This window comes from Cohnella hongkongensis, assembly GCF_042654645.1.
Classification (GTDB): Bacteria; Bacillota; Bacilli; order Paenibacillales; family Paenibacillaceae; genus Cohnella; species Cohnella hongkongensis.
The window spans coordinates 1-115,343 of the sequence record NZ_JBHSEP010000009.1; the positions used below are offsets into that span (position 1 = coordinate 1).

Annotated in this window: 107 protein-coding genes, 1 other RNA gene and 1 other annotated feature (1 of these 109 running past the window's edge); of the genes, 91 read left to right on the forward strand and 17 right to left on the reverse strand. The window is 60.2% G+C overall.

What is annotated here, in order from left to right:
* Positions 1-244 precede the first annotated feature (244 nt).
* Positions 245-1,930, reverse strand: a complete 1,686-nt coding sequence (gene ilvD, locus ACFO3S_RS13545) for a dihydroxy-acid dehydratase (protein WP_378096755.1) — start codon at positions 1,928-1,930, stop codon at positions 245-247.
* Between the two features lie 335 nt (positions 1,931-2,265).
* On the opposite strand from ilvD, the gene ACFO3S_RS13550 reads away from it, so the two are divergent.
* The 6 genes from ACFO3S_RS13550 to ACFO3S_RS13575 are packed head-to-tail and all read left to right on the forward strand — an operon-like array spanning position 2,266 to position 7,080.
* The gene (locus ACFO3S_RS13550; RefSeq protein WP_378096758.1) at positions 2,266-2,568 is read left to right on the forward strand and encodes an urease subunit gamma; all 303 of its coding nucleotides are present in this window, start codon (positions 2,266-2,268) and stop codon (positions 2,566-2,568) included.
* Between the two features lie 34 nt (positions 2,569-2,602).
* Positions 2,603-2,983 (forward strand): urease subunit beta, encoded by a 381-nt coding sequence (gene ureB, locus ACFO3S_RS13555; RefSeq protein ID WP_378096761.1) that lies wholly within the window; start codon positions 2,603-2,605, stop codon positions 2,981-2,983.
* A 30-nt stretch (positions 2,984-3,013) separates the two neighbouring features.
* A complete protein-coding gene (ureC, locus tag ACFO3S_RS13560; protein ID WP_378097266.1) occupies positions 3,014-4,717 on the forward strand; it encodes an urease subunit alpha in 1,704 nt (567 codons plus the stop codon).
* Between the two features lie 41 nt (positions 4,718-4,758).
* Positions 4,759-5,493, forward strand: a complete 735-nt coding sequence (locus tag ACFO3S_RS13565) for an urease accessory protein UreF (RefSeq protein ID WP_378096764.1) — start codon at positions 4,759-4,761, stop codon at positions 5,491-5,493.
* Positions 5,494-5,534: 41 nt separating this feature from the next.
* The gene (gene ureG / locus ACFO3S_RS13570) at positions 5,535-6,215 is read left to right on the forward strand and encodes an urease accessory protein UreG (RefSeq protein ID WP_378096767.1); all 681 of its coding nucleotides are present in this window, start codon (positions 5,535-5,537) and stop codon (positions 6,213-6,215) included.
* Positions 6,199-7,080, forward strand: a complete 882-nt coding sequence (locus tag ACFO3S_RS13575; protein WP_378096769.1) for an urease accessory protein UreD — start codon at positions 6,199-6,201, stop codon at positions 7,078-7,080. Before ureG ends, ACFO3S_RS13575 begins: the two co-directional genes overlap by 17 nt.
* A gap of 60 nt (positions 7,081-7,140) precedes the next feature.
* On the opposite strand, the gene ACFO3S_RS13580 is transcribed toward ACFO3S_RS13575, so the two are convergent.
* Entirely contained in the window at positions 7,141-7,797 is a 657-nt protein-coding gene (locus ACFO3S_RS13580) for a 3'-5' exonuclease (protein ID WP_378096772.1), read from the reverse strand.
* 190 nt (positions 7,798-7,987) lie between these two features.
* Between ACFO3S_RS13580 and ACFO3S_RS13585 the strand changes: the two genes are divergently transcribed.
* The gene (locus tag ACFO3S_RS13585) at positions 7,988-8,434 is read left to right on the forward strand and encodes a tellurite resistance TerB family protein (RefSeq protein ID WP_378096774.1); all 447 of its coding nucleotides are present in this window, start codon (positions 7,988-7,990) and stop codon (positions 8,432-8,434) included.
* A gap of 734 nt (positions 8,435-9,168) precedes the next feature.
* Positions 9,169-9,294 (forward strand): hypothetical protein, encoded by a 126-nt coding sequence (locus ACFO3S_RS13590; protein ID WP_378096777.1) that lies wholly within the window; start codon positions 9,169-9,171, stop codon positions 9,292-9,294.
* A 93-nt stretch (positions 9,295-9,387) separates the two neighbouring features.
* On the opposite strand, the gene ACFO3S_RS13595 is transcribed toward ACFO3S_RS13590, so the two are convergent.
* From ACFO3S_RS13595 to sigK, 7 genes are all read right to left on the reverse strand, one after another.
* On the reverse strand, positions 9,388-10,698 hold the full coding sequence (locus tag ACFO3S_RS13595; protein ID WP_378096780.1) for an extracellular solute-binding protein: 1,311 nt from the start codon (positions 10,696-10,698) through the stop codon (positions 9,388-9,390).
* Between the two features lie 67 nt (positions 10,699-10,765).
* Complete coding sequence (locus ACFO3S_RS13600; RefSeq protein ID WP_378096783.1) at positions 10,766-11,620, reverse strand: carbohydrate ABC transporter permease; 855 nt, start codon at positions 11,618-11,620, stop codon at positions 10,766-10,768.
* 4 nt (positions 11,621-11,624) lie between these two features.
* Complete coding sequence (locus tag ACFO3S_RS13605) at positions 11,625-12,593, reverse strand: carbohydrate ABC transporter permease (protein WP_378096786.1); 969 nt, start codon at positions 12,591-12,593, stop codon at positions 11,625-11,627.
* Between the two features lie 108 nt (positions 12,594-12,701).
* On the reverse strand, positions 12,702-14,105 hold the full coding sequence (locus ACFO3S_RS13610) for an ABC transporter substrate-binding protein (protein ID WP_378096789.1): 1,404 nt from the start codon (positions 14,103-14,105) through the stop codon (positions 12,702-12,704).
* A gap of 112 nt (positions 14,106-14,217) precedes the next feature.
* Complete coding sequence (locus ACFO3S_RS13615; protein WP_378096792.1) at positions 14,218-15,006, reverse strand: response regulator transcription factor; 789 nt, start codon at positions 15,004-15,006, stop codon at positions 14,218-14,220.
* The gene (locus ACFO3S_RS13620) at positions 15,003-16,802 is read right to left on the reverse strand and encodes a cache domain-containing sensor histidine kinase (RefSeq protein WP_378096795.1); all 1,800 of its coding nucleotides are present in this window, start codon (positions 16,800-16,802) and stop codon (positions 15,003-15,005) included. Before ACFO3S_RS13620 ends, ACFO3S_RS13615 begins: the two co-directional genes overlap by 4 nt.
* 240 nt (positions 16,803-17,042) lie before the next feature.
* Positions 17,043-17,744 (reverse strand): RNA polymerase sporulation sigma factor SigK, encoded by a 702-nt coding sequence (gene sigK / locus ACFO3S_RS13625; protein WP_378096798.1) that lies wholly within the window; start codon positions 17,742-17,744, stop codon positions 17,043-17,045.
* 183 nt (positions 17,745-17,927) lie between these two features.
* Between sigK and spoVAC the strand changes: the two genes are divergently transcribed.
* The 15 genes from spoVAC to ACFO3S_RS13700 all read left to right on the forward strand — a co-directional run bounded on the left by spoVAC (position 17,928) and on the right by ACFO3S_RS13700 (position 30,784).
* Complete coding sequence (gene spoVAC / locus ACFO3S_RS13630; protein WP_378096801.1) at positions 17,928-18,440, forward strand: stage V sporulation protein AC; 513 nt, start codon at positions 17,928-17,930, stop codon at positions 18,438-18,440.
* Entirely contained in the window at positions 18,427-19,461 is a 1,035-nt protein-coding gene (gene spoVAD / locus ACFO3S_RS13635) for a stage V sporulation protein AD (RefSeq protein ID WP_378096804.1), read from the forward strand. The genes spoVAC and spoVAD overlap by 14 nt, the downstream gene beginning before the upstream one ends.
* The gene (gene spoVAE / locus ACFO3S_RS13640) at positions 19,461-19,811 is read left to right on the forward strand and encodes a stage V sporulation protein AE (RefSeq protein ID WP_378097269.1); all 351 of its coding nucleotides are present in this window, start codon (positions 19,461-19,463) and stop codon (positions 19,809-19,811) included. Before spoVAD ends, spoVAE begins: the two co-directional genes overlap by 1 nt.
* 173 nt (positions 19,812-19,984) lie before the next feature.
* Positions 19,985-20,938, forward strand: coding sequence for an AAA family ATPase (locus ACFO3S_RS13645; RefSeq protein WP_378096807.1), 954 nt, complete (start codon positions 19,985-19,987; stop codon positions 20,936-20,938).
* Between the two features lie 2 nt (positions 20,939-20,940).
* Positions 20,941-22,182, forward strand: coding sequence for a DUF58 domain-containing protein (locus tag ACFO3S_RS13650; RefSeq protein ID WP_378096810.1), 1,242 nt, complete (start codon positions 20,941-20,943; stop codon positions 22,180-22,182).
* A complete protein-coding gene (locus tag ACFO3S_RS13655; protein ID WP_378096813.1) occupies positions 22,179-24,404 on the forward strand; it encodes a DUF4129 domain-containing transglutaminase family protein in 2,226 nt (741 codons plus the stop codon). The genes ACFO3S_RS13650 and ACFO3S_RS13655 overlap by 4 nt, the downstream gene beginning before the upstream one ends.
* 140 nt (positions 24,405-24,544) lie before the next feature.
* Positions 24,545-25,084, forward strand: coding sequence for a YqeG family HAD IIIA-type phosphatase (locus ACFO3S_RS13660; RefSeq protein ID WP_378096816.1), 540 nt, complete (start codon positions 24,545-24,547; stop codon positions 25,082-25,084).
* Entirely contained in the window at positions 25,071-26,198 is a 1,128-nt protein-coding gene (yqeH, locus tag ACFO3S_RS13665; protein ID WP_378096819.1) for a ribosome biogenesis GTPase YqeH, read from the forward strand. The genes ACFO3S_RS13660 and yqeH overlap by 14 nt, the downstream gene beginning before the upstream one ends.
* A gap of 85 nt (positions 26,199-26,283) precedes the next feature.
* Positions 26,284-27,129: a shikimate dehydrogenase gene (aroE, locus tag ACFO3S_RS13670; RefSeq protein ID WP_378096822.1), complete on the forward strand. Its 846-nt coding sequence runs from the start codon at positions 26,284-26,286 to the stop codon at positions 27,127-27,129.
* Between the two features lie 45 nt (positions 27,130-27,174).
* Positions 27,175-27,468: a ribosome assembly RNA-binding protein YhbY gene (gene yhbY / locus ACFO3S_RS13675; protein ID WP_378096826.1), complete on the forward strand. Its 294-nt coding sequence runs from the start codon at positions 27,175-27,177 to the stop codon at positions 27,466-27,468.
* Between the two features lie 25 nt (positions 27,469-27,493).
* A complete protein-coding gene (locus tag ACFO3S_RS13680) occupies positions 27,494-28,081 on the forward strand; it encodes a nicotinate-nucleotide adenylyltransferase (RefSeq protein ID WP_378096829.1) in 588 nt (195 codons plus the stop codon).
* A complete protein-coding gene (yqeK, locus tag ACFO3S_RS13685; protein WP_378096832.1) occupies positions 28,071-28,661 on the forward strand; it encodes a bis(5'-nucleosyl)-tetraphosphatase (symmetrical) YqeK in 591 nt (196 codons plus the stop codon). The genes ACFO3S_RS13680 and yqeK overlap by 11 nt, the downstream gene beginning before the upstream one ends.
* A gap of 3 nt (positions 28,662-28,664) precedes the next feature.
* Positions 28,665-29,009 (forward strand): ribosome silencing factor, encoded by a 345-nt coding sequence (gene rsfS, locus ACFO3S_RS13690; RefSeq protein WP_378096835.1) that lies wholly within the window; start codon positions 28,665-28,667, stop codon positions 29,007-29,009.
* Positions 29,006-29,923: a CvfB family protein gene (locus tag ACFO3S_RS13695; protein WP_378096839.1), complete on the forward strand. Its 918-nt coding sequence runs from the start codon at positions 29,006-29,008 to the stop codon at positions 29,921-29,923. Before rsfS ends, ACFO3S_RS13695 begins: the two co-directional genes overlap by 4 nt.
* 69 nt (positions 29,924-29,992) lie before the next feature.
* On the forward strand, positions 29,993-30,784 hold the full coding sequence (locus ACFO3S_RS13700; RefSeq protein ID WP_378096842.1) for a class I SAM-dependent DNA methyltransferase: 792 nt from the start codon (positions 29,993-29,995) through the stop codon (positions 30,782-30,784).
* A gap of 141 nt (positions 30,785-30,925) precedes the next feature.
* Here the strand turns inward: ACFO3S_RS13700 and ACFO3S_RS13705 are convergent, their stop codons facing one another.
* Positions 30,926-33,142 carry an MMPL family transporter gene (locus ACFO3S_RS13705; protein WP_378096845.1) on the reverse strand — a complete coding sequence of 739 codons (2,217 nt, stop codon included), beginning with the start codon at positions 33,140-33,142 and terminating at the stop codon, positions 30,926-30,928.
* Between the two features lie 157 nt (positions 33,143-33,299).
* Between ACFO3S_RS13705 and ACFO3S_RS13710 the strand changes: the two genes are divergently transcribed.
* Positions 33,300-33,935 (forward strand): TetR/AcrR family transcriptional regulator, encoded by a 636-nt coding sequence (locus tag ACFO3S_RS13710; protein ID WP_378096848.1) that lies wholly within the window; start codon positions 33,300-33,302, stop codon positions 33,933-33,935.
* Positions 33,936-33,977: 42 nt separating this feature from the next.
* Positions 33,978-34,224, forward strand: a binding site (T-box leader).
* Positions 34,225-34,278: 54 nt separating this feature from the next.
* Complete coding sequence (leuS, locus tag ACFO3S_RS13715) at positions 34,279-36,714, forward strand: leucine--tRNA ligase (RefSeq protein WP_378096851.1); 2,436 nt, start codon at positions 34,279-34,281, stop codon at positions 36,712-36,714.
* Between the two features lie 228 nt (positions 36,715-36,942).
* Here leuS and comER read toward each other — a convergent pair whose 3' ends face one another.
* Entirely contained in the window at positions 36,943-37,776 is an 834-nt protein-coding gene (gene comER, locus ACFO3S_RS13720) for a late competence protein ComER (protein ID WP_378096854.1), read from the reverse strand.
* A gap of 180 nt (positions 37,777-37,956) precedes the next feature.
* On the opposite strand from comER, the gene ACFO3S_RS13725 reads away from it, so the two are divergent.
* The 4 genes from ACFO3S_RS13725 (at position 37,957) to ACFO3S_RS13740 (ending at position 43,246) form a co-directional block, all read left to right on the forward strand.
* Positions 37,957-38,562 carry a ComEA family DNA-binding protein gene (locus tag ACFO3S_RS13725; protein ID WP_378096857.1) on the forward strand — a complete coding sequence of 202 codons (606 nt, stop codon included), beginning with the start codon at positions 37,957-37,959 and terminating at the stop codon, positions 38,560-38,562.
* A gap of 97 nt (positions 38,563-38,659) precedes the next feature.
* Positions 38,660-39,949 carry a homocysteine synthase gene (locus tag ACFO3S_RS13730; RefSeq protein ID WP_378096861.1) on the forward strand — a complete coding sequence of 430 codons (1,290 nt, stop codon included), beginning with the start codon at positions 38,660-38,662 and terminating at the stop codon, positions 39,947-39,949.
* Between the two features lie 37 nt (positions 39,950-39,986).
* Complete coding sequence (locus tag ACFO3S_RS13735) at positions 39,987-40,499, forward strand: deoxycytidylate deaminase (RefSeq protein WP_378096864.1); 513 nt, start codon at positions 39,987-39,989, stop codon at positions 40,497-40,499.
* 128 nt (positions 40,500-40,627) lie between these two features.
* Positions 40,628-43,246: a DNA internalization-related competence protein ComEC/Rec2 gene (locus tag ACFO3S_RS13740; RefSeq protein WP_378096867.1), complete on the forward strand. Its 2,619-nt coding sequence runs from the start codon at positions 40,628-40,630 to the stop codon at positions 43,244-43,246.
* On the opposite strand, the gene ACFO3S_RS13745 is transcribed toward ACFO3S_RS13740, so the two are convergent.
* Entirely contained in the window at positions 43,243-43,575 is a 333-nt protein-coding gene (locus tag ACFO3S_RS13745) for a sigma-70 family RNA polymerase sigma factor (RefSeq protein WP_378096870.1), read from the reverse strand. The two genes, ACFO3S_RS13740 and ACFO3S_RS13745, sit on opposite strands and share 4 nt — an antisense overlap.
* 195 nt (positions 43,576-43,770) lie before the next feature.
* Between ACFO3S_RS13745 and ACFO3S_RS13750 the strand changes: the two genes are divergently transcribed.
* The 3 genes from ACFO3S_RS13750 to holA all read left to right on the forward strand — a co-directional run bounded on the left by ACFO3S_RS13750 (position 43,771) and on the right by holA (position 46,547).
* Positions 43,771-44,319 (forward strand): RNA polymerase sigma factor, encoded by a 549-nt coding sequence (locus ACFO3S_RS13750; RefSeq protein WP_378096872.1) that lies wholly within the window; start codon positions 43,771-43,773, stop codon positions 44,317-44,319.
* A 14-nt stretch (positions 44,320-44,333) separates the two neighbouring features.
* Positions 44,334-45,218 carry an anti-sigma factor family protein gene (locus tag ACFO3S_RS13755; protein WP_378097272.1) on the forward strand — a complete coding sequence of 295 codons (885 nt, stop codon included), beginning with the start codon at positions 44,334-44,336 and terminating at the stop codon, positions 45,216-45,218.
* A 297-nt stretch (positions 45,219-45,515) separates the two neighbouring features.
* Complete coding sequence (holA, locus tag ACFO3S_RS13760; protein WP_378096874.1) at positions 45,516-46,547, forward strand: DNA polymerase III subunit delta; 1,032 nt, start codon at positions 45,516-45,518, stop codon at positions 46,545-46,547.
* A 136-nt stretch (positions 46,548-46,683) separates the two neighbouring features.
* On the opposite strand, the gene rpsT is transcribed toward holA, so the two are convergent.
* Complete coding sequence (gene rpsT / locus ACFO3S_RS13765) at positions 46,684-46,956, reverse strand: 30S ribosomal protein S20 (protein ID WP_378096877.1); 273 nt, start codon at positions 46,954-46,956, stop codon at positions 46,684-46,686.
* 129 nt (positions 46,957-47,085) lie between these two features.
* Between rpsT and gpr the strand changes: the two genes are divergently transcribed.
* The 3 genes from gpr (at position 47,086) to ACFO3S_RS13780 (ending at position 50,001) form a co-directional block, all read left to right on the forward strand.
* On the forward strand, positions 47,086-48,090 hold the full coding sequence (gpr, locus tag ACFO3S_RS13770) for a GPR endopeptidase (protein ID WP_378096880.1): 1,005 nt from the start codon (positions 47,086-47,088) through the stop codon (positions 48,088-48,090).
* Between the two features lie 282 nt (positions 48,091-48,372).
* Positions 48,373-49,605 carry a stage II sporulation protein P gene (gene spoIIP, locus ACFO3S_RS13775; protein ID WP_378096883.1) on the forward strand — a complete coding sequence of 411 codons (1,233 nt, stop codon included), beginning with the start codon at positions 48,373-48,375 and terminating at the stop codon, positions 49,603-49,605.
* Positions 49,606-49,620: 15 nt separating this feature from the next.
* The gene (locus ACFO3S_RS13780; protein WP_378096886.1) at positions 49,621-50,001 is read left to right on the forward strand and encodes a hypothetical protein; all 381 of its coding nucleotides are present in this window, start codon (positions 49,621-49,623) and stop codon (positions 49,999-50,001) included.
* Between the two features lie 34 nt (positions 50,002-50,035).
* On the opposite strand, the gene ACFO3S_RS13785 is transcribed toward ACFO3S_RS13780, so the two are convergent.
* Positions 50,036-51,142 (reverse strand): CdaR family transcriptional regulator, encoded by a 1,107-nt coding sequence (locus tag ACFO3S_RS13785; RefSeq protein ID WP_378096889.1) that lies wholly within the window; start codon positions 51,140-51,142, stop codon positions 50,036-50,038.
* Positions 51,143-51,324: 182 nt separating this feature from the next.
* On the opposite strand from ACFO3S_RS13785, the gene ACFO3S_RS13790 reads away from it, so the two are divergent.
* From ACFO3S_RS13790 to mtaB, 15 genes are all read left to right on the forward strand, one after another.
* Entirely contained in the window at positions 51,325-52,500 is a 1,176-nt protein-coding gene (locus tag ACFO3S_RS13790) for a glycerate kinase family protein (RefSeq protein WP_378096892.1), read from the forward strand.
* Between the two features lie 445 nt (positions 52,501-52,945).
* Positions 52,946-54,931, forward strand: a complete 1,986-nt coding sequence (locus ACFO3S_RS13795; protein ID WP_378096895.1) for an endonuclease MutS2 — start codon at positions 52,946-52,948, stop codon at positions 54,929-54,931.
* Between the two features lie 117 nt (positions 54,932-55,048).
* Entirely contained in the window at positions 55,049-56,866 is a 1,818-nt protein-coding gene (gene lepA, locus ACFO3S_RS13800; RefSeq protein WP_378096898.1) for a translation elongation factor 4, read from the forward strand.
* A gap of 50 nt (positions 56,867-56,916) precedes the next feature.
* On the forward strand, positions 56,917-58,104 hold the full coding sequence (gene hemW, locus ACFO3S_RS13805) for a radical SAM family heme chaperone HemW (RefSeq protein WP_378097275.1): 1,188 nt from the start codon (positions 56,917-56,919) through the stop codon (positions 58,102-58,104).
* 87 nt (positions 58,105-58,191) lie between these two features.
* A complete protein-coding gene (locus ACFO3S_RS13810) occupies positions 58,192-58,692 on the forward strand; it encodes an N-acetyltransferase (RefSeq protein WP_378096902.1) in 501 nt (166 codons plus the stop codon).
* Positions 58,693-58,825: 133 nt separating this feature from the next.
* Positions 58,826-59,851: a heat-inducible transcriptional repressor HrcA gene (hrcA, locus tag ACFO3S_RS13815; protein ID WP_378096905.1), complete on the forward strand. Its 1,026-nt coding sequence runs from the start codon at positions 58,826-58,828 to the stop codon at positions 59,849-59,851.
* Between the two features lie 88 nt (positions 59,852-59,939).
* Complete coding sequence (grpE, locus tag ACFO3S_RS13820; protein WP_378096908.1) at positions 59,940-60,497, forward strand: nucleotide exchange factor GrpE; 558 nt, start codon at positions 59,940-59,942, stop codon at positions 60,495-60,497.
* A gap of 73 nt (positions 60,498-60,570) precedes the next feature.
* Positions 60,571-62,424 (forward strand): molecular chaperone DnaK, encoded by a 1,854-nt coding sequence (gene dnaK / locus ACFO3S_RS13825; protein WP_378096911.1) that lies wholly within the window; start codon positions 60,571-60,573, stop codon positions 62,422-62,424.
* Positions 62,425-62,513: 89 nt separating this feature from the next.
* Positions 62,514-63,641: a molecular chaperone DnaJ gene (gene dnaJ / locus ACFO3S_RS13830; RefSeq protein WP_378096914.1), complete on the forward strand. Its 1,128-nt coding sequence runs from the start codon at positions 62,514-62,516 to the stop codon at positions 63,639-63,641.
* A gap of 138 nt (positions 63,642-63,779) precedes the next feature.
* Entirely contained in the window at positions 63,780-63,926 is a 147-nt protein-coding gene (locus tag ACFO3S_RS13835) for a YfhD family protein (protein ID WP_378096917.1), read from the forward strand.
* 5 nt (positions 63,927-63,931) lie between these two features.
* Positions 63,932-64,210 (forward strand): hypothetical protein, encoded by a 279-nt coding sequence (locus ACFO3S_RS13840; RefSeq protein WP_378096920.1) that lies wholly within the window; start codon positions 63,932-63,934, stop codon positions 64,208-64,210.
* Between the two features lie 925 nt (positions 64,211-65,135).
* Positions 65,136-66,125, forward strand: a complete 990-nt coding sequence (gene prmA / locus ACFO3S_RS13845; protein WP_378096922.1) for a 50S ribosomal protein L11 methyltransferase — start codon at positions 65,136-65,138, stop codon at positions 66,123-66,125.
* The gene (locus tag ACFO3S_RS13850; protein ID WP_378096925.1) at positions 66,122-66,784 is read left to right on the forward strand and encodes a site-2 protease family protein; all 663 of its coding nucleotides are present in this window, start codon (positions 66,122-66,124) and stop codon (positions 66,782-66,784) included. The genes prmA and ACFO3S_RS13850 overlap by 4 nt, the downstream gene beginning before the upstream one ends.
* Positions 66,785-66,864: 80 nt before the next feature.
* The gene (locus tag ACFO3S_RS13855; protein WP_378096928.1) at positions 66,865-67,626 is read left to right on the forward strand and encodes a 16S rRNA (uracil(1498)-N(3))-methyltransferase; all 762 of its coding nucleotides are present in this window, start codon (positions 66,865-66,867) and stop codon (positions 67,624-67,626) included.
* A 2-nt stretch (positions 67,627-67,628) separates the two neighbouring features.
* A complete protein-coding gene (gene mtaB, locus ACFO3S_RS13860) occupies positions 67,629-68,975 on the forward strand; it encodes a tRNA (N(6)-L-threonylcarbamoyladenosine(37)-C(2))-methylthiotransferase MtaB (RefSeq protein ID WP_378096931.1) in 1,347 nt (448 codons plus the stop codon).
* An 89-nt stretch (positions 68,976-69,064) separates the two neighbouring features.
* Here the strand turns inward: mtaB and ACFO3S_RS13865 are convergent, their stop codons facing one another.
* The gene (locus ACFO3S_RS13865; protein ID WP_378096934.1) at positions 69,065-70,042 is read right to left on the reverse strand and encodes a Na/Pi cotransporter family protein; all 978 of its coding nucleotides are present in this window, start codon (positions 70,040-70,042) and stop codon (positions 69,065-69,067) included.
* Positions 70,043-70,112: 70 nt separating this feature from the next.
* Here ACFO3S_RS13865 and ACFO3S_RS13870 point away from each other — a divergent pair, with 70 nt between their 5' ends.
* Both ACFO3S_RS13870 and ACFO3S_RS13875 read left to right on the forward strand, forming a co-directional pair.
* Entirely contained in the window at positions 70,113-71,504 is a 1,392-nt protein-coding gene (locus ACFO3S_RS13870) for a class I SAM-dependent rRNA methyltransferase (protein WP_378096937.1), read from the forward strand.
* A gap of 143 nt (positions 71,505-71,647) precedes the next feature.
* Complete coding sequence (locus tag ACFO3S_RS13875) at positions 71,648-71,869, forward strand: hypothetical protein (RefSeq protein WP_378096940.1); 222 nt, start codon at positions 71,648-71,650, stop codon at positions 71,867-71,869.
* 78 nt (positions 71,870-71,947) lie between these two features.
* Here ACFO3S_RS13875 and ACFO3S_RS13880 read toward each other — a convergent pair whose 3' ends face one another.
* Positions 71,948-72,607 (reverse strand): universal stress protein, encoded by a 660-nt coding sequence (locus tag ACFO3S_RS13880; protein WP_378097278.1) that lies wholly within the window; start codon positions 72,605-72,607, stop codon positions 71,948-71,950.
* A 309-nt stretch (positions 72,608-72,916) separates the two neighbouring features.
* Here ACFO3S_RS13880 and ACFO3S_RS13885 point away from each other — a divergent pair, with 309 nt between their 5' ends.
* From ACFO3S_RS13885 to rnpB, 38 genes are all read left to right on the forward strand, one after another.
* Positions 72,917-75,310, forward strand: coding sequence for a Na+/H+ antiporter subunit A (locus ACFO3S_RS13885; RefSeq protein ID WP_378096943.1), 2,394 nt, complete (start codon positions 72,917-72,919; stop codon positions 75,308-75,310).
* Entirely contained in the window at positions 75,307-75,729 is a 423-nt protein-coding gene (locus ACFO3S_RS13890) for a Na(+)/H(+) antiporter subunit B (RefSeq protein ID WP_378096946.1), read from the forward strand. The genes ACFO3S_RS13885 and ACFO3S_RS13890 overlap by 4 nt, the downstream gene beginning before the upstream one ends.
* Positions 75,730-75,731: 2 nt before the next feature.
* Positions 75,732-76,070 (forward strand): Na(+)/H(+) antiporter subunit C, encoded by a 339-nt coding sequence (locus tag ACFO3S_RS13895; protein WP_378096949.1) that lies wholly within the window; start codon positions 75,732-75,734, stop codon positions 76,068-76,070.
* On the forward strand, positions 76,063-77,538 hold the full coding sequence (locus ACFO3S_RS13900) for a Na+/H+ antiporter subunit D (RefSeq protein WP_378096952.1): 1,476 nt from the start codon (positions 76,063-76,065) through the stop codon (positions 77,536-77,538). The genes ACFO3S_RS13895 and ACFO3S_RS13900 overlap by 8 nt, the downstream gene beginning before the upstream one ends.
* Positions 77,539-77,579: 41 nt before the next feature.
* Positions 77,580-78,056, forward strand: a complete 477-nt coding sequence (locus ACFO3S_RS13905; protein WP_378096955.1) for a Na+/H+ antiporter subunit E — start codon at positions 77,580-77,582, stop codon at positions 78,054-78,056.
* On the forward strand, positions 78,056-78,340 hold the full coding sequence (locus ACFO3S_RS13910) for a Na(+)/H(+) antiporter subunit F1 (protein ID WP_378096958.1): 285 nt from the start codon (positions 78,056-78,058) through the stop codon (positions 78,338-78,340). The genes ACFO3S_RS13905 and ACFO3S_RS13910 overlap by 1 nt, the downstream gene beginning before the upstream one ends.
* Positions 78,318-78,821 (forward strand): monovalent cation/H(+) antiporter subunit G, encoded by a 504-nt coding sequence (mnhG, locus tag ACFO3S_RS13915; protein ID WP_378096961.1) that lies wholly within the window; start codon positions 78,318-78,320, stop codon positions 78,819-78,821. The genes ACFO3S_RS13910 and mnhG overlap by 23 nt, the downstream gene beginning before the upstream one ends.
* 224 nt (positions 78,822-79,045) lie before the next feature.
* On the forward strand, positions 79,046-79,714 hold the full coding sequence (locus ACFO3S_RS13920) for a hypothetical protein (RefSeq protein WP_378096964.1): 669 nt from the start codon (positions 79,046-79,048) through the stop codon (positions 79,712-79,714).
* 117 nt (positions 79,715-79,831) lie between these two features.
* On the forward strand, positions 79,832-83,368 hold the full coding sequence (gene addB / locus ACFO3S_RS13925; RefSeq protein WP_378096967.1) for a helicase-exonuclease AddAB subunit AddB: 3,537 nt from the start codon (positions 79,832-79,834) through the stop codon (positions 83,366-83,368).
* Positions 83,365-87,273 carry a helicase-exonuclease AddAB subunit AddA gene (addA, locus tag ACFO3S_RS13930; protein ID WP_378096970.1) on the forward strand — a complete coding sequence of 1,303 codons (3,909 nt, stop codon included), beginning with the start codon at positions 83,365-83,367 and terminating at the stop codon, positions 87,271-87,273. Before addB ends, addA begins: the two co-directional genes overlap by 4 nt.
* A gap of 35 nt (positions 87,274-87,308) precedes the next feature.
* Positions 87,309-87,938, forward strand: coding sequence for a hypothetical protein (locus ACFO3S_RS13935; RefSeq protein WP_378096973.1), 630 nt, complete (start codon positions 87,309-87,311; stop codon positions 87,936-87,938).
* A gap of 191 nt (positions 87,939-88,129) precedes the next feature.
* The gene (locus tag ACFO3S_RS13940; RefSeq protein WP_378097281.1) at positions 88,130-88,429 is read left to right on the forward strand and encodes a hypothetical protein; all 300 of its coding nucleotides are present in this window, start codon (positions 88,130-88,132) and stop codon (positions 88,427-88,429) included.
* Positions 88,430-88,551: 122 nt separating this feature from the next.
* Positions 88,552-88,908 (forward strand): histidine triad nucleotide-binding protein, encoded by a 357-nt coding sequence (locus ACFO3S_RS13945; protein WP_378096976.1) that lies wholly within the window; start codon positions 88,552-88,554, stop codon positions 88,906-88,908.
* A gap of 152 nt (positions 88,909-89,060) precedes the next feature.
* Entirely contained in the window at positions 89,061-89,234 is a 174-nt protein-coding gene (gene rpsU, locus ACFO3S_RS13950) for a 30S ribosomal protein S21 (protein ID WP_094041673.1), read from the forward strand.
* A 15-nt stretch (positions 89,235-89,249) separates the two neighbouring features.
* Positions 89,250-89,693: a GatB/YqeY domain-containing protein gene (locus tag ACFO3S_RS13955; RefSeq protein WP_378096979.1), complete on the forward strand. Its 444-nt coding sequence runs from the start codon at positions 89,250-89,252 to the stop codon at positions 89,691-89,693.
* A 217-nt stretch (positions 89,694-89,910) separates the two neighbouring features.
* On the forward strand, positions 89,911-91,320 hold the full coding sequence (locus ACFO3S_RS13960; RefSeq protein WP_378096981.1) for an NfeD family protein: 1,410 nt from the start codon (positions 89,911-89,913) through the stop codon (positions 91,318-91,320).
* A gap of 41 nt (positions 91,321-91,361) precedes the next feature.
* On the forward strand, positions 91,362-92,360 hold the full coding sequence (gene floA / locus ACFO3S_RS13965; protein WP_378096984.1) for a flotillin-like protein FloA: 999 nt from the start codon (positions 91,362-91,364) through the stop codon (positions 92,358-92,360).
* A gap of 33 nt (positions 92,361-92,393) precedes the next feature.
* Positions 92,394-92,846: a hypothetical protein gene (locus tag ACFO3S_RS13970; protein WP_378096987.1), complete on the forward strand. Its 453-nt coding sequence runs from the start codon at positions 92,394-92,396 to the stop codon at positions 92,844-92,846.
* A gap of 250 nt (positions 92,847-93,096) precedes the next feature.
* Positions 93,097-93,393 carry a sporulation protein YqfC gene (gene yqfC / locus ACFO3S_RS13975; protein ID WP_378096990.1) on the forward strand — a complete coding sequence of 99 codons (297 nt, stop codon included), beginning with the start codon at positions 93,097-93,099 and terminating at the stop codon, positions 93,391-93,393.
* Positions 93,394-93,520: 127 nt separating this feature from the next.
* Complete coding sequence (gene yqfD, locus ACFO3S_RS13980) at positions 93,521-94,699, forward strand: sporulation protein YqfD (RefSeq protein ID WP_378096993.1); 1,179 nt, start codon at positions 93,521-93,523, stop codon at positions 94,697-94,699.
* Positions 94,700-94,728: 29 nt separating this feature from the next.
* Positions 94,729-95,694: a PhoH family protein gene (locus ACFO3S_RS13985; protein ID WP_378096996.1), complete on the forward strand. Its 966-nt coding sequence runs from the start codon at positions 94,729-94,731 to the stop codon at positions 95,692-95,694.
* A gap of 22 nt (positions 95,695-95,716) precedes the next feature.
* Positions 95,717-97,996, forward strand: coding sequence for an HD family phosphohydrolase (locus tag ACFO3S_RS13990; RefSeq protein WP_378096999.1), 2,280 nt, complete (start codon positions 95,717-95,719; stop codon positions 97,994-97,996).
* A 1-nt stretch (position 97,997) separates the two neighbouring features.
* Positions 97,998-98,534 (forward strand): rRNA maturation RNase YbeY, encoded by a 537-nt coding sequence (ybeY, locus tag ACFO3S_RS13995; RefSeq protein WP_378097002.1) that lies wholly within the window; start codon positions 97,998-98,000, stop codon positions 98,532-98,534.
* On the forward strand, positions 98,531-98,905 hold the full coding sequence (locus ACFO3S_RS14000; RefSeq protein ID WP_378097006.1) for a diacylglycerol kinase family protein: 375 nt from the start codon (positions 98,531-98,533) through the stop codon (positions 98,903-98,905). Before ybeY ends, ACFO3S_RS14000 begins: the two co-directional genes overlap by 4 nt.
* Before the next feature lie 86 nt (positions 98,906-98,991).
* Positions 98,992-99,438, forward strand: a complete 447-nt coding sequence (locus ACFO3S_RS14005) for a cytidine deaminase (RefSeq protein ID WP_378097009.1) — start codon at positions 98,992-98,994, stop codon at positions 99,436-99,438.
* 3 nt (positions 99,439-99,441) lie between these two features.
* Positions 99,442-100,344 carry a GTPase Era gene (gene era / locus ACFO3S_RS14010; RefSeq protein ID WP_378097012.1) on the forward strand — a complete coding sequence of 301 codons (903 nt, stop codon included), beginning with the start codon at positions 99,442-99,444 and terminating at the stop codon, positions 100,342-100,344.
* 119 nt (positions 100,345-100,463) lie between these two features.
* The gene (locus ACFO3S_RS14015; protein WP_378097015.1) at positions 100,464-100,613 is read left to right on the forward strand and encodes a YqzL family protein; all 150 of its coding nucleotides are present in this window, start codon (positions 100,464-100,466) and stop codon (positions 100,611-100,613) included.
* Positions 100,614-100,619: 6 nt separating this feature from the next.
* Positions 100,620-101,456, forward strand: a complete 837-nt coding sequence (gene recO, locus ACFO3S_RS14020; RefSeq protein WP_378097018.1) for a DNA repair protein RecO — start codon at positions 100,620-100,622, stop codon at positions 101,454-101,456.
* Positions 101,457-101,823: 367 nt separating this feature from the next.
* Complete coding sequence (glyQ, locus tag ACFO3S_RS14025; protein WP_378097021.1) at positions 101,824-102,711, forward strand: glycine--tRNA ligase subunit alpha; 888 nt, start codon at positions 101,824-101,826, stop codon at positions 102,709-102,711.
* Complete coding sequence (gene glyS / locus ACFO3S_RS14030; protein ID WP_378097024.1) at positions 102,704-104,785, forward strand: glycine--tRNA ligase subunit beta; 2,082 nt, start codon at positions 102,704-102,706, stop codon at positions 104,783-104,785. The genes glyQ and glyS overlap by 8 nt, the downstream gene beginning before the upstream one ends.
* Positions 104,786-104,812: 27 nt before the next feature.
* Complete coding sequence (locus ACFO3S_RS14035) at positions 104,813-105,619, forward strand: pyruvate, water dikinase regulatory protein (protein WP_378097027.1); 807 nt, start codon at positions 104,813-104,815, stop codon at positions 105,617-105,619.
* Between the two features lie 289 nt (positions 105,620-105,908).
* On the forward strand, positions 105,909-106,379 hold the full coding sequence (locus tag ACFO3S_RS14040; RefSeq protein ID WP_378097030.1) for a YaiI/YqxD family protein: 471 nt from the start codon (positions 105,909-105,911) through the stop codon (positions 106,377-106,379).
* A gap of 35 nt (positions 106,380-106,414) precedes the next feature.
* Entirely contained in the window at positions 106,415-108,241 is a 1,827-nt protein-coding gene (dnaG, locus tag ACFO3S_RS14045) for a DNA primase (RefSeq protein ID WP_378097033.1), read from the forward strand.
* Positions 108,242-108,273: 32 nt separating this feature from the next.
* Positions 108,274-109,401, forward strand: coding sequence for an RNA polymerase sigma factor RpoD (gene rpoD / locus ACFO3S_RS14050; protein WP_378097036.1), 1,128 nt, complete (start codon positions 108,274-108,276; stop codon positions 109,399-109,401).
* A gap of 77 nt (positions 109,402-109,478) precedes the next feature.
* Positions 109,479-110,312, forward strand: a complete 834-nt coding sequence (locus ACFO3S_RS14055; RefSeq protein WP_378097039.1) for a hypothetical protein — start codon at positions 109,479-109,481, stop codon at positions 110,310-110,312.
* Between the two features lie 3 nt (positions 110,313-110,315).
* Positions 110,316-111,125, forward strand: coding sequence for a tRNA (adenine(22)-N(1))-methyltransferase (locus tag ACFO3S_RS14060; protein ID WP_378097042.1), 810 nt, complete (start codon positions 110,316-110,318; stop codon positions 111,123-111,125).
* Positions 111,092-112,207 carry a Nif3-like dinuclear metal center hexameric protein gene (locus ACFO3S_RS14065; protein ID WP_378097045.1) on the forward strand — a complete coding sequence of 372 codons (1,116 nt, stop codon included), beginning with the start codon at positions 111,092-111,094 and terminating at the stop codon, positions 112,205-112,207. Before ACFO3S_RS14060 ends, ACFO3S_RS14065 begins: the two co-directional genes overlap by 34 nt.
* A gap of 170 nt (positions 112,208-112,377) precedes the next feature.
* An RNA gene (gene rnpB / locus ACFO3S_RS14070) (RNase P RNA component class A) lies at positions 112,378-112,790 on the forward strand.
* 174 nt (positions 112,791-112,964) lie between these two features.
* Here rnpB and ACFO3S_RS14075 read toward each other — a convergent pair.
* Positions 112,965-114,854 carry a S8 family peptidase gene (locus ACFO3S_RS14075; protein ID WP_378097048.1) on the reverse strand — a complete coding sequence of 630 codons (1,890 nt, stop codon included), beginning with the start codon at positions 114,852-114,854 and terminating at the stop codon, positions 112,965-112,967.
* A 230-nt stretch (positions 114,855-115,084) separates the two neighbouring features.
* Between ACFO3S_RS14075 and ACFO3S_RS14080 the strand changes: the two genes are divergently transcribed.
* Positions 115,085-115,343, forward strand: the 5' portion of a protein-coding gene (locus tag ACFO3S_RS14080) for a YpuI family protein (RefSeq protein ID WP_378097051.1). Its footprint extends 242 nt past the window's final position; the window shows 259 of its 501 coding nt (coding positions 1-259); it begins with the start codon at positions 115,085-115,087; its stop codon lies off the right edge, out of view.

Genomic DNA, 115,343 nt, shown 5'->3' on the forward strand with positions numbered 1-115,343 from the left:
TCCCCATGCGACTTCAACCTCCTAGGGTAGGGTAGGTAAGATTGAAGCTCTCTCTGTCGGGTGCTTCTTTCTTCGATAGTCGCTGGGGATTTCCTGTTCTAATCGGATTATATTACACGCCAGAAAGGATGAGATTCGCTATCCTTACCTGAATCACCTCCGGCAAAAACGCGATTCAGCGTCTGGAGGACGCCGAAGGCGTTTTTGTTGGTTGAGCGGCCGGGCCGCTGCTTGCGATTGGCGGTTAGATCTTCATGACGCCGCCTTGGCTTGCGTTCGTGACCATGGCGGAGTAGCGGGCCAGGTAGCCGCGTTTGATTTTCGGCTCGAAGCCTTTCCATTCGGAGCGGCGGCGTTCCAGCTCTTCGTCGCTCACTTCCAGCGTAATCTTCCGGTTGTTCATGTCCAGCTCGATCATATCGCCGTCCTTAACGAACGCGATCGGACCGCCTTCCGCCGCCTCGGGGGAAATATGGCCGATGGCGATGCCTCGCGACGCGCCGGAGAATCGTCCGTCGGTAATAAGGCCAACCTTCGTTCCGAGTCCCATGCCGACGATCTGGGAGGTCGGGGCGAGCATCTCCGGCATTCCCGGGCCGCCCTTGGGGCCTTCGTAGCGAATGACGACGACGTGTCCTTCCTTGACCTTGCCTTCGGCAAGCCCCTTCAGCACCTCGTCCTGGGAATCGAAGCAGATGGCCGGTCCGCGATGGTAGCCGCCAACGGATTTGTCGACCGCTCCGACTTTGATGATCGAGCCGCCCGGCGCCAGATTTCCGAACAGAACGGACAGACCGCCTTCCTTGGAATGCGGATCGTCGATCGGACGGATAACCGAATGGTCGGTAATTTCCGCTCCCTCGACGTTCTCGCGCAGCGTTTTGGCGGACACCGTCAGAACGTCGCCTTTCAGGGCGCCTTCTTTTTTGAACAGCTCGTTGATAATCGCGCTTACCCCGCCCGCGTTGTGCAAGTCTTCGATGTGATGGTCGGAAGCGGGCGCGAGCTTAGACAAGTAAGGAACGCGCTTGGCGACTTCGTTGATCCGCTCGATCGGGTATTCGATGCCGGCCTCGTGCGCCAGCGCCAGCGTGTGAAGGACCGTGTTCGTCGAGCCGCCCATCGCCATGTCCAGGGCGAACGCGTTGTCGATCGAATCCAGAGTCACAATATCGCGCGGCTTGATGTCCTGCTTGATCAGCTCCATCAATTGCTTCGCGGATTTCTTGACGAACTCGCGGCGCTCCGGAGCGACGGCGAGAATGGTGCCGTTGCCGGGGAGGGCAAGGCCGAGCACCTCCGCCAGACAGTTCATCGAGTTGGCGGTGAACATGCCGGAGCAGGAGCCGCAGGTCGGGCATCCGTACTGTTCGAGCTCGGTCAGGCTTTTCTCGTCGATCTTCCCCGTCATGTAGGCGCCGACGCCCTCGAATACCGAGGTCAGCGAGATGGCGCGGCCGTCGCTCGTGCGTCCGGCCTTCATCGGTCCGCCGCTGACGAAGATCGTCGGAATGTTGACGCGCAGCGCCGCCATCATCATGCCGGGCGTAATTTTGTCGCAGTTGGGGATGCAGACCATGCCGTCGAACCAGTGGGCGTTAACGACCGTCTCGACGGAGTCGGCGATGATCTCGCGGCTTGCGAGGGAATAGCGCATGCCGATGTGGCCCATGGCGATGCCGTCGTCGACGCCGATTGTATTAAATTCGAACGGAACGCCGCCCGCCTCGCGAATCGCTTCCTTGACGATCTTGCCGAACTCTTGCAGATGAACGTGACCGGGCACGATATCGATATAAGAATTGCAGACGGCAATGAACGGTTTGCCGAAATCCTCCTCTTTAACGCCGGCTGCCCGCAGCAAGCTGCGGTGCGGTGCGCGGTCGAAGCCTTTGGTGATCATGTCGGAGCGCAATCTTTTGTTAGCCAACTGGTAGTCCCCCTCTATCGGATAAACCGGAATGTCATATCCTTGATTCTATCACATATGCCGACAGGTTGACCAGAACGGCTTGCGCCCAAGGCTTGCCAGGCGCCGGGCTTGCGGCTGTCCGCGCTCGCGAGCGGCCGAGGGCTGATCTTCCCAACGGATTTTTCAATTTTATAAATGTTACAAAACATAACGCATTAAACAATGCAACCCTCATTACCCGGTTTCTTTTTTCGAGAAAACCGCTTGATTATGTTAGGTAATATTACATAAAAGATTTACAAGAAATTGACCATTACTTATAATGGAAAGAAAGCTTAGGGAGGGGTGCCGAGTTGAATCTGACGGAACGCGAAAAGGAAAAACTGCTGATTACGCTGGCGTCGGACCTGGCGCACCGTAGATTGGCGAGAGGAATCAAGCTGAACTACCCCGAATGCATCGCGATTATTACGTCGGCCATTATGGAAGGGGCGAGAGAAGGCAAAAGCGTGGCCGAGATGATGGCTTACGGGTCGACGCTGCTGACGCGGGACCAGGTGATGGAAGGGGTGCCCGAGATGATCGCCGAGGTGCAGGTGGAGGCGACGTTCCCCGACGGAACGAAGCTGGTGACGGTTCACCATCCGATCGCTTAATCGGATGCAGCGGTTCGCGAAGGAGGCGATGACGATGATCCCTGGAGAAATCCGGGCGGCAGCCGGAGAAATCATCTTGAACAAGGGGAGGCGAACGGCGGAAATTCTCGTCTGCAATACGGGAGATCGTCCGATCCAGGTCGGATCCCACTATCATTTCTTCGAGACGAATCGGGCCTTGCGGTTCGACCGGCAGCAGGCGTTCGGGATGAGGCTCGAGATCCCGGCGGGAACGGCGGTCCGGTTCGAGCCCGGAGAAGAGAAGCCGGTCCGGTTGACGGAGCTGGGAGGGCGCAAGCGGTCGTTCGGTCTGAACGCGATCACCAGAGGCGACGCCAGCGGAGAGATGTCCAGCGAGGTGGCCGAACGCCTTCGGGCTTGGACCGCTCTCGAAGAGAAGCAAGACCGGATCTAGACAAGAGAAGGAGAGCGGTAAAGCATGCGGATGGATCGGGAAAGCTATGCGGGCATGTTCGGTCCGACGACCGGCGATCGCGTGCGGCTCGCCGATACGGAGCTATGGGCGGAGATCGAACGGGATTACACCGTATACGGAGACGAATGCAAGTTCGGAGGCGGGAAGGTCATCCGGGACGGCATGGGCCAGTCCAGCGGCGCTGTCCGCTCCGAAGGCGTGCTGGACACGCTGATTACGAACGCGGTCGTGATCGATCATTGGGGGATCGTAAAGGGGGACGTCGGCATCAAGGACGGCGTCATCGTCGGCATCGGCAAGGCGGGCAATCCCGACATCATGGACGGGGTGGACGCGAATCTGGTCGTCGGAGCCAGCACGGAGGTCATTGCCGGGGAGGGCAAGATCGTCACTGCCGGAGGCATCGACACGCATATTCACTTCATCTGCCCGCAGCAGATCGAGACGGCGCTCGCCTCGGGCATCACGACGATGATCGGCGGCGGCACCGGCCCGGCGACGGGAACGAACGCCACCACCTGCACGCCGGGCGCCTGGCATCTCAGACGCATGCTGGAGGCGGCGGAGGCATTTCCGATGAATCTCGGCTTTCTGGGCAAAGGGAACGCCTCGTCTCCGGAGCCGCTCATCGAGCAGATCGAGGCCGGGGCGATCGGACTTAAGCTTCACGAGGACTGGGGGACGACGCGGGCGGCGATCGACGCCTGCCTCGGCGTAGCCGACCTGTTCGACGTCCAGGTGGCGATTCATACGGATACGCTGAACGAAGGGGGCTTTGTCGAGGATACGCTTCGGGCGATCGGAGGGCGGACGATTCATACGTACCATACGGAGGGGGCCGGAGGAGGCCACGCTCCCGACATTATCAAGGCGGCCGGCCACCCGAATGTCATCCCTTCGTCGACGAATCCGACGCGCCCCTTTACGGTCAACACGATCGAAGAGCATCTCGATATGCTGATGGTGTGCCACCATCTGGACAGCTCGATTCCCGAAGATGTGGCGTTCGCCGATTCCCGCATCCGGCCGGAGACGATCGCGGCGGAAGACATTTTGCACGATCTGGGGGCGTTCAGCATTATTAGCTCGGACTCGCAGGCGATGGGACGGGTCGGCGAAGTTATTACGCGCACGTGGCAGACGGCGGACAAAATGAAGGCGCAGCGGGGGGCGCTTCCCGGCGACGGGAACGGAGACAACGAACGGATTAAACGCTACGTCGCCAAGTATACGATCAATCCGGCCGTCGCTCACGGGATCTCCCATATCGTCGGCTCGCTCGAGCCCGGGAAGTGGGCGGACCTTGTCGTATGGAGCCCGGCTTTCTTCGGAGTCAAGCCCGATCTGGTGCTGAAGGGAGGCAGCATTGCCTACGCGCAGATGGGCGATCCGAACGCCTCGATCCCGACGCCGCAGCCGGTATTCGGCAGGCCGATGTTCGCCGCGTACGGGAGGTCTCTGTACAAGAGCTCGCTGACCTTCGTATCCCAGGCCGCGTACGAACGGGGAGTCGCCAGCGAGCTCCGGCTGCAGAAGCGCGTCGAGCCGGTCCGCAACTGCCGCGGCATCGGCAAGAAAAACATGATTCGCAACGACGCGACGCCGGTCATCGAAGTCGATCCTGATACGTACAAGGTGACGATCGACGGAGAGCCGGCCGTATGCGAACCGGCGGCAAAGCTGCCGATGGCTCAGCGATACTTCCTGTTTTAGCGGGAGCGGCCGATTAGACCGGGAAGGAGGCGGATCCTAACATGACGGTGAGCGGGGAGGAAGCCCGCGCCGAAAGCTGGCTGTCGCTGCAGCTGCTGCTCGATTCGGCGCTGCCGATCGGAAGCTTCGCCCATTCCTTCGGGTTGGAGACTCTTGTGCAGGACGGCGCTCTGACGACAGCGGATGAGTTGAAGGCCTATATGGAAGGGATGCTTCGCCACAGCTGGGCGACCGGAGACTTGATGGTGGTCAAAGCCGTGTACGCGGCCGATAGCGTCGACGGCGAGCATACGGGCGTCCGGGGAGAAGAGCGCTACGATTACCGGATTGAGAAGCGGGTGCACCTCCAACGGATTGCGCCGGAGTCTCGCGAGGGCATGGAGAAGATCGGCAGGAGGCTGCTGAAGCTGGCGCCGGAGCTGTTTCCCTGGGCGGATTGGAGCCGTTTGGGCGATGACGTTCGAGTCGGCCGCTGCCGCGGGAGCTACCCGCTCGTCTACGGAACGATCTGCAGAGCGCTGCGCATTCCGATCGATCAGGCGGCGGAAGGGTATTTGTATACGTCGGTCGTCACCTGCGTGAACGCCGCCCTGCGCCTGTTCTCGATGGGGCAGACGGAGGCTCAGCGGTTGACGGCCGCGCTGTTCCCGGCGGTGGCTGCCGCATGGTCGGCCGTGCGGGAGATGGATCCCGACGACGCGTACAGCGCGATGCCGCTTGCCGAGCTGGCGATGATTCGTCACGAGACGCTGTATTCCCGGTTGTTCATGTCTTAGCAAGACCCATCAAACACATCTATCATTTGGAGGGATGGCCCATGTGCCAAGGAAAAGGACCCGGACATCATCATCATCGCGACGGCTGGGTGACGCCGCAAGCGGTAAGCGGCAGGCCGATGCGCATCGGCATCGGCGGGCCGGTCGGCTCGGGCAAGACGAAGCTGGTCGAGCGGATCGCCTTCGAGCTCAAGGACAAAATCAACCTGGCGGTCATCACGAACGATATTTACACGAAGGAAGACGCCCGCATCTTGTCGGACACCGGCTGTCTGCCGGAAGAGCGAATTATCGGCGTGGAGACCGGCGGATGCCCGCATACGGCCATTCGCGAGGACGCCTCGATGAACTTCGAAGCGGTGGAGGAGCTGGAGAACCGGTTTCCGGATCTGGACCTGATTTTAATCGAGAGCGGGGGAGACAATCTGGCCGCCGCCTTCAGCCCCGAGCTGGTCGACCGTTTTATTTACATTATCGACGTTGCCCAAGGCGAGAAAATTCCGCGCAAAGGCGGACCCGGCATTATGAGATCCGATCTTCTCATCATCAACAAGATTGATCTGGCGCCGCACGTGGGCGCAAGCCTTGAAGTGATGGAGCGCGATTCGCGCCACATGCGCGGCGACCGTCCTTTCGTATTTACCAATCTGTTCGGAGGGCATGGGCTGGACGAGGTCGCCGAGTGGGTGTTCCGTCAGACGAACGATGCGGCCGTGGTCTAGCGAGATCGCGAGAACTTCCGAGCTGCGTGCGGTAGCGGGGCTGTCCGGCGGCAGGCCCGCGCTGCTCTCCCGGTACCACTCGTCGCCGCTCAAGATCGCGAAGGCTTTTCCGGTCCGCTGCGGCGACGGCCGCCAGCTGGCCGTCGTGCAGATGGACGGATCGCCCGGCATGCTGGAGGGCGACCGCTATCTGTTCGATTGGACGCTGCGGGACGGCGTGCGGCTGTACGCGACGAACCAGTCGTACACTCGCGTCCATCCATGCGAGAAGGGGAACGCTAAGCTCGCTCAGAAATTTGATTTGCAGGCCGGGGCTGTGCTCGAATGGATGCCCGAGCCCGTCATGCTGTTTCGCGACGCCCGGTTTCGATCCGAGACGGAGATCGACCTGGCGGAAGACGCGGTCTGCATGATGACCGACATTTTCTGTCCGGGCAGACTGTCCAGAGGCGAAGCGTTCGCCTTCGGAAGCTACGACGCCAGGCTGACGGTGCGCTTCAAGGGAGAGCTGATCCACTACCAGCGGCAGCTGTGGGAGCCCGCATCGCTTCCCGTCGAGAATTCCGGCTGCTTCGGGGCGCATACGCATGTCGGCTCGTTTATGGCGTTCTCGGATCGGCTGACGAGGGCTCATGCGGACAGAATTCGCGAAGCGATCGGCGGAGCGGGCGAGGCGCTGCCGGGCGGCGTCGTGTGGGGCGTCGCACGGCTGGACGGTCCCGGTCTTGCGGTCCAGGCGGCGGGGAACGCCGCCTGGAAGCTGCAGAAGCTGCTTCTGATTGCCTGGGACATCGTTCGCAGGGAGCTGCTGGGGCTGCCGCCGCTCCGGCTGATCCGGGAAGCGTGGATGCACGATGTCGAATAAACACCGAATAAGCCTCGGCAGACGCCGAGGCTTGTTCGCGTTCCGTTCGGCAGCGCCGCCTCATCGGTCGGAGAACAGATGGGCAAGCCCTGCGAACGGCAGGTTCTCGTAATGCTCGGTTTTGTAGACGACCTCGCTCTCGAGCGCCGTCTCGTCGCTCAGCTTGTTGCGCCGGAACTGGAACTTGTCGTACAGCTTGACGAGAATGCGGGCCGTATTGATCGCATCGTCCATCGCTCTATGGTGGGAGCCGCTGAACGGGATTTCCAGCATTTCGAGCGCAGGCTTCAGCCCCATCTGCTGGTGCTTCTCGAGCTTGTATACTTTGGAGAGCATTTTCTGCAGGTTGTTATGGTTGACGATCCAGTCCGTCGAGATCCGATGCTGGCGGCACTCCTGAACCAGCTGCCGCTGGTCGTCGGGGCCCCATGCGCACAAGAAGTACTCTTCCTGTCCCATCCAGTCGATGAACTCGCGGACGACTTGCGCCAGCGGCTCGGCCGCGTCGACATCCTCCTGCGAGATGCCCGTGAATTCGGTCGTGTCGGCAGACAGCTGCGGAACGACGACAGGCTTGACGAACGCCTGGAACGTATCGACGATTTGCGGCTGCCCGTCGACCGAACCGACCTTGGCCGCTCCGATCTCTATAATTTCCGCGATCTGTCCTTTTTTGCGACGCACGGTCATTTCCAGGTCGTAGACGATAATAATCACTGCATGCACCTCTAGAAATATTCCGATAATGAAAGGCGTACCTCTGTTATTATAGACTGCCGCCGATCATTTGTCAGTGTGGAAAAAAATTGTTCGCACCCGAAAAAAGGTCGAATTTGATCGAACCGTGGCGGTAGGCTACAATATAAGCTATCAACTATTTTTCGTTTTAGGCGGGAGGAGTATGACCATGAGCACGTTTGCCCAGAGATTGGCCTCGATGAAGCAAGGATTGAAGGACCAGGTCACCAAATTCAAGAACAAGGATTTCATGGACGCGGTCGTCGCGGGCTGCGCGATCGTCGCCGCGGCGGACGGCAGCATCAGCAGCGAGGAAAAGCAGAAGATGATCGGCTATATTCAGCACAACGAAGAGCTGAAAGTGTTCGAAACGGCCAAAGTCATCGAACGATTCAATTTCTATACGGGCAATTTCGATTTCGACGCGATGATCGGCAAGGCGGAGGCGATGAAGCCGATTGTGAAGCTCAAGGACAAGCCGGAGATTTCCCGCATCGTCATCAGCGTCTGCTGCGCGATCGGCGCCGCCGACGGGGATTTCGACGAGCAGGAGAAGAGCGTCGTTCGCGAAATCTGCCGAGCGGTTAATCTGAACCCTTCCGACTTCGGTCTGTAACCAAAGAGACAGTAATCTTTCCCCCAATGCGGTCAGGTTAAGCAAAAGGTCAAAAAGCGGCACAGCAGGAATCGTCCCAGTCGGGGGAGTGGTAGATTTTGGGTGTGGCGGAGATAAACGAGAGAGGCAGGGGCTATAGGCAACACTGGCAGGGGCCCGCGGTCATCACGGACAAAGGCCCACTCGCGCCAACTGCGCCAACCCACCAGCCTACAGCTAGCCCACCAACCCCCACCAACCGACGCCACCCCGCTAACGTAACGGTTGCCAGCGCCGCTAATTGGTCCGTTTTCGCAATATGGAGATTGTAACGGTTGCAGCAGCGGCTATTTCAGTCGAAACCGCGCCGTTTCGCTCGATAATCCCAAAATAAGCGCGATGGCAACCGTTAGCTTTTCCTTTTTCGGAAAAACAGCCGATTAAGCGCCACTGCAACCGTTAGACGTCACCGGCAGGATGCGCGCCGTCGATCGCATACTATCGGTCGCATACCATCGACCGTATGCCACCGATCGCATACGACAGCGGCTTAACCTGGTAACGCTGATCCTTGCCCCTGCTTCTGCCCTTATGGCGGAAGCGGGGGCATTTTTGAGGTCCGTTTGGAGCGGGTCCGCGAGACGGTGTTCTGCGTTTGTTCAGAATTTGTTGAGAAGCGGTTAGTAAAATAGTTGCAGGAATCGTATTCGATAGAGGGTCTTTAGATCCAGTTGTCAAAAGGGGGTAGAAGCTTCATGCTGCCAGCAGATCATTTTCGTGTGGAGGACCAGATTCGCAACGAGGAGATTTTTACGCCGGACGAGGTGGACGAGATTTTGAGGCAGCTCGAGGAGGAGACCGGCGGGCAGTCCCGCGATTGAAGCAGGAGGTGCCGAATGCGGATCGCCGCTCGATACGTCACAGTCAAAGCCGGTTGTCCGCAGCGCGGACAACCGGCTTTGACTTGCTCGCGATTATTGGCCCGTCCGGATCGCCGCGTCGTGCGCTCTGGCGAAATCCTCCGGCGTGATCTCTTGGCCGAACAGCGCCTGAATCTGGTTCAGATGCACGTCGGCGGCTCCCGGGGCCATCTGCACATCGGCGAACAGCGTCATGCTCGTCGCCTTGTTGGCCTCGTTAAACAGATCGGTATAGAGCTGCGGCAGCTGCCCCTTCGACGTGTTCACCTTCGTAGCCGGGATGACGCCCGCTCCGGTAACGGACTCCTCGCCCCATCGCTTCACGAAGTACTCGACGAACCGTTTCGCCTCTTCTTTGACAGGGGAATCCTCGGCGACGAACAGGCCGACGCCGGGACCTCCGACCCAGCTGTCGATATCGCTTCGTTCGCCGTCCGCGGCCGGGAACTTGAAGAAGCCGACGCTGTCGCGGAACGACTGCGGAATGTCCTGGTTCGTCGTATAGTTGGGCAATTCCCACGTGCCGACCATATACATCGCGGCTTTCTCATCCACAAACTCGGCTTTGGCTTCGTCGTTCGACAGGCCGTTGAAGCCCTGATTAAACGCGTCCATATCGACCAGGTCCTGGATCCTTTTCGCGGCTTCAACTAGACCCGGGTCGGTAAAGGAGGAGGCGCCCTTGATTGCGCTGGCGAGCGCTTCCGTTCCGGCGATCCGGTCGGCCATATACATGTACCAGAGCGAGCCGGTCCAGCGATCCTTGTTGCCGAGCGCGATCGGCTCCACGCCGTCTGCCGCCGCAAGCACCTCCACAATATGCAGGAACTCCTCGTAAGTCGTCGGAACCTGAAGCCCGTACCGGGCGAAAATCTTTTTGTTATAGTAGACCGGGGCCAGGTTGAATTCCAGCGGAAGCGCGTACGTCAGGCCGTCGACGGCATACGCTTCCGTCGTTCCCGAGACGAACGAATCCTTCAGATCGCCGCGCAGCAGATCGTCCAGAGGCGTCAACAATTGGCCTTCGACGAACGGCTTAAGGTAGCCGGCCGCCCAGGTCATGCCGACGTCCGGCAGGTCGTTGACGGCGGACAGCACCTTGATCTTCGCCTTGTACTGCTCGTTCTCCAGCACTTCCTGCTTGACGGTCACGTTCGGATTTTCCGCCTGGTATTCCTCGATAATTCGGTTGACGATCTGATACTGGCCCGCTGCGCCTGCTTCCGGCCAGAGGTGCATCATGCGGATCGTCATCTTTTCGACGGCTCCCTCGGGGACGAAAGTATCGCTCGGTCCGCCGCATCCGGATAAGACAAGAGCCAGGCCAACGGTCAGCGCTAACGACATTCGGTATTTTGGGCCCATACGATCTCCCCCTATTCAGGCATCGTGCCGTCGTAGGCAGGATGCGCATCGGACATGACAGCGATCCTTACTCTTTAACGCCGCCCAGCGCCACGCCTGAGATGATGTACCTCGACAGCAGGAAGTAGATCACGAACAGCGGCAGCACCGTCAGCGCCAGTCCCATATAGATCGAGCCGAACTCCGTCTTGTAAATGTCCCCTCTAAGCAAGCTTACCATAATCGGCAGCGTATATTTGTCCTGTTTTGTAAGCAAGATGAGCGGCATGAACAGGTTGTTCCAACTGGCCACGAAGGCGAAGATCGCTTGCGTGGCGAGGGCCGGCGTCATAATCGGTAGAACGATGCGGTTAAACGTATAGAATTCGCCCGATCCGTCTATGCGCGACGCCTCCACCATCTCGATCGACAGAGCGGCCAGCAGGTACTGGCGCATGAAGAACACGATGGCCGGCGCCGCGATGGAAGGCAGAATGAGCGGCATAAAGCTGTTCGTCCAGTGCAGCTGGTACATGAACTGATAGAAGCCGATTGCGCTGGCCTGGACCGGAATCATCATGACGCACATGATGAAGGTAAAGAAGGGCTGGCGCATCCTCCAATTGTACACGACGAGGGCGTAGGCGGTCAGCGAGGAAAAATAAACGGCCAGCAGCGTCGAGAAGCCCGAGATCGTCAGCGAGTTCAGGAACCCTTGCAGCGGGTCGAAGCTTTTGCTGAGCAGCACGTCCAGGTTGGCCAGCATATGCTTCGAAGGCAGCAGAGACAGCCCGCTTTGGATCTCCGGAGTGGAGCGCGTGGCATTGACGAACATAATCCAGAACGGCATGATGCTGAGCAGCGACAGGAAAATGCAGACGATGTAAATCAGCGTTCTGTTGATATTAAGGGTTATGACGTTGTCTTTTCGGATTTGGTTCATTCGGTTACGCCCCCCTTGTCGACGCTTTCGCGGCTTGGCGGAGCTTCTTCTGCGCTTTCCGAAGTTTTCCCGCGTCGCGATCGCGCATGAAGTAGAACAGCAGCGCCGACAGCACCGCCGCAATGAGGAACATAATCATGCTCGCCGCCGCCGCGCTGTTGTACATATAGCTGCCTCTGAACGCTTGGCCGTAGATGAAGACGGATGCCGTCAGCGTGGCGTCGTCCGGTCCGCCGGCCAGGAACAGCTGCGGAATGTCGAACATCTGCAAGCCGCCGATCATCGACGTAATCAAGGTGTACAGCAGAATCGTCCGGAGGCTGGGCAGCGTGACCCGGAAGAACGTCTGAATCCCGTTCGCGCCGTCGATCGCCGCCGCCTCGAAGAGCGTCGGATTGATGCCGAGCACGCCAGCAATCAGGATGATCATCGTGTTGCCGTACCACATCCAGAACTGTATGAAGCCGACGATGCCGCGCGCCGTCGTCTTGTCCTGAAGGAAGAAGATCGGGGCGTCGGACCAGCCGAACAATTCGAACAGGCTGTTCACCGGCCCCATCGGGTAAGCGAACAAGGAGTTAAAAAGCACGGCGATCGTGCTCGCCGTGATAATGTTCGGCATATAGAGCAGCACTTTGAACGCGCCTTGTCCCCGCACGTTAAGCCGCCGGTTGGTAAACCAGGCGGTCAGGAGAAGCGCAAGCACGATCTGCGGGATGAAGTTGATGATCCAGATCAGCCCGGTGTTGACCAGCGATTTGCGGAAAGAGACATTGTCGAAGAGCAAGTCTTTGAAGTTTTGAAACGGATTGTCTAAAATTTGAATCGGCTTCGGGATTAACCCTCTCAAATCGGTGAACCCGATTACTGCGGTATACAGAATCGGATACAGCGAGAACACCAGAAACGCAAGCACAAAAGGAAGACTGAAAATATAGCCGTATTTCGTATAGCTGACGCCCTTGCGGCGCATGGCTCTCACCCCGTTCGTTCGGATAAAGGGGCAGGAAACGCGCCTTCCCGGCCGCCGACTTCGTCGACGGCCAGTGCCAGTGCGGCATCCCGCCCCTTCGGCGCCGTATTACTCGCTGTCGATGCCGAGTTGGTCTTTCACCTGCTGCTTGAAGTCGGCGATCGTCTGTTCGCGGCTCTTGTTGCCAGCGGTATATTCGCGCACTTGTCCGCGCCAGAGGATGTTGATCGTCTCGTCGTATTGCGTCAGGTTTTTGCCTGTTGCGTTGGCGTTGGCAGGAACGAATACGTCGAACATGTTTTGCCCGCCCAGCAAGGCGACCTCGCCGTTGGATTTGGACATGACGACGGAGGATGCGACGCTGTCCTTCGTGCCTTCCTCGCCTTCCTTCATCGTGCCGTTAGCCCAGTAATATTGGAGCCCCGTTTCGGAAGTGTCCAGCGTCACCCATTTGATAAAGTCGGCGACGGCCGCTCTCTTGGCGTCGTCCTTGGCGACGTCCTTGTTCGCGAGCAGCCAGGTGCCGCCCCAGAAAAATCCGGTCGGCGATTCCGCAACCGCCCAGTCGCCGTGCGTATCTTTTACTTGACCGTTCATGACGTAGTTGATGAGCCAGGCCGGACCGAAGAAGCCGAAGATCGGTTGGGCGCCGGAGCCTGACATGTCCGCATACCACGCTTCCGTCCAGTCCTGCGTATCGTTGTGGTAGCCGTTGTCCTTCAGCTGCTTCGACAGATCGAGGAATTCCTCGCGCTTCGGATCGATGTGCAGCTTGCCGTCTACGATCCAGCCTTTGTCGGAGCTGTTCTCGATCGCGTGCCACATATCGCCGTCGCCGGACACGATGCCGTAGCCTTTTTCCTTGAGCTTGGCGGCCGCAGCGAAGAACTTCTCCCAGCCGGGGCCGACCTCATTTTTGATTACGGCGGGATCGTCGGTTCCGAATACGTCCTTGGCGATCGAGCGGCGATAGATGAAGGCGCCGCCGGTCGCTTGATAGCCGAGCGCTTTCAGCTCGCCGTCTTTGCTGCCGATGTCGACCGTATATTGCGCGATGCCGGCTTCCTGCACCAGATCGTCGGTCAGGCCGAGATCGGCGTAGTTCGCGGCATAGCCGGATGCGTCGCCCTGCGTGTACTTGAGGACAAACGCGGCCTCGGCGGCGTAAATATCCGGAGCGTCCTTGCCGCCGGCGGCGAGCGCCTGGTCAAGCGCCGGCTGGTAAGCGCCGTCCGTCGTCGCGATGATCGTCGTCGAGAACTCGACGTTCGCGTCGGGATTCAGCTCCAAATATTTGGCCGTCATATTCGGAATTTCGTCCGTGAAGCTCCACAGATTAATCGTAACCTTCTCCGCCGGCTTGCTGCCGGAGGACGGCGCCGGCGCGGAGCTGCCTCCGCTGTTGTTCGAAGGACTCGATCCTCCGGACGAGCCCGAGTTGCCGCCGCTGCAGGCGGCCAGAACGGACGCCAGCATGACGATGGCGATGGTGAATGAGAAAATACGCTTCATTTCATTTCAGCCTCCCCTTTTTTCGATGGCAGTTATTTTGTAACCGCTGTCAATATTATAGAGGCCAAAATGTAAGCGCATAAGGAACCAGCGATTGGGAGAAATTCCACTTTTATTGGATAGATTGCTCGGTATCAAGCACTTGATGTCGATACTGGTTCGGACTAATTCCCTCGTTGTCCTTAAACACCTTAACAAAATACTTGGCGGTCTGATAGCCGACCTTCTCGGCGATTTCCCAGATCGGCATGCGGGTGGCGGCGAGCAGCTCCTTCGCCCGCTGCAGCCGCCGGCGCGTCAAGTAATCGCTGAACGTCACTCCGGTCTGCTCCTTAAACAGCACGCTGAAATAGCTCGCGTTCAGATGAAGCCGCTCGGCGACCTGCTTCATCCCGATCGCCTCGTGCAGATGGGCGTCGATGTAGCCGATCGCTTCCTTGATCGCAGTCCCGTAGCGCGCCTCGTCGCGTCCCGCCTCGAGAAGCTTCGGGTCGACGAGCTTCTCCATCGCGTCGAGTCGCTCCCGGCCGCTGTCGAGCTGGAGCGCGCGCTGCACGGCGTCGATGAGCACGGTCTTGTCCAGCGGCTTGACCAAGTATTCGAACACGCCGAGCGAAATTGCTTTTTTCGCGTATTCGAATTCGGCATAGCCGGAGATGACGATGACGACGGGCCGATGCCCGAGCTCGCCGAGCATCTCCAGCATCTGCAGTCCGCCGATCTCCGGCATCCGGACGTCCGTAATAATAATGTGCGCGGGCTTCTCCCGCAGCCATTCGAGCGCCTCGACTCCGCTGGCTGCGCTCTCGATCCGGTATTTGCCCGCCGCCCAGGCGGTGAGCGCCTTCTGAATGCCCTGGCGCGTGCGCGGTTCGTCGTCCACGATCAAGATGGTTTTCAAGAAAATTCGCCTCTTTCCGGAGGAATCGTAATATCGAAGCGGACGGTCGTGCCGGAGCCGGGCTCGCTTTCGATGCGCAGGCCGCTGCTGTGCTCCGCCGAATCGGGATAATAAAGCCGAAGTCTTCGCTGTACGTTGGACATGGCCACGCCGGCCCCTTTTTTCGGCGCCGGCGCGGTCCCGTCCTCGATGCTCCGGATCAGTCCGGCCAGCGTCCCGGCGTCCATTCCGGGGCCGTCGTCGAGGACGGCCACCGTAGCCCGATGCAGTCTGGCCGAGAATACGCGAATGGTCACCGAGCCGGGGCCGAGCCGGCTTTCGACGCCGTGCAGAATGGCGTTCTCCACGAGCGGCTGAATGATCAGCTTCGGGATCGGAACCCGCAGCAGCTCCTCGTTCGCGTCGATATGCCAATGAAGCCGGTCGCCCAGCCGCATTTTCATAATTTGCAGGTAGCGCTGCGCGTGGTCGAGCTCGTCGCGAACGGTGACCCATTCGTCGCTGCCCGTCGCGCTGCCGATGACATACCGGAACAGACCCGACATCGCGACGATCGTGCGGGCGAGCTCGCTCTCGCCCTTTTCCTCGAGAGACCAGTAGAACGCTTCCAGCGTGTTGAACAGGAAGTGGGGGTTGATCTGCGCTTGCAGCGCCTTGAGCTCTGTGCGGCTTTGCGTAATTTCCTTCTCGTAGACGACTTGAATGAGTTCGTTCATATGGGACACCATCTGGTTATACGTATTGTTCAATTCGGAGAGCTCCAGCGTTCGGAACCGGCTGCGGCTGGCGGGAAGCTGCTTCAATCCGCCGAATCTGGCCCCGCGCATGCTTCTCATCAGCCGCAGAATCGGTCGGGTGATCATCGTGGACAGCAGCAGCGTCAGCAGCAGGAAGGCAAGAGCGGCGATGCCGATAGAGATATAGATGGCGGTTCGCAGCACGGAAATGCCTTCCGTCGCCGCTTCGACCGGCATGAGCAGCACGAGCTTCCAGCCGGTCAGATCGGAATGCTGCCGGACGGCGAGCATCCGCTCCTGTCCGATCATGACTGTGCTGCCGGTCTGCGCAAGCACCGACTGAGCCGCCTCGGCGTCGATGTCCGACACGATCGGATTGCCGTTCTGGTCGCTGAGCAGCATAAATTCCCGACGTTCGGAGGGAGAGTCCTCCTTGTCCGGATCGTTCATGTCGAAGTAATCGCGGTTGACGTGAATGACGAGATAGCCGCCGGGCAAGTAGGATTGATCGATCAGGTGGATGCGGCGAATCGCCAATACCGAATTGGGCGCGCGCGGATCGAGTCCGATCCAGGCAATGCGCCCTCGCTTCTCGTCCGCCGCCTCGATCGCATCGCCGGAGATGCGGTTGGCCATCCGATCGTCCAGCGGGAACAGCCGGCGGTTATCGATCGTATACAGCTCGAGCGAGCTGATGCCGGAGGAGTAGACCATATAATTGTTGGCGATCCGCAGCAGCGACTGGCGCTCGTTGAAGTTGGACGCCATCCCTTGCGCTTCCTTTAGCAGCAGCCCCTGCACGTAGGCGTCCGTTACGATCTGGGTCGTCAGCGAATCGATCTGCCTCAGCAGCTCGGCCAGCCTTCCGTTGGCCTGAATCGCCGTCTGCTCGGTATGCTTCTCGGCGCTTTGCCGCAGGAGAACGGAGACTTCGCCGTAGATAAAAGCGCCTGCAAAAGTAAGCACAAGAATCATCGTCAGCGTAAAGCCGGCGAAGATCTGATTGCGCAAGGTGTTCATACGACGCAGATTAACGAGCCGTTCAGCCCATTTGATCACATGGATCCGTCCCTCGATTGGTCATCTTCAGGTTCAGCGTACCTTAAGTTCGTTCGGAGTGTCAAACTTCGAGGAGAAGAGAGGATGCGCTCTAGGCGAAACGCATGATCGAGCAGGGGAGCTTGCGATCGCGGCGCAGAGACAGCTTCCTCCGCGCCGCCGTTTTCAACGATTCCGCATATTTCTCAAGCCAGCGGTGTTCAAGCGAGCGACAACTCGCTGGCGAGCCGCCTTATTCGCCTATCTTTTCGCTTTATAGAATTCGTGATACAGCTTCATCAGCGCCCGCTTCTCGATTCTCGACACATAGCTGCGGCTGATGCCGAGCTCCCGGGCGATTTCCCTTTGCGTGCGTTCGTCTCCGCCGCCGTCGAGACCGAATCGGCCGCGGATGACCTCCTGCTCCCGGTCGTCGAGAATGTCGAGATTGCGGTAAATTTTGCTTTTCTCGATTTTCAGCTCCACCTTGTCGACGACCTCGTCGGGCTCCGTGCCGAGAATATCCTGCAGCGTAATTTCGTTGCCTTCCTTATCCGTCCCGATCGGATCGTGAAGCGACACGTCCTTTCTCGTTTTTTTCAGCGATCGCAGATGCATAAGTATTTCGTTCTCGATGCAGCGGGCCGCGAACGTCGCGAGCTTCGTTCCTTTGTTCGGCTGGAAGCTCTCGATCGCTTTGATCAGGCCGATCGTTCCGATGGAGATCAAATCTTCCAGATCTTCTCCGGTGTTGTCGAACTTCTTGACAATATGCGCGACAAGCCGCAAGTTATGTTCGATCAGCAGATTGCGGGAGACCGGGTCCCCGTCCGCCAGCCGTTTCAGATGAAGAGCCTCTTCGTCGTCGGTGAGCGGCTGCGGGAACGCGTTGTTTTTGACATAGGAGACGAGCAGGGAAAGCTGTTTCAGAAACAGGGCAATCGATGTCATAAAACCGGGCACGGGATGGCACCTCCGGAAGTGGGATCGCTCGCGGAAAAAGAAGCATTATCATTGTATGTGGGTGGACGCCCAACCGTGCCTGTTCCACCGGATTAAAAGTCATTTTGTCGAATGACAATGCCCTGCAATGGGAAATAATGAACGCGATGAGTTGAATCCCGATTTCTCATGGAGGTGTTCACAATGGCAGTCAAAGGCGCCGGGCGCGGCACCGGAAATTTCAAGCCCGTATCGATGTCGTCCAAGGAGTATCAAGCCTTCGCCAAGGCGCGCGAACCGGCCCGGTCCGTATGGACCAATTGCCTGAAGGCGTTTCTGGTCGGCGGAATCATCTGCACGATCGGTCAAGGCGTCACTCAGTTTTTTATGGCGGCGTTTCAGATGTCGTCCAAGGACGCCAGCAATCCGACCGTAGCCGTCATGATTTTGCTGGCCGTCATTCTGACGAGTCTGGGCGTGTACGACAAAATCGCCCAGTGGGCGGGCGCGGGAAGCGCCGTTCCCGTCACCGGCTTCGCCAACTCGATGTGTTCGGCCGCCATTGAGCATCGCGCGGAAGGGCTTGTGCTCGGGGTAGGCGCCAATATGTTCAAGCTGGCCGGATCGGTCATCGTGTTCGGCGTCGTGGCCGCATTCGTCGTGGGCATTATCTATTGGGTGTTCGGAATTGGGGCGTGGCACGATGCTGCAGGGTAAACGGTCTTGGGTATTCGAACGGCCGCCCGTCATTATCGGGACCGGAACGGTCGTCGGTCCGGACGAAGGCCAGGGGCCGCTGGCCGCAGACTTCGATCTCGTCCACCCCGATCTGGAGATCGGCCAGCCGACCTGGGAGAAGTCGGAGAGGGCGCTGATGGAGCAGGCGACGGATATCGCTTTGCAGCATGCCAATCTCTCCAAGGACAAGCTGAATTTTTTCGTCGGCGGAGATTTGATGAACCAGATCATCAGCACGACCTTCGCGATCAGACAGCTGGGGGCGCCGTATCTTGGCGTGTTCGGAGCGTGCTCCACATCGATGGAATCTTTGGCGATCGCCTCGCTCCTCGTCGGCACCGGAGCCGCCGATTACGTCATGGCCGGCACCTGCAGCCATAACTGCACCGTCGAGAAGCAGTTCCGTTACCCGACGGAATACGGTTCCCAGAAGCCGCCTACGGCGCAATTCACCGTCACCGGAGCGGGCGCTTCGATCGTGGCCCGCAGCGGGACGGGCCCCGTCGTCACGGCGGCCACGATCGGCAAAATTCTCGACCTGGGCATCAAGGACCCGTTTAACATGGGAGCGGCGATGGCTCCGGCCGCCGTCGACACGATTCAGAGCCATTTTCAGGAGACGGGCCGGGATCCGGGCTATTACGATCTGATCGTCACCGGCGATCTGGCCGGAGTCGGGCACCCGCTCGCCAGCGAGATGCTGCAGCGCAACGGGGTGCCGATGGAACGAACGACGTTCAGAGACTGCGGGCTCATGATCTACGACGTGGAGAAGCAGAAGGTGCAGGCGGGAGCCAGCGGCTGCGCCTGCTCAGCGGTCGTCACTTACGGGCATCTGTTCAAGCGCATGCGCGCTGGAGAGCTCAAGCGGATTCTCGTCGTCGCCACCGGCGCGCTGCTCAGCCCGCTGTCCTATCAGCAGGGAGAGAGTATCCCTTGCGTCGCTCACGCCGTCGCGATCGAGGCCGGCAACTCGGGACAAGGAGGTGCAAACGCATGATGACCTACGTATGGGCGTTCGTCGTCGGAGGAGCCATCTGCGTCGTCGGCCAGCTGCTGTTCGACGTCGCCAAGCTCACTCCGGCGCATACGATGTCGCTGCTGGTCGTGACGGGAGCGCTGCTGGACGCCGTCGGCTGGTACGATCCGTTGGTCGATTTCGCCGGAGCGGGGGCGACGGTGCCGATTACGAGCTTCGGCAACGCGCTCGTCCACGGCGCTCTGACCGAGCTTCAGGAATCCGGGTGGATCGGCGTGATCACCGGGATCTTCCAAGTGACGAGCGCAGGCATATCCGCCGCCATCGTTTTCTCGTTTTTGGCCGCTTTGGTCGTCAAGCCGAAAGGCTGATTCCGATTCGTTGGCCGTTCCGCTTCAGAGGCAGCCAAGCCCGACCCGGGTTTGGCTGTTTTTCTATTGATTTTTGGAAGAAACTAAAATTTACGATGCAATCCAAATTCCGGTATAATAAAACGTGACACGCAAAAGTACATCGAAGTAGATTGCGATAGGAGGAGCGAGAAATGGATCAACATGCCGCGATGCAACTGTTAGATAGGATCAGACTTAACATGGAATCCTGTATTTACGGCAAAAAAGAAGAAATCGCTTCCATGCTGACTGCGCTGCTTGCGGGTGGGCATGTACTGATCGAGGACGTGCCGGGCACCGGCAAGACGCAGATGGTCAAGGCGCTGGCCTTGTCGATCGGCGGTATTTTCCATCGCATTCAATGTAATCCGGACTTGTTGCCTACCGATATTACGGGCGTTTCCATTTATCATCCGAAGCTGGAGCAGTTCGTGTTCCGGCCGGGCCCCGTCATGGCCAACCTGCTGCTGGCCGACGAGATTAACCGCGCGACGACGAAGACGCAGTCGGCTTTACTTGAGGCGATGGAGGAAAGGCGCGTATCCGTCGACGGGGAAACCTACCACCTTCCTCATCCGTTCATGCTGTTCGCCACGCAGAACCCGATCGAGTTCGAGGGCACTTACAGCTTGCCCGAGGCGCAGTTGGACCGCTTTCTGATGAAGATCAAGCTCGGATATCCGGACGAAGCCTCGGAAAGGAGACTCGTGCTGGAGCCGGGCGCCAGCCGCGCCGCGGAGGCGCTGCAAGCGGTGGCGACGGTCGAGGACGTCGCCCGCATGCAGAAGCTGGCGGAGGAGATCCATCTGGAATCGTCGGTCGCCGACTACTTGGTGGGCCTCGTTCGCGGCACCCGCGAGCATTCGGCCGTTCTGCTCGGCGCAAGCCCGCGGGCCGCCGTAGCGCTGACGGCCGCCGCCAAAGCCTTCGCCTTCCTGAATCATCGCGCCTTCGTCCTGCCGGACGACGTGAAAGCGATGGCGCCGCTCGTGCTCGGCCACCGGCTTCACTTGCGGTCTGAAGCCCGCATGCAGGGCGTGACGACCGTTCAGGTGCTGCAGGACGTGCTGCGCATGCTGCCGGTGCCCGTAGGGATGGAGCGCTGATCATGACGCGTCTGCCATTTCCCCGCGTCTGGTGGTGGAGCGCGGCTCTATACCTCATTTCGCTCTGCTATTTATTGTTCCAAGGCGGGAAAACGTCGCTGATGCTGTTCGCGATATTAAACGCGCTCGCCGTTTACTTGATGCTCGGACGATGGAGCGGCATCGGCGGCGTGGAGGGCGTCCGCCTGACGGAGGCCGGAGACGGAAAGTCGGCGCTCCTGACCGCGGGCACGCGGCTGCAGGTGAAGCTGCGCATGCACGTCCCCGGTTTTTGGCCGCTTCCTTACGTTATCGTCAGAGAGAAGCTGGTCCGCACGACCGGCGGCGACGCGCAAATCTACGAGATGTCCTTCGTCCCGGATTACCGGAGAAAGGGCGAGGTGCAGTTCGAGACCGCTCCGCTGAGAAGGGGCCGTTATCAATTTCAGGAGACCGACTGCTCGACGAGAGATATTTTCGGTTTGTTCGAGCATCGCGGCTCGTTCCGGCAGCCGCTGCTCGTGCAGGTGCTGCCCCGGACCGTTCCGTTAAAGGATTGGAGACTGCTCAGGCGCTCTCAGCGGGGGGTATTCCAGCATACGTTCACGGCGTTGTGGGCCCGAGAGACGACCCAGATCGACGGGGTCAGGGAATACATTCACGGAGACCGGCTGTCGCGCATCCACTGGAACGCGACGGCGAAGACGGGGCAGTGGAAGTCGAAGGAGTTCGAAAGAGAGGCGCTGCCCCGCGTCGTCTTCGTCTTGGATCGGAACGCCTACGCCTACGCGCATCCGGAACAGTTCGAGCTGGCCGTATCGGCGGCCGCTTCGCTGCTGGAGCTGACGATCTCCCGCGGCATGCCGGTCGGGTTCGTGTCGGCCGGTCGGGACGAAAGCTGGTACGGCGAAGGACGCGCTCCGGTGTCCAGGGACGAGGTGTTTCAGCATCTGGTCGACGTCGAAGCGGACGGCGATTGGCCGATGGACCGGTTGCTCGCCCAGGTGGCGGAGCGTTACGAGCCGGGCGTTCACATCGTCGTGATCGGCTCCGGCGCGGACGAGCAGCTGTCGGCCGCCATGAGCGTGCTGGAAAGCAAAAGAATGGTGCCGAGCATCATCCATATCGGCCATCCATCCATGTCTGCGGAGGCGGCCGCCCAGCTTCGCCACTGGCAGCTGCTGTGCCAGTCCAAGCAATGGGAGTTCGTCTCGATCCGCGAGCTGGACGCGCTGCCCCAGGCGATCGGAGGTGCATCCGCATGAGGAACGTCCTGCTCTCGGGACGGTTCTGGAGACGGTTCGTGCTGGAGCGTCTTCACCGTCTTCTCGCCATCGTCGTCGTGCTCCAGCTGGTTCGGGTTTTCTCCGATTACTGGTGGGAGGAGACGTACGCCGTCGTTTACGGCACGCTGGCGGCAGCCGCCGTCACGGAGCTGCTGTTCACCCGCCATATTTGGGTCAGACTGCTGCTGCAGCTGCTCGCCGTCGTCGGAATGATCGTCTGGATCGTTCCGATCGAGTGGGGAGGCTGGCCGGAAAGCTGGCGTTCGTGGGATAGGGTCGGCGAATTTCTCACGTTTCATCTGACATCGTTCCATCCGTTCTTCGAGCTGGCCGCAGGGACGCTGCTGACCGTGCACGCTCTGGCCTGGATCGGGACGAGAAGAGCGGGCGCGATCGCGATCATCGTGCTGTCGATTACAGGGATGGCGATTGTCGATTCGTTTTTCCCGCTGGAGCTGTGGCGCAACATCGCATGGATCGTCACCGCCGGGCTGGCCTGGCTCGTCGTTCTGCACCTCAGACAGCTCCAGATTCGTCATCCGAACAGCTGGGAGGCGATGGCCGAGCGGCCGCTGGACATCGCGATCCCTGCGGTGTTGATCATTTCGATCGTGCTGGCGAGCGGCATCGTGATGCCCCGCGCCCCGATCATTCTCGAGGATCCGTATACGATCTGGACGGAAGCGCAGGGACGAGAGGTTCCGGTATTTTCCGGCGAAGGAGGCGTGCAGCGGTCGAACGCGTCGGGAAGCGCAGGCTCTTCCTTGTCGGGCTACAGCCGGGACGACCGCAAGATCGGGGGAGGCTTTCAATTCGATTATTCCCCGGTGATGACCGTAACGACCTCCCAGCGCAGCTACTGGCGCGGAGAAAGCAAGGCGGTATATACGGGAGAAGGCTGGGAGGACTTGAGAAATCCGGTTCTCGTTCCGGCTGCGGTCGGTCAGGACGTCCCGAGCTACGAGCTCAATCCGCCCCGCGCCGAGGGCGTGGAGACGATCGAGGTCGTACAGACGGTGACGATCGAGCGCAGAGACAGACTGCCGGTGCTGTTTGCGGCCGGTCCGGCGGCGGCGGTCACCGAGCTGAAGAGCGACAACAATGCGGGCTTGAGATGGAGCCCGAGCGAATGGGAGCTGAGATGGGGCAGATCCGCCCGCGTGCAGACTTATTCGGTCGTCTCCGAGGTGACGGTGCTGGACGAGGAAGCGCTGCGCAATCTCGACCCGTCCGCTCCGAGCAGCATCGACTTGACGCCGTATTTGCAGCTGCCCGACGATCTGCCGCAGCGGGTTCGCGACTTGGCCGCGGAGCAGACGGCGGGAATCGGCAATCCGTACGATCGCGCCAAGAAGCTGGAGCAATATTTGAAGGAGACGTTCCCGTACACGAATACGCCGGATCTGTCCCGCCAGTCCAACCGGAACGGCGATATCGTGGACGCGTTTTTGTTCGAGATCCAGGAAGGCTACTGCGATTATTTCTCGACTTCGTTCGTCGTGATGGCCCGATCGCTCGGTCTTCCCGCGCGTTGGGTGAAAGGCTATGCGACCGGATACGATCAAGCCGCCATGGAAAGGGCTCGCTTCGGCGGACCGGAGATGGAATTCGATCCGCTGGGCGCGGGGACGTATACGGTTCGGAACGCGGACGCCCACTCGTGGGCGGAAGTGTATTTCGAGGGACACGGCTGGATTCCGTTCGAGCCGACCTCCGGCTTCTCGGTTCCGCAGCCGCGCCTGGCCAGCGAGCCTGCCCCCGTCGAGACGTCGGCGCCGGTGGACGCGGCCCCCGTCGAACCGGAGGTCGTCGTTCAGGATAACCGTTGGCTCGTAACGGCCGGAGTCGCCGTCGCCGCGGCGCTTCTGCTCGCCGCCGCAGCCGTGTTCGCCTTCAGGAGCCGCTGGGGAAAAATCGCGTGGACCCGCGTTCGCTCCCGAGGCGCGACGCCGGATCAGCGGATTGTGCGCGAGATGGAGCGTCTGCTCCGCTTCCTCCATCGCCAAGGCTTGCGCAGGGAGCCGCACGAGACGATCCGCGAGACGTTCACCCGCTGGAGCGGAAAGTTCTCGTCGCTGAGTCCGGAGTTCGAAGGGGCGCTCACGCTGTTCGAGAAAGCGAGATACGGGAAAGGGCAAGGAGATAGCGCTCTTCTGGCCGACTTCAATGAAGTGTCGGAGAAAATTCGCAAAGCGCTGTAGCCGGGTTGCGGCTGCGGCAGAGAACGGCCTCGATCATCTCCGCGATGACTTTCGAGGCTGTTTTCTTTTTTGCATGGCCGCATGGGGTATGGTATATTTTGAGGAAGATTAGCCGTTAAAGACAGGAGAAGTTATTCCAGATGTTCAAGCGTTTGCTTCCCGATCGGATCGTCCACACGGTGTACGATATCGATCTGAATGAATTGCATGCTCAAGGTATCCGCGGCATGATTACGGATCTTGACAATACGCTCGTGAGCGCCAAAACCCCGCTGGCGACCCCGCAGCTGATCGGCTGGCTGGATTTGGTCCGGGAGCGGGGGTTTCAGGTTGTCATTCTTTCCAATAATAACGATACGAGAGTCGGCAGGTTCGCCGCGCCGCTCAACCTGCCTTACATCCCGGCGGCCCGCAAGCCGGCCGGGGCGGCTTTCAGACGGGCCTTGCGGCAGATGAAGCTGCCGCCGGAGCGGACGGTCGTCGTCGGAGACCAGATGCTGACCGACGTGCTGGGCGGCAGGCGCGCAGGCTTGCACACGATACTGGTGACGCCGATCGCTCCCGCCGAAGAAGGCTGGGCGACGCAGATCAACCGCCGCATCGAGAAGATCGCGCTGGCCCGCCTGCGCAAAAAAGGGCTTTGGCCGGAAGAAGGAGGCTCACGGCATGGCAGCAAGTGACACCACCCTTCCCTCCCCGCGCTGCGGAGGATGCGGCATCGTCCTGCAAAGCGACGAGCAGCGCAAGCCGGGCTACGTTCCCGCTTCTTCGCTGAACAAGGACGGCGCCATATGCCAGCGCTGCTTCCGCATCAAAAATTATAACGAGGCTTCCTCCGTCGCCGTCGATCAGGACGAATTTCTGAAGCTGCTTGGCGGCATTGCGCAAACCGACAGCCTGGTCGTTCACATTGTCGACCTGTTCGATTTTCAGGGCAGTCTGATCTCCGGCCTGCAGCGCTTCGTCGGCCGCAATCCGGTGCTGCTCGTCGTGAATAAGATCGACCTGCTGCCACCGGTGACGAACTGGAACCGGCTGCGCAACTGGGTGCAGAAGCAAGCCAGCGAAGAGGGGCTGAAGGCGGCGGACGTCGTGCTGTGCAGCGCGCGCCGCAATCTCGGGTTTGACCGCGTCGTCGAGGCGGTGAACGCTTGGCGCCAAGGCCGAGACGTCTACGTCGTCGGAGCGACCAATGTCGGCAAGAGCACGCTGATCAACCGCCTGATCTCCGACTACAGCGACCTGAAGCGGGAGCTGACCGTCTCGAGATATCCGGGAACGACGCTCGACGCGGTCCATATCCCGCTGGACGACGGCAAGAGCATCATCGATACGCCGGGAATCGTCTACGACTGGAGAATGTCCGAGAGGGTGCCCCGCAAGGATCTGGCGGCGCTGCTGCCGGAGAAGCCGCTTAAGCCGATGACCTATCAGCTTAACCCCGGGCAGACGCTGTTTTTCGGAGCGCTGGCGCGCTTCGACTTCGTCGAGGGGGAGCGCCAGTCGTTTACGGCGCAAGTGTCCGGGGGATTAACCCTTCACAGAACGAAGCTCGAGCGCGCCGACGGGCTGTATGCCCAGCATCGGGGCGAGATGCTCCGCCCGCCCGCCCGGGAGGATCTCGACTCGCTTCCTCCGTGGACCCGGCACCGGCTTCGCGTTCCTCCCCAGGTCGAGAAGGACGTGTTCATCTCCGGCCTCGGGTGGATTCAGGTGAACGGCAAGACCGGGGCGGTCATCGACGTGCATGCCCCTAAAGGAATCAAAGTGATGCTGCGCGACAGCATCCTGTAGCCGGAGCATCCAAGCTCTCGACAGCCGTCGAACTTGACGGATGCGGAAGAATCATCGTCTCCGGGAGAGGAGAAGCAGCCAACAGATGGACAGCCATACGCAATTGTTCGGAGTTATCGGCGATCCCATTCGCCATTCCAAGTCGCCGGTCATGCTGAACCGCGCCTTCCGGGAAGCTGGCGTGAACGGCGCATACGCCGCTTTTCACGTCGCTCCGGAGCGGTTGGAGCAGGCGATCGCGGGCGTCCGGGGGCTTGGCTTTCGCGGCCTGAACGTAACGATCCCGCATAAGATTGAAGTGATGAAGCTTCTCGACGAGATCAGCGAAGGAGCGCAAGCCGCCGGAGCGGTCAATACGATCGTGAACGACAACGGCCGGCTGATCGGCTACAATACGGACGGCATCGGCTATGTCCGGTCGCTTAAGGAAGAGGCCGAGCCAGACTTGTCCGGCAAAACGATCGTCGTGCTCGGAGCGGGAGGCGCGGCCCGAGGCATTCTGTGGGCGCTCGCCCAGGAGAAGCCGGCGGCCGTCGTCGTCGCGAATCGCACGGAGGCGAGAGCCGTCGAGCTGGCCGCGGCGTTCCCCGAGAAGTCGGGTATCGCCGCCGTTCCGTGGGACCGTCTGCCGGAAGCCGTCGCGGAAGCCGACGTCGTCGTCAATACGACATCCGTCGGCATGTCTCCGAACGTCGGCGAGCTGCCGATCGATCCGGCCTGGCTGAAGCCGGGTGCGGTCGCCAGCGATCTGATCTACAACCCGCTGAAGACCGCCTTCCTCAGCCGCTCCGAGGAACGGGGCTGCCGCATTCATGGCGGTCTCGGCATGTTTATTTACCAGGGCGCGTACGCGTTCGAGTATTGGACCGGCAAGCCGGCGCCGGTCGCGGCGATGCGCGAAGCGGTGCTGGCCTCGTTCGCGGCCGACTGAAAGACCTAGAAATTGGGGGCCATCCTACAGAAAGCAGGAATTGACATGCTGACAGGCAAACAGAAACGTTACCTCCGGTCGCTCGCGCACCATCTGACCCCGATCTTCCAGATCGGCAAGGGCGGGACGAACGACCATCTCATCCGACATATCCAGGAAGCGATCGAAGTGCGCGAGCTGATCAAGGTGTCCGTGCTGAACAACAACGACGAGGACCCGCGCGAGATCGGCGCCGAGATTGCCGAGAAGTCGGGCTGCGAGCTCGTTCAGGTCATCGGCAAGACGATCGTTCTGTACAAGGAATCCACCGACCATAAAGAAATCGAGCTTCCCAGGTAGCGACAGGAAGGGCGGCCAAAGCGACATGAGCAAAATCGGTTTGCTGGGAGGCACGTTCGATCCGGTCCACTACGGGCATCTTCTGGCGGCCGAAGCCGCGAGAGACGCGCTTCGGTTGGACGAGGTCTGGTTCATTCCGACCTATCTGCCGCCGCACAAACCGAGACCCGGAGCCGACGGCGCGCGAAGATGCGCGATGCTGGAGGCGGCCGTCTCCGGCCATTCGGCGTTCCGCGTCGAGGAGATCGAGCTGTCCATGGAAGGAATATCGTATACGATCGACACCGTCTCCGCGCTTCGGAGGAAGCATCCCGACGCCCGGTTTCACTGGATCGTCGGCTCCGATATGATTCGCGATCTGCCGAATTGGCGCAAAATCGAGGAGCTTGCGGCGGCCGTCTCCTTCATCGGGCTGGAGCGGCCGGGTGAGCCGAGCGACGACAGCCTGCTGCCGGATTTCGTTCGCGCGAAGCTGACGCGGGCGGAGATGCCGCCGACCGGAATCTCGTCCTCGGACATCCGGCGAAGAATCGGAGAAGGGCGATCTGTCCGCTACATGACGCCCGACGCGGTTATCGAATATATTCAAAGGAATGGCTTATATGAATCTTGACAAGCTGAGAGAAGCGACCCGGGCCCAGATGCCGGACAAAAGGTGGAAGCATACGCTCGGCGTCGTGGAGACGGCGATCGGACTTGCGAACCGCTACGGCGGAGATCCGTCCCGGGCGGAGCTGGCCGCGCTGCTCCACGACTATGCGAAGGCGTGGGCGACCGACCGGATGGAGCGGGTCATTCGAGAGCAGGGGCTGCCCGCCGAGCTGCTGGAGCACGACAAGGAGCTGTGGCACGCTCCGGTCGGAGCCTGGGCGGTGAAGGCCGAGCACGGCGTCGACGACGAGGAGGTGCTGGACGCGATCCGCTTCCACACCTCCGGACGCGTCGGCATGACGAAGCTGGACAAGATCGTCTGTCTGGCGGATTACATCGAGCCGGGAAGAGACTATCCCGGAGTCGATCAAATCCGCGAACGGGCTGAACATAGTTTGGAGGAAGCCCTCGTCGCGGCTTTCGGTTCGACCATCGAAGTGCTGGTCCGGCGCGGCAAGCGCATATTCCCGCTTACCGTACTGGCGCGCAACGATCTCATCGCAAGCAGGAAGATCAGCGACAACAACAATAACGGAGGCTGAGACATGGCAGGAAGCTCGGAACAATTGCTCAAGAAGGTCGTTCAGGCGGCGGAAGAGAAGAAGGCGCACGACCTAGTCGCCTTGAACTTGCAAGGCATTTCGCTTGTGGCGGATTATTTCGTCATCTGCCACGGCAATTCGGATACGCAGGTGCTGTCGATCGCGACGGAGATTCGCAAAAACGCCGAACTGGCCGGTCACCGCGTGCGGATCGAAGGCTTGGACACCGCGCGGTGGGTGCTGGTGGACATGGGAGACGTCGTGGCTCACGTTTTCCATCGCGAAGAGCGCGAGTACTATCATCTGGAGCGTCTGTGGTCGGACGCGAAGGCAGTGGAGCTCGTATGAACCTGACCGCCGGAACGGTGCAAGATTTGCATGTTCGAAGAGAGGTGCCGCCTTACGGCTGGTTTCTCGGCTTCGGCGCGGAGGACGGTCCGGAGGTGCTGCTGCCCTACGGAGAGGCGGCCGGCGCACGTCCGGAACCGGGCACGAACGTCGAGGCTTTCCTGTTCCACGACGACAAGGAGCGGATTACCGCCACGCTGCGCCAGCCGCTTATCCGGCTGGGAGAGCTGGCAAGGCTCACGGTGGCGGACTTTCACCCCAGCTTCGGTTTTTTTCTGGAGATGGGCATCGGGCGGCAGCTTCTGCTGCCTCTGAAATCTTTTCCGGCGGAGCGCAAGAACGTATGGCCCCAGACGGGGGACGAGCTGTTCGTCGTCATGAAGCACGATAAGGAAGGCCGCATGCTGGCCCGGCCGGCCAAGATCGACGATTTCGCGCCGCTCGTGTTCCGGGCCCCGGCGTCCTGGAAAAACCAGTGGCTGGAAGGCTGGGTGACGGACGTATTCAGAGACGGCGTATTCGCGCTTGTCGACGGAGGCGTTCTCGGTTTCGGAGCGCTCGGCTACATCAACGAGGGAGCGATGGTTCATCCGCTTCGCATCGGGCAGAAGTTCCGCGCGCGCGTGACCCAGGTCCGCGAGGACGGACGGGTTTCGCTCAGCGTCAAGGCGACGAAGGAGGTCGGCCGGCTGGAGGACGCGGACCGGATTTTGGCTTTTCTGAAGGCGCGTCCCGGAGGGGCGATGCCCTATTCGGATCAGACGAGCGCAGAGGACATCCAGCGGCGGTTCCAGATGAGCAAATCCGCCTTCAAGCGGGCGCTGGGCAAGCTGATGAAGGACGGTCTGATCGAGCAGAAGGGCAATTGGACGCACCTGAAGACTGCGGACGAGCCGGCCGGCGACGACGGTTAGTCCGGCCAAGCTCTCCCCCGCAATCGCGCCGTTGGGCTCTATTATCAACCTAAGACTGGAGTTGCCGCCATGCGCACATATCGTCAATTCGCGGGCATTTACGACCGGCTGATGGAGGAGATGCCGTATTCCGACTGGCTGAGCTTCGCCCGCCAATGCTGGGATCGCTACGGCATACCGCAGACGGTCGTCGATCTCGGCTGCGGCACGGGCAATCTGTCGATCCCGCTCGCCCGCTCCGGCTTTCGCGTGTTCGGCATCGACATTTCCTCGGAGATGCTGGCGGTGGCCCGCGGCAAATGGGACGATCCGCCCGCGTCCGGCAACGGCCGCGACAAGCTGGGGACGATCCGCTGGCTGCAGCAGGATATGCGGGACTGGGAGCTGCCCCATCCGGCCGACGCCGTCATCAGCTTCTGCGACTGCCTGAACTATTTGACGGAGCCGGAGGACGTCTCGGCGACGATTCGGCAGACTTATCGGGGGCTGGCGCCCGGCGGACTGTTCCTGTTCGACGTTCATCCGCCGCGGCAGCTGGAGCGCTACGCGCAGGAGCAGCCTTTCGTTTACGACGAGCCGGACGTGGCGTATTTGTGGACGAGCGACTACGACGAGAAGCGGATGGAGATCGAGCACTCGCTGACGTTTTTTATCCGGGAGGAGCAGCTTTCCTCGGGCGCGGGCGCGCTGTACAGCCGGTTCGAGGAATCTCACGTGCAGCGGGCGTACGATCCCGACTGGATCGCCGGGGAGCTGGAGCGAGCCGGCTTCGAGCTGCTGCATCGCGTCGCCGATTTCCGCTGGGACAAGCCGAACGCGGAATCGGAAAGGCTGTTTTACGTAGCCCGCAGGCCGGAATAAAAGGAGGGGCTGCCCCCAAGTCGAAGCGGTTGGCCCATCGAACCCGCCGACTTGGAGGCAGCCTCTTTGCATGCTGCCTCCTTAGGCGGCACAGCGGTAAAACTTTGGGCGGCAAGCGATACGGCGGCTATAAGAGTACTTTTAGGAAGCGTCCTTCTCTCCGGCAGGCTCGAGCTTGCTCGGCCAGAACGCCCGGCGGCCGAGCAGCAGGGTGATCGCCGGCACGAGGAACGGTCGCACGACGAACGTGTCGAGCAGCACGCCGATCGCGGTAATCGTCCCGAATTGCACGAGCACCTGGATCGGCAGCGTCGCAAGCACGGCGAACGTTCCGGCAAGAATGAGCCCCGCGGAGGTAATGACGGCGCCCGTCTCGCCGACTCCTTCCTTGATCGCCTGCTTGAGCGGCATTTTTTTTCTTTTTTGCCAAATGCTTGAGATCATGAAGATGTTGTAATCTTCACCCAGCGCGACCAGGAAAACGAACGAATACAGCGGTATCGCTCCCTGGATCGCCTCCGCCCCCATCCCGTAATGAACGACCAGCCAACCGAGGCCCAGCGCGGAAAAGAAGGAAAGGATGACGGTAAGCACGAGATAAGCGGTCGCGACGACGGAACGAAGGTACAAAAGCAGAAGCAGAGAAATCAGCCCGATCACGATCGGAATAACGAGCCGCGTATCCCGTTCTCCAGTCGCCCTGTTATCGTATTGCTCTGCCGTCTGTCCGCCGATCCAGACGCCTTCTTCCGGATTGGCGACGCCGGATTCCGCCAGCGTACGCTCCGCGATCGCCCTCAACTCCGGAATACGGTTCATCGCTTCAACGGAATACGGATTAAGCTTGAATTGAACTTCGTATGCGACGATATTCGGGTTCGATCGACCTGTCTGCGGTTCGGACACGACGTCGACGTAAGAGAGATCCGCCAGTTTCGGGGCCAAATCGACGGACCGGCCCTGCGTGTCGACGATCACCTTCGCCGGGGCAAGCTCGCCAGGAGAGAACTGCTCGCCGATGGAGGCGAACCCTTCCCTGGATTCCATATCCTCCGGAAAAGACGACAGAAGGTCGTAAGTGAATTTCATTTGCGGCGCCACGGCGGCCAGTCCTCCGAGAAGCAGCGTGCAGACGATAAGCACGGACCACGGCTTGTCGGTCACGATTCTGCCAGCCCAGTTGCGAGGCTCCTTGGGGGCGGCGGGCGCCGGCTTGCCTTTGCGAGCGGCGCGCTCCCGCTGCATTTCAGGCGTTCTGGGCACGAACGGATAGAAGGAAGCCCGGCCGATAATGGCAAGCAGCGCGGGAACCAGCGTTAAGCTGGCGATGCCCATGATCAGAATAGCCAAACTGAAAGGCACTGCGAAGCGCTGGTAAGCTCCGTACTCCGCCGCGAGCAGCGTCAGGAGAGCAATGACGACGGTCAGGCCGCTCATCGCGATCGCCCCCGAGGAACCGGCGATGGCGGCAAGCAGCGCTTTCGCTTTGCTTTGTTCGCTTTTCAGCAGTTGACGGAATCTGGAAATGAGGAACAAGCAGTAGTCCGTTCCTGCCCCGAACAGCAGAACGGTCATGATCGAGATTGCTTGGCCGTCCACGACGATCCACCCTTTGCTCGCCATCCAGCCAAGAAGGGGACTGATGACTCCGTAAGCGAAACCGACCGCAACGAGAGGCAGCAGCGCCAGAACCGGGGAACGATAAATGAGCAGCAGCAGAACGAGCACGAGCAGAACGGTTCCGATCAGGAGACTGACGTCTGCGTTTTTGAACAGGTCCGTCGCGTCGATCGAAATGCCGACGGGGCCGGTGATGCGGGCGCTTAGCCTGTCTTGGGAATCGCGGGCTTCGGCGAACGGATCGTATCCGACGATGCCGGCAAATTCCCGCTTAAGCTCCGACACGCCCTCCTTTAGTTGATCCGCGTCCGCCTGCTTGTCGAACAGGACGGGCAGCACCAGCGTGCTGCCGTCTCCGGACAGCTGGCTTTGCAGCGCCAGAGGCGGCAGCGCGTGCAGCGGCGGAACGGACGTCTGGTGCGGAACGGGGGAAGCGGCGAGCTGCTCCGTCAGCTCGCGGACAAGCTCCAGATCGGACGCGGCGAGTCCGCTGCCCTTATGCAGGACGACGAGCGCGGGAATGTCCGATCCCCCGGGAAACTCCCTTGCGGCGACGGCGTTCGCCTGCATGGAAGGCTTGCCGGAATCCAAATCGGGGGAGTTGTTGATTTCCCGGCTGTTCACGGACGGGAGCAGCGCGCTCAGCAGACCGGCCGCCGCCACCCAGACCAAGAGCGTCATCCATCTGCCGCGCTTGCCGGAAACCCAGTTTCCGTAGCGATGTCCTTTGTCGCTCATTGCGAGTATTCCTCCTTCTTTTGATAAACACGCGATTATTGAAAGCTTTCGGGATTTTCGATTTCGGATATAATTTGATTAGAATCGCAAATTAATTATATATACCGGAAGGTTAATTATGCAACGGAGATATTTCCAACATAAGGAGGGGAAAACGATGAGCGCACCCCGCTCCAAGCGCCCCCCCGGAAGACCGAGGAGCGAAACGGGCAATCCCTCGATGAGAGACAAGGTGCTGCAGACCGCCTCTGCCCTGTTTATGGATTTAGGGTATGAGCCGGTCTCGGTCAATATGATCGCCGAACGGGCCGGAGTCACCAAGGCGTCCGTTTACTATTATTTCACGAACAAATCGGTGCTCTTTACGGCGGCAGTAACGGAAATGATGCTGCGAATCCGAGCGGCCACGGAACGGATCATCGAGGAGAACGAAACGTTGCGCGAACGTCTCGTTCGGATCGCGTTGTCCAAAATGACGAAGTCGCAGTCCCATGTCGAGTTCGAAAGCCTGATGCGGGAGGCGATGCCTTCGCTGAGCGAAGAGCAGCGCGCCGAGATCCGCCGGGCGGAAACAGGGATTCACGAAGCGCTGGCGGCAGAATTCGCGAGGGCGATGGAAGGCGGGGAGATTCGGAGAGACCGCCCGATGCTGCTGTCTCATGCTTTCTCCGCGCTTCTGATGATCGGAAGCCGGGAGCGCATCGGCGAAGAGGCGTTCGCCCCCGAGCAGTTGGCCCCGGCCGTCGTGGATCTGTTCTTGAACGGAGCGGGCAAGTCAGGCTTCGAGCCTTAGCGGCTTGACATGAATCGCGGGAATTGGCTATAATCATGGCATACTTTGGCTGTGAAAAGGATCAGTACTCGCATGACGTTACACAGAGAGCCGGCGGATGGTGGAAGCCGGTTAGCGGCAGCGACGAACTCGCCTTGGAGCCTCCGAGCCGAACGCTTTTCGGTCCGCTGTGCGGACGAGGACGACAGGCAAGGCGTGACCTCTCGTTACGAGGCGGAGTGGGCGGACATCCAAGCAGGATAGCCGTCAACTAGGGTGGTACCACGGGAGATTCGCTCTCGTCCCTAGCGACAACGCTGGGGGCGGGAGCTTTTTAGTTTACTGACAAAGGGAGTTAATCGACATGGCACAGGAGCACGGACAAGGCTATCAGCCGCAAAAGATCGAACCGAAATGGCAGAAATATTGGGACGAGCACAAGACGTTCAAGACGACGGAGGACGCGGGCAAGCCGAAGTTCTACGCGCTTGACATGTTTCCGTACCCGTCGGGGGCGGGGCTTCACGTCGGCCATCCGGAAGGCTACACGGCGACCGACATCGTCAGCCGCTACAAAAGGATGAAGGGCTACAACGTGCTGCACCCGATGGGCTGGGACGCCTTCGGCCTGCCGGCGGAGCAATACGCGCTGCAGACGGGACGCCATCCGCGGGAGATCACGTTCGAGAACATTGACAATTTCCGCCGCCAGATCAAGTCGCTCGGCTTCTCCTACGATTGGGACCGCGAGTTCAGCACGACCGATCCGGATTATTACAAGTGGACGCAGTGGATTTTTATCCAGCTGTACAAGAAAGGGCTGGCCTACGTCGCCGAAGTTCCGGTGAACTGGTGTCCGGCGCTCGGCACCGTTCTGGCGAACGAAGAGGTCATCGACGGGCTGAGCGAGCGCGGCGGCCATCCGGTCATCCGCAAGCCGATGCGCCAATGGATGCTGAAGATTACGGAGTACGCGGAAAGATTGCTGGAGGATCTGGAGGAGCTCGACTGGTCCGAGAGCATTAAGGACATGCAGCGCAACTGGATCGGCAAGTCGACCGGCGCGGAAGTGACGTTCGCCATCGACGGCCACGACGCGGCGCTGACCGTCTTCACGACTCGTCCGGACACGCTGTTCGGAGCGACGTATTGCGTGCTGGCTCCCGAGCATGAGCTGGTCGCCAAGATCGTGACGCCCGAGCAGAAGGAGGCCGTCGACGCCTACGTCGAGCAGGCGGCGCGCAAGAGCGATCTCGAGCGGACCGATCTGGCCAAGGACAAAAGCGGCGTGTTCACGGGCGCCTACGCGGTCAATCCGGTCAACGGCGTCCAGGTGCCGATCTGGATCGCCGATTACGTGCTCGGCGGCTACGGCACCGGCGCGATTATGGCCGTTCCCGGCCACGACGAGCGGGACTGGGAGTTCGCGAAGAAGTTCGGCCTGCCGATCGTGGAAGTCGTCGCCGGGGGCAACGTCGAAGAAGCGGCGTATTCGGGCGACGGCAGGCTGGTGAATTCCGATTTTCTCAACGGAATGACAACGGCGGACGCGATCCGGGCGATGATTGCGCATCTGGAGAAGGAAGGCAAGGGCAGAGGCAAAGTCACGTACCGGCTGCGCGATTGGCTGTTCAGCCGTCAGCGCTATTGGGGCGAGCCGATTCCGGTGCTGCATTACGAGGACGGCACGATGGACACGATCCCGGAGGAGGAGCTGCCGCTGCTGCTGCCGGACGTGGACGCGATTCAGCCTTCCGGCACGGGAGAGTCTCCGCTGGCCAACGTAACGGAATGGGTGAACGTCGTCGATCCGCGCAGCGGCCGCAAGGCTCGCCGCGAGACGAACACGATGCCGCAGTGGGCGGGAAGCTGCTGGTACTACCTGCGCTTCATCGATCCGAAGAACGACAAGGAAATTTGCTCGCCGGAGAAGCAGCGGGAGTGGCTGCCCGTCGACCTGTACATCGGCGGCGCGGAGCATGCCGTTCTGCACCTGCTCTATGCGCGCTTCTGGCACAAGGTGCTGTACGATATCGGCGTCGTCAGCACGAAGGAGCCGTTCCACAAGCTGGTCAACCAGGGGATGATTCTCGGCACGAACAACGAGAAGATGTCCAAATCCCGCGGCAACGTCATCAATCCTGACGACATCGTGAACGAGTTCGGCGCCGATACGCTGCGGATGTACGAGATGTTTATGGGTCCGCTGGAAGCGACGAAGCCGTGGAATACGAACGGGGTGGAGGGCGTATTCCGCTTCCTGGGCCGAGTCTGGCGACTGTTCGTCGACGACAGCGGCAGCCTGAATCGCAAAATCCAGGACGCTCCGGGCGACGACGCGTTTCGCCGAGTCTGGCACAAGAGCCTCAAGAAGATCGGCGACGACTACGAAGGCCTGCGCTTCAATACGGCGATCAGCCAGATGATGATCTTCGTCAACGAGGCGTACAAGACGGAAGCGCTGCCGAAAAAAGCGATGGAGGACTTCGTGCAGATGCTGTCCCCGATCGCTCCGCATATCGCGGAAGAGCTGTGGGAGAAGCTTGGCCATTCCGGCTCCGTCACCTACGCGCCGTGGCCGGAGTACGATCCTTCGCTTACGGTGGATTCGGAAGTCGAGATCGTCGTGCAGGTGAACGGCAAGATCGCAGAGCGTCTGATGATCGCCGCCGATCTGGACGAAGCGGGGATGCAGGCCAAGGCGCTCGACTCCGCGAAGGTTCAGGAGCTGATCTCCGGCAAGACGATCCGCAAAGTGATTGCGGTCCAAGGAAAGCTGGTCAACATCGTCGCCAACTAAGTCCGCACGGCCGGAACCGGCTGGGAAGCCGGGGCCCACCCCGCAGCGGCGGCATGGGGGAGCCCGTCCGTCCGCCGCTTATCGAACGATCGCAGCGCGAAGCACGCGCCGCTTGACTCCGTCTGTATGGACGGAGTCGGGCGGCGCTTTGTTTTTCCCGGACCGCCCCCGCCTGCATGGCGGCTCCTAGCCAGTCCCTTATGTATGCCGGACCCCTCCGCCCCGCGGCTAAGTGCGCTCGCGGGGAAACAGGGAGGAGTCGACGCGGTCGAGATCCTCTGCGAATTTCTCGTGGGTCGTGTACAGCACTTGCAGGAATGCGCCGCGGGTCGACTTGCGCAGCGATTCCAGGGCGGCTGCCGTAATCCCGCCGGGCACCGACACTCTCGCTTGCAGCTCGGCCGGGGTGCAAGGAAGCTCCAGCATAAGCCGCGCGGTGCCGAGCATCATTTCGCAGGCGAGGGCGGTCGCCGTTTGCCGTTCCATTCCCGCGGTAAGCACGGCTGCGTCCACGAACTGCTCGAGCAAATACGCCAGGAAAGCCGGGCCGCAGCTGGACAAGTCCGACGCGACGCGCACCTCGTCCTCGGAGACGCAGACCGGACGGCTGATCGAAGAGAACAGCTCCCAGAGACCGCGCTTCTCCTCTTCCGTCAGCCGGGTTCCCCACATGACGAGAGAAGCCCCGCTGCCGACGGCGTTCACGACGCTGGGGATGATTTTGGCGACCTTGGCGGACGTCAGCTCTTCGAGGGCCGAGACTTTGACGGGGCTCGTAATCGAGATCACGACCTGACCGGCGGTCAGCACCGGGGCAATCTCATCCAGCACGCTTCTGAAGTCCAGCGGTTTCACGCACAGAAACAAGTAATCGGCCCCGATCGCGGCTTCGCGGTTCGAAGCGGCGACATGAAGGCCGGGATATTGCTCGGCCAACGCGAACAGCTTGGCTTTCGTTCGGGAGCTGACGACGATGTCGTCCGGCCGCATCGCGCCGGCGCGTACGAAGGCTCCCACCAATAAGCTTCCCATACTCCCCGCACCGATGAAGCCGATCTTCATCCTGGTCCCTCCTACAGAGAACTCGCCTTGGTCGGCGTTCGAACGTTGCGGCCTGGCGGCCGCCGATCCGAAGGAAGACGGCTGACGTCAGGCTTGCATTCCATTGTATGAACGCTTGCTTGGACGTCATGAACGTTTTTCATATATCTATGCCAAAAAAGAAACGGAGGATACAGGAGAATGAATAAAAATAACAGGCTCCCCTTTCGTATGGCTCTTGCTCTGACGCTGCTCGCCATCGGAATCGCCGTCCTGGCCGCCGCTCTGCTCGGCAGTTCCGGGAAGGAGGCGATCCCGGGGTGGACGCCCGTGAACGACGCGCTCCGGACCGCGTTGGAGCAGGCGCGGCTTCCGGGGGGACAGGACGATTCGGCGGCGCCAGGCTCGCAGCCGGAGCGGAAGACGGCCCCGCTCTCGGAGCCGCAGCCGGATCAGCCGCCAGGCCCGGCGTCAGACCGGCAGTCGCCGGACCCGGCGGCCGGCCCGGGGCAGAGCCCGGCGTCCCCGGAGCCGGCCGGATCGCCGGCCGAGTTCTCCCCGGAGGATCCGGCGCCGCCGGCAGCGCCTTCCGGGACCGAGGCCGGCACTTTGGATCTGAACCGGGCGACCGAGGCCGATCTCGACGCGCTGCCCGGGATCGGCCCCGCTAAGGCGAAGGCCATTCTCGCCCACCGCGACAAGATCGGCGGGTTCCGCCGGGTGGAACAGCTGCTGGACGTCAAAGGAATCGGCCCTAAAGTATTCGAGCGTCTGTCCGTTCTCGTTCATGTCGGAGCCCGAGAATAATTACCGAATATCCGCTTTTCCTTTGGCAGTAATTATGAGAGAATGAGAGGGAAATCGATCTTATTTCACTATTTTTGTATCGGGAGGTTCAATTCGAATGAGCAATGAATCGTATTCTCTGGAAACGCTTGCGGTGCATGCCGGTCAACAGATCGACCCGTCGACGATGTCCCGCGCGGTTCCGATTTACCAGACGACATCCTATGGATTTCGCGATACGGACCATGCTGCGAACTTGTTCGCTCTGAAAGAATTCGGAAATATTTATACGCGCATCATGAACCCGACCTCGGACGTATTCGAGCAGCGGGTAGCAGCGCTTGAGGGCGGCGCGGCGGCGCTTGCGGTCAGCTCCGGACAGGCGGCGATTACTTATTCGATCTTGAATATCGCCGGAGCGGGGGACGAGATCGTCTCGTCGGCCAGCCTCTACGGAGGGACGTACAATCTGTTCGCGATCACGCTGCCGAAGCTGGGCATTACGGTGAAGTTCGTCGACCCGTCCGATCCGGACAACTTCCGTACGGCGATTACGCCGAAGACGAAGGCGGTATTCGCCGAGACGATCGGCAATCCGAGGGGCGACGTGCTGGACATTGCCGCCGTCGCCTCGATCGCGCACGATAACGGCATCCCGCTCATTATCGACAGCACGTTCACGACGCCGTTCCTGTGCCGCCCGTTCGAGCACGGCGCCGATATCGTGCTGCATTCCGCGACGAAGTTTATCGGCGGACACGGCACTTCCATCGGCGGCATCGTCGTCGACGGCGGCAAGTTCGACTGGAAGGCGAGCGGCAAGTTCCCCGGCCTGACCGAGCCGGATCCGAGCTACCACGGCGTCGTATACACGGATGCGGTCGGACCGATCGCCTATATTATTAAAATGCGCGTACAATTGCTTCGCGACATGGGGGCGGCGTTGTCCCCGTTCAACTCCTTCCTGTTCCTGCAAGGACTGGAGACGCTCCATCTTCGCATGGAGCGCCACAGCAGCAACGCGCTGGCCGTCGCCAAGTTCCTCGAGACGCACCCGGCGGTAGAATGGGTCAGCTATCCGGGGCTGGAAAGCCATCCTTCCTACGAATTGGCCCAGCGCTATCTGCCTAACGGCCAAGGCGCGATTCTGACCTTCGGCATCAAGGGCGGCGTAGAAGCGGGCAAGAAGGTGATCGACTCGGTGAAGCTGTTCTCGCACCTGGCGAACGTCGGCGATTCGAAGTCTCTGATCATTCATCCGGCGAGTACGACTCACCAGCAGTTGAGCGAGAGCGAACAGATCGCGGCAGGCGTACAGCCGGGCATGATCCGCTTGTCGGTCGGCACGGAAGGCATTGCAGACATTGTGAAAGATTTGGATCAAGCGCTGGCGGCTAGCCAACCGTAATCGGCGAGCCCCCGGGAGAAGATGGGAAGATGGGAAGATGGCAGCCTTGCGCAAAGACTGGGACACCTATTTCATGGATATCGCCTTTATGGTTTCGACCCGCTCCCGCTGTCCGAGACGCCATGTCGGCACAGTGCTCGTGCAGGGGAAGAAGCTGCTCGGCACGGCGTACAACGGCGCTCCGATGGGCGTGCCGGATTGCTCCGAGGCCGGCTGCATGATCGTCGAGGAGTACGAGCCGTCTTCGGCCGACGCTTCCGGGATGATCAAGAAACAGCGCTGCATTCGGACGATCCATGCGGAGCAGAATCTGCTGCTGTTCACCGATAGGGTGGACCGCGAAGGGTCCGTCGTCTACGTGACGGATCAGCCCTGCTGGACGTGCGCCAACATGCTGGCGAACAGCGGGATCGCAGAGATCGTCTACTTCAGGCCCTATCCGAAGGATTACGACAAAGTCGCCGCATTAATGACGCAGCGGGGATTGATCTTCCGCAAGCTGGATGGCTACACGCCGCCCGCGGATACCGAAGTACAGGACGACTTCTAGCAAGCGAAGGGTCGGGCGATCGCACGTCGCGAAAATTCTGAATAGGCTAGAATGGAGGAAGCACCTCCTCGCCAAGCAGCATCCGGCGAGGAGGTGCTTTTTCGATTTTCCGGAGAGGAGGGCAAGGAATGGATCGGAGACCGCTTGTGGCGGTAAGCGGGTGCTGGATCGCGGGGACGGCCCTGCTGTCCCTGTTCCCGGGGAAGGAGGCGATTTGGGCGCTGGCCGCTCTGCTGCTGACGCTGGCTGCGTTGGCGCTGGCGGGGCTCGCTTCCCCGAAGCTGACTCTCGTTTGCGCGGCGGCGCTGCTGCTGGCGCATGCAGAGAGAGCCTGGACGGAGCACCGTCTGGCGTCGGACCTGCCGGCCGGCGTCCTGGAAGAGAGCGGCGGAGCCGTCGAACTGGAGGGCAGGATCTCCACCGTCGTCGAGGTGGACGGAGATTTGGCCGCCTTCAGGCTGAAGGCCGAGACGATACGGATCGGCGCGGCGGAGGAGAGAAGGACGAAGGACGTCGTTGTCGTCAGAATCAAGCTGGCCGATCCTTCCGAGCCGATCGCGGCCGAAGGGTGGAGAAGAGGAGATCGCGTCCGGCTGTCGGGTACGCTGGAGCCGCCCGGTCAAGCCGGCAATTTCGGGGCGTTCGATTACCGCAGTTATTTAAGGAGGCAGGGCGTATTCTGGCAGCTGTCGGTTCAGGGGCTGGAATCCGCCGAACAGGTCAGGGCGGCGGCTCCGTGGCCGATGAAGCCGTTAAGGCTGCTGGACGAGCTGAGACGGGAGATCGGCGGGCTGGCCGATCGGCTGTATCCGGGCGGAGACGCAGGCTATATGAAGGGCTTGGTCGCCGGCATCCGGTCCGACCTCGATCCGGAGCAGTTCGATCAATTCGCGAAGCTGGGACTCACGCACGTTCTCGCCATATCGGGACTGCACGTAGGCGTCATCGTGTTTTTGCTGCTGCAGCTTTGGAGCTGGCTGAGATTGACGCGCGAGCGGTCTCTGGAGCTGACGATCGCGCTCATGCCGGTCTATATGATGATCACGGGCGCGTCTCCTTCCGCTGTCCGGGCTTGTCTGATGGCGATGATCGCTCTGAGCCTGGCTCGCATTCATGCGCTGAAGGACGGCTTGCATCTGCTGCTGGCGGCAGCGATGGCGATGCTGATGTGGAAGCCGGCGATGATCGAGGACGTCAGCTTCCAGCTGTCGTTTATCGTGACGGCCGGCTTAATCCTGTTCGTGCCGGCGCTGTCGGAGCTGATTCCGATCCGGTGGACGTGGCTGCGGGGGACGATCGCAGTAACCGTTACCGCGCAGCTCGTCTCGTTCCCGGTCTCGGTCTACTATTTTCATTCGATGCATTTGCTGTCTCTGCCGGCCAATTTTCTGCTCGTGCCTTTTATCAGCGCCGCCGTCATGCCTCTTGGGCTGGCTTCCCTCGCGCTCGGAGGCGTCTGGCTGCCTCTGGGCGTCGTGCCGGCGAAGCTGGCGACGATGGGCAATCGGCTGACGTTCGGCGTCGTCGATTGGCTGGACGGGTTTATCGGCTGGCGGACGATATGGCCGCAGCCGTCCCTGCTCTGGACGGTATGCGCGTACGCGCTGATGGGGATCGGGCTTGCGGGGCTGAGGCGCCGTTCGCGGCGTCTTCGGCTGAGGGAATGGTGGAACCTGCAGACGGAGCGGCGAGCGGAGAGCTATGAGGGCGGACCGGCAACGGCTCCGCTTGAGGGTACCGTCCCGGGCCCGACGCGCTCCGAGCGGCTCCTGTCGCTGGCGAGACGAGCGGCATTCGCGCTGGCTTGCGCCGCTTGGCTCCTCTGGGGAGCGCAGCCGGCCTGGTGGAATCGTTCGGCCGAGGTGTCCTTCCTGAACGTGGGGCAGGGGGACAGCATTCTTATCCGGACCGGCTACGGCAAACACATTCTGGTCGACGCGGGAGGGACGGTCAGCTTCCGCAAGCCTGGGGACGAATGGAGAGAGCGAAAAGACCCGTACGAGGTGGGGCGCAAGCTGCTCGTGCCGCTGCTGCTGCGAAGGGGCGTAAGCCGGCTGGACGCCCTTGTGCTTACGCATATGGATACCGATCATATCGGGGGCGCACGGGCGGTGCTGGACCATATCCCGGTGCGGGCGGTGCTGTTTAACGGAACGCTGAAAAATTCTCCCGGCGCCTTGGCGCTTATGCAGACGGTGGCCGATAAGCGCATTCCAGCTTATGCCGTCGGCAAGCCGCTCGTCTGGCAGGTCGATCCTTCCGCCGTCGTAAGCGTTCTGTACCCTGTGCCGACCGATTCCGATGCCGGCTCGCCCGTCCGGTCCAGCGAGGACCAGAACGATCGAAGCGTCGTGCTGCTGGCCTCGTTGTACGGGCGCCATTTTCTGCTGCCGGGGGATCTGGAGGCGCGGGGCGAGAGCGAAGTCGTCGACGCCGATTACGCCGCCGGGGAAGGCGGCGAAGACGGCAGCCAAATCGTCGTCGACGTGCTTAAGGCCGGCCATCACGGCAGCAAGACGTCGACGACCGGCTTGTGGGTCGATTACTGGCAGCCTCGCGAGACGGTCATCTCCGTCGGCCGCAACAATCTGTACGGCCACCCGAATCCGGACGTGCTTCGGCGTCTGGAGAAGGCGGGCAGCTTGATCTGGAGGACGGACACGGACGGAGAAATTCAGTATCGCATTGCGCCGGACGGCGCAATGCGGCGAAGAACGCTGTTCGCGGCCGGCTCCGGGGAATCCTAAGGCTCGGGAACGTAGCGAATGCCGGCCGCGACCGCCAGCAGAAGAGGCTGCGCGATCTCCGCGCTGTCGGCTGCATAATGCAGGGCGACGAAGACAGGCCGGTCCAAGACCCAGTCGATCAGAAAATAGTCGATGCGATCGTGCTCCCGGCCCTCCCGGAATTCCTTGCGCGCTCGGTACAGCCTCGATTTGATCGTGTCTCTGGCTTGCTCCCGGTCCCTCGTCAGCACGAAGGCGTATTTCCAGACATCGTCGCCGTAGCGGTCCATCAGCATTCTGAGCCCGGCCCCGTCGACCGAATCCATATGCCTCAAATAATCGGGCTCCACGCGATCACCTCCACTCTAATAGACCGATGAAGACGGGTTCTGGTTCCGTTTATCCAACAGAAAACATGTGACTTTTCGTGCATTTTTGCTAGACTTAGAGAGTATGGATAACTATTTACCGAAAATCCCACGGGGGGATTGCAACCTTTATTCGGACAGCTGCGTCTGTGAAGGTGCAGGGGAGGAGGATCTTCTGTGGTGGAGCCGGCTCTGATCAAAGCCGCACAAGCGGGCGACCGGGAAGCTCTCGTTACGCTACTCCGCGAAATCGAGAATCAAGTGTATCGCACCGCCTACTATTTGCTGAACAACGAGCAGGATGCGCTCGACGCATCGCAGGACGCGCTGATTCGCATATATACCAAAATCGGATCCTACGAGGAAAAGGCGCAGTTCCGCACCTGGGTCCAGCGAATCGTCACGAATATCTGCATCGACAAGTTCCGGCGCAAAAAGCCTTCCGTCTCCATCGAGGAGCACGAGATGGTTTTCCAGGCGGGGGATAACGTGGAGACCGAAGTTTTGTCCGCGTACGCCGCGGAGGAAATCCGAGAAGCCATCGGTAAGCTTCCCGAGCATCACCGTACCGTTGTCGTTCTCAGGTATCTCCAGGATTTCTCTTACAACGAAATTGCCGATTCTTTGAATTTGCCGCTGAATACAGTCAAATCCTATTTATTTAGAGCCCGGCAGCAATTGCAGGTTTTACTTCATGATTATCAGAAAGGTGGTGTCCGGGGATGAAGTGCCAAGAGGTGATGGAACTCATGCAGCGTTACGTTGACGGCGACTTGGATCAGCAAGAACAATCGCTCATGATGGAACATGCCCGTCAATGCTCGGATTGCGCCGCCATGCTGGCCAGACTGCAGAAGCTGTCAAGCGAGCTGGAGCAGCTTCCGCGCGTCGTGCCGAAATTCAGTATCGTAGATTCGATACTTCCGGAGCTGGAACGTCTGCATGCGGCCGGCGCGGTCGATGGGACCGACGAAGGCGCCGCTGCCTCCGCCTCATCGCCGGCGCCGGCCCGTTCGGCTCGTCCCGCGCGACTCATTCGCAGAATGTCGGGCGTCATTGCCGCCGGCGTCGTCGTCGGCCTGCTTCTGTTCGGCAATCCCGGACAGTGGCTGGCGCCCGGCGGCAGCCACAATGCGTCGATGCCGGATTCGGTCGCGAAGCAGGAAGCGGCTTCGGGCGCCAGCCTGTTCTCCGTGCCGGGAGCGGAGGACGAGATGCTCATGCACGATCAGTCGGCCGAGGCCCTGGAGAAGCGTTCGATCGCCAACGAATCCGGTCAGCCGGAAGCTTCGATGGAAGCGAGAGACTTCGCGCCCGAGGAGGGCCAAGTCGGCAAGCAGGGCGAGGTAGACGAACAACCGGTATCGGGCATGTCGCTGACAGGGGGGGCTGTCGTGTCCCCGGACGGCAAGTGGAGAGCTGTCGCGGCGGAGGAAGGGACGTTCCGGGTGTACGGGATCGACAATGACGAGCTGCTGTACAGCTCCCCGCCCAGGGAAGGCAGCGTCGGCCTGCTGACCTGGAGTGAGGACGGCACCGTCCTGTACTTTACCGTTACCGGGACGGACGGCCGCTCGTCGGAATGGCAGCTCGACATGGCGACGTTCTCGGAATCCCCCAGATAACCGGCGGCTTTCGCGGCTGTCACCCGACCGGGCCCAGCCGCGTATAGTATAGGAGAAAGCCGACGATCGTCTCCGGACTATCGTCACGCTCGTTCGCGCCGGTACCATGGGCCGGCCGGCGGACGTTGATATAGATGTCCGAGACAGAGGGATCGCGCCTCGAATAGAGGTGCGATCCTTCTGTCTTTTGTTGTACAATACATAAGGGAGTTCCAAATTCCGCTCCCGGATCGCGCTTGACGGCATTCCGGGGGAGGATTCGAACGGAGCCAGTTCAGCATAGCGAGGAGCGGCAGGATGGACGCCAAGCAAGCTTTTCGATCGATCAAGCAGGACCGGGTCTCGCCCGTGTACGTGTGCTGCGGAACCGAGTCCTATCTGATGAACGAGTTTATAGAGCGGCTGCAGGAACGGCTCGTGCAGCCCGAACACAGAGAGATGGCGATCGTTCGCTTCGATACCGGGGATACGCCTATCGACACGGTCGTCGACGAGGCCGAGACGCTTCCGTTTCTCGTGCCGAGCAAGCTCGTGCTCGTCCGGGATCAGACGCTGTTCGCTGCGGGCAAGGAGTCGGCCAAAGTCGAGCATCGTCCCGAGAGGCTGCTCGCCTATCTGGAGCAGCCTCTCGATTCGACGGTGCTCGTGTTTATCGTGCCGCAGGAGAAGCTTGACGAGCGCAAAAAGACGGTGAAGGCGGCCAAGGCCAAAGATTACGTCGTGTCGTTCGCCTCCTTGCAGCCGGAGGAGCTGCTGCGCTGGCTGATCAAGCGCGCGGAGAGCCAGGGCCGCTCCATGGACGGCGCGGCCGCGGAGGAGCTGCTGCGGCGCGCGGGAACCGATATGCGCGCGCTGGCGGCGGAGACGGACAAGCTGTGCCTGCATGCGGGCCAGGGAGGCGCCGTGTCTCTGTCGTCGGTTCGCTCGCTTGTTCCGATGGCGACGGAGCAGAACGTCTTTAAGCTGACCGAGGAGCTGGCCGCCTTGCGTACGGCCGAAGCGATCGCGCTGTATCACGATTTGCTGAAGCAGCGGGAGGAGCCGATCAAGCTGACGGCGCTGCTTGTCCGGCAGTTTCGCAACATGCTGTACGTCAAGGAGCTCGGAGCGCAGGGCTATTCTCCCCAGCAGATGGCCTCCCAGATCGGGCTGCACCCTTACGCGGTGAAAATAACGAGCGAGCAGGCTCGCAAGTTCAGCCTCGAGCGGCTGGCTTCCCTGCTGAACGAGCTGGCGGAGCTCGACTACGCGATGAAGGCGGGGAAGGTGGACAAGGCGCTTGGCCTTGAGCTGTTTTTGCTGCGAACCGGCTCCCGGGGTGCGAGTTGAGGGGAGCCTTCGACGGGGAAGCGACATGAAAACGAACCAAAAGAGCCATCCTACAAGCAGGACAATCCTGCAGAGGATGGCTCTTTTATGGCTGCCGCTCGAAGAGCGGTCGGCCGCATATGCGTCAGGCGCAGCCTTAAGCTTGCGCGGACAATGCGTTGATTTTTTTCGCCAGGCGGGACTTTTTGCGAGCGGCTGCATTTTTGTGAATGAGGCCTTTCGTTGCCGCTTTGTCCAGTTTCTTCTGAGCTGCGCCGTAAGCTGCTTTGGCAGCGTCCACGTCCGTTCCCAATACCGCTGCGTCGGCTTGCTTAACGGCCGTACGAAGAGCGGACTTCGCCGAAGCGTTGCGCAGGCGGCGAGCTTCGTTCGTTTTGGTACGTTTGATGGCGGATTTGATGTTTGGCATTCTTTTCACCTCCAGATCAAACAGAAGTATTTCTCCACACAACTTGTAACATTCTATCATGCAAGGGGGTAAAAAGCAAGGATGATTTCTCCCTTCAATCGGCAGGAGAAAGGGGTTTCGGAACGCCTGATGGACAAAGACTTATCGATGTACGACGTTCGCACGGATCTGGCTCTGGAAGCGAAGGAGATCGTTTCGGAGAACGCTCCGGGAGCGGATATTCCCGGTTTGTGGTCCGAATCGGAAAGCAAGGACGGCATTACCGTCACCCGTATGGAAATCCGTGACGAGCAGGCCGCGCGCCAGATCGGGAAAATGATCGGGCACTACGTGACGCTGGAGGTGCCGGACATGCGCCAGGGCGACTCGGAGCTGCAGGACAAGGTGGCAACGTCGCTGGCGAAGGAGTTCGAGGCGTTCCTGAAGCGAATCGGCATTACCCCGAAGAACAGCGTGCTCGTCGTCGGTCTCGGCAACTCGAGCGTAACCCCGGACGCGCTTGGACCGATCGTGGTCGACAATATGATGGTGACCCGCCATTTCTTCGAGCTGATGCCGGATCAGGTCAGTCCGGGCTACCGTCCGGTTAGCGCGGTAGCGCCCGGGGTGCTGGGCACGACGGGGATCGAATCGAGCGACATCGTGCAGGGTATCGTGGAGAAGGCCAAGCCGGATCTGATCATCGCCGTTGACGCGCTGGCCGCCAAATCGCTGGCCCGGGTCAATACGACGATCCAGATCGCCGATACGGGCATTCATCCCGGATCGGGCATCGGCAACAAGCGCAAGGGACTGACCAAGGACATTCTCGGGGTGCCCTGCATCGGGATCGGCGTGCCGACCGTCGTGTACGCGTCGACGATCGTCAACAATACGATTCAACTGATGTTCGAGCATATGAAGAAGCATACGAACAACACCGATCCGCTGTTCGGCGCATTCGGCCAAATGGCCGACGACGAACGGCTGCAGCTCGTGCGCGAGGTGCTCAGTCCGCTCGGCCACGACCTGCTCGTGACGCCGAAGGAAATCGACAAATTTATCGAGGATATCGCCAACGTCATCGCCAGCGGCCTTAACGCCGCTCTGCACGAAGCCGTCGACACCGATAACGTGGCCGCTTATACGCATTGACGCGCCGTATGGCCGAGAGAAGGCTGTCCCGGAAGTAGGTCTGCTCGCTTGAAGGAAATCGGCAAAAATAAAGGCGGTGTAGGGGGGGATCCCTGCACCGCCTTTCCTGGCTTTTGATCGCTTGCCGCCTTCTTGAGCCAAAACGCGGGATCCCCGGTACTCCTCTCTCATTCTATCGATTAGCCGTCCCGGTTCTATCATTCCCGATTGTCTCATAGGATGAGATACCTGGAAAAAAGAGAGGGCGCTTCCGCAGGACGGGGCAACGGGAGGGAGAGCAACATGAAAAGAATGAACGTAACGACGGAGACGCTGCCGGGCGCGAGATGGCGCAAAGTGCTCATTACCGGCCGCGCTTTTTTCTGGCTGAGCGCCGGCTCGATGCTGCTGTTCGTCATGCTGGGACTGGGAGGCGTGCTGCAGAACAAGCTGGCGGTATCGCCCGCGCAATCGATGAAGGGGATGGCCGCCTCGCTATCGGGCCAGTTTTTCCGATCGCTGCTGGCGATGGAGTTGCCGCATATGGAGCCGGCGGCGAATTCGCCTTTCGAGGCGGGCCGTATGGCGTCTTTCCTGCTGCGATTCATGACCGACTTGAACCCCGATCAGCCGAAGAGCTTGCTCTCGCTGGAGCTTCCCGGCATGGACCGCGACCGTTCGGTGCTGCTTCGTCCCGGGTCCGGATCGCCCGAAGCGCCGGAAGACCACGGCCCGATCAGCGAGGAGGGACTGAATTCGGATCACGGAGAGCCGGCCGAGTCGCAGGATCCGGATCTGTTTCCGGAGACGGAGTTTTCGGCGTCTCCCCCGCCGTCCGAAGGGGAGGACAAGCCCGCCCCGGACGCCGCTCCGTCGACGGACGGGCGCAAAATCGTCTTCGTCTATCACTCTCACAATCGGGAGTCGTATTATCCGGAGCTGAAAGAGGGGACGAAGGATCCGAATTCGAGCAAAATCAACGTCACCCTGGTCGGCAAGCGGCTGACCGGCCAACTGGAAAAGCGGGGAATCGGCGCGGTGCATTCGCCGAAGGATTATCCGACCTCGATTGAGGGCTATAATTGGAATTATTCGTACAAATATTCTTTGCAGACCGTTCGCCAGGCGTTGAGCGATCACGAGGATCTGCAGTTTTTCTTCGACATCCACCGGGACTCCCAGCGGCGCTCGAAGACGACGGCCACGATCGACGGCAAGGACTATGCGCAGGTGTATTTTATTATCGGACACCGCAACCCGAACTGGCGGGAGAATGAGGATCTGGCCAATCGGATTCACGAGCGTCTGGAGAAGCAGTATCCCGGTCTGTCCCGGGGCGTATGGGGCAAGACGGCGGCCAACGGCAACGGGGAATACAATCAATCGGTCTCTCCTGGCAGCGTGCTGATCGAAATCGGCGGCGTCGACAATACGCTTGAGGAATGCTACCGGACGGCGGACGCGCTGGCGAAAGTCATCTCGGAAATCTACTGGGACAACGAGAAGGCGGTTAAGGCGGACGCGCCGCAAAAATAGGAAGGAGGAGCGTCAATGCGCAGAGATTCATTCAAATTGCTTCTGCTGGCCGGCCTGCTCGGCTTCGCCGTCCTGTACGGGATGGAGCTGTCCTCCCAAGGGATTCGGAACGTTAACGGGCCCCTGGAGACGGAAAGCGCGGCGGATCGGATCGACGAGGGCGGGGACTGGACGCTGCCTGTAGGCGCGGATCGCAGCGGAAGGGAAGAGAGTCGGCCGGAGCCGACGGCGCCGATCTGGGCGGACGGCGAAGAGGAGCCGGGCGTCGCAATTCCCCGTCTGGACCGCGAGCCGGTCGTGGATCGCTTCTCCGGAAGGACGGCCGAGGTGCTGCACGAACTGTCCCGCAACGGGATTCGCATGGTCGTATCCATTTTCAACCGGATTGCGGGATAGACGGGGCGACCGATCCCGCGCTCGCCAGCCGCGATCAGCGCGCCTCCTTCTCCGACAGCCACAGGATGAATTGCAGCAGCAGCGCATCCCGAAACCTCCGGGGATTCAAGCCCGTTCTTTCCCCGATCTGCTCCAGCCGGTACAGCAGCGTATTGCGATGAACGCCGAGCGCCCGCACCGTCTCCGCCAGGTTGAGGTCGCAGGCGAAGAGCGCGCGCAGCGTGCTGCGCATCTTCTCGTCCAGCGCTGCGCCGTACCTGGCCGCCAGCCGGCTGCGCTGGGCGGCGGGGACGCTTTGCAGGAAAGCCTCCGCTTCGATGCGGGCGTAGGGCACCGGGCCTTCGGCGAACAGGTCCGCTTCCCCGAAGCGCAAAGCTTGCCCGGCTTCGTCCCGAATAAGCGGGAGGAGATCCAGTCGGTCTGCCGGGGAGGATACGCCGATCCGGCAAGACAGACCGAGCGCCGTCAGCTGCTGGAAGAGCGAGGACAGGCGGCGAAGGCATTCAGGCTCCTCCAGCCCGAACAGCAGCAGAACGAAGCGGGTCGGGCTGACCCGGCTGACGAGCGCCGCGCCGTCCGGGAGACGTTCCCTCAGAACCGGGAGCAGCGGCTCCCGCCCATTCAACGCTTCAGAGTCGGCCAAGCCGATCTCGGCCGCATGGATCGGCATCCGAACCGGCACGCCAAGCGCGGCCAGGCGCTGATTCAGCAGCGTGTCGTCCGTTCTGTCGTGCCGGAACGCTTCCTCCAGCGCCAACTCCTCCAGCGTTTGCCTCCACTCGTGGCGAAGGCCGAGCATTCGCTGCCTGAGCATCAGCTCGACCGTCATGGCCACCAGCTCACCGAAGGGCTCCACCTTGTCGGGATCGCCCGTAATGCCTACCACCCCGGCCACTTTGTCCTCGTAGCGAAAGGGAAGATTGACGCCCGGCTGCACGCCGCGCAGCTTCGCCACGCTTCCGTCGACGGACACTGGCCGGCCAGTTCGGATCGCCTCCTCGGCGGCGGCATGGTAAGCGCCGACCCGGGCCGGATCGCTGCTGGCCACGATGCAGGCGGAGGTGTCCATCAGATTGATCGGAAGCTTCAGCCGTTTAAACGTGTCTGCGGCGATCTCCTCTGCAAGCTCCTTGCTGAGCATCGGCCTTCTCCTTTATCAACCGCGATTTTTGTATCTATTATATGATAATTAAGTGGAAAAGGCATTTAAATTCAGACATTTCATACGAAGATTAAACAGCTTCAATCCTGTATAATAACGATCACAACGATCAAACAACCGAAATATGCGCCTTGGCGGGAGGCATGAAGGAGTGAGACGGCTTGAAATTCGTCATTGCGATGGATTCCTTTAAGGGAAGTCTGACCTCTCTGCAGGCCGGGCGCGCCGTGGAGCAAGGAATCGCAGCGGCGCTGCCGGAAGCCGAATGCAGCGTGTTCGCCATGGCGGACGGGGGAGAGGGCACGATGGCGGCGCTGACGGAGGCTTTGGACGGAAGAGTCGAGACGGTCGCTCTGTGCGGACCGTTGGGACAGCCGATCAAGAGCGGATACGGCGAAGTGAGGACGGCTGCCGGAGATCGGACGGCCGTCGTCGAAACGGCGGCGATCTGCGGCTTAACGATGGTGGCCGAGCGCGAACGGAACCCGCTGCTCACGACGACGAGAGGGCTCGGAGAGGCGATCCGCCATGGGTTGGACGCGGGCATTCGGCGCTTTATCGTCGGACTGGGAGGCAGCGCGACCAATGACGGAGGGATGGGCATGCTTGCCGCCCTCGGAGCCGAATTCCGCTGCGCCACGGGCGAGCGGCTGTTCGGTCGGGGAGAAGATCTGCGTCGCGTCGACCGGGTCGATCTCTCCGGCTTGGATCCGCGGCTGGAGGAATGCGTCCTGATCGGAGCCAGCGATGTCGACAATCCGCTATGCGGGCCGGACGGCGCTACGGCGGTGTTCGGGGCGCAGAAGGGCGCCGATCCGCAACTGAGGAGGCGCCTCGACGACGATCTGGCCCGCTATGCCTCTCTGGTGGAGGGCGAGCTGCAGCGCCGCGCCGGGGACGGACCGCCGGCGGAGACGAATATGGCGAGACGAGCCGGAGCCGGCGCGGCCGGCGGGCTTGGGTTTGCGCTGCTGGCGCTTGGAGGGCGGCTGGAGTCCGGGGCGAGGCTGGTCATGGAAGCGATCGGTCTGGAGGAGCCTATTCGCCGATGCGACTGGGTGATTACCGGGGAAGGGCGAAGCGACAGCCAGACCGCTTTCGGCAAGCTCCCTTATCAGGTGGCGGGCCTGGCCGAAGCGGCGGGAAAGCCTTGCACGCTGCTGTCCGGAAGTCTCGGAGAGGATGCGGATCGCCTGGAAGCGCGGTTCGCGGGCTGCTTCGCCGCGGTCAGCCGTCCGTCCGGCCTGCAGGACTGTCTGGAGCAAGCCGGACCCTGGCTGCAAGCGCAAGCGCGGCGGATCGCGCTGCTCGTTCGGGCGGCCGCGAGGCGCGGTTAAGTCCGAGCCCCAAGCCTGTCTGAGCCGGTCGAAGACGGCCGGGCCGGGCGCTTGACGCGCGAGTGTCATTTGGCATACAATTAAGCCAATTCCGTTTCAAAGGGGAAATTTTGATGTTGGTAAGGGTTCTGAACTGACTTATTCAATAAGTCGCTAACGATCCGTGCAGGAAGCTGCAGGCCTGGAATACGAAGGCTTGTTTGTCGACGGATTCGAAGCGGCTGGAATAACCAGTGAGGAACCGGACAAGACCGCCCCTTCCGAAGCGATGCATCGGGGAGATCTGCCGCGCTCGTCAGGGTGCGGCTTTTTTGCGCGATTTTGCGGGGATGCGCCCGCCGAATTTCGCCTCTCTTCGTGCTTGATTTCAGGCAGGCTGCGAGCTTGCGCCGATGGCGCATGTCCTCGCGGCCTGTTTTTATTTTCCGATGAGGAGGTAATTCGAATGAGAACGGAGTCACTGAACAAACTGGAGTACCCGCGCGTGATCGAAGCGCTCATGAGCTGCGCGGTCACCTACTTGGGCAAAAAAAGAGTCGAGGAGCTTCAGCCGCTGACGGACATCGAGAGGATACGGCGCAAGCTGGAGGAGACGGAGGAGGCTTCCCGGCTGCTGGTCAGAGGCGCCCACCCGCCCCTTCCTTCGCTCGAGGGAATGGAGACGCTGATGGCCTTGCTGGGAACGGGGTACGTTCTGACCGAACAGGATTTCGGCCATCTCGCCCAGTTCGCGCGAAGCTGCGAGCAGCTCCGGCAGTACATGGCCGCCAAAAGGTCCGATTTTCCGTCGGTAGCCGGCTACGGCATGTCGATGTACGATTTGAAGCCGCTGCGCGAGTCGATCGAGGCGTGCGTCGACCGCGGACGCATTCTGGATACGGCGAGCGCGGAGCTTCACAAGGTCCGCAAAAAAATTCGCACAGCGGAGGAGAAGCTGCGGAAAAAGCTGGAGAGCTTGATGGCGAGGCTGGCGGACAGCCTGCAGGAGAGAATCGTCAGCCGGCGCGACGGCAGATACGTGCTGCCGGTCAAGCGGGAGCACCGCAAGCGCGTGCCGGGCGCCGTGCTGGACGAATCGGCGAGCGGACAGACGGTGTTCGTCGAGCCGTCCGAGCTGGCCGGTCTGCAGATGGAGTTGAACGAGCTGCGCTTCGAGGAGAGCCGCGAGGAGACGCTTGTGCTCGCCCGGTTGACGGAAGAGGCCGAAGCTTACGCCCAGGAGCTGTCCGTCAATCTCGAGGCGACCGGACATTACGATTTTCTGTTCGCGAAGGCCAAGTGGGGGCTTGCCGTCGGGGGCGTCGCCCCGGCGCTCAGCAGCAGCCGCGTGCTCGATCTTAAGGAAGCACGTCACCCGTTTCTGGCGACGAAGCCGGTGCCGCTTAACATCCGCATCGGCGACGGATACCGGACGCTTCTCGTCACGGGCCCGAATACGGGCGGGAAGACGGTCGCGCTGAAGACGGCAGGACTGCTTACGCTGCTGGCGCAATCCGGGCTGCTCATTCCGGCGGCGGAAGGAAGCGTCGTCGCCGTCTTCCAAGCGGTAGAAGTCGATATCGGGGACGGCCAAAGCCTCGAATCTTCGCTCAGCACGTTTTCCTCCCATCTGCGCAACGTGATTGACATTCTGGCTCATGCCGGTCCTTCCACGCTCGTGCTGCTGGACGAATTGGCGACCGGCACCGATCCGGGAGAGGGGGTCGGTTTGTCCATCGCCGTGCTGGAGGAGCTGTACCGGCGGGGCTGCACCGTGATGGCGACGACGCACTTCAACGAGATCAAGGAATACGCCCGCGTCACCGAAGGCTTCCGGAATGCCCGAATGGCGTTCGACGAGCGGACGCTTAGTCCGCTGTATCGGCTGGACATGGGAGAAGCCGGCAACAGCTACGCGTTCGTCATTGCGTCCAAGCTGGGTATCGCGCCGGCCATTATCGAGAGGGCGCGAACGATCGCCGACCGGCTGAAGGAGGGGAGAGGCGAGACGCCCGTTCCTCCTGCGAAGGGCGATGCGGGGCTTGCGATGCCCGCTGACGGCGCCCGGAATGGCAAGGGCGGCGAGCTCGCTTCCTCCCGCCGGCCGTCGTCGAGCGAGTCTGCGCGGCAGGCCGGCTCCGGGCAGGCGGAACGGGAGCTCGCCAGCCGCTGGTCGGTCGGGGACCTCGTGTTTATTCCGCATCTTCGCAAGCCCGGCGTCGTCTACCGGCTGCCGGACGAGCGCGGCAATCTGATCGTGCAGGTTCAGAGGGAGAAGATCAAGCTTAACCATAAGCGGATTCGGAAGTATATCGACAAGAAGCATCTGTACCCGGGCGAGGATTACGACCTGGACATCGTCTTCGAGTCGGTCGAGAATCGCAAGAAACGGCACCTGATGGGCAAGCGTCACGTGGAAGGCCTGAAGATCGAGCGTCCGGGCGAGGAGTAGCTTCGCAAACTCCAGCCGCGCCCCGAACAGCGGACTCATTGATGAGCGGGGCTTCCGCTGTTATAATGAAGTGATCGTCATTCGACGTTATGGAACCGGCTGGAGGTACACATTGGAATGGCAGAACTGTCAATCAAGCAAAGCCACATTCGCAATTTTTGCATTATCGCGCACATCGACCACGGCAAATCGACGCTGGCCGACCGCATTCTGGAATATACGGGGGCGCTGACCTCCCGCGAAATGCAGGACCAGGTGCTGGACTCGATGGATCTGGAGCGGGAACGCGGCATTACGATCAAGCTGCAGGCCGTACGTCTGCTCTACAAGGCCGACGACGGAGAAACCTATTTGCTTCATTTGATCGATACGCCGGGACACGTCGATTTTACGTACGAGGTGTCGCGAAGCTTGGCCGCCTGCGAGGGCGCGATTCTCGTCGTCGACGCGGCGCAGGGCATCGAAGCCCAGACGCTGGCCAACGTCTATCTGGCGCTGGACAACAATCTGGAGATCGTTCCGGTCATTAACAAGATCGACTTGCCCAGCGCTGAGCCCGACCGGGTGAAGCAGGAGGTCGAGGACGTCATCGGTCTCGACGCCAGCGACGCGGTGCTTGCGTCCGCGAAGAACGGCATCGGCATCAAGGAGATTCTCGAGCAGATCGTGCAGAAGGTGCCGTCTCCCCAGGGAGATCGCGACAAGCCGCTGAAGGCGCTCATCTTCGACTCCCATTACGATGCGTACAAAGGCGTCGTCTGCTATATTCGCGTCATAGACGGCACGATCAAGGCCGGTACGCGCATGAAGTTTATGGCGACCGGAGCGCAGTTCGACGTCGTCGAGGTCGGCACGTTCATGCCCCGTCCGACAGCCGTTGCCGAGCTGGGGCCGGGAGACGTAGGCTTCGTCAGCGCATCGATCAAGAACGTGAAGGACACTCGGGTCGGGGATACGATCACCGATGCGAGAAATCCGACCCCGGAGCCGCTGCCGGGTTATCGAAGCATTAACCCGATGGTGTTCTGCGGCCTGTATCCGATCGATTCGACCGATTACAACGATTTGAGAGACGCGCTGGAGAAGCTGGAGCTGAACGACGCTTCGCTCCGCTACGAGCCCGAGTCTTCGCAGGCGCTCGGCTTCGGGTTTCGCTGCGGCTTTCTCGGCATGCTTCACATGGAGATCATTCAGGAGAGAATCGAGCGCGAGTTCAACATCCCGCTGATTACGACCGCTCCGAGCGTTATTTACCGGGTGACGCTGACAAGCGGCGAGGTGCAGGAAATCTCCAATCCGGCCGACTATCCGGAGACCGCCAAGATCGACTTCGTCGAAGAGCCTTATGTGAAGGCGTCGATTATCGTTCCGAACGATTTCGTCGGCGCGATTATGGAGCTGTGCCAAGGCAAGCGCGGCGAGTTTATCGACATGCAGTACTTGGATACGAACCGCGTAACGCTGAAATACAACGTGCCGCTGGCGGAGATCGTCTACGACTTCTTCGATCAGCTGAAGTCAAGCACGAAAGGGTACGCCTCGTTCGATTACGAGCTGATCGGCTACCGGCAGTCCTCCCTCGTCAAGATGGACATTTTGCTCAACTCCGAGAAGGTCGACGCGCTGTCGTTTATCGTGCATCGGGACCGCGCCTACAACCGCGGACGGATTATTTGCGAGAAGCTGAAGGATCTGATCCCGCGTCAGATGTTCGAGGTGCCGATTCAAGCGGCGGTCGGCCAGAAGATCATCTCCCGCGAAACGATCAAGGCGATGCGCAAAAACGTGCTCGCGAAGTGCTACGGGGGAGACATCTCCCGGAAGCGAAAGCTGCTCGACAAGCAGAAGGAAGGCAAAAAGCGGATGAAGCAGGTCGGCAACGTCGAGGTGCCGCAGGAGGCGTTCATGGCCGTCTTGAAGCTGGATGAAGATTAAGAGCGAGGAAGCGGGCTGCGTGCCCGCTTTTCTCTATGGAGGGTGTCATGATGACCGTTTCGGAGAAGACGCTTGAGCCTGTTCCCCCGCTGCACCGTTGGACCCCGAAGGCGCTGTACGTTCATATCCCGTTTTGTACGAACAAGTGCTTTTACTGCGATTTTAACTCTTACGTCGCTGCAGGCCAGCCGATCGACGCCTACTTGGACGCGTTGGAGAACGAGATGCGGCTGACGGCCGAGGAGCTGCCGCCGGGCACGATCGACACCGTTTTCGTCGGCGGCGGAACACCCACCGTGCTGACGCCTCCGCAGATGACCCGGTTTCTCGATTCGGTGAGGCGGCATTTTCCGCTGGCGGCCGACGCGGAGTTTACGATGGAGGCCAATCCGGGCACGACGGACTTGGAGAAGCTGGCTGCGATGAGGGAGGGCGGCGTGAACCGGATCAGCTTCGGCGCCCAGACGTTCGATAACGGCTTGCTCGAGAGAATCGGCAGAATTCACGCCGCGCAGGATGTTGTGGACAGCATCGCGAACGCCAGGTCGGCCGGCTTTGCGAACCTGTCCATCGATCTGATGTTCGGCTTGCCGAATCAGACGCTTCGTCAGCTTCAGGACAGCGTGGAGCGTGCGCTGGAGCTCGACTTGCCGCACTATTCGCTCTATGGGCTGAAGGTGGAGGAAAACACGCTGTTCTACCGGCTGTACCAGAGGGATGAGCTGCCGCTGCCCGAGGAAGAGGAAGAAGTCGCGATGTACGAATATTTAATGGAAAGATTAAGCCGAGCGGGGTATCGTCAATACGAGATCAGCAATTTCGCGCGTCCCGGTTGCGAGAGCCGCCATAATACGGTGTACTGGCGCAACGAGCCTTATTACGGGCTGGGAGCGGGCGCGCACGGCTACGCGCTTGGGCGGCGGCATATCAACATTAAAGGTGTGCAGCCGTATATCGACGCGGCCGCGAACGGCCTGCCCCGCCTGGAGACCAGCGAGGTCAGCGCCGACGAAGCGATGGGAGATTTCATGATGGTCGGCCTGCGGCTGAGAGAAGGCGTGACGCAGGAAGATTTCGGCCGTCAGTTCGGCGGAGCCGATCTGGAGGAGACTTTCGGCCAAGAGCTGTCTCGGCTGGTAAAGCAAGGCCTGCTGGAGCGGACGGGCTCTGCGCGCGGATACCGGTTGACCCGGCAGGGCGTGCTGCTCGGCAATGAGGTGTTCGGAGCGTTCGTATGAACGCTCCGATAAATGTCTCTTGAGGGATCGGTGCGGATGTTGTATATTTATTCATACATATTCATTGTCTAGAGAGAAGGAATGGTCATGTCGATCGTCTGCCGTCCCGCGCTGCCGGAAGATATAGAGGCGCTCCACGAACTGATACAAGGTTATGCCGCCAAGGGCATTATGCTGCCCAGGTCCCGCGAGGCGCTTACTCGAAATATCGGCACGTTTATCGTCGCCCAGGATGGAGAGCGGCTCATCGGGTGCGGTTCGCTGTGCCGGCTCGGCAGCGATCTCGTCGAGATTCGTTCGCTTGGCATCGCGGACGGCTACAAGGGGCAGGGCATCGGGAGCCGGCTCGTGGACGCGCTGATCGAGGAAGCCAAGCGTCAAGGGATTCCGAAGGTGATGGCGCTCACGTACGAATCGGTGTTTTTTCAGAAAAACGGCTTTCAGATCGTCGACAAGGACATTTTTCCCGAGAAGGTGTGGACGGACTGCGTTCATTGTCCGAAGCAGCACTGCTGCGACGAGATCGCCGTCGTTCGCCTTATCGGGTCAGCGGAGGGAGACGAGCAGCTCAGTTTCGCCCAAATGTAAGCGAACAGCCAAATCGAGCGGGAACGTCCTTGACATGACCGCCTTCGGTTTGGTATTTTTGTAGTAGTCTTTAGCACTCGACGCATTTGAGTGCTAACGATAACGGGAACCTTTTATTAAGGAGGAGAATCGGATGCTGAGTGAACGACAACGCATGATTCTTAACGCGATTATTGATGACTACATCCGTTCTGCGGAGCCGGTAGGTTCCCGCAGCATCTCGAAGCGCGGAGACGTATCCTTCAGCCCGGCGACCATTCGCAACGAAATGGCCGATCTCGAGGAAATGGGGCTGCTGGAGCAGCCGCACACCTCGGCGGGCCGAATTCCTTCTATAAAAGGCTACCGTTATTACGTGGATCATCTCGTCACTTTAGGCACCATCGGAGAGCGGGACGCACGGTTGCTCCGTTCTTTTTTCGCGGAGAAGATGATGCATTGGGAAGGGATTATCGAGCATGCGGCGACTATTTTGTCCCAAATGACGAATTACACTTCGATCGTGCTCGGCCCGGAGATGTTCAACACCGCTTTAAAGCATTTTCAGGTGATCCCGCTGACGGACAATTCCGCAGTCGCGATTATCGTGACGAATACGGGGCATGTCGAGCATCGGACGATTTCCATTCCGGAAGGCATCTCGATGGACGACATGACGAAAACCGTCAACCTGCTTAACGACAAGCTGTCCGGCGTCCCCTTCTACAAAGTCAAGACGGTTCTGCACAGCGAGATCGCCAAAGAGCTGAGCCGTTACGTGGAAAGGTTCGAAGAGATTCTTGCGCTGCTCGAACAGGCGATCGACGAGAAGCAGGAGCCGAAAGTGTATTTAAGCGGCGCTTCCAACATGCTGACTCAGCCGGAGTTTAAGGACGTCGACAAGGCCAAGTCGATTCTCGGCATGCTGGAGGCAACCCCGCTCGTCCTGCAGCTGTTTCAGTCGCACCCGGAAGGCATTCAGGTGAAGATCGGAACGGAAAACGCGCATGAGGCGATCAACCATTGCAGTCTGATTACCGCGACCTATTCCTTCGACGGTCAGTCGCTCGGCACGATCGGCATATTGGGCCCGACCCGCATGGAATACGCGAAGGTGATCAGTCTGCTTGATTATTTATCCAAGGATATCGCTCAATTGATGTCCCGTTGGCATAAATAAATGGCACTGTATAGCCCCCGAAGCAGGGTGGCACGGTAAGGAGGTGAATCGTACAATGAGTACGAATGAAACGAAGGAGTCCGCAAACATGGATGAACGTCAAGACGAAGTGCTGGATCCGGAAAACGTGACCGAAGCGAACGATTCGACCGTTTCCGACGGCGAAAGCCAGGCAGAGGAGCAGTCGACGGGGGAAAGCGAACGCATCGCCGAACTGCAGCGTTTGGCCGATGATAACCATAGCCGTTATTTGCGCGCCCAGGCCGATTTCGACAACTTCCGCAGACGCACGCAGAAGGAGAAGGAGGAGCTGGCGCAGTATGCTTCAATGAAGCTGATTACGGAGCTGCTGCCCGTTCTCGACAATTTCGGACGCGCGCTGCAAGCGGGCGAAGAGGCGGGAGGCACCGATTCTTTCGCCAAAGGCGTAGACATGATTTTCCGCCAGCTGTCTCAAGTGCTGGAGGCCGAAGGCCTTAAGCCGATGGATGCCTTAGGGCAGCCGTTCGATCCCGAGCTGCATCAGGCGATTATGCGAGTGGAAAGCGACGAACATGAAGAAGGCACCGTCATCGAGGTCGTTCAAACCGGCTATATGCTTAAGGACAAGGTCATACGCCCCGCGATGGTGAAAGTCAGCGGCTAAACAGGCCTCTTAAGATTCCTTCCGGAGCGGAGGAATCAATCGCGCACTTATTTCAAAGGAGGAACACTCAGCTATGAGCAAAGTAATCGGAATCGACCTCGGTACGACGAACTCGTGCGTCGCGGTCATGGAGGGCGGGGAAGCCGTCGTTATTCCTAATGCGGAGGGCAACCGCACGACTCCGTCCGTCGTCGGCTTCAAGAAAGACGGAGAGCGCGTCGTCGGCGAGACGGCGAAGCGTCAAGCGATCACGAACCCGGATCGCACCGTCATTTCCATTAAGCGCCACATGGGTACGACCCATAAGGAAACAATCGAAGGAAAAGCTTATTCCGCGCCGGAGATTTCGGCGATTATTCTGCAGAAGCTCAAAGCAGACGCAGAAGCATACTTAGGCCAGCCGGTCACGCAAGCGGTCATTACCGTACCTGCATATTTTAACGACAGCCAGCGTCAAGCGACGAAGGATGCCGGCAACATCGCAGGCCTCGAAGTGCTGCGCATCGTCAATGAACCGACGGCGGCGGCGCTCGCCTACGGCTTCGAGAAGCAAGAGGATCAAACGATTCTCGTATTCGACCTGGGCGGCGGTACGTTCGACGTCAGCATTCTGGAGCTCGGCGACGGCTTTTTCGAAGTTAAAGCGACGAGCGGGGACAACCACCTGGGCGGAGACGATTTCGACCAAGCGATCATGGAGTGGCTGTCCGGCGAATTCAAGAAAGAGCATGGCATCGATCTGCTGAAGGACAAAGCGGCCGTTCAGCGCTTGAAGGACGCGGCCGAGAAAGCGAAAAAAGAATTGTCCGGCGTCGTATCGACGACGATCTCCCTACCGTTCATTACAGTTGTGGATGGAGTGCCGCAGCACTTGGAGCTGAACTTGAGCCGTTCGAAGTTCGACGAGCTCACGGCTGATCTGGTCGAGCGCACGATGGCGCCTACGCGTCAGGCGCTGTCGGATGCCGGCATGACGCCGGCGGATATCGACAAAGTCGTGCTCGTCGGCGGTTCCACGCGGATTCCGGCCGTTCAGGACGCAATCAAAAAGCTGACGGGCAAAGAGCCTCACAAGGGCGTTAACCCGGACGAAGTCGTGGCGCTTGGGGCTGCGGTTCAAGCGGGCGTATTGACAGGCGAAGTCAAGGACGTCGTTCTGCTCGACGTCACTCCGCTGTCTCTCGGGATCGAAACGGCCGGCGGCGTCATGACGAAGATGATCGAACGCAACACGACGATCCCGACGAGCAAGTCGCAAGTGTTCTCGACTTACGCCGACATGCAGACGCAGGTCGAAATTCACGTGCTGCAAGGCGAGCGCGCGATGGCGAAGGACAACAAGACGCTCGGCCGCTTTATCCTGAGCGAAATTCCTCCTGCGCCTCGCGGCGTACCGCAAATCGAAGTGACGTTCGATATCGACGCGAACGGTATCGTCAACGTATCGGCTCTCGATAAAGGCACCGGCAAAACGCAGAAAATAACGATCACTTCCTCCGGCGGCTTGAGCAAAGAGGACATCGAGCGTATGCAGAAGGAAGCGGAGCTGCACGCTGAAGAGGACAAAGCCCGCCGCGAGCTGGTCGAAGCGAAGAACAGCGCCGATCAGCTGATCTACAGCGTCGACAAAACGATCAAAGACCTCGGCGACAAGGTCGACGCGGGCGAGGTGGAGAAGGCGAATGCGGCGAAAGAGAAGTTGACAAGCGCAGTCGCTTCCGATAACCTTGAACAGATCCAGAAAGCGACGGAAGAGCTGACGGAGATTGTGCAGCAGTTGTCCGTGAAGCTTTACGAGCAGGCTGCTCAGCAAGCCCAACCGGGTCAGGACGCAGGAGCGGACGCCGGATCGGCCGGCTCCTCCGGACCGGCCAAAGATAATGTCGTCGATGCCGACTACGAAGTCGTGGACGAAGACAAAAAATAAGCCGAGTGAGCCGCATACACGGAAAGTCAAAGCCGATTCCCGGCACTGCGGGAACGCTTTGACTTTCCTTCATGAGGAGGTGGAGAGAAGTGGCGGACAAAAGAGACTATTACGAAGTGCTGGAGCTTCCCAAGAACGCCTCCGCAGACGACGTAAAAAAAGCGTATCGCAAGCTTGCCCGGCAATACCACCCCGACGTCAACAAATCCCCGGATGCCGAAACGAAATTCAAGGAAGTGAAGGAAGCCTACGACGTGCTTAGCGACGATCAGGCTCGCGCTCGTTACGACCAGTTCGGCCACCAGGATCCGAACGCCGGCTTCGGCGGCTTCGGAGGTGCCGGAGGCGCGGATTTCGGCGGCGGTTTCGGCGATATATTCGATATGTTTTTCGGCGGCGGCGGTCGCAGAGATCCGAACGCTCCGCAGCGGGGGAACGATCTGCAGTATACGATGACGATCGAATTCAAGGAAGCGGTGTTCGGCAAAGAAACGGACATTACCATTCCGCGTACGGAATCGTGCGGCACTTGCCACGGCAACGGCGCCAAGCCCGGGACCAAGCCCGAGACCTGCTCCGTCTGCCGCGGCTCCGGTCAGCAAGAGGTGGCGCAAAATACTCCCTTCGGCCGTATCGTGAACCGGCGGACTTGCACCGCTTGCTCGGGAAGAGGCACCCTGATCAAGGAGCGATGCGTCACTTGCGGCGGCAGCGGCCAGGTGAAGAAACAGCGCAAAATTCATGTCAAAATCCCGGCAGGCGTCGACGACGGCGCTCAACTGCGGGTAAGCGGCGAAGGAGAGGGCGGACTTCGCGGAGGGCCGCCGGGGGATCTGTATATCGTGCTTCGCGTGAAAACGCACGATTTCTTCGAGCGAGAAGGCGACGACATCTATTGCGAAATTCCGCTGACCTTCACGCAGGCCGCGCTCGGCGACGAGATCGAGATTCCGACGTTATCCGAGAAGGTTAAGCTGAAGATTCCCCCCGGAACGCAGACGGGAACCTATTTCCGCTTGAAGGGTAAAGGGGTTCCGAAGCTTCGCGGTTACGGACAGGGGGATCAGCAGGTGAAGGTGACGGTCGTCACTCCGACTAACCTTAGCGACGATCAGCGGGAGCTGCTGAGGGAATTCGCCTCCAAGAGCGGAGAGTCTACCCACGAGCAGAGCAAAAACATTTTCGAAAGAATGAAACGCGCGATTCTCGGCGAATAAGTCAAAGGCGGCCGTCCAGCCTAATGCTGGCGGCCGTTTTTTGTTGGTTTGCATAAGAGAAGAGCTTGGAGCGGAACCTATTACAATAATTGCTCGAGGACTGACGCTCGGGCAACGAGAAGGAGGGAGGTTTAACGTATGGCCAATGCCAATGAACGCAATCGTTTGCCGGTTGAGAGATCGGAGGATGTCGAGTACTCGGAAGAGCTGGCGGATCGGGACGACCAGGAGGCACTAGAACGCGCGGAGGCAGCCGACAGGCGTGCCTTGGAGCAAGGGGAGTGACGCCGATGGAGATGCAGATGCAGCCTTTGCAAGCGACATTTTCCACCCAAGCTCAAGCCGAGTCGGTTGTCCGAAAGCTGTCCGCGCTTCGCGCCGACCGCTTTCGGCTAGAGAGAGCCGACGGGAGCGCAGGCTCTTCCCCGGGGAGGGAGCCATGGAACGCGGAAATCGGTTCGGAGCTGGGCGCTGACGCCGCCGAATTTACGCTTGCCGCGCTCGTCCCGACGGATGCTTTGGCTCAAGCTCGTACGGTCATCCGGCAAGCCGGCGGCCAGTTGGATTAACCCAGCAGAGGCGTACTCCGGACGAAACGGGGTGCGCCTTTTGCGTACTCTTTAACTTCCCTTTTGCCAGTATCCCCTTCGCTCAGTCTGCGCAGAACCGACGTTTGCCCCGACCCGGCCCCCTCCATATTCCTGTTAGCTCGGAAGACCGGCAACGTTGCCTTTTCTGCTCTCGCGTCCGTACGTCCCCTGCTGCCCATTTTCGTTACTGCGTCCATTATCCCTGTTGCTCAGGAAGACTAGCTGCCGGGGACTTGGTTTCCTGCAGCTGCGGCCATTATCCCTGTTGCTCAGGGGGACTAACTGATGGGGGTTCGGTTTCCTGTAACTGCGGCCCGGTTAAGGGGGCGCTTGGAAGAACCGAAGAGTTGCAGGGAGAATTCAATAGAGATTTGCCCGAAGGGGGGAGGAGAGACTTTGGGAAGGGGGATAGGAAAGGTTTCCTGAGCGAAGGGGATATTGGAGATAGGGAGGACAGAGGCAGAAAGAATCGAACTCGGCAGACAAGGAGGAGCAGCGAACGGACCGTCCTGAGCGAGAGGGATAGCGGAGAAAGGAGAACTAAGAGACGGAGAAGGAGACGAATCTGAGCGAAGGGGATATTGGAGATAGGGAGGACAGAGGCAGAAAGAATCGAACTCGGCAGACAAGGAGGAGCAGCGAACGGACCGTCCTGAGCGAGAGGGATAGCGGAGAAAGGAGAACTTAGAGACGGAGAAGGAGACGAATCTGAGCGAAGGGGATATTGGAGATAGGGAGGACAGAGGCAGAAAGAATCGAACTCGGCAAACTAGGAGGAGCAGCGAACAGACTGTCCTGAGCGAGAGGGATAGTGGGAGGAGAGGAAGTCGAGTTATTTTTGCATCAGGCAAAACAGTGCGTGTATAATGAGATTCATTGAGCTGCGATAAGGAGAGGAACGCATTTGCGCTGGCATGAATTAACCGTTCTGGCGACGGAATCGTCGGAGGAGATGGTGACGCACTATTTGACCGAGCTGGGGGCTGGAGGCGTTTCGGTCGAGGAGGCCTGGTCGCCGGACAAACCGAGGGATACGAAATACGGCGAGGTCTACGATACGCCGACGAACGATATACGCCCGGGGTATGCGGTGTTCAAGGCGTACTTTTCGGAAGATTGCGAGATGGAGCCGATCGCGGCCGAGCTGAAGACGCTGCTGGAGAGGCTGCCGGAGTACGGCTATGACGCCGGGGAGTTCACCATTCATGTTGGCTCCGTTCACGAGGACGATTGGGCGAACGCATGGAAGCAATATTTTAAGCCGGTCGCCGTGACCGAGCGTCTTGTCATCAAGCCGACCTGGGAAACGTACGAGGCGAAGAACAACGAGCTGATTATCGAGCTCGATCCCGGGATGGCGTTCGGCACGGGGACGCATCCGACGACCTCGCTCTGTCTGAAGGCGCTGGAAAGCGCGATTCGAGGAGGAGAGACGGTCATCGACGTCGGCACCGGGTCCGGCGTGCTGGCCATCGGGGCGATAAAGCTGGGCGCTTCCCGGGTGCTGGCGCTCGACCTGGATCCGGTCGCGGTCAAGGTCGCGAAGGAAAACGTCGAGCTTAACGGCTGCGAGAACGAAATCGAGGTAAGGCTCAGCGATTTGCTGGGCGTCCTTCGGGAGAGCGAGGGGGAGCGGCCGACGGAGCGCGGCGTTGAACCTCCTGTGGACCTTGTCGTCGCCAACATTCTCGCCGAGATTCTGTTGCTGTTCATCGACGACGTCATGAATGTGCTTAAACCGGGCGGTCTGTATATCGCGTCCGGCATTTTCAAAAATAAAGAGGCGGCTGTGGAGGCCGGACTGCTCGCCGCGGGCTTCGAGATCGTCGACGTTCTGAGGCAGGAGGATTGGACGGCATTCGTGGCTGGCAAGCCGAAGGGGGAGAGCGAGTGAACTTTTTCTGGTTTCCGATCGAGCATCTGCCGGTCATCATTCTGGTGATGCTGATCGCGTTCAGCGTTCACGAATTCGCCCATGCCTGGACGGCATGGAAGTTCGGGGACGATACGGCATACCGCGAAGGCCGGGTTACGCTGAATCCGCTGGCGCATCTCGACTGGATCGGCATGCTGTTTCTGGTCATCGCCGGATTCGGCTGGGCGAAGCCGGTGCCGGTCCGCCGCAGCAGGTTCAGGAAGCCGCGCCTGATGAACATCGTCGTGACGGCTGCGGGACCGATCAGCAATCTGCTGCTGGCTTTTCTGCTATTGTTCGTCTTTTATTTGCTCATCGCTCTTAACGTTTTCGACCGGACGTCGTCGGATCTGTATCATAATATACTGATTTTCATGAACTACTGGCTGAATATCAATCTGGCCCTGCTCCTCTTTAATCTGATTCCCGTTCCCCCGTTGGACGGCTATCGCATCGTGGAGGAGTTTCTGCCCTTGAGAACACGGATGATCATTCAGGAGAACAGCCAATGGATCATGTTCGGATTTTTAATCGTCGTGTTTATCCCTCCGCTGCGGGACGCGACGATCGGGCGTTTGATGCAGCTGAAGTCGCCTATCCTGGAAGGGATGCAATGGCTGCTGGGACTCGTATTCTAACGCTCGGATCTTACGGTGGCGAAAACAGCCCGAAAGCGGTATGATGAAGGTTGGAGTTTCAAAGCGGGAGGCAAAAAAGAATGCAGCGTTATTTCGTGCCGGAGGCGCAAATGCTGGAGCGGTCCGTCACGCTGGAGGGCGATGACGCCCGGCATGCGGCCGCAGTCATGAGAGCGAAGCCGGGCGACCGGTTTATCGCCTGCAACGGAAGCGGGCGGGATGTCGTCGCGCGAATAACGTCCGCGAACAAGCATCAAGTGGAAGCGGAAATCGTCGAAGAGCTGGCCGGATCGGCTGAGATGCGCTGGCGGATCGACGTTGCCCAGAGCTTGCCGAAGGGCGACAAGCTGGAGACGGTGATTCAGAAGGGAACGGAAGCGGGAGCGGCCGCCTTCGTGCCGTTTCTGTCTCGCCGCACCGTCGTGCAGTACGACGAGCGCAAGGAGGAGAAGCGTCTCGACCGCTGGCGGAAAATCGCCAAGGAAGCGGCCGAGCAAAGCCACCGCAGCATCGTGCCTCGGATCGAGCCGGTCTGTTCGTGGAAAAGTCTTCTTCGGCGTTTTGCCGACTACGAGCTGACGCTGCTGTGCTATGAGGAGGAAGGCCGCACCGGCGTCGGGCTAAGGGAGGCGCTGGCCGGCTTCAAGCCCGGACCGGACGGGGCGAGCGTGCTCGTCGTCGTCGGACCCGAGGGCGGCTTCGCCCCGGAGGAAGCGGAAGCGGCGATTGCCGCAGGGGCCCGGCCGATCGGCTTGGGCAGAAGAATATTGCGGACGGAGACGGCCGCGCTGTATGCGCTGGCATGCCTCGCTTACGAGTCCGGAGAGTTAGGAGGAAATTAACGATGCCCAGCGTGGCTTTTTATACCCTAGGCTGCAAAGTCAACTTTTACGATACGGAGGCGATCTGGCAGCTGTTCAAGAACGAAGGGTACGAGCAGGTCGACTTCGAACAGACGGCGGACGTCTATTTGATCAATACATGCACGGTGACGAACACCGGCGACAAGAAAAGCCGCCAAATCATCCGACGAGCCGTGCGCCGCAATCCGGACGCGGTCATCGCGGTGACGGGCTGCTATGCCCAAACCTCGCCCGCGGAGATTATGGCCATTCCGGGCGTCGATCTCGTCATTGGCACGCAGGACCGGGAGAAGCTGATGTCGTTCGTGGCGGACATTCAGAACGATCGCAAGCCGGTGAACGCCGTCCGCAACATTATGAAGACGCGGGAGTTCGAGGAACTGGACGTGCCGAACTTTACGGAGAAGACGCGCGCATTCCTGAAAATCCAGGAGGGCTGCAACAACTTCTGTACGTTCTGCATCATTCCTTGGTCCCGCGGCCTGTCGCGCAGCCGCAAGCCGGACAGCGTGCTGGAGCAGGCGCGTCAGCTCGTCGCTTCCGGATACAAGGAAATTGTCCTGACCGGCATTCATACCGGCGGCTACGGAGACGATCTGGAAGATTACCGGCTGTCCGATCTGCTGTCGGATCTCGACAAGATCGACGGGCTGGAGCGCATTCGCATCAGCTCGATCGAGGCGAGTCAGATCGACGAGAAGATGATCGCCGTTCTGAACGGCTCCCGCAAAATGTGCCGCCATCTCCACATCCCGCTGCAGGCGGGCGACGACGACATTCTGAAAAGAATGCGCCGCAAGTATACGGCCGCCGAGTATGCGGAGAAAATCCGTCTGATTCAGAAGGCGATGCCGGGCGTGGCGATTACGACCGACGTCATCGTCGGATTCCCGGGGGAGACGCAGGAGCAGTTCGAGAACGGCTTCCGGTTCATGGAACGGATGAAATTCGCGGAAATGCACGTTTTCCCGTATTCGAAGCGGACCGGAACGCCGGCCGCGCGGATGGACGATCAGGTCGACGAGGACGTGAAGCACGAACGGGTGCACCAACTGATCGACTTGTCCGAACGCATGCAGGCCGAGTACAGCCGCCAGTGGGTCGGCAAGGTGCTCGAGGTCATTCCGGAGCGGGACGCCAAAAGCCGGACCAGCGGAACGATCTCCGGCTATACGGACAACTATTTGCAGGTGGAGTTCCCCGGCGATCCGTCGCTGATCGGCAAGCTGTGCCGGGTCCGGGTTACGGAGTCCGGAGTGAACGAGTGCCGCGGTGAACTGCTCGAGGTGCTCGATTCCGGTTCGAGACCGGTAGCCATGCAAGCATAGTTCGCCGGTAACGAAGATTCCACCGCCAAGGCAGGCGCAGGCTCTCGTCTTGCGGTGGAATCTTTTTCGCATAGGCGGGAGCAAGGCGGCTAGCGAGGAGCAGACGAGGCGCCCCGTCCCCAGATCGGGAGATAGGCGAGCGGCAGCGCGATTAAGGAGCAAAGCACGTTAAAAAGAGTTTGGGCGTGGGCGATCTGGGCTGAAGGATCTCCGGGCGCAAGCCAGACGGCGGCGCCGTGAAGCGCGCCGATCAGCGGATAGAAGAGCGCGGCACCGCCTACGTTCAGAGCCAGCTGCGCCAGCGCGACGAATCGGCCGCCGGCGCCGCCGCCAAGCGAAGCGACAAGCCCGGTGAAGCAGGTGCCGACGTTGGCGCCGAGAACGATTGCGATGCCGGCTTCGGGAGGGAGCGCGCCGGCGGCCGCAAGTCCCATGCACATGGCGATGACCGCCGAGCTGGAATGAACGAGCGCCGTCATGACCGCCCCGCCGAGCACGCCCCACAGCAGGTTGTCGTTCGTATGGCGCATCAGCGCTTCGAAGTACCCGTTGACCCGCAGGGCGGGACCGATGCTTTGCAGCAGCTGAAAGCCGGCGAGAAGCAGGCCGAATCCGCCCGCCGCCACGGAAATATAGCGAAGGGCGGTCAATCTTCTCGGGGCAGCGGCGGCGTCCCGCATCTCATTGGCGGCGAAGGAGACGATCCATCCGGCCGCGCCGAAGGCGAGAAAATAAGCGCCGTACCGATGCAGCTGAAGGCTCATCAGCTCGGTCGTCAGACATGTGCCGACGTTCGTGCCGAGAATGATGCCGAAGCTGCGGGCAAAGGTGAGCCATCCGGCGTTCACGAAGCCGATCGTCAGCACGGTGACGGCGGTGCTGCTCTGGAGCAGCGCGGACGCGGCCGTCCCGACGGCAAACCCTCTCAGCGGCGTCGAGGTCCACCGGGAAACCCAGGAGAGAAGCCGATGTCCCGCCCAGCGCTCCAAGGAAGCCTCCATCACTTTCATGCCGGACAGCAGAAGGGCGAATCCGAGCAGGGACGGGACGATCAGTTGAGCGAACATGTTATGCACCCCCTCTTAACCCTATGCGGCGCGAGGACAAGTTTATGATCGGACAAGGAGTGGTTGGCCCATGAGCGGCAAAGCGGCGGTATGGTTAAACAAAAGCAGAAGGCCCCGTCTGGAGGAGGGTCATCCGTGGATCTATGCGAACGAGATCTCCAGAACGGAAGGGGAACCGGAGCCCGGGCAGCTGGTGGAGGTGCGCGACCATCGCGGACAGGCGCTTGGCACCGGATACTGGAACCCGGCCTCGCAGATTACGGTTCGGCTCGTGGCGTACGGACCGCTGGAGCGAATGGACGAGGCGTTCTTTCGAAGCCGATTGTCCCGCGCTCTTGCGCATCGCCGGCGTTTTCTCGGCGAGAACGAGTCCTGTCGCGTCGTGTACGGGGAAGCGGATTTTCTTCCGGGACTCGTCGTCGACCGCTTCGCTGACGTCCTCGTCGTTCAGGTGCTGACGCTCGGCATGGAGGTCGCCAGAGAAGCCTGGCTGGCCGCGCTGATCGAGGTGTTCGAGCCGAAGGGCGTCTATGAGCGCAGCGACGTGGGCGTTCGGACGCTGGAAGGGCTGGAGGAGAGAACCGGCATTCTGTACGGCGAATGTCCGCGGCATGTGGAAATCGTAGAAAACGGGCTTCGCGTGCAGGTAGACATCGAGGGCGGACAGAAAACCGGGTACTTCTTCGATCAGCGGGAAAACCGGGCGTCCATTCAGCCGCTGATGCTCGGCTGGGGAGCCCGCAGCGGCATCAGGCTGGCGGAAGCGCCGTCCTCGGACGGCGCCGTGCGGCTGCAGCCGGTGAACGACAAGGGCAGCGTCGTCACGTTTCCCTATTGGGACGGCGCGACGGTGCTGGAATGCTTCGCGCATACGGGCAGCTTTACGCTGCACGCTTGCGCCTACGGCGCGAAAAAGGTCACCTGTCTCGATATTTCCGAGCATGCGCTGCAGACGGCTCGCCATAACGTCGAGATTAACGGGTTTTCCGATCGCGTGGAATTCGTGGCGGCGGACGCCTTCGAATATTTGCGGCAGCAGGTTGCGGGACGCGAGGAGCGGCAAGCTCGCGCGAACGCCAAGGCGGCCGGCGTCAAGGTGGACACGTCCAAGCCGCTCGTCTCCGAAGGCCGGACCTGGGACGTCATCATTCTCGATCCTCCGGCTTTCGCGAAGACGAAGCGTGCGGTGGAAGCCGCCTGCCGAGGCTATAAGGACATCAATCTGCATGCGATGAAGCTGCTGAACGAAGGCGGTTATTTGGTCACGGCGAGCTGCTCCTACCATGTCCGTCCGGAGCTGTTTCTCGAGACGATTCGGGAGGCGGCCCGCGACGCGGGAAAAATGATCCGGCGCATCGAGTGGAGGGGAGCGGGAAAGGATCACCCGCAGCTGGCCGGCGTGGAAGAAGGGCATTATTTGAAATTCGGCATTTTCGAGGTTCGCAGCCGCAAGGAGCTCTGACCGAAACCCGCCGCATGCTCTCCGATCGCCCGAATTGTTAAGAAAATGTTAGCAACCGCCGGGTGAATTCCGTCCGTTATCGGGAACATTCCTAACGCCTCGGAATTATGATGAAAGAGAGGCAAGAAAACGGAGGGTTGAACATGGTGCACGAAGTGATCCTGTTCGGTAAACGGGCGGTCCCGCTGGAAAACCGGGCGAAAAAATCGGGCAGCCGAAGCCGGTTCCATACGAGAATGAGGGCAATGGCCGACGACCTGGAATTCCGCCGCCGCTGGAAGCACGTCAGCTACATCGAGCTATGGTCGGATGCGGCGATCTTCCAATACGACGACGGCACGAAGTGGTATATGAATATTTCTTAACGGATGCGCACCGCGTTACCGAGCATAAAAAATCGCCTTGTCCTCGGCAGAGGTCAAGGCGATTTTCGATATCGGCCGCTATTCTTTCACGTTGGCGTTGGAGGCCATCTGCTTGTCGAAGTCCTTGACGTAGTCGTCTACGACCTGAACTTCCATCATGCAGTTGTTGACCATGAACTTGAATACTCCGTTGTTGAAGTCGGTGCCGACCTCCTTGTAGAAAATGCCTTCGTATACGTCGCTCTGCGTATGGTTGAAGCAGAGCCGGTAGCCTTCCTGGTCTTCCTTGAGGTAGGCGCGGATGCCTTTCTCGAAGAAGCCGTCCTGATTTTGAAGCTCTCTGGAGACGGATATAATATGAAGATCGACGAAAGGGATCTCGTTCAGCAGCACATTGATAAAGGAGCCTTTCGTAATCTCTTTCCAGCGGCTTTGGGCAGTTTGTCCGATAATGAGCTGCGTAATATTGTTCCTCTTGGCCACTTCGCCGATGACTTTGGCAACAGGGCGGGATTCGTTATATTTTATAATAAATTGTTCGGCGCCGTGCTCCTTCGCCAATTCTTTCCATTTTTCAATAAAATGAATCTTTTCGATATCCATTTCATCTTCTGGAAGCGGATCTACGGTCAGTACATAGAAAGGACAATCCAGCATATTGGCCAGCTTGCCGCCTCGGCGGATTAATCGCTCTCCATTCGGTCCGTAGTAGACGCAAACGAGTATGCTCTCATCCATTCTTCCGTTCTTCAATGTTACGATTCACCTCGTAATAAACTTTTTAGACTGGGGTGACGTCCAGAATTGGATAGAGTCGCATCCGGACATTGAATTCAGAGTACATTTTTTGTTTGGTTCTGTCAATGCGTATAGTGTATACTGTTACTAATGTAGTTACCGTTATCATTATGGCCGTCATTCCGCGAATTGATAAGGAAATCGGGAGGATAATAAGACAATTGCCCAAGGGAATAACTGGGTCTCGGCTTGCCGTGGCGTTCCCAAGAGCCGTCTGCATAAAACACAGTACAAGTAGGAGGTTCCAAGTTGTCGCTTTTGCATTTTGCTGTCTTGCTACCTTTTCTGTACACCGTTTTCGTGCCTCTGTTTTTTAAGAAGGTACCTCGCATTCATACGGGCTGGTTCGTGCTGGCCGTCCCTTTGCTGCTGTTCGTCTGCTTTGCCTCTTATTTTCCAATTCGGTCCGGCGCGGCTCCTGTAATCCATTCCGTGCCATGGATTCCCTCGCTAGGCATTCGTTTCGATCTGCATCTGGACGGTTTGTCCATGATGTTCGCTCTCATTATTTCGGGCATCGGATTTTTGGTCATTCTCTACTCCATTTATTACATGTCCAAAGAGAGAGAAGCGTTACACCATTTTTATATTTATTTGCTCGTCTTTATGGGCGCGATGCTCGGAATCGTGTTGTCCGACAACCTGATCGTGCTATACGTGTTTTGGGAGGCGACGAGCGTATCGTCCTTCCTCCTGATTGCTTACTGGTATCAGCGGAAGAGATCGCGCTACGGCGCGCAGAAGGCGCTGCTGATTACCGTCACGGGCGGCTTCGCGATGCTGCTCGGCTTCTTGATGCTGGGTTCGGCCGCGGGGACGTTCAGCATTCGCGAGCTGATCGGGATGCGGGACGCGATCGCCGCCGACTCGCTTTTTATTCCGGCGATGCTGCTGGTGCTGCTGGGCGCGTTCACGAAGTCGGCGCAATTCCCGTTCCATATCTGGCTGCCGGACGCGATGGAGGCGCCGACGCCGATCAGCTCCTATTTGCATTCCGCGACGATGGTGAAGGCCGGCGTCTATCTGGTCGCTCGCATGACCCCGATATTCGGAGGCACCATGAGCTGGTTCTGGATCATAACCGTCGTCGGCATCGTCACCTTGTTCTGGGGCGCCTTTATGGCGATCCGACAGTTTGACCTGAAGGCGCTGCTCGCGTATTCGACGATCAGCCAGCTCGGTCTGATCATGTCGCTCTTCGGCATCGGATCGCTGTCGCTTCATACGAACTACGAGGCGCAAGCCGCGCTGTTCTCGGGCGCCATTCTGGCCGCCGTGTTTCATCTGTTCAACCACTCCATTTTCAAGGGCTCTCTCTTTATGGTCGTCGGCATTCTCGACCATGAGACGGGAACTCGCGATATTCGCAAGCTCGGCGGGTTGCTGAGCCTGATGCCCGTCTCTTTTACGCTGACCGTCATCGGCGGCCTGTCGATGGCCGGACTTCCGCCGTTCAGCGGCTTCCTGAGCAAGGAAATGTTTTTCACCGGCGTGCTGACGGCCTACCGCCATATCGATCAGTGGGTCGTGCTGCTGCCGATCGTCGCCTGGCTGGCCAGCGTGTTCACCTTCGTGTACTGCCTCGTGTTCGTATTTAAGACGTTCACCGGAACTTACCGTCCGGAGCGGCTGGACAAGAAGCCGCATGAAGCGCCCGTCGGCATGCTCCTCTCGCCGATCGTGCTCGCGACGCTCGTTCTCGTGTTCTTTTTCTTTCCCAACCTGCTCTCCTACACGCTTCTGGAGCCGGCGATGCGGTCCGTCCTGCCGAATCTGCTGGAGCCGGGAGAGGTGTTCGAGGTCAGCATCAAGGCGTGGCACGGCTTTAACGCGGAGCTGTTCATGACCGCCGGCATCGTCGTTGTCGGAACGCTGTTATACAAAACCTACAAAAAGTGGTCGGAAATCTATTATAATCTGCCGCGAAAGTTCGACTTCAGCCACCTGTACGACCAGGGGCTGTCGGGTGCGGAGCGGCTGTCCGCCCGGATGACGAGCTCCTATATGAACGGCTCGCTGCACAGCTATTTGAGCTATATTTTCACCTTCCTTATCATCGTTGTCGGAGGCTCGTTCGTGCTTCAGCAGGCGCTGGCGATCGATCTGGCCACCAATGCGGCCATCGAGCTATACGAATACGTGCTCGCCGCCTCCATCGCGGCGTCCGCCGGATTCGTCCTGTTCGTCAACTCCAGGCTGACGTCCATTATTGCAGTAGGGGCGGTAGGTTATCTGGTCTCGCTGCTGTTCGTCATTTTTCGCGCGCCCGACCTGGCTCTTACCCAGCTTGTCGTGGAGACGATCACGACCGCTCTGTTCCTGCTCTGCTTCTACTTCCTGCCGAAGCTGAAAACGGAACGGGTCCGAATTCGCGTGAAAATTTCCAATCTGCTCATTTCGGTCGGAGTCGGAACGATTTTTACCTTGATCGGGATTTCCGCGCAGAGCACGAACCCGTTCAAGCCGATCTCCTCGTTCTTCCTGAATTCGTATGAGCTCTCGGGCGCCCGCAACATGGTGAATGCGATTCTCGTCGACTTTCGCGCATTCGATACGATGCTGGAAAGCGTCGTTCTGTTCCTTGCGGGAATCGGCGTCTACACGCTGATTCATCTCCGCAAGTCAAGGAGGGATAAGCGTTGAAGTTTTCCGATCTGATCATGCAGACGGCAGCCAAGGTGCTCGTGTTCATGATCGTGACCTTCTCGATCTACATCCTGTTCGCCGGTCATAACAACCCCGGCGGAGGCTTTATCGGCGGCTTGATCACCGCTTCGGCGCTGACGCTGCTCTATGTCGCGTTCGATGTGGACACGGTGCACGAAATCATTCCGATCGACTTTAAGATCGTAGGCGCGATCGGCGTCATGCTGGCGCTCCTGACCGGCATTGGGGCGGTCGTGGCGGACGCGCCGTTCCTGACTCAGGTCTACTGGTACGAAGACCTTCCTCTTCTGGGCAAGACGGGCCTAGGCAGCGCTCTGGTGTTCGATCTCGGCGTGTACCTGGCCGTCGTCGGCACGACCATGACCATAATAAGAAGCATTAGCGAGGATATGTAGCTATGGAAACGTTAATGACCGTCACCGCTGGCGTACTGTTCACTACCGGAACGTATCTGATCTTAAGCAAGACGCTCCTGCGCATCATTATGGGCATGTCTTTGTTCACGCACGGCGTTCATATTATGCTTATGGCGATTAACGGCCTGAAGCGCGGCGCGGCTCCGCTGCTGGGGGAAGAGGCGGCCTCGTACACCGATCCCGTTCCCCAGGCGCTCATTCTTACGTCCATCGTCATCAGCTTTTCGCTGACCGCGTTTTCTCTCGTGCTGGCCTACCGGACGTACAAAGAGCATGGCACCGACGATGTGGAGCAGTTAAGGGGACAAGAAAATGAATAATCTGGTCGTGTTTCCGATAATCACGCCGCTGCTGTTCGGCGTGTTGTTGTTTTTCGTGCGTTATCGCCTTCGCCTTCAGATGATATTGGCCGCGACGGGCACGCTGGCGACGCTGGCTGGTTCGGCCCTGCTCGTAGGCGAGGTTTCCGCCGACGGCATACAGGTGCTTCACGTGGGCGGCTGGGAGGCGCCTTACGGCATTCCGCTCGTGGCCGATATGCTCGCGGCTATCCTGGTGACGATCGCTTCGATCGTGACGCTGGCTTGCTTGCTCTACGCCTTTCATTCGCTCGACGACGAACGCAAAAGAAATTACGCTTTTCCGCTGATGATGATTTTGCTCTGCGGGGTCAACGGTTCGTTTCTTACCGGAGATATCTTCAATCTGTTCGTCTTCTTCGAAGTGATGCTGTTGTCCTCCTACGTGCTGCTCAGCCTGGGCGGAAGCCGGGTTCAATTAAGGGAGACGATCAAATATATCGTCATCAACATCATCGCTTCCAGCCTGTTCGTCATCGCGATCGCTTATTTGTATTCGATTACGGGAACGCTCAACATGGCGCACATCGCGCAGCGGATCGCCGAGTTCGGCCAGGACGGGCTGACGACGACGGTGTCTCTTCTATTCCTAACCGTGTTCGGCCTGAAGTCGGCGCTGTTTCTGTTCTTCTGGCTTCCGGGCTCCTACAGCGCGCCGCCGGCGCCGATCGCCGCGCTGTTCGCTGCGCTGCTGACCAAGGTAGGCATCTACAGCTTAATCCGGACGTTCACGCTGCTCTTCCCGCATGAGCCGCAGATTACGCACGAGATCGTGCTGTGGCTTGCGGCGCTGACGATGATTCTGGGGGCGATAGGCGTCATCGCTTACTGGAGGATCAAGCAGATACTGGTCTATAATGTCATCGTGTCGGTCGGCTTTATTTTGTTCGGGGTGGGCGTAGCTACGGAGGCGTCCTTAAGCGGGGCCGTCTATTACCTGATACACGACATGATCGCCAAGGCGCTCATCTTTATTCTCGGCGGGGCGATTATCAGCATCGCAGGCACGGACAGGCTGCGGGAGATTAGCGGGTTGATCCGCTATCGCCCGATGCTCGGCTGGCTGTTCTTTCTGTCGGCGCTGGCGCTGGCCGGCGTTCCTCCGCTCAGCGGCTTCGTCGGCAAAGTGCTGATCCTGCAGGGCGGCGTAGAAGCGAAGCAGTTCGTCATGGTCGCTCTTGGCTTGCTGTCGAGTCTGCTCGTTCTCTATTCGGTGATCAAGGTGTTCATTCACAGCTTCTGGGGAGAGACGCTCCTCAGCGAAGGCGAAGAGAAGTCGACGGGAAAAGGGGCGCTAGCTCCGAGTCTCATTCTGGCGGCGCTGATCGTCGGTTTCGGATTGGGCGCCGAGGAAATCATGTTCTATGTCCGGCAGGCCGTCGAGCCCCTTATCGATCCGTCTCTCTATATCGAGGCGGTGCTCTCCTAGGCGGAGAAGACGGTTCATTACCGGGAAGGAAGTGACAGGGAATGACGATGCAAATCTTGTTGAATCTGCTGATTGCCATGGTATGGATGCTGCTGCATGACGTGTGGAACATTCTGACCTTCACCATCGGTTTCATACTGGGCTTTTTTATCATCTTTTCGTTCAGAAGGTTTTTTCCGACTCCGTTCTACGGCCGGAAGCTGTGGGCTATCGTGAAGCTGATCTACCTGTTCGGCATCGATCTGTTCCTCTCGAGCATCGCCGTCATCGGCCATATCATCCGCCCCAGGCTGAATATTCAACCGGGCATCTTCAAGATGGAGACGAAATTGAGGACCGATTGGGAGCTGGCCATGCTGATTAATCTGCTGACGCTGACGCCGGGATCGGTCGTCATGGAGATCGCTCAGGAGGAAGGCGTGCTCTACGTTCATGCGATGGATGTGAAGTCGAGCCAGTCTTCGGTCGTCAAGACCAAAAACCGGCTGGAGGATGTCATTATCGAGGTGATGCGCTAATGTTCGATACATTGTTGAAAATATCGATGCTTCTGTTGACGTTTTCCATCGTGATCGCGCTGTATCGCGTCATTAGGGGACCGTCCTTGTCCGATCGCATTCTGGCGCTCGACTCGATCGGCTACAACGTCATCGGAATCGTAGCCATATTGTCCATCGTGCTGGATTCGCAGTCATATTTGGAAACGATTTTGCTGATCGGCATTTTGGCGTTCCTGAGCACCGTCGTGCTCTGCAAGTTCCTGGAAAGGGGCGTCGTCATTGAGCGGAAAAGAAATCACTGAAATCGTCGTGCTCGTCATGGTCATCCTCGGGACGCTGATGAACCTGCTCAGCTCCTGGGGGTTTATCCGGCTGCCGGACGTATACAACCGTTCGCACGCCGCGACGAAGAGCATCACGCTCGGCATTCTGTTTATTTTGCTCGGCTCCTTTATTTATTTTCTGTTCGTTCAAAATTATTTCAGCGTAAGGCTGCTGCTCGGCATCGCGTTCGTCTTTCTGACCGCACCCGTCACCGGGCATCTGATCGTCCGGTCCGCCTACCGGTCCGGCATTCAGCTGTCGGACTCCAGCATTATGGACGATCTGGCCGCAGACTTGGAGCGGGAGAGGAGCAAGGCCGAGGAACCGGGGCAGGACAAGGGGCAAGCTGAACATTCGGAGCGGGATAAGGGACAGGCCGAAGCTTCGGATCATGCGAAGCGAGGGGCCGGGGAACCGGAGCTTGGAGAGAACGAGGCCGAACAGGCCGAAAAACCGTAGGTTCAGACTTCTAGAAGGAGATTCTAGTACAACGTTAAGGAGGACCCTGGCGTTGTCAGGTGGCTTAGTAGAAACCCACCCAAGTTAACCCAAGTTATTTAGATGACTTGGGTTTCTTTTGGTGCGCCGCGCATAACGAAATAACGAGAAATCATGCAAAGTATTCGCTTCACCTGTAAAATAGAGTCGATAGAATAGTTCATCAGAAAGTAGGAGCATTTTCTATGATGAAAAAATGGCTTTTTTTTATTTTAAGTCTAACCGTTTTATATTGCATGATCGGCAGTTTTTTCGTTATGCTTCTAGCTTTGTGGGATAACAACAATGATAGATTTTATGTATTCGAGAAAGATGTATCTGCAGGAGCATTATCGGGACTGCTATTTATAATTTTGCTTGGTGTTTATGTATTTGTATTTAGAGCATTGGCAAAGATCAATCGAAAATTTCTGGTCGGCAGTATTTTTCTAGCTATTCTTTTAATACTTTTTACTCCGACGATTATTAATTATTATCATTCCATTTCAGAAGAGATACAGATTAAGTCGGCTAAGAAGAAAGTAAATCAGAATGTTATTCATATTATGAATCTAATTGCCGAGAATGAATTGCCATACGAGGTGAATTTTGAGGAGAGCAACTTATATTCAAATTTACATTCATCCGAAACCACTTATATTTTTCTGGAAAAACAAACAAATGAGAAAATCAGTCAGTCAGAGATATTAAATTTAGTACATTATCTACCTCTAAAAAATACACGATTAACAATTCGTGAAGCAACACAAGGCAATTACATAGCAATTACATTTAACGGGAATGAAAAAATAACATTTTGCAATCCCGAAGGGACTTGCAAACTAAACAACATTGTTGTAGAGGAGAATTCATGAATATGAAAATGGAAGGGGATAAACAGTTAACCTTTTGTTGCTGTTGGTTTTCTCAAATATGTTACAATACACAACAAGAAAGGGTTATACGGTTGAATAAAAAGCGGAGGTAGGCGCATGACGTTACGGCTAATTACGGGAAGATCCGGAAGCGGCAAAACGCGCCTGTGCCTGGACGAAATCAGGAGCAGGCTGAAGGAAGCGCCGCTCGGACCGCCGCTTATTCTGCTCGTGCCCGAGCAAGCGACCTTCCAGGCGGAATACGCGATGGCGACGACGCCGGGCATGCGCGGCTTCATGCGAGCCCAGGTGCTCAGCTTCCGAAGATTGGCGTTTCGCGTCATGCAGGAGACGGGCGGTTCGGCTGTCGTGCCGATCCACGATAACGGAAAAGCGATGCTTCTACATAAAGTGCTGCAGGCCAGAAGAGAGAGCTTGCGGCTGTTCCGGGGCGGCAAGGGCGAGGCCGGGCTCATCGCCGGCATTCACGAGCTGCTGACGGAGATGAAGCGCTACGGCGTCGACGGCGCGAAGCTGGCGAGCTACGCCGAGACTGCGGCGCGGGCGGCCGACGGAGCCAGGGAGGGCGGGCTGCTCGCGGACAAGCTGCACGATCTGGCTCTGATCTATGGCGATATGGAGCGGGAGCTGACCGGGCATTGGCTGGACGGAGAGGACATGCTGATCTGGCTGGCCCGGGGGGCCCGCCATTCGACGCTGCTGTCCGGCGCCGAAATCTGGCTGGACGGCTTTAACGGCTTCACGCCAGGCGAATTCGCCGTGATCGAAGCGCTGATGGGCGCGGCGGAGCGGGTCAGCGTCGCTCTCTGCGTCGACCGTCCCTATGGCGCCGGGGAGAGACCGGACGAGCTGGAGCTGTTCCATCCGACGGCGGAGACGTCGGCCCAGCTGTGCGAGCTGGCGCAGGCGGCGGGCGTCTCGCTGGAGCCTCCGGCCATGCTGAACCCGGAAGTCGCTCCGAGGTTCCGCGACAACGAGATGTTGGCGTTCCTCGAGCGCAACTGGGAGAACCGGAAGCGGTGGGACGGCGATTCCGCCCTGCTTGACCCGGAGCATCCGCAATGCGGACTGTCGCTGCGGGAAGCGGCGAATCGCCGGGCGGAGGCGGAGGCGGTCGCCCGCGACATGCTGCGCCGGGTTCGGGAGGAAGGCAGCCGCTGGCGGGACATGGCGATTTTCGTGCGCAAGCTGGACGACTATGCGGATCTGCTGAGCGCGGTGCTGAACGACTACGGCATTCCGCACTTTCTGGACGGCAAGGCGGCCGTCTCTCATCATCCGTTCGTGGAGTTCGTCCGCTCGGCGCTCGAATGCGTGGCCGGGGGTTGGCGAGCCGATGCCGTGTTCCGCTGCGCGAAAACGGATCTGCTCGGCACGCCGGAGCGGAGCGTAACGAGAGACGAGGTCGATCGGCTGGAAAATTATGCGCTGGCCGCCGGGATAGACGGCTGGCGGTGGCGGGCCGATCAGGCCTGGCGCCCGCTGTACGGGGGCGATCTCGAGGACGAGCAGGAACCGGTGTCCGCCGAGGGCGAGATGGCGGAGCTGCGCGGCATTCGCGACGCCCTGCTGAAGCCGCTGCTGGCGCTGGAAGAGCGGCTGAAGGCGGCGGGCTCGGTTCGCGAGCAATGCGAGAGCGTCTACCTGTTTCTCGAGGAGACGGGAGCGGCCGATCGGCTGGAGCGCTGGACGAAGGAGGACGAGCTGGCCGGACGTCCCGACCGGATGGCGGTTCATCGGCCGCTGTGGGAAGGCGTCGCCTATTTGCTCGATCAGCTGGTCGAACTGATGGGCGAGCTGCCGCCGGATCTCGAGCTGTTCGCGGGCATGGTCGATTCCGGCTTGGAGGAGCTGAAGCTGGGCGCCGTCCCGCCTTCCCTCGACGGAGTGCTGATCGGCAGTCCGGAGCGGACGAGGTCGGATCGGATCCGGTTCGTCTATTTGCTTGGAGCCAACGACGGCGTTCTGCCGATGCGCATTCCCGAGAACGGCTTGCTCGCCGAAGAAGAGCGGGACAGGCTGGGCGCGGCCGGTCTGCGGCTGGCGCCGGGCGCGCGAAGAAAGCTTCTCGACGAGGAGTTTCTGGCGTATTTGACGCTAACGACGCCGTCCGGCCATCTATGGATCAGCTATCCGATCGCCGGAGAGGAAGGTCAGACGCTGCTGCCGTCGCAATGGATCGGCAAGCTCCGCAAGCGGTTTCCGGGCATCCCGCTGCAGTCCGTCGCGGCCGAGCCGCAGACGACGCAGTCCGAGCAAGCGCAGCTTGCCTACGCCGCCCATCCCGGAAGGGCGATGACCTATCTGCTGAACCGGCTTCGCGGCTGGCGGCAGGGAGAGGCGATGACGCCCGGCTGGTGGGCGGTGTACGATTGGCTGCTGCGCGACGAGCAGTGGGGACCGAGGCTTCGTTCGCTCGTCCGCTCGTTAAGCTATACGAACGAGGAGAAGCCGCTGTCGCCGGAGACGAGCCGTCTGCTGTACGGAGACCGGCTGCTCGCCAGCGTATCGCGCATGGAGCGGTTCATCGCCTGCCCGTTCCAGCATTTTGCCGTTCATGGGCTTCGCCTGCAGGAACGGCGGCTGTACCGGGTCGAGTCGCCGGACATCGGGCAGCTGTTTCACGCCGCGCTCCGGCAGACGACGGAGAAGCTGTTCGCCGAAGGCCCGGCCGGCGCGGACGCCGCCAGATGGCAGAGCGAGGCGGCTGCCGCGGTGGACAGGCTGCTGCCGCGCGTGCAATCGCAAATTTTGCTCTCCTCCCACCGTCATCAGGTGATGGCCCGCAAGCTGCGGGAGATCGTCGCGCGCGCGTCCGCCGTGCTCGGCGAGCATGCGGCGCTGTCGGCGTTCAAGCCGGTCGGCCTGGAGCTCAGCTTCGGGCCGGACGGCTTGCTGCCCGCGCTGTCCCTTCCGTTGGACGGCTCGCGTTGGATAGACATCGTCGGCAAGATCGACCGCGTGGACGCCGCCGAATCTTCCGCCGGCCTGCTGCTGCGCATTCTGGACTACAAGTCGGGGGCGACGAAGCTGAAGCTGGACGAGGTGGCGAACGGGCTGTCGCTGCAGATGCTGACCTATCTGGACGTGGTGGTGACGCATGCTCCGCACTGGCTGGGCCGTCCGGCGAAGCCGGCGGGCGTGCTCTATTTCCATGTGCAGAATCCGCTGCTGAATACGCCAAACGGGCTGTCCCCGGAGGAGGCCAGAACCGCCTTGTTCCGGCAATACCGCATGCAGGGCCTGCTGCTGTCCGACGGCGAGTCGGTCAAGCTGATGGACGCGTCGCTGAACGAGGCGAGCAAATCGGCCGTCGTACCCGTCGAGTTCAAAAAGGACGGAACGTTCTCCGCCCGCTCGCAGGTGGCGAGCGAAGGCGAGTGGGATGTGCTTCGGGGCTCGGTGCGTTCGCAAATTCGCCGGATCGGCAGACGGATCGCCGACGGCGACGTGGCGATCTCGCCGTACCGGCTGGACAAGCGGAACCCGTGCGCGTTCTGCGATTATCGCCCCGTCTGCCACTTCGACAGCCAGGTCGAAGGCAACGGCTATCACGTATTCAGCAAAGCGCCCGACCGGGAACAGCTGTGGCAACGGCTGGCGCTTGAAGCCAAGGGGGACGAACCGCTGTGAAGCAAGGACATCGATGGCCGGAGAAGCCGGCCGACAGCCGGTGGACGGACGAGCAGTGGGCGGCGATCGCCGCGGACGGATCTCATCTTCTGGTCGCCGCAGCCGCCGGGTCGGGCAAGACGGCGGTGCTTGTGGAGAGAATCATTACGAGAATCGCCGACGAGAGCCGCCCGTTGGACGTGGACGCGATGCTCGTGGCGACGTTCACGAAGGCGGCCGCCGCCGAGATGAAGGAACGAATTCGCCATGCGCTCGAGGACGCCCTGGAGAGGAATCCGGATTCGAAGCATTTGCGCCGACAGCTGGCGCTGCTGCCGCGAGCTTCGGTGACGACGATGCATTCGTTCTGCCTGGAAGTCGTGGAGCGGTACGCGCCGCTCATCGACCTCGATCCCGGCTTTCGCATGGCGAACGATACTGAGGCCGGGCTGCTGCGGATGGACACGCTCGACGAGCTGCTGGAGGAGCGCTATGCCGCGGAAGGCGCGGACGGACCGCTCGCTTCCCTCGCCGACCGATTCGGCGGCGAGCGGTCTGACGAGCCGCTGCACCGGCTCGTGCTGGAACTGCACGAATTCGCGGGCAGCCACCCGTGGCCGGAGCATTGGCTTCGCTCGACGGCCGCCGGCTTCCGAGAGGCCGAGGCGGAACGGCTGCTCGGCTCGCTGTGGGTCAGGAGCTTGCGCGACGACGCCGAGCTGCAGCTTCGGGGCGCGCTCCAGCTGCTCCGGTCGGCGCTTCGCATCGCCCATGAGCCGGGAGGTCCGGAGCCCTATATCGAGACGCTGTTTGCCGATATCGACGGCTTGGAGAGGGCGGCCGAGGCGCTGGAGACCGAGGATTGGGGGGCCTGGCAGTCGGCCGCTTCCGGCATCCAGTTCGGCAGGCTGAAGGCATGCAAGGGAGACGAGTACGATCCGGCACGGATCGAGCGGGTGAAAGCTTTGCGGGAGGTCGCCAAAAAGACGGTCGGAAAGCTGGCCGAGGAATGGCTCGTCCGCACTCCCGGGCAGTATGCGCGCGAGCTGCGCGATCTGGCCCCGGAGATGGAAAATCTGGCCGAGCTGGCCGTTCAGTTCGGGCAGCGCTACGAGCGGGCGAAGCGGGCGAAAGGGCTGCTCGATTTCGGAGATCTGGAGCATTACGCTCTTCGCATCCTTCGCGACGCTTCCTCAAATCCGGAGCTCAGCGTGCCTTCTCTCGCGGCGATCGGCTTCCGGGACAGATTTGCGGAAATCTATCTGGACGAGTACCAGGATACGAACGAGGTTCAGGAAGCGATCGTCTCTCTGATCGCGAGGCAGGACCCCGGCAACGTGTTTATGGTCGGCGACGTCAAGCAGAGCATCTACCGGTTCCGGCTCGCCGAGCCGAGCCTGTTTCTGGAGAAGTACAGAACCTATTTGCCTTATACGCCGGATCTTAAGGATGCCGGCGGGCTGGAAGGCGAGCCGGGTCTGCGTATCGATCTGGCGCGGAACTTCCGCAGTCGAAGGGAAATTCTGAATGCGGCCAACCACGTCTTCCGCCTCATTATGAGGGAGCCGGTCGGCGAGATGGACTACGACGGGAAAGCCGAACTGAAATACGGCGAAGGCTACCCCGAAGGCGAACCCGGCGAACGGACCCCTTATGCGGTCGAGCTGATTCTGCTGGACAGATCCGCCTCTGCGGGCGGCGAAGCGGAAGAGGCGGCCGGCTCCGTCCGGACGGACGCGGGAGGCGGCGAGGAGGACGGGACGGACGCAGGGGACGATGCGGCCGGAGAGAGCGACGATCTGGAAGCGGCCCAGCTTGAAGCCAGATGCATCGCGGACGAGATCCGCAAGCTGATGGGATCGGGCGGCGGAGAAGGGGAGCGGCCGCCGTTCGCCGTATACGACGGCAAGGCCAAGCTGCACCGGCCGGTGCAGTACCGGGACATCGTCATTCTGCTGCGGGCCGTGTCCGCGCTCGCCCCGACGTTCATCGACGAGCTGAAGGCGGCCGGCATTCCGGCTTACGCGGATCTCGCGACCGGCTATTTTGCGGCGACCGAAGTCGACACGGTTCTGTCGCTGCTGTCGATCATCGACAATCCTCGTCAGGATATCCCGCTCGCCGGGGTGCTGAGATCGCCGATCGGCGGCTTGACGGCCGAGGACCTGGCCCGAATTCGCCTCTCTCGCAGACGCGGCTCCTTCTGGGAGGCCGTTAACGCGGCCGCTCGAGACGAGGAGGGGGCGGCCGCTCGGCCGGAGCCCGGCGTTCGCCGCGCCTTGGCCGACTTTCTGCGCAAGCTCGAGGCGTGGCGCGATTACGCCAGAAGGGAGCCGCTCGGAGACCTGCTGTGGATGCTTTACCGGGAAACCGGCTATTACGACTTCGTCGGAGGCATGCCGGGGGGCGGTCAGCGCCAGGCGAACCTTCGCGCGCTTGTCGACCGGGCGATCCAATACGAGCGATCCTCTCGGTTTCGCGGGCTGTTCCGCTTTCTGCGCTTTCTGGGCCGGATGCGCGACACCGGCGCGGATCTGGGGGCGGCGCGGGCGCTGGGGGAGAGCGAGAACGTCGTGCGGATCGTCTCGATCCACCGGAGCAAGGGGCTGGAGTTTCCCGTCGTGTTCGCTGCGGGGCTGGGCCGCCAGTTCAATCGCCGGGATCTGAACGGCGCTTTCCTGAAGCACAAGAAGCTGGGCTTCGGACCCCGCGTCTACGAGCGCGAGGCGCGAATCACCTATCCGACGCTGCCGCAGCTGGCCATTCGAAGGAAGCTGGCAGCCGAGATGCTCGCCGAGGAGATGCGCGTGCTGTACGTGGCGCTCACTCGTCCCAAGGAGAAGCTCTATCTGGTCGGGGCGGGCCGGGATGCGTCCAAGCTGTGGGAGCAGTGGACGGAAACGGCGGAGATGGCGGCGGAGGGTCTGCCTCCTCATGCGGTGGCCGCGGCCTCCAAGTATTTGGATTGGGTCGGGCCGGCGGCCGTGCTGGCAGCCCGGCTCGCCGATCCGGCGAGCCGGTGGGTATGCCGTACCGAGCCCGCCTCGGCTTACGCGCTGCGCTCCTCCGATGCGAAGGAGGGCGAAGCGGACGCCGACCGGCTGTGGAACGCCGTGGCGAGCGGGGACCCGGCGGGCGCAGAAGACGCCGCGGCCGCGCGGCGGATAGCCCGCGTGCTGTCGTGGCGGTATGCGCACGAGGGAGCGTCGCGGGTCGCGGCGAAAACGTCGATCACGGCGTTGAAGCTTCGCCGGCAAGCTGCGCCGCCTTCCGCGCCTCCGGCCGCCTTGGAGGAGGCGATGCCCGAGGAGTGGCGGGAGCGTCTCGCGGAGGAAGGGGAGTCCGGCGAGCCGGCGGCTGCGTTCCGGCTTCGCCGGCCCCGGTTCATGTCCGCCAGGCAGCTGACGCCGGCCGAGCGCGGAACGGCTTACCATCTGGTCATGCAGCATCTGCCGCTTGCCGGAGAGCTTGCCGAAGCCGACGTGGAGGCGATGCTGGACGACCTGGCGGACCGGCGAATTTTGTCCGCGGAACAGCGGGCGGGCATTGAAGCGGCGGCGATTGCGGCGTTCAGCGGTTCGCCGCTGTGCGGGAGAATGCGCCGATCGGCCCGGGTATGGCGCGAGGTTCCCTTTACGTACGAGCTCGACGCCTCTGCCGTCTACCCGGACGTTCTGGAATCGGACGCCCGGGAGTCGGTTCTCATTCAAGGGGTTGTCGACTGCTTGTTCGAGGAGGAGAACGGGCTCGTGCTCGTCGATTACAAGACAGACGTGCTGAAGGGAACGGACCCCGCTTCTGCGGCGGAGAAGCACCGGTTTCAGGTCGAGCGGTACGCCGAAGCGGTGAGCCGGATCGCGGACGTGCCGGTTAAGGAAGCGTACGTCTATTTCTTCGACGGCGGGCATGCCGTCAGAGTCGTCTGACCCGAAACGGAATACAGATTGCAGGAGGAAGCGCCATGTCGGCTGCCGAAAACAAAAACACGAAAAAAATCTCTTATACGATCGGGGCGCTGCTTGTCGCGATCGTCGTCTTGATGACGCTCGTTATTTTGGGTTATTCGAAGTATATGCTGACGGATCAGGCGAGCAAAACCGAGCAAGGGCAGCGCCTTGCCGAGCGGTACGTCTATGCGCAGCTGTTCGCCGAGCGGCTGCGCGACGGGGCCGAAGGATTTCTGGTCGCCGAGACGGAAGCGGAGCGGATCCGCTCCGCCAAGATGATCGCCGAAGCCAGACTGGCGGGCGCGGAAGCGCTAGGACTGCTGGTCGAGGCCGAGAGCGAGGCTTCGGGACAGTCCCGCGAGGAAGCGTCCAAGCCGATTCTGTCTGCGGCTAACGCCGTCTTCGGAGCGGAGAGCCCGCTGGCGGTCATCGGGGAAAGCGGCGCCCCGCTGACGGAGGAGGAGATCGCCTTTCTGAGCGCCGTCCGGGACGGGGCGGCGGACATCGGAGAAGCGCTGCAAGGGTTCCGGCCGCCTTCGGGAGAATCGGGCTTTCGTCAGATGACGGCGCTCGGGGAATGGAGGCCGCACGCGCTCGAAGCTTCCAGAAGGCTCGCGGAGCTGGCTTCCGCCCTGGAAGATTAGGTTCAGGGCCGAGCCCATTTTGCGCACATCCATGTAGCCATTCGCCCATGCGCGCATATGATGTTGGGGAAACGGCGCCCAAGGAGAGAATGCTCATGGAAAAAGCAGTACCGATGCAGCTGCCGGCTTCGCAGCTTGCGCCGACGATGGCGCACCAGCACGCGGGAAAAGGACACTACGGAGCCCATTCGATGGTTCATCCGGCCGCCAAGAAGGTCACGAAATCGATGTGCGAGTCCTATATGCACCGTTACGTCGAAGTTCAAGCCGCAGACGGCTTCTGCTACGACGGCATCGTGGAGCATGTGGACGACGAATGGCTTTGTCTCGCCGTTCCCGGCTCGGTGGAGCAAATGCGCGGATTTTTCCCGCCGTTGTTCTATCCGCCGTTCGGAGGAGGCTTCTATCCTTTCCGGCCGCGCAGGTTCAATCGGCTCATTCTGCCGCTTGCGGGCCTGGCGGCGATCTCGCTGCTCCCGTACTATTGGTAGAGCGGCAAGCCCGACGGCAAGGACCTGCCGCACGCGTCGGCAGGTCCTTGCGCATTGGACGGGGAACCCCCCGATAAGGTATGATGGAGGCATATGCCAACTCTTTAAAGGGGTGCGTCCAATTGTCGGATTGTTTATTTTGCAAGATCGTCGAGGGATCGATTCCTTCCCGCAAGGTGTACGAAGACGAGCTCGTGTACGCTTTCCATGACATCCAGCCGCAGGCTCCCGTTCATCTGCTCGTGATTCCCAAGAAGCACATCGCCACGATGAACGATTGCGAACCGGAGGATCAGGCGCTGCTTGGACATCTGCTGCTGTCCGCCCGGCGCATCGCCAAGGAGGCGGGCCTCGAGGAGTCCGGCTATCGCCTCGTCAACAACTGCGGACGCGATGCGGGACAGGTGGTTTTTCATATTCATTGGCACATTCTCGGCGGCGAGACGCTCGGTCCGCTTAACGCTTCCGGGAAAGGTTAAAATCGGCGCGCGAACGCACGGGAGCGGGGGCATAACTTGGAGTCGAACGTTTCGCATTTATTCTTTCGGCCCAAGTTGACACTGCCTTTCCTCTTCACATATAATATAGTTTGATAACCGTGTTGGGTCTGTTGCGGAGGGAGGGAAAACAGGTGGCCGAAACAAAAGTACGAAAAAATGAAACAATCGACGCTGCACTCCGCCGCTTCAAGCGTTCCATTGCCAAAGATGGCGTTCTCGCGGAAGTGAAGAAACGTAAGCATTACGAAAAGCCAAGCGTGAAGCGGAAGCTGAAATCCGAAGCTGCGCGCAAACGGAAGTACTAGGAGGAGTCCGCACTCATGAATCTTGCGGAGCGATTGAACGATGACATGAAGCAAGCGATGAGGAATGGAGATAAATTCCGTCTTCAGACGATTCGTATGGTTCGGGCATCGATCAAAAATCACGAAATCGAGCTGCGCCGGCCGCTTGACGATAACGAGACGCTTAATATATTGAGCCGTGAACTCAAGCAACGACGCGATTCCCTGCTGGACTTCGAGAAGGGCGGCCGGGAAGATCTCGTAAGCAATGTCAGGGCAGAAATTGAGATCATCTCCGAATATCTACCGCGACAGCTTACAGAAGAAGAAATCAAAGCCATCGTTGTACAGACCATGCAAGAAACCGGTGCTTCTTCTAAAGCCGACCTGGGGAAATTGATGGGCGCGCTAATGCCCAAGGTGAAAGGCGTTGCGGACGGCAAGCTCGTCAACGCAATCGTCCAGCAATCTCTGCAATAATCCGGACATGACAGACAGGCACTCCCGCACTGGGAGTGCTTTTTGCATAGGTAGGTGCGGAGCCCGCGAAGCGCGGTCCCGGAGGCCCTTCGGCCCGAACGCGACGCTCGCTAGCGGCCTCCGAAAGGTTCTTGCCGGATAGGCAGAATTGAAACGGACCTCTTGTCGAACCGTAATATAGAGTATGTCGGATTGAATGGTCAGAAGGAGGATGAATATGGGCGAAATGATTTTACGCAGCGGCCGTATGCGGCGGGGAGCGGGAATCCGGGTGGCGGTTCTGCTGCTGCTTGGCGTTCTTTCGCTGCTGGGAGCCGTGTCCGGCTTCGCCAGAGCGGCCGAGACGGCCTCGGCGGGCTCCGTCTACGTCATTCCCGTTCAGCAGACGGTGCAGAGCGGACTGGCTTCGTTTCTCGACCGCGCGCTTAGCGAGGCCGAAGAAGCGAAAGCGGCCTTGGTCGTGCTGGATATCGATACGCCGGGCGGGCGTCTGGATACGGCGGAGGCGATCGGCAAGCGGATTCGCGAGGCGGCCGTTCCGACTGTCGCCTTCGTTAGCGGCAAGGCGGCGTCGGCCGGCGCGTATCTGTCTTTGAACGCCGGGGACATCGCGATGGCTCCCGGCTCCACGATCGGCGCGGCGATGATCGTGGACGGCGCGGGGAACGCGGTGGACAATCCGAAGCTCGTGTCGTTCTGGAGCGAGGAGATGCGCTCGGCTGCCGAGATGAACGGCCGCAATCCGGACATCGCCGTCGGAATGGTCGATCCGGAGCGAATCGTCGAGATGGAGGCGATCGGAGAGACGAGCGGGAAGGGGCAAATTATTTCGCTGAGCGCCGAAAATGCGTTCAAGGTCGGTTACGCCGACAAGCTAGCCAGCTCCGTAGAGGAGGTGCTGGCATGGAAGGGCATCGCCGATCGCCCGATCGTCGAAATTCATCCTACTCTCGCGGAGCGGGTGTCGACGTTTCTGACTTCTCCAGGCGTCAGCCTGCTGCTGCTCATTATCGGCGTCGCGGGCGTCGCCATCGAGCTGCTCGTTCCTGGCTTCGGGGCTCCCGGCATTATCGGACTGGTCGCATTCGGCCTGTACTTCTTCGGACAGTCGATCGCCGGTTTTGCGGGAATGGAGTCGCTGGTGCTGTTTTTGCTGGGCGTCGGGCTGCTCATTCTTGAGGTTTTCGTTCCCAGCTTCGGAATTTTGGGCATACTCGGTATAGCTTCGGTCATCGTCGGCATCGCGATGGGCGCTTACGATACGGGCAACGCGCTGCGGACGCTCGGCATCGCCGTCGTCGTCGCTTCGGTCGTCGTCGCCGTCTTCGCTTACGTTTTCCGCAGGCGGGGCGTCTGGAACCGGTTTATTCTGAAGGAGGAGCTGACGACCGACCGGGGCTTCGTTCCCCAGCAGCCGCGCGAACATTGGGTCGGACAGACCGGGGTGACGGTGTCGCTGCTTCGGCCGTCGGGAATCGCCGAGATCGGCGGACAGAGGCTGGACGTCATAACGTCCGGCGAGTTCGTCGAGCGGGGCAAAAGCGTCGAGGTGACGTCCGTAGACGGAACGCGAATCGTCGTAAAGGAAATTCCGGGAAAAACGGCGAATTTAAACAAGGACGCTTGACCGTATGTTAAGATTTGACAAAAAAAGGTCGGAGGTATGAGATGAACGGTACAGACATTCAGTTTTTTATTATTATTGCAGTCGTCGTGATCGCGGTTTCGGTATTTATGAGCTTCTTTCCCTTTATGCTGTGGATATCGGCGCTGGCGGCCGGCGTCCGGATCAGCATCATTACGCTGGTGGCTATGCGGCTGCGGCGCGTCGTTCCAAGCCGGATCGTCAATCCGCTGATCAAGGCGACGAAAGCGGGACTGGGGCTGCATATTAACCAGCTGGAAAGCCACTATTTGGCCGGGGGCAACGTGGATCGCGTCGTCAACGCGCTGATCGCGGCCCAACGCGCCGACATTCCGCTTGTGTTCGAGCGGGCCGCGGCGATCGATCTGGCCGGGCGCGACGTGCTTCAGGCGGTACAGATGAGCGTTAACCCGAAGGTCATCGAGACCCCGATCGTATCCGCCGTAGCGAAGAACGGGATCGAAGTTAAAGTGCGGGCTAGGGTGACCGTGCGAGCCAACATCGACCGGCTCGTCGGGGGCGCGGGGGAAGAAACGGTGCTTGCCCGCGTAGCCGAAGGCATCGTCAGCACGAACGGCGGTTCGGAATCCCATAAGGACGTGCTGGAAAATCCGGATCTGATCTCGAAGACCGTGTTAGCCAAAGGGTTGGACGCGGGAACCGCGTTCGAGATTTTGTCCATCGACATCGCGGACGTGGACGTCGGCAAAAACATCGGCGCTCATCTGCAGACGGAGCAGGCCGAGGCCGACAAGCGGATCGCCCAGGCGAAGGCGGAGGAACGCCGCGCGATGGCCGTCGCTCAGGAGCAGGAGATGAAGGCCCGCGTCGTCGAGATGCAGGCGAAGGTCGTCGAGGCCGAGTCCGAGGTGCCGCTGGCGATGGCGAACGCGCTCAAGTCCGGCAATCTCGGCGTCATGGATTACATGAACCTGAAAAACATCGAAGCGGATACGCAGATGAGAGGCTCTATCGGCGGTCAGAACGATTTGCTCGGAGGAGACGGTCCGAAGAAGCCGTAACCCGCCCGCGCGAAGCAGGAAGGAGGGAGCGCCGTGGAGGAGCTCATTACGTTCCTGACCTCGAATATCCAATTTTTGATCGTGATTATCGGGATCGTCTACTTTTTGTTTTTCCGCAAGTCTCCGCTTGAGAAGCGAACGCAGAACCGAATGCCCGATTTCGGCGGAGAGTCGCGCAGGCCGACGGAGCGGCCTGTCCGACCGGTTCCGGCGCAGACGAGACCGGAACGGTACGAGCCGGTTGAGACGACGTATTCCGCGCCGGAGACGTTCTACGATCCGGGGCCGGCCGCGCTAAGCGATCCGGCGCCCGCAAGCCGGGTCTCCCGCAGCGCTGCGGCTGCCGGATCGCACCAGCCGGACTCTTATGTGTACGAGAGCTCTCGGGAAGCTGCGCGAGGGCCGTCCAGACAGGATCTGGCCCGCGCAGTGCTCTGGTCGGAGATTCTCGGCCGCCCCCGAGCCCGCAAGCCTTACCGGCGCTAGCCGATCCGCACGCCCACACAGGGCCGTCTCCCCGTTCAGGAAGCTGCGCTTCCGGCCGGCGAGGCGGCCTTTTCTGGGCGGATTAGGAAGGTATAAAATTCGCTATCCTTAATCTGAGTCCCTCCGACATAAACGTTATCCCGCCGGTCCCAAGGACGGCGTAAGCCGTTGATGCTTGACATGCGCCGGACGGCCACATAATGGGAAATGCGCGCGCATATGTTTAACGTATAGGAGGGAGGACCGCCCAATGATGCGTGTAAGCCGGAAGCTGCGCAAGTGGACCGCGACGCTTCTCGATCTGCCGCAGGATGTCGCGATGGACCTGCCGCGCATCACGATGATCGGAGGCCTTCAGCTGACGGTGGAGAACCACCGGGGAATCCTTCATTTCTCTCCGGACAGCCTTAAGCTTGCGATGGACGGCGGAGAAATGGAAGTGACGGGCCAGAACCTGGTCATCCGCAACATCGGGGCGGAGGAAGTGTTCGTGGAAGGGAAGATCTTGGGCGTCCAATTGCATGCCAAAGGGAAATCGTCCGGCTGAGCGCTCGGAGCAGCGCGTCTTTGCCGTCTTGCGATCCGGGCGGAGCGAAAGGCTCCGCGTCTTGGCGCGCGGGACGGCTGTCGGCCGCTCGGAAGCGGACAAGCCCCTAAGGCCTGAAGGGAGCGGGATGAAGGTGAATTGGGTCGCATATGCGCGCGGTTACGTATGGGTCAAGCTGATCGGGGGGGCGCCGGAGCGCTTCGTCAATGCGGCGGCAAGAGAGAGCATCGACTTGTGGAGCATTTCGTTCACGCCTGCGGGCGAGTTGAAGTTCGGGGTGTCGATCCCCGATTTTTTCCGGCTGCGTCCGCTGCTTCGGGAGTGCGGCTGCCGCACCCGGCTCATATCCAGACACGGTCTGCCGTTCCGGCTGGCCCGGCTGTCTCGGCGCAAGACGTTCGCGGGCGGCATGCTCGCGTTCGTGCTGGCGCTCTTCGTGCTGTCCACGCTCATCTGGGATGTGCGGGTGGAAGGGAATTCGACCATTCCCGAAGAGAAAATCCGCCAGGCGGCGAAAGCCGAAGGAATCTACGACTATCAGTGGTCGTTCCGTCTGGGCGACGCGTCCACGCTGTCGCAGCGGCTGGCGCTCCGGCTTCCCGAGGCGGCCTGGGTCGGCGTGGACAAGCGCGGCACGTCCGTGACGATTACCGTCGTCGAGTCGACGAAGCCGGAGAAGAAGGCGCTCGACGGGCCGCGCCATCTCGTCGCCAAGACGGATGCGGTCGTGACCCGCATCGTGGCGGAGAGCGGCCGGCCCAAGGTGGAGCGCAACGACCGGGTAAGGAAAGGCGACATTCTCATCTCGGGCATACTGGGCGACGAAAGGAACAGCAAGCAGGTCATCTCTAAGGGCAAGGTGATGGGGCTGGTCTGGCATGAATACCGGATCGTCTCGCCGCTCCAATCGTCGACGAGAAACTTGACCGGAGAGTCGCAGGAACGAAGCTACCTCGTAATCGGAAGCCGCGCCCTGCAGATTTCGGGATACGGAGGCGTTCGGTTCGGCCAGTCGGAAACCCGGACGACGATCCGCCGGGCGCAGCTCGGGAACAAGACGCTGCCCTTTGGCATCATGAAGGAGCAGGAGCGGGAAGTGGTCGAAATCGGCCAAAAGCGGACCCCGGAGGAAGCGAAAGAGGTCGGACTCGCCCAGGCGAGAGCCGAGCTGCTGGCGAAAGCGGGCAAAGATGCGGTAATTAAAGCGGAAAACATTTTGCATGAACATACGGAGAATGGTAAAGTGATGTTAACCGTTCTTTTTGAAGTGGAACAATCCATCGAGGTCGAACGTCCAATTCCGTAGCGGATCTGATTTAGGGGGAATGAGTTTTTTTGACAGAACTGAAGCATTCGACGACAATCCCGCTGCAGAGCGCGGCGGAGGGGCTGGCACTGTTCGGTCCGCAGGACAAGTTCCTGCGCTTGATCGAGAAGGAAACCGTGTCGCTGATCCGCTCGAGAGACGCGGTCATCTATATTGAAGGGCCGGAAGAGGAAGTCCGTTCCTTGCAGCAGCTGTTCGAGACGCTGATCCAGCTCGTACAGAGCGGCCTGCAGTTGAACGAACGGGACGTTCGCTACGCGCTGGAGCTGTCCCGCGAGATGAAGGCGAGCGAGCTGCTGTCTCTGTTCAAGGGAGAAATTACGCTCACCTTCCGGGGCAAACCGGTCATACCGAAGACGCTGGGGCAGCGCCATTACGTGACGACAATCCGCAAGAAGGACATCGTGTTCGGAATCGGGCCCGCCGGAACCGGCAAAACCTATCTCGCCGTCATGTGCGCCATCGGCGCATTGAAGGAAGGAAGGGTCAAGCGCATACTGCTCACTCGGCCGGCCGTGGAAGCCGGAGAGAACCTCGGATTTCTTCCCGGGGATTTGCAGGAGAAGGTGGATCCTTACTTGCGTCCGCTCTACGACGCGCTGAACGACGCGCTCGGAACCGAAGGCGTCGCCAAGGCGATGGAGCGCGGCCAGATCGAAGTCGCCCCGCTCGCCTATATGCGAGGCCGCACGCTGGACGACTCCTTCGTCATTCTGGACGAGGCGCAGAACACGACGCCGGAGCAGATGAAGATGTTTCTGACGAGGCTCGGGTTCGGCTCCCGGATGGTCATTACCGGGGACGTCACCCAGATCGATCTGCCGAAGGGGAAGAAGTCGGGCTTAATCGAGGCGGAGCGCATTCTTCGATCCATCGAAGAGATCGGCATCGTGTACTTCACCGATCAGGACGTCGTCAGACACGCGCTCGTGCAGAAAATTATATTGGCTTACAACGCAGACAGCGAACAATAACCCTTAGGGAGGGGAGTGCCGGATGAGTCGGAAAAACAGCGGCCAGCCAAGCAACCCGCTTACCTTGTCCGGGGCAGCGGCAGGATGGAAGAACAGCGCGGCGATGCGCTGGCTCCTGCTTCTGCTTTTTGTGTTTTTGTTTTATTTCAGTCTTGCTCCGCGGCTCGTCCCGGAGACGTACGACATCACGTTAAACGGCAAGGCGGACAAGGATATCCGGGCGCCGCGCCAGGAGCAGGACGAGAAGGCGACCTTGCAGGCGCAGGAGGAAGCGGCGAACAAGGTAGCCGATATTTATTCGACCGTTCATCTCCGGAACGAGGTGCTCGTGAACGAGCTGTTCGCGAGAATCGAGGAGCTGAACATGGACGACCAGATTACGGAAGCGGACCGCGTCGATATTTTCCGCCGCGTCATTCCGGAGCGCGTCGACCAGCACATCTCCAACTTCGTCATTACGAACCGCGGTTCCGAGACGTATTCGGCCGAGCTGCTGGAGGAGATGCAGCGGGTCGTCGGCTCGCAGAAGTATTCCATCCCGGAGGAAACGTACTACAAAATTCCGCGGATGTCGTCAGAGCAGCTTCAGGAGATGCGGTCAGTGGCTCGCGACGTCGTGTGGAGGCTGACGAGCGAGCCGATCACGAGCGCAGAGACGGCGCGCATGAAGGTGGCCGAGCTCGTCAACGCCAGCACCCTCTCGCTCAAGACGCAGCGGGAGATCGTGCAGGAGCTGGCGCGGCTGGCTATTCTGCCGAACAAGTTTTTCGATAAGAAGGCGACCGAGAACGCCAGAATGGAGGCGAAGCAGAACACGCCTCCGGTCGTGATCAAGCAAGGGGACATCGTCGTCAAGCAGGGACAGGTCATTACGGAAGCGCTGTACGAGAAGCTGGACGGGATGGGGCTGCTTCAGGAGCGCAAAAACTATCTTCCCCAGCTCGGCGTGCTGCTGCTGTCCGTCATGCTGACGCTCGCCCTGTACGTGTACGGAGAGCTGACGGCGGTCTCGACGATTCTGAAGAAGACGAACGCCCATTGGGTGATGCTGCTGCTGATTTTCGCCCTGAATCTTCTGTTTATGCATCTGGTCGCCATGACGCACAGCTCGGAGTGGCCGTTCGTCGGCTATTTGGCCCCGATCGCGATGGGGAGCATGCTGGTGACGCTGCTGCTGGACATCCATCTCGGTTTGGTCAGCTCGTTTCTGTTTACGGTGCTGGCCAGCGTCATTCTGAACGTCGAGCAGGCGCATATCTTCGATTTTCGCTACGGCTTCGTCGCCGCGGTCGTTTCCTTTACGGCCGTGCTGGCGATCCACAAGGCGAGCCAGCGATCGGCCATCCTGAAGGCGGGAATCATGGTCAGCCTGTTCGGATCGGTCGCCGTTCTGGCGCTGATGCTGGTAAACCCGGAGCCAAGCCGCTCGGATTTGCTTCAGTCGGTCATCTTTATGCTCGCGAGCGGTCTGCTTACGATCGTGCTCGTCATCGGCTTGATGCCGTTCTTCGAGGTGACGTTCGGCATTCTGTCCGCGCTGAAGCTCGTCGAGCTGTCCAACCCGAACCATCCGCTGCTGCGCAAGCTGCTGACCGAGACCCCCGGCACGTACCATCACAGCCTGATGGTCGGCAACCTGTCGGAGGCCGCGGCGGAGGCGGTCGGGGCCAACGGGCTGCTGTGCCGCGTCGGCTCTTTCTACCATGACGTCGGGAAGACGAAGCGGCCGCTTTATTTCATCGAAAACCAGAACGCATCCGGCAACCCGCACGACAAGCTCGATCCGAAGGTGAGCGCCTCGATTATTATCGCTCACGCGAAGGACGGCGCGGATATGCTGAAGGCGCACAAGCTGCCGAAGCCGATTCGCGACATCGCAGAGCAGCATCACGGCACGACCTTCTTAAAGTATTTCTATTATAAAGCGGTCAAGCAGGCGCAGGAGCAAGGGGCGGATATCGATTTCACGCAAGACGACTATCGTTATCCGGGACCCAAGGCGCAGTCGAAGGAAGCGGCCATCGTCGGCATCGCGGACTGCGTGGAAGCGGCCGTCCGGTCGCTGAACCATCCGAAGGTGGAACAGATCGAGGAGATGATCGCCAAGATCATCAAGGACAGATTGGACGACCATCAGTTCAACGAATGCGACCTGACGATGAAGGAGCTCGACAAGGTCGCGCAGACGCTGAAGGAAGCGGTCATCGGCATGTTCCATTCCCGGATCGAATATCCGGACGACAAGCAGCTGAAGATGGCCAAGGAAGCCGCAGAAGACGCTAAGGAAGCAAAGGAGAATTAAGATGACTTTAAGTCTCGAATGGATCGACGAGCGGGAAGGCGGCTCCGGTCCGCGGGAAGAGCGCTGGATGGAGCTGCTGGAGAAGCTGCTCGTCGCTGCGGGCCGCATGGAGGAAGTCGATCGCGGCATCGTCACGCTTACGCTGACGGACGACGAGGGCATTCGCGAGCTCAATCGGCAATACCGAGGCCTGGACAAGCCGACGGACGTGCTCAGCTTCTCGCTGCTGGAGGGAGAGGAGGCCGATATTCGCTTCGAGGGCGAGTACGAGGCCTCCGAGACGGACGGAGAGGGCTGGGAGGACGAAGAGAAGGCGGGCGACCCGTTCTCCGACCTGCTGGGAGACATTGTCATTTCGGTGCCGAGGGCGGAAGCGCAGGCTGCCGAATACGGCCACAGCTTCGAGCGCGAGCTCGGGTTTCTGTTCGTGCACGGGTTTCTGCATCTGCTCGGCTACGATCACGGGACTGAGGAAGAGGAACGCGCCATGTTCGCCAGGCAGGAAGAGGTTTTGCGGGAAGCAGGCCTGACCCGGTGAGCGGCTGGCGCTCGCGCGAAGCCCGGGCGTTCCGAAGCGCTTGGGCGGGATTGGCGGAGGCGCTTAGAACCGAGCGTCATTTTCGGTTTCATGCGGCCGCAGCCGCAATCGTCGTCGGGCTGGGGCTGTGGCTGGACGTCTCCCGCCAGGATTGGCTATGGCTGCTGCTCGCCATTGCGGGCGTATGGGCGGCGGAGCTGATCAATACGGCTGTCGAACGTGCGGTGGACCGCATCTCGACGGACGTGCATCCGCTGGCCAAGTCGGCCAAGGATTCGGCCGCCGGAGCGGTGCTTGTGACGGCGATGTTCGCCGTCGCGGTCGGAGCGTTCGTGCTCGGGCCTCCTTTATGGCGAATGTTTTTTCAGTGATCTAGAAAGGATAAAATTCGTTATCCTGATCTGAATCACCTCGGACAAAAACGCGATTCTGCGAAAGATGAACGGAGGAAGGCGTCATGGAGGCTCAGATGATGAATTTGACGGTGGAACGGCTGGTGGAGGAAGCGGCCAAGGCGCGCACGAAAGCTTATGTCCCGTACTCGAAGTTCGCGGTCGGCGCCGTTGCCGTCGATGCCGACGGACGGCTGCACCACGGCTGCAACGTGGAGAACGCGGCTTACGGCCCGACGAACTGCGCGGAGCGGACCGCCTTGTTTCGGGCGATCGCGGACGGCTGTCAGGCCGGGCAGTTCCGGGCCGTCGCCGTCATCGGCGATACGGAGCAGCCGATCGCCCCTTGCGGCGTCTGCCGGCAGGTGCTGGCCGAGCTGTGCAGGCCGGACATGCCGGTCGTTCTGGCCAACCTGCGCGGAGATACGCGGGTGACGACAGTGTCGGAGCTGCTGCCCGGCGCGTTCTCGCCTCGGGATCTGAACAACGGAGAAGCGGTTGAAGGAGAATAGAAGATGCAGAAGAAAGGCTTCAAATCGGGCTTCGTCGCTATTGTCGGACGCCCGAACGTAGGGAAGTCGACGCTGATGAACCAGGCGATCGGACAGAAAATCGCCATCATGTCGGACAAGCCGCAGACGACGCGCAACAAGATTCACGGCGTCTATACGGCGGACGACGTTCAGATCGTCTTCCTCGATACTCCCGGCATCCACAAGCCGAACTCCAAGCTCGGCAGCTATATGGTCAAGGCGGCCGAGAGCGCGCTGAACGAAGTGGAAGCGATTCTGTACTTGACCGACGTCACCGAGCCGATCGGCGGCGGAGACCGCTATATTATGGAGCAGCTCAAAAAGGTGAAGGACACGCCCGTGTTTCTCGTCCTGAACAAGATCGACAAGATTCACCCGGAAGAGATGCTGCCGGTTATCGAGAAGTTCCGCAAGCAGATGGATTTCGCGGAGATCGTGCCGGTGTCGGCTCTGCACGGCAGCAACGTCAGCGCGCTGCTGGAGCAAATCTCCAAATATTTGAAGGAAGGTCCGATGTATTATCCGGCCGACCAAATTACCGACCATCCGGAGCAGTTCGTCTGCGCCGAGCTGATTCGCGAGAAGCTGCTGCAGCTGACGAGGGAGGAGATTCCTCATTCGATCGCGGTGGAGATCGAGAGCATGAGCGTCGCCGACAACGGGCTCGTCAGCATCGGAGCGGTCATCTACGTGGAACGGGACTCGCAGAAGGGCATCATCATCGGCAAAAACGGCAGCCTGCTGAAGGAAGTCGGCAGGCTGGCGCGGCTCGATATGGAGCGTCTGCTCGGATCGAAAATTTTTCTCGAGCTGTGGGTCAAGGTCAACAAGGATTGGCGCAACCGGGAAGCGATTCTGAAAACGCTGGGTTACAGGGAAGATTAAGGCGGCCGCGCATCGCCGCAGACCGCCATGCATAAATGTGTCAGGCATACGGCCCGGACTCCCGAGACATCCTATACGCGAAGGTGAAGTTCATTTTCGCCCGGAGAGGATGAGGCGCTGTGCGGGATTTCACATGGCACGTGTTTACGCAAACCGGCGATATCGAAGCTTACTTGCTTTACAAGGAAATGAACCATCTCGGAGCCTCCGAGCTCGGCGCTCGCGCCGGCCCGGAAGAAGACGAGGCGGACGTCGCGGACGAGGAATGAGAGCCGATGTTATATCGGGCCGAAGGCATAGTCATTCGCAGCATCGATTACGGGGAAGGCAATAAAATCGTGACCCTGCTGACGCCCACGATGGGCAAGCAGGGCATCGTCGTGCGCGGAGCCAAGAAGCTCAAGAGCCGATACGGCGCGTTGGCGCAGCTCTTTACATACGGGGACTATTCCTATTATCGGAACGGATCGCTCGGAACGCTGAACAGCGGGGAGATTATCGAATCGTTCCAGGAGCTGAGGCAGGGGCTGGAAGGGCCGGCTTACGCCGCTTACGCCGCGGAGCTGACCGACCGCGCCATTAACGACGACGAGGCGGCCGCGCATCTGTTTCATCAGCTTAAGGCTTGCCAGACGGCGCTGGCGGAAGGGAAGGATCCGCAGATTGTCGCCAGAGCCTACGAGATGAAAGTGTTCGCCGCGGCCGGTTACGCGCCGATGCTCGACGAGTGCGTCGACTGCGGCAGGCGGGACGGCCCCTTCTCTTTCAGCGCCGCCGCCGGCGGAGCGCTGTGCCGTTCCTGCAGAATCAGAGATTCCGGAGCGCTGGAGCTTCCGGAGGGCGCATGGAAGCTGCTGCGCGTTTTCCTGGCCCTGGACTTGCGCAGACTGGGCGTCGTCTCGGTCAAGGACAGCACGAAGCAGCAGCTTCGGCTGGCGCTTCGCAAGTGGATGGATGCCCATCTGAACGTTCAATTGAAATCCCGGAGCTTCCTCGACCAGCTGGAGAAATACGGCGACCTGCTCGGAAGCGCTCCGGCGGTCAGGCGGCCGGCGACCGCTTCGGAGGAAGCTCCCGAAGGGACGAGGGAGGCGCCGGACGGCCCGGTTTGACAGGTCGCTCCCGCGTCGTATAGAATAACTGTTGTAGCCTGGATACAGGCGTATCTCTGCGAAGGAGAGAGTAGCCGAACACTGTGGCGCACGCAGCGAGCCGGGGACGGTGCAAGCCCGGAGACACGGATCGGCGAAAGGCACTCTGGAGAGATTCGGATCGCAAGAGGGGGTTATCCGGCGCGTACGGGGCACAGGCTCGGAACGCCGTCGGGAAACCAAGTAGGGTGGAACCGCGGGAATGGCAAGCTCCCGTCCCTATGTCTGCCGTGGCGGACGTGGGACCGGAGTTTTTTTGCGCGCTTCGCGCGGGGGGTCCCGGTGTCCGACTCGTTCTTACAGATCGGCGAAAAAGGAGCGAACTAGGATGAATTTTCAGCAAATGACGCTTACGCTGCAGCAGTTCTGGGCGGAGCAAAACTGTATCGTCGTGCAACCGTACGACACGGAGAAGGGCGCGGGGACGATGAACCCGATGACCTTCCTGCGCTCGATCGGGCCGGAGCCGTGGAACGTCGCATACGTCGAGCCGTCCAGACGGCCGGCCGACGGCCGATACGGGGAAAACCCGAACCGGCTGTACCAGCATCACCAGTTTCAAGTTATTATGAAGCCGTCTCCAGACCATATTCAAGAGCTGTACTTGGATAGTCTGAAAAGACTCGGCATCGACCCGCTGCACCACGATATCCGGTTCGTCGAGGACAACTGGGAGGCTCCGACGCTCGGCGCGTGGGGGCTCGGCTGGGAGGTGTGGCTGGACGGAATGGAGGTCACTCAATTTACGTATTTCCAGCAAGTGGGCGGCATCGACTGCCACCCGGTCGCCGTCGAGATTACGTACGGAATGGAGCGGCTCGCTTCCTATATTCAGAACAAAGAGAACGTGTTCGAGCTGGAATGGGTGGACGGCGTCACTTACGGAGACGTGTTCAAGCAGCCCGAATACGAGCATTCCAAATATACGTTCGAAGTTTCCGACGCCGCGATGCTGTTCCAGCTGTTCTCCACTTACGAGACCGAAGCGAAGCGGGCGATGGAGGAGCATCTCGTATTCCCGGCTTACGATTATATTTTGAAATGCTCGCACGCGTTTAACCTGCTGGACGCCCGCGGGGCGATCAGCGTGACCGAGCGAACCGGCTACATTACGAGAGTCCGGAACTTGGCCCGCCAGGTCGCGGCCACGTACTTGCAAGAGCGGGAGCGTCTCGAATTCCCGCTGCTGAAGAAAGGAGCGGCGAACCATGGCTAAGGATCTGCTGCTGGAGATCGGAATGGAGGAAGTGCCTGCCCGCTTCGTGCGGGCGGCGATGGATCAGCTCCGGGAGAAAACGGAGAAGTGGCTGTCCGACAGCCGTCTCGCCTATGATGAAGTGAAAGCCTACGCGACGCCGCGCCGGCTGGCTGTCCGTGTGGCCGGCCTGGCCGACAAGCAGGAGGACGTGATCGAGGACGTGAAGGGGCCGTCCCGCAAAATCGCCTGCGACGATAGCGGCGCTTGGAGCAAGCCGGCTCTTGGCTTCGCAAGAAGCCAGGGCGTCGAACCGGACGCTCTGTTCTTCCGGGAAGTCGGCGGCGTGGAGTACGTTTACGCCACCAAGAGCCGTCTCGGCGCAGAGACCGCTGCCCTGCTTCCCGAAGCGCTTCCGGCGCTGGTCGCTTCGCTTACGTTCCCGAAAAATATGAGATGGGGCAGCCACGAGCTTCGGTACGTGCGTCCGATCCGCTGGCTCGTCGCCCTGCACGGAAGCAGCGTCGTCCCGTTTGAGATCGCCGGCGTGTCTGCGGGCAATTCGACGAGGGGACACCGCTTCCTCGGCAAGGAAGCGATTCTCGATCAACCCGCCTCCTATGCGGACGTTTTGCGCGCTGAACACGTCATCGTGGACGTCGAGGAGCGCCGCCAGGCGATTGTGGAGGGGATCGAAAGGCTGGCCGCCGAGCGCGGCTGGGTGATCGGGGTTCAGGAGGATTTGCTGGAGGAGGTGCTGTTCCTCGTCGAGACGCCTTCGGTCCTGTCCGGCTCTTTCGAGTCGTCCTTCCTCGACATTCCGCAGGAAGTGCTGATTACGTCGATGCGCGAGCATCAGCGGTACTTCCCCGTATTCGACGGCGAAGGACGCCTGCTTCCGCACTTCGTTACCGTTCGCAACGGCGACCGGACGTCGATCGAGCTTGTGGCCAAGGGCAACGAGAAGGTGCTTAGAGCGCGGCTGTCCGACGCCCAATTTTTCTATGAAGAAGACAAGAAGCTGGCGATTGCCGACGCGCTCGCCAAGCTGGAAAACATCGTCTATCATGAAGAGCTTGGCACGATCGCGGAGAAGGTTCGCCGCGTGCGCGCCGTCTCCGACCGGATCGCCGCTCATTTGAGACTCGAGCCGTCCGCCGTCGCGGACATCGGCCGAACGGCGGACATCTGCAAATTCGACCTCGTCTCCCAAATGGTGTACGAGTTTCCCGAGCTGCAAGGCATTATGGGCGAGGATTACGCCCGTCTGGTGGGAGAGCGGGAGAGCGTCGCCCGGGCGATCAACGAGCATTACGCTCCGCGGCACGCGGGCGACAAGCCGCCCGCATCGCTCGTCGGCGCGATTGTCGGCATCGCCGACAAGCTTGACACGATCGCCGGCTGCTTCTCTATCGGCATTGTGCCGACCGGCTCGCAGGACCCGTACGCGCTGCGCCGTCAGGCGGCCGGCATCGTGAATACGCTGCTGGCGCACGAACTGGAAATCACGCTGGACGAATTGTTCCGGATCGCGCTGGACGTTCATGCCGAGAGAGGCTTGAAGCGCGACGCTTTCGACGTCGCCAAGGATATGCGGGAGTTTTTCATGCTTCGCGTGAAAAACGTGCTGTCCGAGCAGGCGATCCGTTACGACGTCGTCGACGCGGTGCTGGGCGCCGGAGCCGGTGACGTGCGCCGCACCGTCCGCCGGGCGAGCGCGCTGCATGAAGCTGCGTCCGACGAGGCGAAGGCGGAATTCCGTCCGGCGGTAGAGGCGTTCAACCGCGTCTGCAATCTGGCGGCCAAAGCCGATTCCAAACAGGTGGACGTCCAGCTGTTCGCGGACGAAGCCGAGGGCAAGCTGTTCGATGCCTGGCAGCAAGCCCACAGCCGGTACTTGAACGCGGCGGCGGAGGCGGACATGAGCGAGGCGCTGGCCGCTCTGTCCTCGCTGAGCGAGCCGGTTACGGCTTTTTTCGAAGCGGTCATGGTGATGGCCGAAGACGAGGCGCTGCGGCGCAACCGGCTCGCCATTCTTGCGCTCGTCGCCGACGACGTGAAGCAGTTCGCCGATTTCTCCAAATTGGCGGGTTAACGACTATCGATGAAGGGAGCGGGTTCCGTGCCCCAAAGGAACGTTACCGTTCATGTGGTGTCCGACTCGGCGGGAGATACGGGCGAGCTGGCGGTGCGAGCGGCGGCGGCCCAGTTCCATCCGCTGTCCGTGAACATCCGAAGGGCCGCCTTCGTCCAGTCGAAAGAAGGCATCGACTCGGTTCTGGAGACGGCCCAATCGGACAAGAGCATTGTGCTGTACACGCTAGTCATTCCTTATTTGAGAGACCACATGGTCGAGCAGTCCGTTCGAATGAAAGTGACGGCGATCGATCTGCTCGGCCCGCTCATCGATCATCTGGAAAGGGCGCTCGGACACGAATCCAGACACGAGCCGGGGCTTAACCACGTGCTGGACGAGGGCTACTTCCGCAAGGTGGAGGCAGTGGAGTTCGCCGTTCGTTACGACGACGCCCGCGACGTATCCGGCATCCTAAAGGCGGACATCGTGCTCGTCGGCGTCTCCCGGACCTCCAAGACGCCTCTCTCGATGGTGCTGGCGCACAAAACGTTCAAGGTGGCGAACGTTCCGCTCATTCCGGAGCTGGTCCCGCCCAAGGAGCTGTATCTCGTTTCCCCCAAGAAGGTGATCGGGCTGACGATCCATCCGGATTCCCTGAACGCGATTCGCAAGGAGAGGCTCAAGGCGATCGGGCTTCCGGATTCCGCGCCGTACGCAACCTCCGAGCGCATCCTGAAGGAATTGGACCATGCCCGTCAGGTGATGGACAAGATCGGATGCATCGTGATCGACGTCTCCAACAAGGCGGTGGAGGAAACGGCGAGCATCATTCTCGAGCATTTTCAACGGTAACGCCGCGTCCGGATACCCAGCTTTCCGCAGCGAAGAGAACCGCGAGGTTCTCTTTTGCCGATTAGTCGAAGTTTAGGAAAAAAGGTCGAATCTGCCACCAAGGCGCTCGTTTATTCGTATATAAGAGAAGGGGCGGCTTTATGAGGCGCGTCTTCTCTACGTTCCCCGGGGAAGTCCGGATCTGGAAGATTCCGGAGGGATAAAAAATGCTGGGGCTTTGCAGGATTTTGATTCCCGTTAGCGTATATAATATTACGGCAAACTTTGCCTTAACCGCGTGGTGATGTCGATGATTGTCCCGCCCCGTCGGGTGGTGGTGGACGGCGACGCCTGTCCCGTCAAAGCCGAGATCGCTGCGGCGGTCAGGCAGTGCGGCGCAACCGCGCTGCTCGTCTCGAGCCATGCCCACGTGCTGAAGCCGGAGCCGTCCGTCGAAGTCGTGACGGTCGACGCCGAAGACCAGGCCGCGGATCTGTATATCGCGAACGCCCTGAAGCGAGGCGGCATTCTCGTCACCGGCGATTACGGCTTGGCCGCACTGGGACTGGCCAGAGGCTCGGCCGTATTGACGCCGAGAGGCAAGCGGATCCGGGAGTCCGATATCGAAGGGCTGCTGGAGCAGCGTCATTTCTCGGCCCGGCTGCGGCGCGGAGGGGTGCGCACGAAGGGCCCGCGCTCGTTTACAGACGAAGATCGCGTCCGGTTTCAACAAAATCTGACAGCTCTGCTGAGGGGGATGCAGGAGATTCCCGACCTATAGCGAATTGTATTATGTGCTAGAAATCAGGTGGTTCCATGAGCAACGGAATGATCCCTCAAGAGGTTATTGACGAGGTGCTGCGCCGTCACGAAATTTCCGAGACGGTGGGCAAATACGTTCACTTGACCAGAAACGGCAAGTATTTGAAGGGGCTGTGCCCCTTTCATTCCGAGAAGACGCCTTCCTTCACGGTGACGCCGGAAAAGCAGATTTTCTATTGCTACGGCTGCGGGAAGGGCGGCAACGTGATCAAGTTCGTCATGGAGATGGAGGGAGAAACGTTTCCCGAGGCCGTCAAGCAGCTGGCCGAGGATGTCGGCATTCCCGTCACCTGGACAAGCTATTCCGCGGAAGAGGCCTCTCCCGTTCAGAAGGAGAAGCGGCTTCTGCAGGAAGCCCACGACTACAGCGCGAAGCTGTATCATTATCTGCTGCAAAACCTGGAGGTCGCCAAGGCGGCCAAAGCCTATCTGCAGCAGCGCGGGCTCGGCGACGGCCTGATCGAGCAGTTCGGAATCGGCTACGCTCCGCCCAGATGGGATACGCTGGCCCAGGCGCTGGAGCGCAAAAACTATCCGCTGCCCGAGATGGAAGCCGGGGGCTTGCTGTCGAAGCGTCAAGAAGGCGAAGGCTACGTGGACCGTTTTCGGGATCGCATCATGTTCCCTATTCACGATGCGAAAGGGCAGACGATCGCGTTCGCGGGCCGGCTGCTGTCGGACGGTCAGCCGAAGTATCTGAACTCTCCCGAGACGCCGCTGTTCAGCAAAAGCCGCACGCTGTACCGGCTTCACGAAGCGAGATCGGCCATCCGCAAGTCGGGGCAGGTCGTTCTGTTCGAAGGCTATATGGACGTTATTAAAGCCTGGTCCGCCGGAGTCCGCAACGGAGTCGCCACGATGGGAACGGCGTTAACGGCCGAGCATGCGGCCGTGCTTCGGCGCTTCGCCCAAGAGGCCGTCCTCTGCTACGACGGCGACGATGCCGGACAAGCGGCCGCTCACAAGAGCGTCCCGCTGCTGGAGGAGGCCGGGTTCCGGGTGCGCGTCTGCCTGCTTCCGAACCGGATGGACCCGGACGAATACATCTCGTCCTACGGCGCTGAAGCGTTCGTCAGGGAAATCGTCGAGGGAGCGGTTTCGGCAGTCAAATTTCAGCTTATATATTTGAGGAAATCCCATATACTCCTAGAAGAAGATGGAAGGATTCGGTATTTGCGCGACGCCGTCCGAGTCGTGGCCAGAAGGGATTCCCCGATGGAGCGGGAGCTTCTGCTGAAGGAGTTGGCCCAGGAATTCGGCGTCGCCCTCGATACGCTGAAGCAGGAATGTCTCGAGTACAGACAGCGGGAGAAAATGGAAAGCGCAAGGGATATTCCTGGCGGATCGTGGAATAATGTATGGAATGGAAATCATGTCGCATCCAAAACTCCGCCGCTAGGAGCCGCGCACGTGAACGCGGAGCGCCAACTGCTTTCCTGGATGATGCAGGACAAAGATACGGCTCTCCTCGTCGAGCAGAAGCTGGGAGACCGATTTCACGTGGAGGATCATGCGGCCTTGGCTGCTTATTTATATTCATTTTACGCCCAGAACAACGATCCTGACGTTGGCCGGTTTGTCGCGACTTTGCAGGACGACCGCCTGGAGCGAATGGCCAGCGTAATCGCCATGATAGACGTCCCGTACGGCGAACGGGAGCTGGAGGATTGCATCCGAACGATCGGTCGAGCCTCGCTAGAGAGGGAGTATGAGCGCCTGACCGAGGAACTGAAGCGCGCGACGCGGGAAGGCGATCAAGCGCGGGTATTACAATTGGGTATAGAGATTATCGCCCTGGAGAAGCAGCGCAAGATGTCGTAAAGCGCAGCGATCCGGGGAGGAGGGAGTCGGTTATGGCAAACGATCAACACACCGGACTGGAAACGGAATCGACACTGGAACAGGTCAAAGCTCAACTCATCGAACAAGGCAAGAAAAAATCTTCCTTGACCTATAAAGACATCATGGAGAAGCTTTCTCCGTTCGATCAGGACCCCGAGCAAATCGACGAGTTTTTCGAACAGCTGGCGGATATCGGCATTGAGGTTTCCAACGACCACGACGATATGGGACGCCATGCAGGCGACGAAGACGAGCGCGACGAATTCAACTTCGACGACGATCTGAGCCTGCCTCCGGGCATTAAGATCAACGATCCGGTGCGAATGTATCTGAAGGAGATCGGCCGCGTGCCGCTGCTCGGCGCGGACGACGAGGTCGAGCTCGCGAAGAAGATCGAGATCGGCGGTCCGGACGGCGAGGAAGCGAAGAAAAGGCTGGCCGAAGCCAACCTGCGTCTTGTCGTCAGCATCGCCAAACGCTACGTCGGACGGGGAATGCTGTTCCTGGACCTGATTCAAGAGGGCAATATGGGGCTGCTCAAAGCCGTCGAGAAGTTCGATTACGACAAAGGCTTCAAGTTCAGCACCTATGCGACCTGGTGGATCCGGCAGGCGATTACCCGGGCCATCGCCGACCAGGCGAGAACGATCCGGATTCCGGTTCATATGGTGGAGACGATCAATAAGCTGATCCGGGTATCCCGTCAGTTGCTTCAGGAATTGGGCCGCGAGCCGACGCCGGAGGAAATTGCCGAGCAGATGGAGCTCAGCGTCGATAAAGTCCGGGAAATTATGAAAATCGCGCAGGAGCCGGTCTCCCTGGAGACGCCGATCGGCGAAGAGGACGACTCTCATCTGGGCGATTTTATCGAAGACCAGGAGGCGCTTGCTCCGGCCGACGCCGCCGCCTACGAGCTGCTGAAGGAGCAGCTGGAGGACGTGCTGGACACGCTGACCGAGAGAGAAGAGAACGTGCTGCGCCTGCGGTTCGGGCTGGACGACGGACGCACGCGCACGCTCGAAGAGGTCGGGAAGGTGTTCGGCGTCACGCGCGAGCGGATTCGCCAGATCGAGGCCAAGGCGCTGCGCAAGCTGCGTCATCCCAGCCGCAGCAAGAGATTAAAGGATTTTCTGGAATAAGTCGAAATGGATGCAGAGACCTTGGCCGTTATGGTTGAAGGTCTTTTTGTTCAAAAGGTATGAGGAGGCACACCGGCATGGCCGCTAATGAGGAAGAAAAACGCAACCTCATCGTGAAGGAAATCGAATCTTGGCGCCGCAGCAAGCTGTTGCCGGAGCAGTATTGCGACTTTCTGCAAAATATATATCTGGAAGATTTGGATGATCGTCCGAAAAGCTTCGCCAGCGCCGTCCTGAAGAAGATCGGCCATGCTTCCGGCAGGCAGTGGTTTCTTGCTTTTGGCATTTTTGCCTTGATTTGTTTCGTTGTTCTTCATTTTAGCGTGTTTCCTCTGGTATTGCAAATAGCGATTGCCGCTTTCGTTACCGGGGGGCTCGTCTACGCCGGCGTCCGGCAGCGGGAAAGCCGGCCGACACGAGGCTATGCGCTGCTCGGGGCGGGCATGGCATTTCTATTCGGCGCCGGGCTGACGATCGTCGGCTTGCAGTGGGGATGGGAGGGCTCCGGGCTGCTGTGGCTGCTTGCGCTGCTTGCCGTCGTCTGGATCGGCGGCGGCTTATGGCTGCGGCTGGCGCTGCCGCAATGGCTCGGCTGGCTGTCGGCTATCTCCCTGTACGCTTTGCTGCTGGCCGAGCACGCGCCGGCTTCGTCCGTGTTCGAGGTGCAAATCTTCTGGCTGCCGGCGGCGCTGTTGTTCTGTTGGCTGAGCTGGTTTCTTCACGTGCGGATCGCCTCCGCGGGAACGGCTCTGTTCGCGACGGCTCTTGTTCTCTGGTTTATGCCGGAAGTGTATTCGGCTCTGTACGGGGTTCGCCCGGAGTGGATTCAGACGGAAATTTTAATTAAAATTCTGATCGCGGGCATCGGGATGTTCCGCCTGCGAAAACAATGGATGGAATGGGTTGCTTAACAGATGACGGACAGGAAAGAGACGGGAGCGGCGCCGAAGCTGTCGCGCCGTCTGACGGCATTGGCGGAGCGGGTCTCTCCGGGGGCCCGGCTCGCCGATATCGGGACGGATCATGCGCTGCTTCCGGTTTATTTGGCGCTTGAAGGAACAATCGAATATGCCGTGGCCGGCGATATCCATGCGGGCCCGGTGAACGCCGCGCGGCGGCAGGTGGCCCAAGCGGGGCTGGAGACGGTCGTCGACGTGCGCCTGGGCGACGGAATGAGCGTCCTGCGGCCCGGAGAGGTCGATACGGTCGCGATCGCGGGCATGGGCGGCAGCCTGATGGTTCGCATACTCGAACAGGCCGGAGAGAGGCTGAACGGGGTCGAAACGCTTGTCCTCTCCCCCCACGTAGCCGAGGATGCCGTGAGACGCTGGCTGTCGGAGCACCGCTACGTGCTCGACGACGAGCTGCTGCTGGAGGAAGACGGCGTGATCTATACGCTGCTAAGAGCGACGTACGAGCGTTCTCCGGAAAAGGCGCGGGAGCTCGATGCCCGTCTGTACGACGAGCGGCTTCTGGCTCCGGCGATCGAACGGATGCCCCGCTCGCTTCTGTACGAGATGGGCCCGCTGCTGCTGAGAAGTCCGAGCGGCGATTTTCACCGCAAATGGGAGCAGGAAATCGCCAAGCGGGAGCGGGTCATCCTGCAGCTGAAGCATTCGGCCGCCCCGGAAGCGGCCGAGAAGGCGCGGGAATGGGAAGAGGATGTCAAGGAAATCAGGGAGGTGCTGGCATGTTTGCCCGGGGGGAAACGATCGTTCAACTGATGGAGAAGCTGGCGCCGAAGCATTACGCGGTGCCGGACGATAAAATTGGTCTGCAGGTCGGCACGGCCGCGAAGGAAGTGAAGCGCGTGCTCGTGACGTTGGACGTGACGCCCGAGGTGGTGCGCGAAGCCGTCGAGGTCGGCGCCGAGCTTATAATCGCCCACCATGCGGTAATCTATCGTCCGCTGGCCCATCTGCGCACGGACACGCCTGCGGGGGCGCTGGCGGCAGAGCTGCTGCGCAGCGAGATCGCGGTGTACGTGTCCCATACGAATCTGGACACGGCGGAGGGCGGCATCAACGATTGGATGGCGGATGCGCTGGAGCTGAACGGGCGGGACGTGCTGGAGGAGGTCCATACGGACCGGCTGTACAAGCTGGTCGTCTTCGTGCCGGAGTCGCATCACGAGCAGGTGCGCAGCGCCATCTTCGCCGCCGGCGGAGGCGGGATTGGCCGTTACAGCCATTGCAGCTTCAATATCGAAGGGACCGGCACGTTCCTGGCCGGGGAAGGAACCGATCCGTTCATCGGCAAGCGGGGACGGCTGACGGAGGCGAAGGAAATCCGGCTGGAGACGGTCGTGCCGTACAGCGTCCGGAAACAGGTCGTGTCCGCGATGCTGAAGGCCCATCCTTACGAGGAGGTCGCCTACGATCTGTACAGCATCGATCTGAAGGGCCGATCCTTCGGACTCGGGAGAGTCGGCAGGCTGGCCGAGCCGGAAACGCTGGACCAATTCGCCGAGCGCGTGAAGCGGGCGCTGGACGTGCCGTTCGTCCGCGTCGTCGGAGACGGCGCGAAGCCGATTCGCAAGGCGGCCGTGCTGGGCGGCTCGGGAGCCAGGTACATTCGCCACGCGATATTCGCCGGGGCCGACGTGCTCGTGACGGGAGACGTCGACTTCCATTCCGCGCAGGACGCGCTGGCGGCGGGCATCGCCGTCGTCGATCCGGGACACCATGCGGAGAAGATTATGAAGCCGAACGTCGCGGCGTGGCTGTCCGAGAGGCTGAAGGAGAAGGGCTACGCCACCGAAGTGCTGGCCTCCCAGGTGGACACGGAGCCGTTCCGGCTGCGGTAAGGGAGCGCCTTCTCCGCGTCGCCAAGCGGCGCCGGAGCTCGGGTGCCGAGCCTGCCGGAGCCGGACGGCGGTGCGGCCGCAGCGGCTTGCCGGGAGGCGGCTGGAACGATCGCCATTCATTGCCGTTGTCACGGAGAGCAATTCGCGATATACTAGTCGTTACAAACCGGAAAGCTTGACAGACAATCGCTGGCGGCTTCGGGCCGCGAGAGGAAAGTCCGGGCTCCATAGGGCAGGATGCTGGATAACGTCCAGTCAGCGCGAGCTGAAGGATAGTGCCACAGAAATGGACCGCCGATGGCTGCTTAGGCAGATCAGGCAAGGATGGAACCGTGGTGTAAGAGACCACGAGGGACACTGGCGACTTTGTCCCTGGTAAACCCCATCTGGAGCAAGACCGAGGAGAACGCGGGAGCTTCGCGCTCCAGCCCTTGCCCGGGGTGCGTTCGGGTTGGTCGCTTGAGCCGTACAGCAATGTGCGGCCTAGAAAGATGATTGTCGCTTCAATTCGTGGGAGGATCGCCTTGGGCGGTCCGCTCTGACCACGAGAAGTACAGAACCCGGCTTACGGCAAGCTTTCCGGCTAAAGACGAAATATTAACAAAAGGTGATCCAGGACGATAATCCCGGATCACCTTTTTCTTGTTATTCAGCAAGTATATCATTCGCGGTCCCGATCCGAATCCCCTCCGGCATCAGCGTGATCCCGCCCGATTTCAAGGACGGCGCATGCCGATTATGCTTGCAAGCGCCCGGTTCATCTCTGGCCGCTCATGCGCTCCAGCTCCCGGCGAATCCAGGAAGGGAAAAGCTGCAGCGACGATTGCGGGCCTTGAGCGGATTGCAGCGCCGACATGACGTCGATCTGGCCGTAGCCGTATTCGACGTCCTTGCCGGCCTGGCCCAAATCTTTCGCCGTGCTGCGGATCAGATCCGCCACCTCCACGTTGCTCAGGCCCGGGTTGGCCGCCCGAACCAGCGACACCAGGGCGGCGGCGTGCGGAGAAGCCATGGAAGTGCCGGACAGGGCGGCATAGCGGCTCCCGGGGTACGTGCTCGGAATGGACGTGCCGGGAGCCGCGACGTCGATATAATCGCCGTAATTGGAATATTCCGCCCTCCTCTCGTCCGGGTCGGTGGCCGCGACGGCGATCACCTCCGGATAAGCGGCCGGGTAGCCGGGCTGATCGGTATTGTCGTTGCCGCTCGCGGCGACGAGCACGACCCCGCGCTCGTGGGCGTACTTGATGGCGTCGTGCAGAAATTCCGCCTGAGCGTAATTGCCCAGGCTCATGTTAATGACGTGTGCGCCGTTGTCGGTCGCCCAGATGATGCCTTCGGCGACGGAATAAGTAGACCCGGCGCCGGTGCTGTCCAGCACCTTGACCGGCATGATCTTCGTGTACCAGGTCATGCCGGCGACGCCTTCGTTGTTGTTGACTTCCGCCGCGATGATGCCGGCCACGTGAGTGCCGTGTCCGACGTCGTCTTCGGGGTCGCTGGATGGATCGACGATGTTGACGCCTCGAACAAGACGCCCCTGCAGGTCGGGATGGTCGGATTGAACGCCGGTGTCCAGCACGGCGACAATGACGTCCGGACTGCCCCTCGTCACCTTCCACCCCGTCTCCGTCTCGATTTCCGGCAAGTTCCACTGATACTCCGAGTACAGCGTGTCGTTAGGAATCAGCGGCTCCTCGCCTCCTTCCTCCGCCTGCCTATTGGCGGAGAGCAGGGAGGCTCTGCCGTTGGTCAAATAGAGATAATGAGGCTCGACGTATACCGGGTCCCACTTGCTCTTGAAATAAGCCTTCAGTTCGCCGGTGTCCCGCTTTCGCGAACGAAACACGTAGATGTCTTTCGTCTGCTTCACGAAGGTCAGGTCGAGCTCCTTGCGCAGCTGAAGCAGCTGCTTCTCCGACAACGGCTTGCGGAACTTGACGACGACTTCGTCGACGGAATAGTGGCTCGCGCTGCCGTTGTCTTCCCCGCTGCGGACGGTCGTGTCGGCATTGGTTCCCGGCACGGCGGATTCGATGCGGTATCGGCCTTCCGGGGGGTAAGGCACGAGCCGCAGATTCCGCCGTTGATGGCGCTCGACCGCTTGAACGACGTCCGCGGATACGAGCGCGACGACGGCGCCGCTCCCGCCGCCGCCCGCCCGCTCCGCCAGCGCGAAGCAGCTTTTCCCGCCCGCCTGGAAGATCGGCGTCGCGTAGCTGGCCGTCCTGCGGGCGGCCGATCGGGCCTTCGCCAAGCGGGGCTGCGCTTCGCGCAGCAGGGCGGGGTTCGGCTTGCCCGCGCTGAGCTTGCTGCTGCGGCCGTTCCATTCGGCGTACAGAATTTCGGGGTGGGCTTGAAGAAAGGCGCGCAACGCTTCGTTCGACGGGGGGCCCTTCCGCAGCAGCGCGCGAACGTCTCTGATCACCTGCGCCCGCGACAGCCGCTCGGTCGCTTGGATGTCGTTTTTCATCGTTTGCAGCTTATAATTCGCTTCCCGTTTGGCGGACGGTTTCCATCCGGCCGACTCCTGACGGGGCGGAGCGGCGTCGCGGTTTGGACGTTGAACCGATGAAGGCAGCAGCGGAATCGCGATAAGGACGACGACGATGCCGAGCAGGATGCCGAGCCAGGCGTTGCGGCGCATGACGCACCTCTCCTTTGCGCTCCGTTGGGGAGCCGATTATGCTTGTTAGGATGAAGGGAGGAAGGCCAAAATATACGGCAACTTTTTCTCCCCGACAGTACCTTTTGCCGCCGTTTTATGGTACGATAATGAAAGTTTCGCACCTGACAAGCGGGACTATTTAACTTGAGACCCAACCGCTCCCATAACGATACGCTTTTCGCACAAATGGAAAGGGGATCTATCTATCCATGCCATCCACCAACCTTAAGGCGCTTGCCGAATCCAGCCGAGAGAAACTAAAAGCGGCTATCGATCCGATCGAGCAATTTTTGAATCATCATTCCCTCGAGCAGCTGGCCGAGAAGGACGACGCCGACAGCGTCGCGTTTTATTCCGGCCTGCTGTCGGATTTGCGCCACCTTCTCGTCTTCTCCGAAGTGGCCTATGAGAAGCTCGGCGCCGTGCTCAGAAGGCCGAACCTCGACACCGACCTGGCCGAACGCGCCC

Coding starts and splice junctions, on each gene's coding strand:
- glyS (WP_378097024.1), top strand. CDS start 102,704: ATGGCTAAGGATCTGCTGCTGGAGATCGGAATGGAGGAAGTGCCTGCC.
- yqeK (WP_378096832.1), top strand. CDS start 28,071: ATGAATCTTGACAAGCTGAGAGAAGCGACCCGGGCCCAGATGCCGGAC.
- holA (WP_378096874.1), top strand. CDS start 45,516: ATGGACGCCAAGCAAGCTTTTCGATCGATCAAGCAGGACCGGGTCTCG.
- ACFO3S_RS13700 (WP_378096842.1), top strand. CDS start 29,993: ATGCGCACATATCGTCAATTCGCGGGCATTTACGACCGGCTGATGGAG.
- rpoD (WP_378097036.1), top strand. CDS start 108,274: ATGGCAAACGATCAACACACCGGACTGGAAACGGAATCGACACTGGAA.
- ureB (WP_378096761.1), top strand. CDS start 2,603: ATGATCCCTGGAGAAATCCGGGCGGCAGCCGGAGAAATCATCTTGAAC.
- ACFO3S_RS13730 (WP_378096861.1), top strand. CDS start 38,660: ATGAGCAATGAATCGTATTCTCTGGAAACGCTTGCGGTGCATGCCGGT.
- ACFO3S_RS13895 (WP_378096949.1), top strand. CDS start 75,732: ATGGAAACGTTAATGACCGTCACCGCTGGCGTACTGTTCACTACCGGA.
- ACFO3S_RS13755 (WP_378097272.1), top strand. CDS start 44,334: ATGGAACTCATGCAGCGTTACGTTGACGGCGACTTGGATCAGCAAGAA.
- yqeH (WP_378096819.1), top strand. CDS start 25,071: ATGGCAGCAAGTGACACCACCCTTCCCTCCCCGCGCTGCGGAGGATGC.
- ACFO3S_RS13875 (WP_378096940.1), top strand. CDS start 71,648: ATGGTGCACGAAGTGATCCTGTTCGGTAAACGGGCGGTCCCGCTGGAA.
- ACFO3S_RS13705 (WP_378096845.1), bottom strand. CDS start 33,142: ATGAGCGACAAAGGACATCGCTACGGAAACTGGGTTTCCGGCAAGCGC.
- ACFO3S_RS13940 (WP_378097281.1), top strand. CDS start 88,130: ATGGTTCATCCGGCCGCCAAGAAGGTCACGAAATCGATGTGCGAGTCC.
- ACFO3S_RS13710 (WP_378096848.1), top strand. CDS start 33,300: ATGAGCGCACCCCGCTCCAAGCGCCCCCCCGGAAGACCGAGGAGCGAA.
- ACFO3S_RS13595 (WP_378096780.1), bottom strand. CDS start 10,698: ATGGGCCCAAAATACCGAATGTCGTTAGCGCTGACCGTTGGCCTGGCT.
- ACFO3S_RS13590 (WP_378096777.1), top strand. CDS start 9,169: ATGCTGCCAGCAGATCATTTTCGTGTGGAGGACCAGATTCGCAACGAG.
- ACFO3S_RS13880 (WP_378097278.1), bottom strand. CDS start 72,607: ATGGATGAGAGCATACTCGTTTGCGTCTACTACGGACCGAATGGAGAG.
- leuS (WP_378096851.1), top strand. CDS start 34,279: ATGGCACAGGAGCACGGACAAGGCTATCAGCCGCAAAAGATCGAACCG.
- hemW (WP_378097275.1), top strand. CDS start 56,917: ATGACCGTTTCGGAGAAGACGCTTGAGCCTGTTCCCCCGCTGCACCGT.
- ACFO3S_RS14005 (WP_378097009.1), top strand. CDS start 98,992: ATGGAGGCTCAGATGATGAATTTGACGGTGGAACGGCTGGTGGAGGAA.
- ACFO3S_RS13575 (WP_378096769.1), top strand. CDS start 6,199: ATGCGGCCGTGGTCTAGCGAGATCGCGAGAACTTCCGAGCTGCGTGCG.
- ACFO3S_RS13605 (WP_378096786.1), bottom strand. CDS start 12,593: ATGCGCCGCAAGGGCGTCAGCTATACGAAATACGGCTATATTTTCAGT.
- ACFO3S_RS14060 (WP_378097042.1), top strand. CDS start 110,316: ATGACGGACAGGAAAGAGACGGGAGCGGCGCCGAAGCTGTCGCGCCGT.
- comER (WP_378096854.1), bottom strand. CDS start 37,776: ATGAAGATCGGCTTCATCGGTGCGGGGAGTATGGGAAGCTTATTGGTG.
- ACFO3S_RS13600 (WP_378096783.1), bottom strand. CDS start 11,620: ATGAACCAAATCCGAAAAGACAACGTCATAACCCTTAATATCAACAGA.
- glyQ (WP_378097021.1), top strand. CDS start 101,824: ATGAATTTTCAGCAAATGACGCTTACGCTGCAGCAGTTCTGGGCGGAG.
- ACFO3S_RS13735 (WP_378096864.1), top strand. CDS start 39,987: ATGGCAGCCTTGCGCAAAGACTGGGACACCTATTTCATGGATATCGCC.
- rpsT (WP_378096877.1), bottom strand. CDS start 46,956: ATGCCAAACATCAAATCCGCCATCAAACGTACCAAAACGAACGAAGCT.
- spoVAE (WP_378097269.1), top strand. CDS start 19,461: ATGACCTACGTATGGGCGTTCGTCGTCGGAGGAGCCATCTGCGTCGTC.
- addB (WP_378096967.1), top strand. CDS start 79,832: ATGACGTTACGGCTAATTACGGGAAGATCCGGAAGCGGCAAAACGCGC.
- ACFO3S_RS13725 (WP_378096857.1), top strand. CDS start 37,957: ATGAATAAAAATAACAGGCTCCCCTTTCGTATGGCTCTTGCTCTGACG.
- spoVAD (WP_378096804.1), top strand. CDS start 18,427: ATGCTGCAGGGTAAACGGTCTTGGGTATTCGAACGGCCGCCCGTCATT.
- yqfD (WP_378096993.1), top strand. CDS start 93,521: ATGAAGGTGAATTGGGTCGCATATGCGCGCGGTTACGTATGGGTCAAG.
- ACFO3S_RS13865 (WP_378096934.1), bottom strand. CDS start 70,042: ATGTTCGCTCAACTGATCGTCCCGTCCCTGCTCGGATTCGCCCTTCTG.
- rsfS (WP_378096835.1), top strand. CDS start 28,665: ATGGCAGGAAGCTCGGAACAATTGCTCAAGAAGGTCGTTCAGGCGGCG.
- ACFO3S_RS13920 (WP_378096964.1), top strand. CDS start 79,046: ATGATGAAAAAATGGCTTTTTTTTATTTTAAGTCTAACCGTTTTATAT.
- ACFO3S_RS13905 (WP_378096955.1), top strand. CDS start 77,580: ATGACGATGCAAATCTTGTTGAATCTGCTGATTGCCATGGTATGGATG.
- ACFO3S_RS13835 (WP_378096917.1), top strand. CDS start 63,780: ATGGCCAATGCCAATGAACGCAATCGTTTGCCGGTTGAGAGATCGGAG.
- gpr (WP_378096880.1), top strand. CDS start 47,086: ATGGACAAAGACTTATCGATGTACGACGTTCGCACGGATCTGGCTCTG.
- ACFO3S_RS13855 (WP_378096928.1), top strand. CDS start 66,865: ATGCAGCGTTATTTCGTGCCGGAGGCGCAAATGCTGGAGCGGTCCGTC.
- ACFO3S_RS13900 (WP_378096952.1), top strand. CDS start 76,063: ATGAATAATCTGGTCGTGTTTCCGATAATCACGCCGCTGCTGTTCGGC.
- ACFO3S_RS13960 (WP_378096981.1), top strand. CDS start 89,911: ATGGGCGAAATGATTTTACGCAGCGGCCGTATGCGGCGGGGAGCGGGA.
- yqfC (WP_378096990.1), top strand. CDS start 93,097: ATGATGCGTGTAAGCCGGAAGCTGCGCAAGTGGACCGCGACGCTTCTC.
- ACFO3S_RS13910 (WP_378096958.1), top strand. CDS start 78,056: ATGTTCGATACATTGTTGAAAATATCGATGCTTCTGTTGACGTTTTCC.
- ACFO3S_RS13645 (WP_378096807.1), top strand. CDS start 19,985: ATGGATCAACATGCCGCGATGCAACTGTTAGATAGGATCAGACTTAAC.
- floA (WP_378096984.1), top strand. CDS start 91,362: ATGAACGGTACAGACATTCAGTTTTTTATTATTATTGCAGTCGTCGTG.
- ACFO3S_RS13780 (WP_378096886.1), top strand. CDS start 49,621: ATGCGCAGAGATTCATTCAAATTGCTTCTGCTGGCCGGCCTGCTCGGC.
- yhbY (WP_378096826.1), top strand. CDS start 27,175: ATGCTGACAGGCAAACAGAAACGTTACCTCCGGTCGCTCGCGCACCAT.
- lepA (WP_378096898.1), top strand. CDS start 55,049: ATGGCAGAACTGTCAATCAAGCAAAGCCACATTCGCAATTTTTGCATT.
- ACFO3S_RS13695 (WP_378096839.1), top strand. CDS start 29,006: ATGAACCTGACCGCCGGAACGGTGCAAGATTTGCATGTTCGAAGAGAG.
- ybeY (WP_378097002.1), top strand. CDS start 97,998: ATGACTTTAAGTCTCGAATGGATCGACGAGCGGGAAGGCGGCTCCGGT.
- grpE (WP_378096908.1), top strand. CDS start 59,940: ATGGATGAACGTCAAGACGAAGTGCTGGATCCGGAAAACGTGACCGAA.
- dnaG (WP_378097033.1), top strand. CDS start 106,415: ATGAGCAACGGAATGATCCCTCAAGAGGTTATTGACGAGGTGCTGCGC.
- aroE (WP_378096822.1), top strand. CDS start 26,284: ATGGACAGCCATACGCAATTGTTCGGAGTTATCGGCGATCCCATTCGC.
- ACFO3S_RS13785 (WP_378096889.1), bottom strand. CDS start 51,142: ATGCTCAGCAAGGAGCTTGCAGAGGAGATCGCCGCAGACACGTTTAAA.
- recO (WP_378097018.1), top strand. CDS start 100,620: ATGTTATATCGGGCCGAAGGCATAGTCATTCGCAGCATCGATTACGGG.
- hrcA (WP_378096905.1), top strand. CDS start 58,826: ATGCTGAGTGAACGACAACGCATGATTCTTAACGCGATTATTGATGAC.
- ACFO3S_RS13840 (WP_378096920.1), top strand. CDS start 63,932: ATGGAGATGCAGATGCAGCCTTTGCAAGCGACATTTTCCACCCAAGCT.
- era (WP_378097012.1), top strand. CDS start 99,442: ATGCAGAAGAAAGGCTTCAAATCGGGCTTCGTCGCTATTGTCGGACGC.
- ACFO3S_RS13585 (WP_378096774.1), top strand. CDS start 7,988: ATGAGCACGTTTGCCCAGAGATTGGCCTCGATGAAGCAAGGATTGAAG.
- ACFO3S_RS13740 (WP_378096867.1), top strand. CDS start 40,628: ATGGATCGGAGACCGCTTGTGGCGGTAAGCGGGTGCTGGATCGCGGGG.
- ACFO3S_RS13650 (WP_378096810.1), top strand. CDS start 20,941: ATGACGCGTCTGCCATTTCCCCGCGTCTGGTGGTGGAGCGCGGCTCTA.
- ureC (WP_378097266.1), top strand. CDS start 3,014: ATGGATCGGGAAAGCTATGCGGGCATGTTCGGTCCGACGACCGGCGAT.
- mtaB (WP_378096931.1), top strand. CDS start 67,629: ATGCCCAGCGTGGCTTTTTATACCCTAGGCTGCAAAGTCAACTTTTAC.
- ACFO3S_RS13990 (WP_378096999.1), top strand. CDS start 95,717: ATGAGTCGGAAAAACAGCGGCCAGCCAAGCAACCCGCTTACCTTGTCC.
- ACFO3S_RS14055 (WP_378097039.1), top strand. CDS start 109,479: ATGGCCGCTAATGAGGAAGAAAAACGCAACCTCATCGTGAAGGAAATC.
- ACFO3S_RS14065 (WP_378097045.1), top strand. CDS start 111,092: ATGTTTGCCCGGGGGGAAACGATCGTTCAACTGATGGAGAAGCTGGCG.
- ACFO3S_RS13810 (WP_378096902.1), top strand. CDS start 58,192: ATGTCGATCGTCTGCCGTCCCGCGCTGCCGGAAGATATAGAGGCGCTC.
- spoVAC (WP_378096801.1), top strand. CDS start 17,928: ATGGCAGTCAAAGGCGCCGGGCGCGGCACCGGAAATTTCAAGCCCGTA.
- dnaK (WP_378096911.1), top strand. CDS start 60,571: ATGAGCAAAGTAATCGGAATCGACCTCGGTACGACGAACTCGTGCGTC.
- ACFO3S_RS13795 (WP_378096895.1), top strand. CDS start 52,946: ATGAGAACGGAGTCACTGAACAAACTGGAGTACCCGCGCGTGATCGAA.
- ACFO3S_RS14040 (WP_378097030.1), top strand. CDS start 105,909: ATGATTGTCCCGCCCCGTCGGGTGGTGGTGGACGGCGACGCCTGTCCC.
- ACFO3S_RS13655 (WP_378096813.1), top strand. CDS start 22,179: ATGAGGAACGTCCTGCTCTCGGGACGGTTCTGGAGACGGTTCGTGCTG.
- ureG (WP_378096767.1), top strand. CDS start 5,535: ATGTGCCAAGGAAAAGGACCCGGACATCATCATCATCGCGACGGCTGG.
- ACFO3S_RS13610 (WP_378096789.1), bottom strand. CDS start 14,105: ATGAAGCGTATTTTCTCATTCACCATCGCCATCGTCATGCTGGCGTCC.
- ACFO3S_RS13680 (WP_378096829.1), top strand. CDS start 27,494: ATGAGCAAAATCGGTTTGCTGGGAGGCACGTTCGATCCGGTCCACTAC.
- ACFO3S_RS13660 (WP_378096816.1), top strand. CDS start 24,545: ATGTTCAAGCGTTTGCTTCCCGATCGGATCGTCCACACGGTGTACGAT.
- ACFO3S_RS13870 (WP_378096937.1), top strand. CDS start 70,113: ATGAGCGGCAAAGCGGCGGTATGGTTAAACAAAAGCAGAAGGCCCCGT.
- ACFO3S_RS13955 (WP_378096979.1), top strand. CDS start 89,250: ATGAATCTTGCGGAGCGATTGAACGATGACATGAAGCAAGCGATGAGG.
- spoIIP (WP_378096883.1), top strand. CDS start 48,373: ATGAAAAGAATGAACGTAACGACGGAGACGCTGCCGGGCGCGAGATGG.
- ACFO3S_RS13935 (WP_378096973.1), top strand. CDS start 87,309: ATGTCGGCTGCCGAAAACAAAAACACGAAAAAAATCTCTTATACGATC.
- ACFO3S_RS13565 (WP_378096764.1), top strand. CDS start 4,759: ATGACGGTGAGCGGGGAGGAAGCCCGCGCCGAAAGCTGGCTGTCGCTG.
- ACFO3S_RS14075 (WP_378097048.1), bottom strand. CDS start 114,854: ATGCGCCGCAACGCCTGGCTCGGCATCCTGCTCGGCATCGTCGTCGTC.